The organism is Schumannella soli (genome assembly GCF_006517435.1).
In the GTDB taxonomy this organism is placed as follows: Bacteria; Actinomycetota; Actinomycetes; order Actinomycetales; family Microbacteriaceae; genus Schumannella; species Schumannella soli.
This window is the reverse complement of record NZ_VHQG01000002.1, coordinates 758,470-870,360: the sequence shown is the minus strand read 5'-3', so window position 1 is coordinate 870,360 and position 111,891 is coordinate 758,470. Positions and strand designations below refer to the sequence as shown.

The following is a 111,891-nucleotide window of genomic DNA, read 5'->3' as shown; positions in this document are numbered from 1 at the left end:
CTCACGCGAGCGGGGCGCCGGCGCGTGCGCCGTGCTCGCCGGGGCGGGGTCGCCGGGCATCGGCTTCGGGCGGAGGGCGAGCATCCGCTCGAGCGCGAGCCGCGCATCCACCGCCGTGACCTCGTCGACCTCGATGACGTTGGGACTGCGGCCTGCGGCGAGCTCCTCGAGAACCCAGGCGAGGTAGCCGGGATGGATGCGGTACATAGTCGAGCACGGGCAGACCACCGGGTCGAGGCAGAAGATCGTGTGCTGCGGGAACTCGGCCGCGAGCCGGTTGACCATGTTGATCTCGGTGCCGATCGCGAAGGTGGTCGGCTCGGTGGCCGCGGCGACGGCCTTGCGGATGTAGTCGGTCGATCCCGCCTCGTCGGCGGCGTCGACGACCTCCATGGGGCACTCGGGGTGGACGATCACGCGCACGCCGGGGAACTCGGCACGGGCAGCCTCGATCTGGCCGACGTTGAAGCGCTTGTGCACCGAGCAGAAGCCGTGCCAGAGGATGACGCGGGCGTCGTGCAGCTGCTCCGACGTCGAGCCGCCGAGGGGCTTGCGCGGGTTCCACATCGGCATCTGCTCGAGCGCGACGCCCATCTTCTTCGCGGTGTTGCGCCCGAGGTGCTGGTCGGGGAAGAACAGCACGCGCTGTCCGCGTGCGAAGGCGTCTTCGAGCACGGTCTCGGCGTTCGAGGAGGTGCAGACGATCCCGCCGTGGCGACCGCAGAAGCCCTTGAGCGCGGCGCTCGAGTTCATGTAGGTGACCGGGATGACCGGCACGCGGCCGTCGGCATCCGGCTCGGTGCCGTACAGCTCCTCGAGCTGCGCCCAGCACTCCTCGACCGAGTCGAGGTCGGCCATGTCGGCCATCGAGCAGCCCGCGGCCAGGTTCGGCAGGATCACGTTCTGCGTCGGCTTGGCGAGGATGTCCGCGGTCTCGGCCATGAAGTGCACGCCGCAGAAGACGATCGTCTCGGCCTCGGGCACCGTCTGCGCGGCGTTCGCGAGCTGGAAGGAGTCGCCGAGGAAGTCGGCGTGCTGCACGATCTCGTCGCGCTGGTAGAAGTGGCCGAGGATGACGACCCGGCTGCCGAGGGTCTCCTTGGCGGCGCGGATGCGGTCGTGCAGCTGGTCGTTCGAGGCGAGTCGGTACTCCTCGGGCAGCGCTCCCTGCCGCGGAGCGCCGACGGGGATGACGTCGCCCATCGACGATCCCGGGCCGTAGCCGGTGACGCGGTCGAACTCCCACGGGCCCTTGGCGAGGTCGGGGGTGCAGCTCGCACCCGCACCGGTGGTGCGGATGGTCTGGATGAGGGTGTCGACGGAAGGCACGAGGTTCTCCTAGCTGCGTGCGCTGAGCGGGCCGTTGTCGACCAGCTCGATGTCGGCGTCGTAGCGATAGAGCCGCGGCGGACGATGACGACCCCCGGTCACGTGCTGCTCGGTGCGCACGATCGCGGGGCTGGATTCCACCTGGCGGCGGAAGTTGGCGGGGTCGAGCGGCTTGCCGAGCACGGCTTCGTGCACCTGGCGCAGCTCGCTGAGGGTGAAGGTCTCGCCGAGGAAGGCGTGGGCGATGCGCGAGTACTCCATCTTGGTGCGCAGCCGCCAGAGGGCGTAGTCGACGATGAGGTTGTGGTCGAAGGCGAGCTCGGGCAGGGCGTCGGCCTCGAACCAGCGCACGTTGTCGTCGACGGTGGAGGCCTCGGCCTGCTCGGCGCGCACGAGCGCCCAGTAGACGATGGAGACGACCCGGCCCGTCGGTGAGCGGTCGGGCTCGCCGAAGGCGTAGAGCTGTTCGAGGTAGGCCGGCTGCAGGGCCGTCGTCTCGAACAGCTTGCGGGCGGCGGTCGCGCTGAGGCTCTCGTCGAGGTCGGCGACGCCGCCGGGCAGCGCCCAGCGTTCGGCGAAGGGATCGCGCGTGCGGCGCACCAGCGGAAGCCAGACGCGGGCGGCGCCGTCGGCACAGGGGCGCAGGGCGAAGATGACGGTGGAGACGGCGAGGTCGATGCCGGGCATCTGCGTCTCCGTTCTCGGGATGTCATCCGCGTCAGTCGTCGAGACGGCCGGCGCGAGTAATAGTCGTTGTGACTTGAACAGAGTCTAGCACTTAGGGTCCGCGCGACACTAACCGGGGCGGCGCACGTCGATCTCCGAGGGCACGGTCCGCGGATCCGGTGTCGACGACGGTGTCGACGGCGGTGTCGATGCCCGCTTCCGACCGCGGCCCTCGCCCTCGTCCTCCCCCGGCGCTACCGTGAGCGCATGAGCACTGCTCGGGATGCCGCGATCGACGTCGCGCGCGGCCTCGCGATCATCGGCATCGTGCTCGGGCACGTCGAGCGGGGACTCATCCGCGCCGGGCTCCTCGATGGATCGCTGCCGGGCATCGCGACCCTCGACCGCGTCCTGTACCTCGTGCACCTGCCCGTCTTCGCGCTGCTCGCCGGCCTCTTCGTGGCGCGCGGCGTCGAGCGCGACGGCGCCGCCCGCTACCTGCGCGCGCGACTCGTGCTCTTCGCCTGGCTCTACCTGCTCTGGTCGCTGCTGCAGGGACTCGTCACGGTCGCGCTCTCCTCGCTCGTCAACCGTCCCCGCTCCCCCGTCGAGGTGCTCGAGCTGTGGGTGCCGAAAGACCAGTTCTGGTTCCTGGGCTGGCTCATCGTCGCGACGACGATCGCGGCGCTCGTCCTGCCCTGGCGTGGAGGCGCCCGCCGCGTCGTCGGCCTGGTCATCGCGATCGGCTCGCTCGGATTCTGGGGCCTCGGCTGGAGCGTGGTCGGCGGCTCCGGGCTCGCGCTGACCGGCTTCTATCTGGTCGGATGCCTGGTCGGCTCGCGCGGCCTGCAGCGCGTGCTCGGTCGGCTGGGACCCGTGCGAGCTCTGCTCGCCGCGGCGCTGCTGTCGGCGGTGCTCGCCGCCGTGCTCGGCGGTGCGACGACGGCGCCGACCGAAGGCGGCTCCGACCGCACCCTCACCTCCGTCGCGCTCGGCGTGCTCGCCTCGGTGCTCGGCACCGCCGCGACCCTCGCGCTCGCCCGTGCGCTGTCGCGCCTCGGCCCCCTCACCCGCCTGCTGGCGCTGCTGGGCGAGCGCTCGCTGGAGATCTTCCTCGCGCATATCCTCGCCACCGCGGGCGCTCGCATCGCCCTGCAGCGATTCGGAGTCGACGACCCGACCGCGCAGATCGTGCTCGGAACGGCGGCGGGCCTCGCCTTCCCCCTGGCGCTGTGGTGGGCGCTCACCCGACTGCGGCTCCCCTGGCTGTTCTCTGCACCTCGCGCCCTCACCGGCGTCGGCCGTGCTGGGGTGTGACCGTGCTCTCCGCCGACCAGCCGCTGCCGCACCGCCCCCGTCGTGTGCTCGTCTGCGGGGTCGCGGGCAGCGGCAAGACGACGCTCGCTGCGCGACTCGGCGGCATCCTCGACCTGCCGCACACCGACATCGACTCGCTGCACTGGGGTCCCGCATGGACGCCGCGTCCGCAGTTCTCCGACGACGTGGACGCCCTGATCGCCGGGGAGCGCTGGGTCACCGAGTGGTCGTACCGGCTCGTGCGCGAGCGGCTGCTCGACCGCGCCGACCTGCTCGTCTGGATCGACCACCCGTTCCGGGTGACCTTCCAGCGCGCGGCGCGACGGACGGTGCGCCGGCGGCTGCGCCGCGAGGTGCTCTGGGCGGGCAACGTCGAGCCGCCGCTGCACACCTTCTTCACCCGGCCCGACGACAACATCCTGCGCTGGACCATCGCCACGCGCGACAAGTACCGGCAGCGCGTGCCGCGGATCGCCGCCGAGCGCCCCGACCTGACGATCGTGCGCCTCGGCAGTCCCGCCGAGGCGGCGCGATTCGCCCATCGCCTGATCACGCATCCGCCACGGTGAGGGGAGACGGCTGGCGCTCGACCGCTGACGCCCACCCGCTGGCGCCCGACTCGCGCCGCGGCACGAGGAGCTCAGCGCGATCCGACCCCGTTCAGCCGAGCGCGGCCGCGAGCTGGCGCGCGTACATCACGCGCCCGTGCAGATCGGCGCCCGTGCCCGGGTGCGTCACCGGAACGTCGCACACATGCGCGAAGCCGGGCGCCTGCACGGTGATCTGCACGTAGCCGACCACCCGCTGTTCTTTCACGAGCAGGAACAGCAGGCTGAACAGGGTGATCACGAAGAACCCGACGATCGCGACGACGATCGCCCACGTCGGGATGCGCTGCTCGACGCGCGAGTAGTCGGTCGCGACGATGTTCGCCCCACGCAGCGGCACGGTGCCGCTCGGGGTGAAGATCCACTGACTGCTGACCTGGATGTCGCCCGCCACGACCAGGACCGGATCGTGCGGGTCCGGGGTGAGCTGCGACACGATGACTCCTCGGGTTCGTCGCTCGAGCCTAGCGGCGTCGTCACCCGGCCAGCGCGAACGCGAGCAGCCGCAGCCCGACGACGAACAGCATGACGAACAGTGCCGCGCTCAGGGCGATCAGCGCGGGCCAGCGGAACCCCGGCCGCAGGCGGCGCGCCGCACGAGCAACGGGCTCGGTCGTGACCGCCCCATCGGTCTGCGCGATGAACTGGCCGCCGACCGTGTCGAGCAGCGCGAACACGCCCCGCATCTCCTCGGGCCCGAGGTGCAGCAGGGATTCGTGCGGCGGCCGGAAGAGCAGCCAGTCGTCGACGATCTCAGCGCCCCACGCCCCCGCGTGGTCGATCATCGCGGCCATGACGTCGGGGGTCAGCACCGCCCCGGCCGGACAGAGCAGGGTGAACCAGCGATCGAAGTCCCCCTCCAGCGACAGCCGTTGCGCGATCGCCAGCGGGTCGGGCTCCACGCCGGTCGGCTCGAGATAGATGTGCGGAAGCCGACGGTCGAGTCGCACCGCGAGCACCGGGCGGAACTCGTGAGTGACGACGCCGCGTCCCTCGTCGCGATCGAGGATGGGCGTGCCGAGCACGAACGGACGACCCGACGTCGGGCGCAGCACGCCGACCAGGCGCGGGTTGCGGCGAGGCAGATGGAAGACGGGGTGCGGCAGCTCGATATCGCGCTCGACCGGGTCGGAGCGGAATCCGTTGTCGCCGGCGAAGCGGGGAAGCCGGGACGTGATCTCCGCCCGCCGCACGCCGTGACGGACGCGGAAGACCTCACGCCGCCAGAGGACCAGTCCGAACGCCGCCATGGTGCACGCCGAGCACGCGGCCAGGACAGCGCCGACGAGAGCCGTTCGCGCATCCCCGCTCCGGCTCAGGAGGAGTAGAATCGCCGTGAACCCGCCGATCGCACCCACCGTGATCACCAGCACCAGGGTGAGCGAGAATCCCGCGACGAGACGTGTCGGCATCCGTCGCGTCAGCACCAGGACGGTCGGCTCGCCGGATCGCGGCTCCAGTGCGCTGGTGTCGAGAGCAGCGGCACGGGGCCAGTCGCCCGGCCCGGCGCCGGGATTCACAACGGAAGCCACAACTGGATCGCCAGAATGGCGGCCATCATCGCCAGGATCCCGCCGAGCAGCCCGATCGCGACGAGTGGCCAGGGCCGGTCCGCGGCTCGCAGTCTCCGCACACGCTCGGGAGGGAGCTCGGTCCGGCGCGGGCCGTCGGTCTGCTCGGTGAACTGCTGCCCGACCCGTTCGATCACGCGGAACACCGCGCGGAGCCCCTCGCCGTCGAGCGCGTCGAAGGTGAAGAACCAGGGCACCAGCAGCAGCTGGTCGTCGACGATCTCGACCCGCCAGTGCGGGATCTCGTCGATCAGCGCGGCCATGACGTCGGGAGTGAGCACGGTCAGCGCCTCGACCTCGGCGCCACGCGGGCAGTACAGCCGGAACCAGCGGTCGAAGTCGCCCTCGAGCGACAGGCTCTGTCCCGGCGTCCGATCGTCGAAAGGCGCACCGCTGCGCGATTCCAGGCGGATGTGCGGAAGCGGACGATCGAGGCGGATCGCCACGAGCGGCCGCGCGATCGTGGTGCGCTCGCGCCCCTGCCCGGACTCGGCGCGGTAGGTGCCGGCCACGACGTCGCGCGGGCTCGGGGGCCGCAGGACCCCCTCGAACCGGGCATTCTCGACGCCACGACGGTGGAACATCGGATGCGGGAGCCACAGCCCGGGGTCGGTCGCGAGATACGACATCCCGTTGCGCTCGGCGAACTCGGGGAGACGGTCGGTGATCCGGGCCCGCAGAGCGCTCTGCGCGCGGACGGAGCGGTTGCTCGCGCGGAAGTCGAGCGCCGACACGACGACCAGAATCGCGGTGACCGCGATCAGCGCGACGGCGCCCACCGGCCGCGCCGGGTCGGCGGAGAGCAGGATCACCGCTTTCGGCAGGCCCACGACGACGAAGGTGACCGCCGGCACGAGAGCCAGGAAGAACGTCGAGGTGCTTGCCCTCGTGCGCAGCGGACCCTGCAGGAGCGGAGTGAGCTTCTCGCCCGGACGTGGCGCGAGCATCTCCACACGAGCTCGTCGGCCCGGATCACGACATCCTCAGCCCGCCGTGGACGGTCGAGCGCCCGGCGCATCCACCGCTCCCCCGAAGCGACGTGCTCGCTGGGCGAACAGCCCGACGGCCTGCCACAGATCGGTGCGCGAGAAATCGGGCCAGAGGGTATCGAGGAAGACCATCTCGGCATACGCCGACTGCCAGAGCTGGAAGTTGCTCGTGCGCTGCTCGCCCGAGCTGCGCACGAACAGGTCGACGTCGGGCAGATCGGGGGTGTAGAGGTGCTTCTGGATCGTCTTCTCGCTGATCTTCCCCGGGTTGAGCCGACCCGCGGCGACCTCGGCGCCGATCGCGCGCACGGCATCCGCGATCTCGGTGCGACCCCCGTAGTTGACGCACATCGTGAGGGTCATGGTGCTGTTGCCCGCGGTCAGACGCTCGGCGAACTGCAGCTCGTCGATGACCGAGCGCCACAGCTTCGGCTTGCGTCCCGCCCAGCGCACGCGGACCCCCCAGGCGTTGAGCTGGTCGCGACGCCGGTGCAGCACGTCGCGGTTGAAGCCCATGAGGAACCGCACCTCGTCGGGGCTGCGCTTCCAGTTCTCGGTCGAGAACGCGTAGACGCTGAGGTGCTTGACGCCGATCTGGATCGCTCCGGCGACGACGTCGAGCAGCGCGGCTTCGCCGGCCTGGTGCCCCTGGGTGCGCGTGAGGCCCTGACGGTTCGCCCAGCGGCCGTTGCCGTCCATCACGATCGCGACGTGCTCGGGCACCGCCGTCGACGGGATCGCCGGCGGGTACAGGCCGGTCCAGTCGACGGGCTTGAAGTCGACGGCGTCGCGGTGGGTGCGCAGGAAGCGCGAGGGATCGGTCATCGGGTCGATCGTGCCATGCGCCGCTCAGCCCCCGGCGCCGCGACGCTCCCGGATGTGCCGGAAACTCAGGCAGCGCCGTCGTCGGGCCGCCGACGGCGGGGGTCCCGAGTCCTTGCGCGCACCGGCTGCCTGAGTTTCCGACAGGGCGGCCGGAGCGCGACGCGCTCGGTGCGGGTGTCTGATCTCGCGTCGGAAACTCAGGCGGAGACGTCGTCCGACGGCGGCGGCTGGACGGCTCGGGCCGAGCAGAACGGCCTCTGCCTGAGTTTCCGACCCGATTCGAGCGCGCATTCTTGCGAGGCGCTGGGCGGTGGGTCGTGGCGCTGGCGCGGTCAGGGGGCGGGGATGCTCGGGGCCGGCGGGCGGCGGTCGAGGGCGGCGGTGCGGTCGACGTGGGTGAGCGAGCGCAGACCGCGCTCGAGGTGGAACTGCACATAGGCGGCCACGACGCCCGAAGCCTGGCCGCGGGAGCGCTCGTCGCTGTCCTCGGCCGCGTCCCAGTCGCCCGCGAGCAGCGCCCCGAGCAGACTCAGCGTCGCGACGTCGAGCCGCGGCGTGCCCGGCGGCGCGACGGCGTCGGCGACGACCCCGCCGAGCTGTGGCGAGAAGGCCGTGTGCGGACCGGATGCGCCGGTCACCGCGCAGTCGACGAAGGTCGGCGCCCATCCGGCGATCGAGAGCGCGCGCAGCAGATACGAGTCGAGCGTCAGTCCCGGCGTGTGCTCGCCGCGCGCGAGCGAGCGCAGCGCTCCGACCAGCAGCAGGTAGTGCTGCAGTCCGGCGTCGTGGTCGGTGAGCCGATCGGCGGTCTCCACCATCGCGGTCGCCGCCGTGTACCGCGCGTAGTCCCCCACGATGTCGGCCCCGTAGGCGCCGATCGACTCCGCTTGCTGCACGATGTCGAGGCTGCGGCCCTCGTAGCACTGCACGTCGGCGACCATGAACGGCTCGAGCCGCGAGCCGAAACGCGACGCGGTGCGCCGCACGCCCTTGGCGACGGCCCGGATCTTGCCGTGGCGTCGGCTGAGCATCGTGACGATGCGGTCCGCCTCACCCAGCTTGTGGGTGCGCAGGACCACGACGTCGTCACGGTAGGTCGGCACCGGGACATTCTGCCTCCGACCCCCGACTCGCGCCGGGAGCCCACTCGGGCCGGGCCGCACTACCCTCAGCCGAGGACGGGTCGCGTGGCCCGCCGGGAGGAGCACCCGATGTCGTACGCCGTGGACTTCACCGAGGTCTCGACCGTAGGCCTGGAGTCATCGCCGGTCGCGGATGCGCTGGCGGGCCTGCGCGCGAACGAGGCCCGCTACTTCAAGAACAAGTACGACCACGTGTTCACGACCGAGCCGGCCGCCGAGGCGTCGGCGACGATCGACTGGGTTCACGGCATCCTCGCCGACGAACGCGACCTGGTGATCGCCTCGACGCCGCTCGAGGCCACCGAGTTCGAGGTCGAGGGGATCAAGATCGCCTACGTGTTCTACGAGAGCGGGCTCTCGATCAACGTCATGTACACGCTGGCGGATGCGGGAAAGCGGGCGGTCGGGTTCAAGCTCTCCGACGGGATGGAGGTGCCGGTCGAGCTCGCCGACAAATTCAAGTTCGCCCGGCAGAAGTCGAAGCTCGCCGGAACGATCCGCGGATCGTTCTTCGTGATCAAGAAGGAGCACTGAGCTCGGGATCGGCCGCCCCGGCCGGCCCTGCGGTCGGCACCGGCGAGATCGGCGCCGACGTGCACGCCGACGCCGCCGTGCTCAGATGAGCGAGCGCAGCAGCTGCTCGGGCGAGACGCCCTCGTCCTGAGCCCGCGCCAGGAGGCGGCGGTGGTCATCGGCATCGAGTCGCACGACGACCTCGATCTCGGTCGGGTCATCGAAGTCGAACAGGGTCGCCTCGGCCGGCAGGTCGCGATCGGAGAGTCCGTCGTCGCCAGTACCGGGTCGGGTGCCGGTGCTCCCGCGCGCCTCGCTCGACGCTGCCGCGGTGCTCGTCGTCGGTGCAGCGTTCGTCGTCGACGCGGCTGCACCGGCCGGTTGCACGACGGCCGCTGCGCTGGATGCCGGCGCCGACTCGCCGAAGCCCGGGCCCGCATCCACGTCGCGTCCGCGCTGATACGCCTCCGCCGCCGCGCGCGCCCGCACGTCGGCGGCCTCGTTCAGCCCGTGCCCGGCGTGACCCTTGACCCACTCGAAGCGGTAGCGGCGGCCCGCGATGGCCTCGTCGAGCTGCTGCAGCAGGTCGACGTTGAGCACTGGCGCGCCGTCGCGCTTGCGCCAGCCCTTCGACTTCCAGCCCGGCATCCACTTCGTCACGCAGTTGATGACGTACTGGCTGTCGCAGAGCACGAGCAGGTCGTCGTCGAGGTGCGCGGTCGCCCGGAAGAACTCGAGCACCGCCTGCAGCTCACCGCGGTTGTTCGTCGCGTGCGCCCAGCCGCCGGCCGCCCAGTTCTGCTCGTCGACGAACCACGCCCAGCCGGCCGGCCCGGGATTGCCGAGTGCGGATCCGTCAGCGGCGGCGGTGATCGTCATGGGGCTCCCTCCGCGCGTCATCCGACGCGCCGCATCCAACCCTAGGGCGCGCCGACGACGTCGCGGATGCGCACGGTGCGGGTCGACGAGCGGCACACTGGGCAGGTGTCCAGCGCCGCCTTCACGATCCCGCTGTGGGCCGACCTGCTCTCGATCGGCATCGGCAGCCTGCAGGGCGCTCTGTTCGCGGCCGGGTTCCGCGATCGGCGGCTCGACCTGCTCGGCGTCGCGATCATCGGTATCGCCACCGGGTTCGGCGGCGGGATCCTGCGCGACGTGCTGCTGTCGCAGGTGCCCGCGGCGCTGCAGACCAACTGGCACCTGCTCGTCGCGACCGGCGCAGCGCTGCTCGGCATGGCGCTCGAGCGCATCTTCCACCGGCTCCGGCACCTCATCACGGTGCTGGATGCGCTGACGCTCGGCCTGTTCGGCGCGATCGGGACGACGAAGGCGCTCGCGCTCGGACTGCCGGTCGTGCCGTCGATCTTCCTCGGGGCGCTGACCGCCGTGGGCGGGTCCATCCTGCGCGACCTGCTGCTCAATCTGCCGATCGCGCTGATGCACGTCAGCTCGCTCTACGCGGTCGCGGCGATCGCCGGGACGACGAGCCTCGTCGGACTCGTCGCCCTCGGCGTGCCGATCGCGACCGCAGCGACGGTGTGCGTCGCGATCACGGTCGTGATCCGGGTGCTCGCGGTGCTCTTCTCGTGGACGCTGCCGGAGCAGCGAGCGCTCGCCTGGCGGTTCGCCTGGCGGCGCTCGGTGCGGGAGGCGGAGCAGCCCGGCCCGGACTGATTCCGCCCTGTCGGAAACTCAGGCAGCGACGCAGTTCGCGCGGATGTCGGAAACTCAGGCAGCACCGCGCGACGGCGCTCGAATCCGGGGCGTCCCTGCGGCGCCTCCCGGGACGCGCCTGAGTTTCCGACGAACCGGCGGGAGGCCGGATCGCCTGAGTTCCCGACATCGCCGAGGCGGGTAAACGCTCCGGCGATGTCAGAACGGGATCAGACGGCGGCGAGCTCCGGCGCTGCGTCGCGCAGACGCACGGCGCGGTTGACCGCCGAGACGACGGCCTTGAGCGACGCGGTCGAGATGTCGGCGTCGATCCCGACGCCCCAGAGGCGCTGGTCGCCGACCTGCAGCTCGACGTACGCCGCCGCCTGCGCGTCGCCCGAGGCCGAGAGCGCGTGCTCGACGTAGTCGTAGAGGCGCACCTCGTGACCCTGCTCGGCGAGGATGCCGAGGAACGCCGCGATCGGGCCGTTGCCGACGCCGGTGGCCTGGGTCGTCTCCTCCCCCACGCGCCAGCGGATGTCGAGCTCGATCGAGCCCGTCATCTCACTCGCCGTGCGAGTCGAGAGGATCTCGTAGCGCCCCCACTTGTCATCAGCCGCGGCGGCCGGCAGGTACTCGTCCTGGAAGACCGACCAGATCTGGTCGCTCGTGACCTCGCCGCCTTCGCTGTCGGTCTTCGACTGCACGACCTGGCTGAACTCGATCTGCAGGCGACGCGGCAGGTCGAGCGAGTGGTCTGCCTTGAGCAGGTAGGCGACGCCGCCCTTGCCCGACTGCGAGTTGACCCGGACGACGGCCTCGTAGCCTCGACCCAGATCCTTCGGGTCGACCGGCAGGTAGGGAACGGCCCACTCGAGGTCGGCCACCGGGGTGCCCGTCTCGACCGACCGGCGCTCCATCGCCTCGAAGCCCTTCTTGATCGCATCCTGGTGGCTGCCGCTGAAGGCGGTGTAGACCAGGTCGCCGGCCCAGGGGCTGCGCTCGGGAACACGCAGCTGGTTGCAGTACTCGGCCGTGCGACGGATCTCGTCGAGGTCGCTGAAGTCGATCTGCGGGTCCACGCCCTGCGTGAACAGGTTGATGCCCAGCGCGACCAGGTCGACGTTGCCGGTGCGCTCGCCGTTGCCGAACAGGCATCCCTCGATGCGGTCCGCGCCGGCCTGGTAGCCGAGCTCGGCGGCGGCGATCGCGGTGCCGCGGTCGTTGTGCGGGTGCAGGCTCAGGATGACGTTCTCGCGGTGGTTCAGGTTGCGCGACATCCACTCGATCGAGTCGGCGTAGACGTTCGGCGTCGCCATCTCCACCGTCGAGGGCAGGTTGATGATGACCTTGCGCTCGGGCGTCGGCTCGAGCACCTCGAGCACCTGGTTGCAGATGTCGCGGGCGAACTCAAGCTCGGTGCCGGTGTAGCTCTCGGGCGAGTACTCGTAGTAGACGGTCGTCTCGGGGATCGTCTTCTCGTACTCGCGGCAGAGCCGCGCGCCCTCGAGCGCGATGTCGACGATGCCCTGCTCGTCGGTGCGGAAGACGACCTCGCGCTGCAGGATGCTCGTCGAGTTGTAGAGGTGCACGATCGCCTGCTTGGCGCCGCGCAGCGACTCGTAGGTGCGGGCGATGAGGTGCTCGCGGGCCTGAGTCAGCACCTGGATGGTGACGTCGTCGGGGATGGCGCCCTCGTCGATGAGGTTCCGCACGAAGTCGAAGTCGGTCTGACTGGCCGACGGGAAGCCGACCTCGATCTGCTTGTAGCCCATCTTCACGAGCAGGTCGAACATGATGCGCTTGCGCTCGGGGCTCATCGGGTCGATGAGCGCCTGGTTGCCGTCGCGCAGGTCGACCGCGCACCAGAGCGGCGCGGTGTCGATGACCTTGGCGGGCCAGGTGCGGTCGGGGAGGTCGGTGCGGAACTGCTCGCTGTAGGAGCGGTAGCGGTGCACCGGCATCGGGCTGGGCTTCTGGGTGTTCTGCATGATCGAGCTGGTCTCTCCGGACGAAGGGGATGTCAACAGCCGTCGACAGACTCCGCGACGAGGGAGGCCGTCAGATCGAGACCTCGTCGCGGCAGCTAAGAAGGAGCTGGCCGAAGCGCACGTCAGCAGGCTAGCACCGTCGGCGGAGCGTCCGCCCCGCGGCGCTGTCGGAAACTCAGGCAACGCGCGACGGAGCAGGCGCCGCGCACCCGGATCACAAGGATCGGGATGCACGGCGCCTGAGTTTCCGACAGGTGCTCCGAGCACATGGATGCGCGCGGCGCGGGCCCGGGGAACGCACGGCCGAGTGGGGCGGCGGGGCGAGCGGCCGGGCGGACCGGCGGCCGGGCCGGCCGGCGGCCGGGTCGGGCGGCGTCAGTCGACCGCGAGGGCCGTGACCGGGGCGACGCGGGTGGCGCGGTGGGCCGGCGCCAGGGACGCGACCCAGGTGAGCAGCGCGGCGGCGACCACGATGACCGCGAGCAGCGTCCACGGCACCCCCGGCAGCACGAGCCCCGGGGATCCGTTGATGCTGCCGAGCAGCGACTGCGCGCCGCACCAGCCGTAGAACGCGCCCAGCACGAGCCCGACGAGCACGGCCGTGCCCGTCAGCTGCGCGCTCTCGACGGTGATCATCGTGCGCAGCTGCCGCACGCTGAAGCCGAGCGCCCGCAGCAGGCCCAGCTCGCGGGTGCGCTGCACGACGCTGAGTGACAGGTTGTTGACGAGCCCGACCGCGGCGATGAGCGCGCTGAATCCGACGAGCACCGAGAACACCGCCTGGATCGCCGTCAGGATCGTGTCGGTGCCCGCGTAAACCTCCGGCTGGTCGGCCTGCGCGGCGTGGATCATGTCGCTGAAGCTCGCGATCGCGACGCCGAACATCGTGATGAGGGTGACGCCGATCACGACGCCGATCGTGGTGCGCGAGCTGCGTTCCGGGTAGCGGAGCGCGTTCTCGGATGCTAGCCGGGCCGTGGGCGCTCGCCCGAACAGCCGGCCCACGAGACGCAGCGCCGGCGGCATGATCAGGTGGGCGCCGGCGATGAGTCCGCTGAAGGAGAGGATGCCGCCGACGATGCCGATGAGCACCCCGAACGGCGAGATCAGGCCGATTCCCACGCCGAGCAGCAGCACGGCGGTGCCGAGCACGAACAGCACGATCGCGGTCACGGTGCGCGTCGGACGGCGCACGAGCTCCTCGCGCCCGGCCTCCTGCGCTCCGCCGATGGCCTGCAGCGGCGTGACGGCGAGCACGCGGCGGGAGCCGATCCACGAGGCCGCCCAGGTGGTCAGCACGACCGCGACCATCGGCACGACGACGACCGGGTTGAGCCAGCCGAGTCCGTAGCCGATGTCGGGGATGGTCGAGGTCGCGACGGCGAGCCGGTCGAGCCCGACTGCGAAGGCGGTGCCGATCACGACGCCGAGGAGGGCGCCGATCACGCCGACCGTGATGCCCTCGCGCGCGATCCCCCGGCGCTGCGCCTGCGCGCTGTCGCCGATGAGGCGCAGCAGCGCGATCGTGCGGGCCCGCCCGGCGACGATCGTCGCGAAGGTGTTGGCGGTGACGACGGCGCCGACGTAGATCGAGATCGCGATGAACACGAGCGCGAGGATCGAGAGCATGAGCGGCAGCGTCTCGGTGCTGCGCCCAGCGGCGGGATCCTTCGTGATGAGCGCTCCGAGGAAGCCGGTCACCTGCAGGAGCGCCACTCCGAACGCGGTGCTGAGGGTCGCGACGGTGATGCTCGAGGCGTGACCGCGCAGGGCCGCCGTTCCACGCGCGCCGCTCACGCCGCACTCTCCATCGCGAGCATGGTGCGCGAGATCTCCTCGGCCGACTGGCGCGGACGGTCGTCGACCACGACGCCGTCGGCGAGGAACAGGATGCGGTCGGCATAGCTCGCGGCGACCGGGTCGTGGGTGACCATCGCGATCGACTGCCCGTAGTCGCGGCTCGCCGTCGACAGCAGCGAGAGCACCTCGCGGCCGGTGCGCGAGTCGAGGTTGCCGGTGGGCTCGTCGGCGAAGACGAGCTCGGGCCGTGTGGCGAGAGCGCGCGCGATCGCGACGCGCTGCTGCTGCCCGCCCGACAGCTCGTGCGGCCGGTGCTTCAGACGCGGTCCGAGGCCGAGCGCGGCGATCAGCTGGTCGACCCAGGCCTTCTCCTGCGCGTTCGGACGACGTCCGTCGAGCTCGAAGGGCAGCAGGATGTTGCCCGCGACATCGAGCGTCGGCACGAGGTTGAACGACTGGAAGACGAAGCCGACGCGACGGCGGCGCAGCAGCGTCAGCTGGGTGTCGCCCAGGCCGCCGATCTCGGCGTCGCCGAGCCACACGCGGCCTCCGGTCGGCGAGTCGAGGCCGGCCATGATGTGCATGAGCGTCGACTTGCCCGAGCCGCTGGGACCCATGATCGCGGTGAACTCGCCGCGGCGGATCCCGAGGGTCACGTCCCGCAGCGCGGTCACCTCGCCGGCGGCGCGGCCGTAGCTCTTGGTCAGGTTCTGCACCCGGGCGACGAGGCCCATGTCGGTGGTCGTGATCTCCATGTCCTCGACGCTACGGAGCGGGCTCGGACCGGTCGTCCGGCTGCGGGAGGTCCGACGTCATCCGACGGGATGATCCGCCGATCAGACCGGCGTCGCACACGCCGACGGTCGTCGCCGTCGCCGAAGGGAGAGCGGCGACGGGCGGCGGCGGCCTCCGCGATACCGCGTCAGTCGGTGAGCCGGTTCTCGTACGCGTAGACGACGAGCTGCACGCGGTCGCGCAGACCGAGCTTGGCGAGGATGCGGCTGATGTGGGTCTTCACGGTCGCCTCGCTGACGAACTCCTGCGCCGCGATCTCGCTGTTGCTGCGGCCGGCGGCCGCGAGCAGGAAGATCTCGCGCTCGCGCTGGGTCAGCTCACCGAACTCCGGCGGAGGCGCGGCGGCCGCGCTGCGCGACCCGAACTGCTGGAACAGCTCCTTCGTGGCCGAGGCGGCGATCACCGACGTGCCAGCGTGCACTGTGCGGATCGCGGCGAGCAGGAACTCGGGGTCGGCGTCCTTCAGCACGAAGCCGCTCGCGCCGGCGCGGATCGCGCGGGCCGCCGCCTCGTCGAGATCGAAGGTCGTGAGCACCAGGATGCGCGGGCTCTCAGCCCCGGCGGCGCGCGCCTGCACGATGCGCGCCGTCGCGTCGATCCCGTCGAGGACGGGCATGCGGATGTCCATGAGGATCACGTCGGGCTTCGCCGAGGCGGCGAGCGAGATGCCCTCGACCCCGTCGCCGGCCTCGCCGACGAACTCGAGGTCGGGCTGCGAGCTCACGAGCATGCGGATGCCGGTGCGGAACAGGGCCTGGTCGTCGACCAGGGCGACGCGGATGCGGTCGGTCACGGAGCGGGGTGCCTCTCGTCGGCGGGGGTCGGCGCCGGGAACGGCGCGTCGGGGTTCGGGGTGGTCGCGCGAGCGCCGGCGTCGAACGCGACGGCCCCCGCCGGCGTTCCGGCCTCGGCGGGCAGCCAGGCGCGCACGACGAACCGCGCGCCCTCCGCTCCCGCGCTCAGCGTGCCGCCGACGAGGTTCGCCCGCTCGGTCATGCCGGCGAGGCCGTGGCCCGGGTGCGCGTTGGGCGCCGCATTCGGACGCAGGGCGCTCGCGATCGAGAGGTGCAGCCCACCTGGAGCCCAGTCGAAGCGCAACTGGACCGCCTCGGCGGGATCTCCGTGGCGCAGGGCGTTCGTCATCGACTCCTGCACGATCCGGTAGATCGCGAGCTGAGTCGGCGTGGGGAACGGCAGTGCGACGCCGGAGCCGCCGACCTCGATCGCGAGTCCGGAGGCGCGCATCTGCTCGTAGAGGCGCTCCAGGTCGGCGATCGCCGGCTGCGGGGCGTCGCCCTGCTTGTGGCGCAGCTGCGCCAGCAGCACGCGCACGTCGGCGAGAGCCTCGCGCGAGGTGGACGCGATCGTGGTGAGCGCCTCATCCACTGCCTCGGGATCCGTCTTGCGCAGATACCGTGCGCCGTCGGCCTGGGCGATCACGACGGCGAGCGAATGGGCGACGACATCGTGCATGTCGCGGGCAATGCGGGTGCGCTCCTGCTCGGCGATGACCTCGTAGGACGCTGCGGCGGCCTGGGCGCGACTCACCCGGGCGCGGAGCCCGATCGTCATGAGCAGGCCGGCCGTCCACGACAGCAGGAAGCCGGCGAGAGCCGCGCCGAAGAGGAATCCGCCGACGAGGAGGTAGCGGGCCGCGTCGCCGAGCCCCGGCATCCCGTTCGACAGCATGGGCACGATCTGGATGTAGAAGGCGACGCAGAAGGCGCCGAGGAACGACGAGGCGAACCCCATCCAGCGCACGAGCCGCGTGCCGTGCGCCGCGGTCGCGAAGAGCACGCCGAGGATCAGCAGGTTCGACGGCCCCGGGCTGGGGATGCGCGCGAGCATCTCGAGGATCGCCACCGCCCAGGTGATGCCGAGCGCGAGACCGGGGGCGAGGCGGCGGAACACGAGCGCGATGCCGAAGCCGATCAGAGCGAGCGGTTCGGCCGGCATGCCGCTCGCCAGCAGCAGCGCGGGCCAGATGAACACGACCACGATGCCCGCGGGCACGGCGATGTCGACCGTGAGCTGAGTGCGGGTGAGCGGACGGAACACGCCTCCACGGTAGGCCAGACCGGCGACGGGGTCGCCGCTCGCGGCCGGATATCCGTCGCTCGGGCGTCGCAGATCATCCTGCGGTCGTACGCGGGCCAGCGCGGGCCGGCGCGACCCGCCTAGGCTGGTCGGCATGGCCACGGTGGATCTGACCGAGCAGGACTTCGAATCGACCATCCTCGAGGGCGGCATCGTCCTCGTCGACTTCTGGGCCGACTGGTGCGGCCCCTGCAAGGCCTTCGCGCCGATCTACGACGCGGCGAGCGGCGACAACGCCGACATCGTGTTCGGCAAGGTCGACACCGAGGATCAGCGCGGTCTCGCCGGCGCCGCCGAGATCCAGGCGATCCCGACGCTCATGGCCTTCCGCGACGGCATCGGCGTGTTCAAGCAGGCCGGTGCGCTCCCCCGCCCGGCACTCGACGAGCTGATCACGCAGATCCGCGCGCTCGACATGGACGGCATCCGCGCCCAGATCGCGCAGCAGGAAGCCGGCGACACCGCCGCCGGCGAGTAGGCGCCGCGGCGCCCGACCCCCTGGTCGGTCCTAGCGCGTCGCTCCCATGAGGAGCTCGACGCGCAGCCCGCGTCGAGTCTGCACGATCTCGACCGGGATGCGCGGATTGTCGCCGCGATCCTCGAGGCGACGCAGCGTCTGATCGACGACGCTCTCGAGTCCGCGCGGCACCACGCCCACGATCCCGCTGACCCGGCGGCCGAGGAAGACGCGCACCTCGATCGGGGCGTCGACGCGCTCCTGTTCGATCGTGCGCGCCGCCACGATCGTCTCGAGTTCGACGCCCTCGTCGGCCGCGAGCCGGGCGACCGACGCGATCTCGTCGGCGTTCGGCTCGGCCGCCGCGAGGCGGATGCGCACGCCCGCCTTGCGCGGCACGAGGTCGTAGTCGTAGTCGTCGAGAGCGCCCGTTCCGCGGTCGGTCTTGGGGAGAGCCGGATCTCCGATCTCGTCGCGGCTCCAGGGCCAGCTCACCATGCGGCCGCCTCCTCGGCGATCGTCGCGTCGTCGACGAGACGCAGCAGCACCTTGCCGGAGAGGTGACCTCGCCGCAGGTGCGCGTAGGCGTCACCGAACTCCTCCAACGCGAACTCGGCATCGATCGGAACGCGCAGCTCGCCGGCGGCGATCAGTCCCGCCAGTTCAGCGAGCTCGTGGATGCCCGGGGTCAGGGAGTGCCCGCCGACGTTGGTGACGCCGAGACGCTCCACCGCGGCGGGATCGGTGATCGTGTTGATGCGCCCTGACGGCACCCCGAGGACGAGGGCGAGTTCGATCGTGCCGTGTCCCGCCTGGTCGAGCACCGCCGTGATGCCATCGGGGGCGAGCTCGCGCAGACGCGCGTCGAGACCGTCGCCGTAGCGGACCGGCTCGACCCCCAGGTCACGCAGCAGCGCGTCGTTGTCGGGACCGCAGCTGCCGATCACCCGGGCGCCTGTTCGCACGGCGAGCTGTGCACTGAACACGCCCACGCCGCCGGCGGCGCCGCTGATGAACACCGTGTCCTCTGCGCCGAGATCGAGGGATGCGACGCTCGCCCACGCGGTGCGCCCGGCGATGTCGAGCACGCCGGCGACCGCGAAGGGCACCGTGTCGGGGATGGCGACGACCGCATCCGCGTCGACGACCAGGTGGTCCGCCTGCGCGTGGAACCGTGCGCCGCCGAAGACGCGGTCGCCGATCCGACGCGTGGTGACGCCCTCGCCGACGGCGTCCACGACGCCGGCGAAGTCGTTGCCGTTGACCGAGGGCATCGTCGGCGTGTACCGCGAGTTCGCGCCGCTGAGGATCTTCCAGTCCACGGGGTTGAGCCCCGCGGTCACGACCCGCACGCGGATCCGGCCCTCGCCGGGCTGCGGGATCGGCACGTCGTCGAGCTGCAGGGAGTCGACGCCGCCGAGACGGTGGAAGCGGACGGCTCGATCGGTAGCGCGCATGTCTCGAGCGTAGACGCGGCACGTCACTCGGACGGGGAGGTGCAGTGACTGCAACGATGGGGAAGAATCCTCGCGAACCACACCAGGGAGTCATATGAGCGACCAGTCCGTCCCGCCCGTCCCCACCCCGCAGCAGTCGGCGCCGCCCGCGGGCTACGACCAGCCCGCGCCGCCGCCGACTCAGCCCGCCGCAGCGCCGGGCTATTCCGCGACGCAGTACGGCGCGACACCGCCGTTCCCGACGCCGGAGGGCGGCGCTCCGACCCTCAACCCCTACGCCGTGCAGCCTGGCGGCATCGCGCAGCCGCAGTACGGCCAGCTTCAGTACGCTCAGCCGCAGTACGGGCAGGCTCAGTACGGCGCCCCCGACGCCTGGTCGTCGGCCCAGCAGGGCCCGCACGCCGGCTACGGCCTCAGCGCCACCCCCGCCGGCGGGATGTCGTCAGCGCGCAAGTCGGGTCTCATCGCCATGCTGGTCGGGTTCGGCATCATGCTCGTCGGCATCGTGATCACGGTCGGCACGTACCTGTCGTCCGCCCACGGCGGCACCTACTTCGTCGCCTGGGGCGCGATCATCTTCGGCGGCATCCGCGGCGTCATCGGACTCGTCCGCCTGATCCGCGGCTGACCAGCTGCGCCGCACCGCTCGCATCCGCGCCGGAACACAGAAGCGGGCCACCACCCGAAGGTGACGGCCCGCATCCGTACGTGGAGGCGAACTCAGTGACGAAGGCCGAGGCGCTCGATCAGCGAGCGGTAGCGCTCGATGTCGATGTCCTGCAGGTAGCCGAGCAGGCGGCGACGCTGTCCGACCAGGAGGAGCAGGCCACGACGCGAGTGGTGGTCGTGCTTGTGCTCCTTCAGGTGCTCCGTGAGGTCCTTGATGCGCTTGCTCAGCAGCGCGATCTGCACCTCCGGGGATCCGGTGTCACCGGGCTGGGTGGCGTACTCGTCGATGATCGCCTTCTTGGTGTCTGCATCCAGTGCCATAGAAGGATCCCTTCTCTCGTTGCGCGGTGCGCGACGCGGGGTGCGTGCGCTCTCTCTATCCGCGGCCGTCGTGACGGCAACCTCGCAAGATTAGCAGGCCTCGGCGGATGCCGTGACCGCGCGAGCGGAGAAGCTCAGAAGCCGAGCGCGACGCCGAGCTGGACGAGCGCGTCCGGAGCGGCCACCGCGAGGGCCCCCAGCAGGCCCGCGGCGCCCGCCGCGCTGCCGAGCGCGGTCCAGAGCACCCGGAGTCGACGCGCGAAGCGCACATCGAGCTCGAGACTGCGGAAGCGCTGCTCGACGTCGATGTCGGCGTCGTCGATCGCCTCGACCGACTGCTCGCGCCATGTGCGCGGCTGCTCGGCGACCGCGCGCAGCAGCGTCACGGTCTGCGCGTCGAGACGGCGCGGCGCGCGGCCCAGAACCCGCTCGAGCTCGGCCGGCGTGACGACGGTGACCCCGTCCGCGTGGCCGCTCACCCGCTCGGCGCCGACGGCCACGACGAAGGCGCGCACCTCGACCTCCGTCCCGAGGGCGACCGAGAGCCGGCTCTCGGCGTCGAGCCGCTCGGCGACCGCGGCGCGCAGCGCGTCCGACTCCGCCCCCGCGAGCTCGAAGCCCTCGGCGGTCAGCGGACGACGGGCGGCGGCGCGGGCGACGACGGTGAAAACGCCCGCGGGTCCGATGAGCAGGTGGTCGACGTAGCCGGAGCGGCCGACCGGGATGCTGTTGAGCACGGTCCAGGGCTCCCCCAGCCCGGCGAGCACCGCATCCAGGCGGCGCTCCCCCTGCGCGGCGCGGAACCAGCGGCGGGTGTCGGCGTCGAGCGGGTCGGCGCCGAGCGCGCGATCCACGCGACCGCGCACGCGCGCCGCCGACTGGTGCTCGAGGCACTGGCGCACCACGCGATACGACGGAGCTCGGCCCCGCAGAGTGCGCCCCGTGGGCGCCCAGGTCACTGTCATCGTTCCCCCCAGAACGTTTCCGGTTCGACCGTAGCCCGCGGGCCCGTCAGCGCAGAATCCCCCGAACGGGTGCTCGGCATCCGTCCGGCGTGCACGGCGTCGACACCGCGACAGGGCAGAATCGAGCGATCCGAACCGACCCGGAGTGCCCATGCTTCTCGCCCGACTGCTCGACGTGCTGATCGTGCTCGTCCTGCTCGTCTACTTCGTCGTCGGATGGCGCACCGGCATCCTGCGCACGCTCGGCGGGCTGATCGGCGTGGTCGCGGGCGCCGCCGGGGCCTTCTTCGCGATCCCGCTCGTCGTGCCGCTCATCCCGGCGCCGGGCTGGCGCATGACCGCGGCGATCGGCATCGCGCTGCTGCTCATCCTGGCCGGACAGGGGCTCGGCGTGGCTCTCGCGCGAGCGCTGCGCGGACGCGACGCCGAGAGCCGACGCATCGCCTGGCCGAGCCGCCTGCTCGGCGGCGTGGTCGGGGTCGTCATCGCCGCGCTCGCCAGCTCGCTCGTCGTCAGCAGCCTCACCTCGCTCGGCTCCCCGCTGCTGTCGCAGGCCGCCTCCGGGTCGGTCGTGCTGCGCGGCATCGACCAGCTCACGCCCGACCCGGTGGAGCAGGGGCTGTCGCGCATCCGCGCCGCCGTGCTCGACACGGGCCTGCCCCGCATCACCGAGGCGCTGGGCGGGGTCGACTCCTCGCCCGGAGCGCCCGCGCTCGAGGGGACCGACGCGCTGAGCCGCGCCTCGGCTTCGGTCGTGCGCATCAACGGCACCGCCTACGCCTGCGGTCAGAACCAGTCGGGGTCGGGATTCGTCGTGGCCCGCGACCGCATCGTCACGAACGCCCACGTGGTGGCGGGTGTCGCCGAGCCCGTCGTCGACACCCGCGCCGGGCAGGTGGTGACCGCCAAGGTCGTCTACTTCGACCCGAAGGCCGATCTCGCCGTTCTCGCGACCTCGGGCCTGTCGGCGACACCGCTCAAGCTCTCCGACCCGCTCGAGGTGGGCGATCGGGGCGCCGTCGACGGCTACCCCTACGGCGGGCCCTACACCTCGGGCGGCGCGCAGGTGCTCGCCCGCTCGACCGAGCTCGTGGCCGACATCTACAACGACTCGCGCAATGCCCGCGAGATCTACACGATCGCCGCGGTGGTCGAGCCCGGCAACAGCGGCGGGCCGCTGCTGACCGCCAGCGGCCGCGTCGCCGGCGTCGTCTTCGCCGAGAGCGCGACCGACGACCAGCTCGGCTACGCCACGACCGATGCCGAGGTCGCGCCGGTGGTCGCGCGAGCGCCGGCGCTGACCGCGGCGGTGTCGGCGGGGCACTGCACCCGCGGCTGAGCCGAGGGAGATCGAGCAGGTGCGGATCGGCGACGGGGGTCTTGACCTCGGTGGCGGGCGGGTGCACCCTGGAGGCAGATCAACTCATCGCCCAGAAGAGCCGGAGTCACTGACCCGCCACTGGGCGATGAGTCTTTAACTCGCCGGCCGGTCGGGAATCCGCCGGCGGTTCAGGCCCCGACGCCGAGCAGCGCCCGGCGCGACGCCGTGACCTTGCCGAGCAGCACGAGCTCGTCGGACTGCGCCTCGGCGCGACCCGTGTCGCGGATGACCCGCTGCCGGGCGGCTGCCAGCATCGTCGCGTCGCGGATGTAGCGTGCCATGAGCGGCTTCTGCCCGCGCGACGCGGCCCACGCGCGCGCCTGTCGGCGGCCGGCCGGGCTGCCGAGCGCGACGACCTCGTCGCGATTGATCCATCCCGCCGCCGCGTACTCCGCGAGTCGCGCGAGCGTCTGCCGCGACTCGCGCCGACGCAGCCAGAACACGATCACGAGCAGGCCGACGAACAACGGCACCTCGACGACGCAGTAGTAGAGCAGGTAGCCGGGGATGCCGCCGGGTACGAGGGAGGCGGCCGCGTTCCAGATGCCGTGCAACAGCATGGCGGCCAGCAGACCCACAAAGTAGAAGCCGACCGAGGGCGCCCAGTGCTTGAAACGACTGGCCGCGAGACCGAGCGCGAGTCCGGTCATCGAGGTGAACATGACGTGGGCGAACGGCGAGAGCACCCCGCGCAGGAAGAAGATCGTCACGACCTCACCCGAGACCACGCCCGAGGTCTGGATCTGCTGACCGAAGTAGAGGATGTTCTCGGTGAAGGCGAACCCGGCCGCGATCGTCGCGCCGTAGACGATGCCGTCGACCGGGCCGTCGAAGTACTTTCGGCCGATCAGGAAGATCAGCAGGATTCCGAGACCCTTGGCGCCCTCTTCGACGATCGGGGCCTGGATGACGGCGCCGAAGAACTGATTCGCGTCGGAGGTCGGGTCGGAGCCGGAGAACGCCTGAGCGACCTGCACTCCGACGCCCACCACGAGCGCCGTCACGACGGCGACACCGGCGCCCCACAGGAACGCGAAGATCTTGATGCCGAGGGGCTCGGGCTCCCAGCGGTCGACCCAGCGGATCGCGAGCAGAACGACCGTGAGCGGGATGAGCGCGAGCACCGCCGCGAAGATCGACGCGACGCCGAGCGCGATGAGCGTGTACGCGAGCGCGAGGAGCGCGGCGAGGGCGGCGACGACGATGCCGATGATCAGCGCCACACGGCGGCCGACGTGCGGCTGCGGCGGCGGGGAGGCGAAGACCGGGGCCGCGTGCTGCATGGTCTCCGCGCGGATGTCGGCCGGGGCGGACGCGAGCGTCGAGACCGTCGCGCCCTCGGTGCGCACCAGCGTCGGCTCGGCGTCGAGCGTCGGGTCGGCGGCGACCTCGTATCCGGGCGTGAAGTAGGCCGCGTCGTAGCTCGGCTGGCGCGCGTATCGCGCTCCGGGGAGCTCGGCGTCGGTCAGGCCGGGTTGCTGACGATAGTCCTGCGGCGGCGCCGAGTAGGGCTGGCCGTACTGCGGCTGACCGTACTGCGGCTGACCGTACTGCGGCTGGGCCGGCTGACCGTATTGCGGCTGGGTCGGCTGGCCGTATTGCGGCTGGGTCGGCTGGCCGTACTGCGGCTGGGTCGGCTGGCCGTACTGCGGCTGGCCCTGCTGCGGGTGCTGGGCCGGGTCGACGTTCGGGGAGTCGGGCTGCTGATCCGGCGTGCGCGGGTCGGTCATGCGCTCACTGTATCCACCGCGCCGCGACGATCGCCGTGGAGACCGCTCCCCATCCGGTCGTCGCTCCAGACGACGCGACCTCGACTCAGCTCGTGACCGGCGCCGCTGAGCGGCGCGCGATCCCGGCGCTGATGACCGCCGCCACGACGCACAGGCCGGCCGCCCCGAACCAGGCCGTCGTGTAGGTGCCGCTCGACTCGCGGATGACGCCCGCGACGACGGCCGCGATCGACGCGCCGATCTGGTGCGCGGCGAACACCCAGCCGTAGACGACCGGCCCGTCGACCCCGAAGAGCTCGCGGCACAGCGCCGCGGTCGGCGGCACGGTCGCGACCCAGTCGAGCCCGTAGACGACCACGAAGAGCAGCACCGGCGGCTGCACCGTGGAGGCCAGCAGGTACGGCAGCAGGAGCAGCGCGACGCCGCGCCCGGCGTAGTAGACGGCGAGCAGGATGCGGGGGTTGATCCGGTCGGTCAGCCAGCCGGAGGCGATCGTCCCGACGACGTCGAAGACGCCGACCAGGGCGAGGAGTCCGGCGGCCGTGGTCTCCGACATCCCGGCGTCGTGCGCACCCGGGATGAAGTGGGTTCCGATGAGGCCGTTGGTGGTCGCTCCGCAGATCGCGAAGCCGACGACGAGTGCCCAGAAGGTGCGCACGCGGGCGGCGCGGGCGAGCACCTGCACGGCGCGCCGCGCTGGCGGCACCGCGCTGCGCGGCGGGAACGCGGGAAGCGCATCGGCGGGCGATCCGTAGGGCGTCATCCCGAGTTCGGCGGGCGAGTTCCGCAGTCCCAGCACCGCGAACGGCAGCACGACGAGCGCGATCCCGGCGATCACGAGCGACGCGATGCGCCAGTCGCTGTCGACGGCGAGGCGGGCGACGATCGGCAGGAACACGAGCTGGCCCGCGGCGCTGCCGGCCGTCAGAACGCCCGTGATGAGCCCGCGCCGACGGAGGAACCAGCGGTCGGCAATCAGGGCGGCGAAGACGAGCGCCATCGACCCCGTCCCGAGGCCGATCAGCACGCCCCAGGTCGCCACGAGGATCCAGGGAGCCGTCGACAGCGAGCTCAGCGCGGCGCCCGCCGCGATGAGCAGCAGCGCGACCGCGACGACGCGTCGCAGCCCGAAGCGCTCCATGAGCGCGGCGGCGAAGGGCGCGGTAAGTCCGTACAGCAGGATGTTGATCCCGACCGCCACCGAGATGTCGGTGCGCGACCAACCGAGATCCTGCTCGATCGGCACCATGAGCGCGCTCGGGGCGGAGCGGAAGCCGGCCGCGCCGATCAGCGCCAGCAGACCGGCGCCCGCGACGATCCAGGCGGGATGCAGGCGGTGCGCTCGTCGCTCGGGTGAGGTCACCAGCCGAGTATGTCGACTCCGGGGCCCGCCGCAGCGCACGCGGGTGCCGACGTTCGTCGTGATCCTGCCGTTCTCGTACGCGGAGGGGCAGAAACCCGCCGCCGCGACTCCCTCAGGCGGGTGGTGAGCGGGTCAGCTCGTGCGGTCGTCTCCCGGACGTCGGAAGTCGAGCAGCTCCTCGGCGAGCGGGATCCGCCCGGCGGCGGCGAACACCGCGGCCGCGACCGTCTGGCCGGCGAACGCGACGAGCATGAGCCGCAGACCGGGAGAGAACTTCGTCTGGATCACTGCGGCGATCTCGTCGGGAACCGCGTTCGCATCGTCGCCGATACGGCGCCCCCAGTCGAGCAGCACGCGCTCGGTCTCGGTGACCTCGGCCGAGTCGGGGTCACCCCCGCCGTCGATCAGCTGCCGGCGGAACCAGGCCGTGCCGTGCAGGCTGTCGAGCGCATCGGTGATCGCATAGCCGAAGAGCGCGAGAGCCCGCTCACCGACGTAGGGCACGAGCTCGTCGCGCAGCGCATACCACTGGGCGTAGGCCTCGAAGCTCGGCAGGTGCCCGAGCAGGGCGCGCTCCGACGGAGTCGCCGTCGCGCCGTCGGGAAGGCGGCGGAGCGCCGCGATGCGAGCGGCGGCAGTCAGGTCGGCGTCGGCCGGAATCGGCAGGAACGTCATGCGGCCCAGCCTAGGCGGGGCGCCGCACCGGAGTGGGGCGCCCCGCCACAGTGCGTCACGCGGCGGTGACGGCGCGCGACTGATCGGCGTCGATGTCGTCGAACATCCCGGCGCGGATCGCCTGGAAGACGTCGACGGCGGCCTGGGCGAGACGCCCGTGAGCCTGCGGGAAGACCCGACCGCGGGCGCTGTGCTCGAGCACGAGGGCCGGGCCCTGCTCGACGATGTGGGCGCCGAGGTGGCGGGCCCACGCGGTGGCCATCGAGGACACGAGGGCATCGGTGGAGATGACGCGCACGTCATCGCCGCGGCCGACCGGGTGGCTCGAGCGCATGAGCGCGCGGGCGACGAGTCCGGGGCCGAGGTAGTCGACGACCTGCTGGTCGGTGATCCACGACGGGACGCCGAGCACGTCGTCCTGGCTCTTCAGCAGCAGATCGGGCAGCTCCGTCGAGTCGTCACGCCAGGCGACGCGGTCGCGGTTGGCGAAGCCGACGGTATCGGGACCGTTCGCCTCCACCGAGCCGACGACGAAGCCGTTGCCGCGAAGACTGGGGCGCAGTCGCAGCTGTCCTGTCGAGGGACGGGGCACGTGCAGGGGTCGCAGCTCTCGCGGCGCCTGACGCAGGGAATCCGAGGTGATCATGTAGCGGGTCGCTCCCTTCCAAGGCCTGCAACTCACGACCCTGGCGTGGTATTCCGCGCGACGGGACGATGGTGCCCGGGTGTTTGCTGAGAGCGGTCCGAATGACGAGCAGACGCCCTGCGATCAGAGCACCTTGCCGGGATTGAGGAGCCCCTGCGGATCGAAGACCGCCTTGATGCCGCGCTGCAGCTCGAGCTGCATGTCGCCGATCTCGTCGCCGAGCCAGCGCTTCTTGAGCAGCCCGACGCCGTGCTCGCCGGTCAGGGTGCCGCCGAGCCGCAGCGCCGCCCGGAACAGCTCGCTCGCCGCCTCCCACACGTGCTCGGGCACGTCGAGCGCGGATCCGGTCGCCCTCGTCGGCAGCACGAAGTTCGGGTGCAGGTTGCCGTCGCCGGCGTGCGCGATCGTCGGGATCGGGATGTCGAACTCGCTCGAGATGCGGTCGATCTCGGCGAACATCGCCGGCAGCGCGCTGCGCGGCACGGCGACGTCCTCGATGAGCACGGTGCCCCGCGACTCGAGCGCGGGGTGGAAGGAGCGGCGGATGCGCAGCAGCCGCTCCCCCGCCTCCGCGTCAGGCGCGAGCTGCGCGACGCCGCCGAGCGAGGCGATGATCGGCAGCAGCTCCTGCGCCTCGCGCGCGGCGTCCGCGCCGTCGGTCTGCACGAGCAGGTACGCCCCACCCGGCAGGTCGACCGTCTCGCCCTGCGCCTGGAACCAGGTGCGCAGCATCTCGAGGGCGCGCGCATCCAGCAGCTCCATGACGGCGGGGCGCACCGAGGAGGTCGCGATGACGCTCGCGGCCCGCGCCGCATCGGCGACGTCGCCGAAGCTCGCCCCGATCGTGACGGGCTCGCCCGCGGGCACGCGGCGCAGCTTGAGGGTCGCCTCGACCACGATGCCGAGCAGGCCCTCCGATCCGATGAACAGGGCCGTGAGATCGAGCCCGGTCACGCCCTTGACCGTGCGATGCCCGGTCGAGATGAGGCGGCCATCCGCGAGCACGACCTTGAGGGCGAGCACGGCCTCGCGGGTGACGCCGTACTTGACGCACAGCAGGCCGCCCGCGTTCGTCGCGATGTTGCCGCCCACGGTCGAGATCGCCTTGCTGGCGGGATCGGGCGCCCACCACAGACCGTGCTGCGCGAGCCGGGCGTTGAGGTCGGCGTTGATGATGCCGGGCTCGACGACCGCGAGCTCGTCGTCGGCCGAGATCTCGAGGATGCGATCCATGCGCCGCGTCGACACGACGAGCTCGCCCGCGTCGCCGACCGCGCCGCCGGCGAGTCCGGTGCCGGCGCCGCGCGGTACGACGGGGATGCCGTGCCGGCTGGCGAAGCGCAGCGCGAGCTGCACGTGCTCGATCGTGCGGGCCTCGACGAGCGCGAGCGGCGCCGCCGACGCGACGTGGCCGGACTTGTCGGCGCGCAGCTCGTCGAGCGCGAGCGGGTCGAGCACGAGGGCCTCGCCCAGCTCGGCGAGCTCGTCGCGGATGATGTCGATCGTGGGCTGGGTCACGCCTGTCCTCCGGTGGTGCCGCGGCCGGCGTCGGGAGCGCGCCTGGCCGTGAACCGAGTCTAGGGACGCCCGCGCGACCGCCGCCGATAGCCTCGCTGCATGCCCGAGACCACGCCGGTGAGCCGTCGCCGCCGCACGGTCTACGCCCTCCGCCGCACCTGGCGCGGCTATCTCCGCGGCCGTGGTTACGACGCCGCCGCGGCGCTGACCTTCTTCGCGGTGCTGACCGCGTTCCCGGCGACGCTGCTCACGGTCGCGGCGTTCGCGCTGCGCGGAGCGGAGAAGGGCGCGGCGAGTGAGCTCGTCGCACTGCTCGGCCCCTTCGTCCCGGCCGGCGAGACCGACACCGTGCGGGATGCCATCGGCGAGCTGCTGAGCCTGCGGTCGCCGGGCATCGCGGTGCTGATCGGACTCGCGCTCACCCTCTGGACGGCGTCCGGCTGGTGCACCGCCTACGGCCGGGCCGTCAACACGATCTGCGGGGTGCAGGAGGGCCGCCCGTTCTGGTACTTCCGCGGCTGGATGCTCGTGATCGCCGCCGCGGCGATCGTGCTCGGCGGGGCCGCGCTCGGCATCCTGCTCGTCGGCCCCGACACGATCGGCGAACTGGTCGGCGGCCCGCTGAGCCCGGTGACGTCGACGGTGTGGGCGATCGTGCGCTGGCCCCTGCTGCTGGTGCTGCTCGTCGCCCTGCTGGCGCTGCTGCAGCGCCACGCTCCGAACGTCCGCGTGAGCGGACTGCGCCGTCTGAGCCTCGGCTCGCTGCTGACGCTCACCGCCTGGGCGGCGGTCACCGGCGGCTTCGCGCTCTACCTGCACCTCATCGGCGCCTACGGCCAGCTCTACGGCCGGCTCGGCATCCTGCTCGCGGGTGTGCTCTGGGCCTACCTCAGCAGCACGGCGCTCGTGCTCGGCGCGCAGCTCGACGTCGAGCTGATCCGGCTGCAGCAGCTTGACCAGGGCGTCGAGGCGGAGGACCACATCCGCCTGCCCGTCAAGCGCACCGATCGGATGCTGCAGCTGGCCCGGCAGCACGACCAGGACGTCGCCGAGGGGCGGCGGATGCGCGAGGAGCTCAGTCGTTCCGCGGCGTCGAGGTCGTCAGACTGACCGGCTCGTCGCTGAGCTGGAGCCCGCCGTTGCTGCCGGCCGAGAGCGTGAGCTGCTCGAGCCACTGACGGTTGAGGTCGATCGGGCGGCCGCCGTAGTACTTGAAGTAGAGCGGGATGCCCGGGCCGATCCAGATCGCCGAGTGCCCGTCGCCGACCGAGGGGTCGTCTTTCCAGTTGAGGAAGAAGCTCTCGCCTCGGCGGAGCTTGCTGGAGATCACGGCCTGCAGGTGAGCGAGAACCCGATCGTCGAAGGCGATCTCGGTCTTCACCGCGCCGTACAGAAGCTTGCCCATCGATCTCCTCATGCTCTCCCGCGCGGGTCACCGGCGGTCGGTCGATATTCTCCCATCCCCGCCGAATCGGTCTTCGGGGCTGGACTGGAGATGGCGCGCCCTGCTATGCGGTCCGCGTCGTCCGGATGCCGCGTGCGAGCACGCTGACAACCTGGTGGGCCGTCTTCGGCGGCGACGTACCGTGCGCGCATGCCAGGAAAGCAGAATCCGAGCCTGAAGAACCCCGAGATGTACGAGGAGCTGCGCGACGACGGAGCGAGCAAGCAGAAGGCCGCGCGCATATCGAACGCCGCCGCGGCGCGCGGGAAGAGTGCGGTCGGGCGGAAAGGCGGCGAAGCCGGCAGCTACGACGACTGGACGGTGGCCGAGTTGCGCCAGCGCGCCAAGGAGATCGGGCTGAGCGGCTACTCGGGCAAGCGCAAGTCGGAACTCATCCGCGCGCTTCGCGACTCCTGAGACGGCGACCACGCTTCAGGACGCCGCCTTCCGCGACCGGCCGGCGGCCGTGGATGTCTTCTTCGACGACGACCTCGAAGCGGCTGAGGCGGGCTTCTTCGCCGTCGAGGCCGCGCCAGAGCTCTTCGTCTCCGATGCCTTCTTCCCGGTGCCCTTCTTGGCGGGCGCCGTCTTCGATCCCTCCCCGCGACGTCGCTCCACGCTCTGTCGCAGCGCCTCCATCAGGTCGAGCACCTCGCCGCCTCCGCCGCTCTCGCGTCCGAAGGTCTCCTCCGTGTCGAGCGTGTCGCCCTGCTCGAGCTTCGCCTCCACCAGCTGCCGGAGCTGCACCTGGTACTCGTCGTCGAAGTTCTCGGGCTCGAAGTCCTTCGAGAAGCTCTCCACGAGCTGCTGCGCCATCTTCAGCTCGTTCTCGGCCACGCGCGGATGCTCGTCGAGCCCGGGGAACTCCGCCTCGCGCACCTCGTCGTCCCAGAGCAGCGTCTGCAGCAGCAGCACCTCGTCGTGCACGCGCAGGGCCGCGAGCCGGGTGCGCTGCCGCAGCGAGATGCGCACGATCGCCGTGCGCTCGGTCTCCTCCAGCGTGCGCCGCAGCAGGGCGTACGCCTTCATCGAGCTGGAGTCGGGGGCGAGGTAGTAGCTGCGATCGAGTCGGATCGCATCCACCTGCTCCGACGGCACGAACTCGACGACGTCGATGTCGCGGCTGCGCTCGGCGGGCAGCGAGGCCAGATCGGACTTGGTGAGCACGACCGTCTGCTCGCCGTCGTCGTAGGCCTTGTCGATGTGCTCGAACGGCACGACCTCGCCGCAGATCTCGCACTTGCGCTGGTAGCGGATGCGCCCGCCGTCGTCGTCGTGCACCTGGTGCAGCGGCACGTCGTGGTCTTCGGTGGCCGAGTAGAGCTTGACCGGCACGTTGACCAGTCCGAAGCTCAGCGAGCCCTTCCAGATCGCCCTCATTTCTGCATTGTTCCGCAGAACGGCCGATCAGCCCAGGGGTGCGGCCCTACGTTCAGGTCATGGCCGAGAAGGGCACCCAGGTCGACGTCGACGGACGCCGGCTCACGCTGACCAATCTCGACAAGGTCATGTACCCCGCGACCGGCACGACCAAGGGCGACGTGATCGACTACTACGCCGCCGCCGCCGCGCGTCTGGTCCCGCTCGCTGCGGGACGCGCGGCGACGCGCAAGCGGTGGGTGCACGGCGTCGGCACCGAGCGCGATCCGGGCGCCATGTTCTTCCAGAAGGACCTCGGATCGGGTGCGCCGAGCTGGGTGCGCACGCGGGCGATCGCGCACGCCGACCACGACAACGTCTATCCGCTCATCGACGATCGCGCGACCCTCGTCTGGCTCGCCCAGCTCGCCACCCTCGAGCTGCACGTTCCGCAGTGGCGCTTCGGGCCGCGCGGCGGGCGGCACGACCCTGACCGCCTCGTGCTCGATCTCGACCCCGGCGACGGCGCCGGGCTCGCGGAGTGCGTCGAGGTCGCGAAGCTCGCCAGGGTGATCCTGCGCGATGTCGGACTCGACCCGATCCCCGTGACGAGCGGGAGCAAGGGCATTCACCTCTACTCCGGACTCGACGAGTCGCGGTCGAGCGAGCAGATGAGCGCCTTCGCCCATGAGCTGGCGCGGGCTCTCGAGGCCGACCATCCCGACCTCGTCGTCAGCGAGATGCGCAAGGCGAAGCGCACCGGCCGGGTGCTCGTCGACTGGAGCCAGAACAACGGCAGCAAGACGACGATCGTGCCCTGGTCGCTGCGCGGCCGCGCCCGGCCGACCGTCGCCGTGCCGCGCACCTGGCGAGAGCTCGGGATGGCGTCGCTCGCCCAGCTCGAGCTGCCCCAGGCGCGCGAGCGGATCGACCGCCGCGCCGACCCGATGGCGCAGCTCGAGGCCGGGCACGTCGAACGCCGACTCGGCGAGTACCGGGCCAAACGGCGCGCCGGCGGCACGCCGGAGCCCTTCGGCGACGACGCCCACCGCGCGCGCCGGCAGGAGACCGACGCGCCGATCTTCGTCGTACAGGAGCATCACGCGACGCGCCTGCACTGGGACTTCCGACTCGAGCACCACGGCGTGCTCGTCAGCTGGGCGGTTCCGAAGGGGGTTCCCGACGACACCGGCCAGAACCGGCTCGCGGTGCAGACCGAGGATCACCCGCTCGACTACGCCGACTTCGCGGGCGAGATCCCGAAGGGCGAGTACGGCGCGGGGTCGGTGCAGATCTGGGATCGCGGCGACTACGAGCTGGAGAAGTGGCGCGAAGGCGAGGAGGTGATCGTCGACCTGCGCGGCGACCGCCTGCGCGGGCGCTACGCGCTCATCCACACCGACGCCGATCAGTGGCTGCTGCACCGGATGAAGGAGCAGCCGGAGGCGGGCGCCGCTCGCACCTCCGGCGCCGACGAGCGGGTGCGTTCCGCGGCGCACGCCGCCGCGCACCGCGGAGGCGGAGCCGGGCCCCGACGCCGCCACACCGCGCTCTCCCCCATGCTCGCGACCGCGGGCACCGCCGCCGACATCCGCGACCGGGATCCCGCGAAATGGAGCTACGAGATGAAGTGGGACGGCGTGCGGGCGCTCGCCCGCGTCGCCGACGGCCGCGTCGAGCTGCGATCACGCAACGGATCGGACCTGACGCCGACGTTCCCCGAGCTGCAGGAGCTGGTCGACGCGGTGAGCGGCGCCGACGTCCTGCTCGACGGCGAGATCGTGGCACTGGATGCGAGCGGCCGCCCGAGCTTCTCGCGGCTGCAGCAGAGGCTCGGGCTGACGAAGCCGCGCGACGTCGAGCGGGCGCGGAACCGGGTCGCGGTCAGCCTCTTCCTGTTCGACCTGCTCGAGCTCGACGGCGCCGCGACCGGCGATAGCCCGTGGCGAGAGCGACGCGCCGCTCTCGAGGAGCTGATCGCGGCGCCGACGGAGCGCATCCAGGTTCCCCCGCTCGCCGGCGACGACCTCGGGCACGCCCTCGAGGTCAGCCGTCATCTCGGCCTCGAAGGCGTCATGGCGAAGCGGGTCGACAGCCGCTACCGCCCCGGCCGGCGCAGCGCCGACTGGCTCAAGCTCAAGCATCTGCGCACCCAGGAGGTCGTGATCGGCGGCTGGCGACCCGGCAACGGCCGGCGCGCCGAGTCGATCGGGTCGCTGCTGCTGGCCGTGCCGGACGGCGACCGCCTGCGCTACGTCGGCCGGGTCGGCACGGGCTTCACCGAGCGCGAGCTCGACCGGATGCGGCACAGGCTGGATCCGCTCGCACGTGTCACCTCACCGCTCGACGACGTGCCCGACGCGGACGCCGCCGACGCGCGCTGGGTCACGCCCTCGCTCGTCGCGGAGGTCGAGTACGCCGGACTCACCGGCGACGGGCGGCTGCGTCACGCGAGCTGGCGCGGGATGCGCCCCGACAAGGCCGCGCACGAGGTGCGCGACGAGACCGCGGAGCCGATCGTCGACTGACGCCCGGCCCGAGCCGGTTCAGCTCCGGTCTGCTCAGGTCAGATCGGACTCGGTGCGCGGCGCTCCCGCCGCGCGATCCTTCGCCGCCTGCTGCGCGTGCTGGATCGCCGCGAGGTCGACGACGCCCGTGATCGGCGCGATGCCCGAGAGGCGCTCGGGCGACAGCACCCGCTGCACCTCCTCGCGCTCCATGAGCCCCGCATCCACCACCAGGTCGGCGATGGACGACTGCGTGGTCAGCGCGGTGTGCGCGAGTGCGGCCGAAGCGGCGTAGCCGATGTAGGGCGTCAGGGCCGTCACGACGCCGACGTTCGTCTCCACCTGGCGGGTGAGGCGGTCGGTGTTCGCGGTGATGCCGTCGACGCAGTTGACGCGCAGCGTGCGGCAGGCGTTCGTCATCCACGCCAGCGACTGCAGGATGCTGTGCGCGATGACCGGCTCGAAGGCGTTGAGCTGCAGCTGACCGCCCTCGGCGGCCGCCGTGACGGTGGCGTCCGCGCCGATCACCGAGAAGGCGACCTGGTTGACGACCTCGGGGATGACCGGGTTCACCTTGCCCGGCATGATCGACGAGCCCGCCTGGCGCGGCGGCAGGTTGATCTCGCCGAGTCCCGCCTGCGGGCCGGACGAGATGAGCCGCAGGTCGTTGCAGATCTTCGACAGCTTGACCGCGGCGCGCTTGAGCACGCCGGACAGGGTCATGAAGACGCCCGCGTCGCTCGTCGCCTCGATCAGGTCGGCCGCCGTCTGGAAGGGAAGCCCCGTCAGCTCGACGAGTTCGTCGCGCACGGCCGCCGCGTAGCGCGGGTCGGCCGTGATGCCGGTGCCGATCGCCGTCGCGCCGAGGTTCATCTCGGCCAGCCACGGGATGACCTCGCCGAGGCGCTCGTGGTCTTCGACGAGGGTATGCGCGAAGCCCCCGAACTCCTGACCGAGCGTCATCGGCACGGCGTCCTGCAGCTGGGTGCGGCCGACCTTCAGAACGTGCTCGAACTCGCGGCCCTTCGCCGCGAAAGACTCCGCCAGCAGCCGGTGCTCGGCGAGCAGGCGCTGCAGGCCGAAGATCATCGCGAGCTTGATCGCCGTCGGGTAGGTGTCGTTGGTCGACTGGCTGCGGTTGACGTCGTCGATCGGGTGCAGCGTCGCGTAGTCGCCGCGCGGGCGGCCGAGGTGCTCGAGCGCGATGTTCGCGATGACCTCGTTGCAGTTCATGTTCGTGCTCGTGCCCGCGCCGCCCTGGATCGCGCCGACGACGAACTGGTCGTGGTGCTCGCCGTCGAGGATGCGCTGGCAGGCCCACTCGATCGCGTCGGCCTTGTGCCCCTCGAGGGCGCCGAGCCGACGGTTGGCGCGGGCCGCCGCCTGCTTCACCCGGGCGAGGGCGCGCACGAGGTCGGGGTAGTTGCTGATCGCGCGGCGGGTGATCGGGAAGTTCACGAGAGCCCGGGCCGTGTGGATGCCCCAGTAGCTGTCGGCGGGGATCGGCAGCGACCCCAGCGAGTCCGACTCGGTGCGGGTCTCCGACGCCGCGGCCAGCTCCTCCGCCGCGCGCTCCGGACCGGTGGTCTCGAAGTTCTCGTCGCCGACGATGCTCTGCTCTTCCGAGAGCGGCGGCGATCCGGCGGGGTTCGAACGGGCGGCGGGCACGGAATCCGTCATCGGATCACTCCTTGAAGCACGAGAACAGCCTATTCAGCGCCGACGGCGCGCGTCATCCCCCGTGCAGTGCGGGGATGATCAGGTAGATGCCGAACAGCACTACGAGGGCGCACAGCACGTAGAGCCCGACCGAGACCCGGCGCTGCCAGGATCCGGTCGTCGCGCCGTCGCCGAAGCGCAGTGCGAGCGAGAACAGCGTCACGATCGCGCAGGCGGCGACGAGAGCCGCCGCCGCGACGACGAAGAAGGCCGCCCAGTCGATCATGCCTTCGACCCCGATCCGTCCTTGTTCTTGCGCTTCTTGCGCTTGGGCCGCACGATGTCGCCGGGCTCGACCGTGTCGAGCGCCTTGCTGTCCACCGACTCCCGCCGTGAGTAGATGAAGATCGCCAGGATCGCCGCGGCGGCGAAGGCCGCATCCGCCACGATCCCCCAGAAGCCGAGCTTCTCGACGAGCGCCATGAAGGCGCCGACCGCGCCCGCCGCCGGGATCGTGATCAGCCAGCCGAGCGCGATGCGCCCCGCCGTGCCCCACTTCACCGAGGCGCCCTTGCGGCCGATGCCCACGCCGATGACGCCGCCCGAGGCGACCTGGGTGGTCGAGAGCGCGAAGCCGAGGTGACTCGACGCGAGGATCGTGGCCGTCGTCGAGGCCTCGGCGGCGAAGCCCTGCGCCGGTTCGACCTCGGTGATGCCCTTGCCGAGCGTGCGGATGATGCGCCAGCCGCCGCTGTAGGTGCCGAGCGCGATCGCCAGGGCGCAGACCACGACGACCCAGAGCTGCGGACCGGAGCCGACCTCCTGCTGACCCGCGGCGATGAGGGCGAGCGTGATGACGCCCATCGTCTTCTGCGCGTCGTTCGTGCCGTGCGCGAGCGAGACCAGTCCGGCCGTGAAGATCTGCCCGCGCTTGAACCCGTCGCGGGCGCGCTTGGCGACGATGGCGTAGGCGATCTTGGTCGCGAGGAAGGCGACGAAGCCGGCGAGGACGGGGGCGAGGAGCGCGGGGATGACGATCTTCGACAGCAGCACGCCGCCGTCGATCGCCTGGAAGCCGACGCCGACGATCGCGGCGCCGATCAGCCCGCCGAACAGCGCGTGACTGGAGGATGAGGGCAACCCGAGCAGCCAGGTGATCAGGTTCCACACGATGGCGCCGATCAGGCCGGCGAAGACGAGCTCCGGGCCGATCTGGATGCCGCCCTCGCCCTCGCGGATCAGCCCGCCCGAGATCGTCTTCGCGACCTCGGTCGACAGGAAGGCGCCGACGAGATTCAGCACGGCGGCCAGCGCGACGGCGACCTTGGGCTTCAGAGCCCCCGTCGCGATCGGCGTCGCCATCGCGTTCGCGGTGTCGTGGAAGCCGTTCGTGAAGTCGAAGACGAGAGCCAGTGCGATGACCAGCGCGACCATGAGTGTGACGTCCACCGCGAATGACCTTTCCACTCGGATGAACGGAACACAACTCGGAGATGGACACGGTGTGTCGTGAGCACTCCTTGCGGACGACCGTTCTGTACCCCGGGCGCGGGTGCCCCGTTCTGGGCGTGTCCCCCGATGCCCGGGGATCCCTAGCCTGAACGCGGACGCACCCTCCCTCCGCAGCGTCCGGAAAGTACGCCCGTGCCGTCTCGCAGAACTCTCGGCGCGGTCGCGCTGAGTTCGCTCGGCACGGCCGCCGTCTCCTTCGCCGTCGTCGATGTGACGACGTCGATCAGCCGCGGCTGCGCGGACGCCGCGGCGAGGGCCTGCGCACACGAGGCGATCCCGCTCGCGGCGATCGTGTTCACGGCGCTGGGGTTCGCCGCCGTGGCCGTCGGGGTCGTGCCGGCGGTGCTGTGGATCGTCTCGTCGGTGCGCGCCGCCCACGAGCCGAGCGACGAGGAGGCCGACGACGAGCTCGTCGCCGACGACCATCGCCGCGCGCTGCGGGAACCCGACGACAAGCTGCTGACCGGCGAGGTCGATCTCGTCGATCCCGACGACGAGCAGCCGGGCCGCGCGGGGCTCGGCGGACTGCGCCGCTTCCTGCCCTGACGGACGTCAGCCGTCGAGTCGTTCCACGGCCGTGATGCGCACGACCGCGATCCCCTCCGCGGCCGAGGCCTCGAGGTCGACCTCGCCGAGCACCGCCCAGTCGTGGTGCTGCGCCGGATCGGCGATCGTCTGCCGCACGAGCCATCGGTCGGACCGCTCGTCGACGTGCAGGAGCGCGGCCGAGCGCGCATCCGCCCCGATGCCGATGGCGTCGTGCTCGTCGAAGTAGGCGTCGAGCGCGGCCGGCCAGTCGATGTCGGGATCCAGCGCGATCAGCTCGTCGTCGGCTTGCCGCGCCGCGAGCTGCACCCGGCGCCAGAACGCGTTGCGCACCATGGCGGTGAACGCCCGCCGGTTCGCGACGACGCTCACCGGCCCCGGGGGTCGGATCGGGGCCGCCGCCGCTGTCGCGACCGTCGTCCCGGGCTCGAGCAGCTCGCGCCATTCGTCGACGAGCGAGGAGTCGACCTGGCGCACGACCTCGCCGAGCCACTCGATGAGCTCGCGCAGCTCCTCGGTCTTCGCCTCGTCGGGGACCGTCTGCCGCAGCGCGCGATAGGCGTCGGAGAGGTAGCGCAGCACCAGCCCTTCGCTGCGCCCGAGCTTGTGGAACGCGACGTACTCGGCGAAGGTCATCCCCCGCTCCCACAGCTCGCGCACGACCGACTTCGGCGACACCGCGAAGTCGCGCACCCACGGCTGCGAACCCGCGTAGACCTCATAGGCCTCGGCGAGCAGCTGCTCGAGCGGCATCGGCCACGTGATCTGCTCGAGCAGCTCCATGCGCGACTCGTACTCGATCCCCTCGCGCTTCATCGCCGCGACGGCTTCGCCCCGCGCGGTGAACTGCTGCTGGCCGAGGATCGCGCGCGGGTCGTCGAGCGTCGACTCGATCACGCTCAGCACGTCGAGCGCGTAGTCGGACGCGTCCTCCTCGAGGAGTTCGATCACTGCGAGGGCGAAAGGCGAGAGCGGCTGGTTGAGGGCGAAGTCGGGTTGCAGGTCGACCGTCAGCCGGATGCGTGCGGTGCCGTCGAGACCGCCGCCCTCCTGCGCCACGACCTCTGACGCGCGCAGCGTGCGGTAGATGCCGAGAGCGCGGCGGGCGAGCGCGCGCTGCCGCGCCGGCGACTCGTGGTTGTCGAGCACCAGTCGCCGGACGTCGTCGAAGACCCCGCGTCCGTCGTCGCTGCCGCGCGCGATCACGTTGATCAGCATGGCCGCCGTGATCGTCATCGAGCTCTGCAGCGTCTCGGGCGCCGCGCTCTGCAGCCGCTCCAGGCTGCCAGGACCCCAGCTCACGAATCCGTCGGGCGCCTTCTTCTTGGGGGTCTTCTTCGCCTTGCCCGGGTTGGCGGCGGCCTTCGCCGCCGCCTTCGCGTTCTCGATCTCATGCTCGGGCGCGAGCACGACCACCTCGCCGGCGGTGTCGTAGCCGGCCCGGCCGGCCCGCCCGGCGATCTGGTGGAACTCGCGGGCGCTGAGCTGGCGCATCCGCGTCCCATCGAACTTCGTCAGGGCCGTGAGCAGCACGGTGCGGATCGGCACGTTGATGCCGACGCCGAGCGTGTCGGTGCCGCAGACGACCTTGAGCAGGCCGTCCTGCGCGAGGGTCTCGACGAGCCGCCGGTACTTCGGGAGCATGCCCGCGTGGTGCACGCCGATGCCGGCGCGGATCAGACGATTGAGCGCGGCCCCGAAGCCCGGCGCGAAGCGGAAGCCGGCGATGGCCACGGCGATGCGGTCGCGGTGGGCGCGGTCGGCGACACGGACGCTGGCCAGCGCCTGCGCGCGCTCGACCGCCGCCGCCTGCGAGAAGTGCACGAGATAGATCGGTGCGAGGCCGTCGGCGAGCAGCGACTCGACTTCCTCCTGCACGGGGGTGAGCTCGTAGCGGAAGTCGAGCGGCACCGGCCGTTCGACGCCGGTCACCATGCCGACCTCTCGACCGGTGCGGCGCTCCAGGTCGGCCGTGATCGCGCTGACATCGCCGAGCGTGGCCGACATCAGCACGAACCGCGTCTGCGGAAGCTGCAGCAGCGGCACCTGCCACGCCCAGCCGCGCTCGGGGTCGGCGTAGAAGTGGAACTCGTCCATGACCACCGTGTCGAAGGGCGCGTCCGGACCCTGGCGGAGCGCCGCGTTGGCGACGATCTCAGCGGTGCAGCAGAGGATGGGCGCGTCGGGGTTCACCCGGGTGTCGCCCGTGATCATGCCGACCCGCTCCGCGCCGAAGAGCTCCACGAGAGCGAAGAACTTCTCGCTCACCAGCGCCTTGATCGGCGCCGTGTAGACGGAGCGGCGCCCCTGCGCCACATCCATCGCGTGCGCGGCGATCGCGACGAGCGACTTCCCGGTGCCGGTCGGGGTGCTGAGCACGAGGTGACGGTCGAGCAGCAGCTCGAGCAGCGCGTCCTCCTGCGCCGGGTACAGCGGCAGTCCGCGGCGCCCGGACCAGGCCATGAAGCCCTCGGCGAAGGCGTCGGCATCCCAGGGTCCGGTGAGCAGGTCGGCGAGCACCCGACGAGTCTGCCGCACGGCGCCGACGGACGCCGACGGCGGCCGCGCTGTCCCCCGGATGCCCTCCAAATGGGGACACCCTGTCCCCCGGAGGGGGCGTGCCGACCCCGTTCCGGCGCGCACAGCTCTCCCCTAGGCTCCCAGTCCAGAAGGATCGATCGGGTTTCGGTCCTGGCACGGGCGGGGGCCCGTGCCGCAACGATGGCAAAGGGGATCGTCACGGTGGCTGAGGGAGATGTTCGCGTTCCTGCGGGGTGGTATCCCGACCCGCTCGGACTGCCGCAGCTGCGGTGGTGGGACAACCACGCCTGGACCGAGTACACCTCGGACGCGCGCCAGCCGATGGTCGCGCAGGAGACCGTCACGCAGCAGGCGCGCCTGACCTACGCCGACGCCGGGGACGAGTTCCCGGCGACGGACGCCGGTGCGACCCTGATCGCCGAGGAGCCGGCGAAGCCGACGCAGGAGGCGCTGCTCTCGCTCGAGGCTCCGGTCAAGGAGGCGATGGTCGAGGAGGAGCTCTCCCCGGCCGCCAAGTTCGCCGAGTTCGTGCCGAGCAACGCGCCGACCACGCCGGCCTTCGACCTGGACACTCGCTTCGACGACCTGCTCGGCGACGCGCTCTCCGCGTCCCGTAGCGCCTTCTCGCACGTCAGCGAGGCGACTGAGAGCTTCGTGCCGGCCGCTGCCGACGACGTCGCGGCCGTGCCGCTCGCCGCGACCACCGCCAAGGGCTCGACCTCGACCGGCCCCGCCTGGGTCATCGCGATGACGCCGCTCTACGTGCTGGTCGTCACGATGTTCTTCCTGCTGTCGCACTCGGGTGGCACGCTGCAGCTCATCGTCAGCCTCGTCGTGCCGTACCTCGGCTCGATCGTGCTGGCCTTCTTCGACTGGAAGATCCTGCGCGAACGCGGACTCAAGCCGGCGCACTGGGCCTTCTCGGTGCTCTCCGGCCCCGTCTACCTCATCGCCCGCTTCGTGCAGCTGGTGCGCCGCTCCGGCCGCGGCTTCGGCCCGCTGCTCGGGATGCTCGGCTTCGCCGTCGTCAACATCGTCGCGGTCGTCGCGGTGCCCGGCCTGATCATCTCGCTGGCGCCGGCCACCTTCGCCCACCAGGCCGAGGACTCCATCACCGCCAGCGCGAAGGCCTTCGGCGCCGACATCATCGTCAGCTGCCCCGAGGAGGTGCCGACGATCGTCGGCGACGGAATGATCTGCAAGGCGAAGAACAAGGCCTCCGACCCCATCGGCTGGGGCATCAACGTCAGCCTGCAGCGCGCGAACGGCTGGTTCACCTGGCAGGTCGACAACTGGGGCATCTACAGCTTCGACCAGAGCAAGCAGGGCTGACGGCCATGAGCGACCAGGCGAACCGCGTCGTCCCCGCCGGCTGGTACGAGGACCCGGATGACACCACGATCGTGCGCTGGTGGAACGGCCTCGGCTGGACCGAGAACGTCGCCGCGAAGCCGGAGCGTCCCGCTCCGGTCGGCGAACTCTGACGCCGCTGCAGCGCAGCTCGTGACGGGCGCCCCGAGATCTCTCTCGGGGCGCCCGTCCGCGTCTCCCGCGGCGGCGCCGAGCTGGTACCGCGGTCGGCACTGGCCCCCGCTCGGGGTGAGGCGCACATCACCCCGGGATTCCTAGACTTCAGGGGTACCGCGCGACCAGGGGGGAAGTGCGGCACGACACTGGGGGAACGATCATGACCGACGTCGCGAGCGCGCGGCCACGGGCCGGGTGGTATGACGACCCGACCGACGCCGCAGGACTGCGCTGGTGGGACGGCATCGTCTGGACCGACAACGCCATGCCGAAGCCGGCGGGCGCCCCGGTCTCGGTTCCCCCTCCCCTGGGTTCGGCCTACTCGGTCGACGACCAGCGCGCCTCGGCATCGCCCCGGCGCGCGGCACGTCTGGCCGCCCGCGAAGCGGCTCGTCGAGAGCCGGATGCCGACGCTCTCGCGCGCGTGACGCCGTTGCGGCCGACGGGCGATGACCTCCCGCCGCTGGCGCTCGTTCCCGAGCAGGTCTCCGCGCCCGAGCCGGTTCCCGTCGCCGTCGACCCGGCGGCCGCGGTCGATGGACTCGGAGCGCTGCCGAGCTTCGACGACTTCCTCTCGGCGGCGCTGCCGGAGACCGCAGCCGGCTCGGCCGCTCCCGCCGCGAATGCGATCCCGCAGCCGGGCGAGCTCGTGGGCGGACCCGTTCCCGGCACGGCGATCCTCGACGCCGCGGCGACCGCGCTGCCGGAGCCCGCGGAACTGACCATCGCGCCGGCCGAGGCCCCGGCGGTGCCCGCGGCGCCGTCCGTCTCCTCGACGCCGAGCACGCCCGCCGCCGAGGCGCCCGCTTCCGCCGTTCCCGCGACGCTTCCGGCGCCGGAAGCCCGTTCGGCGGCCGCCGCTCCCCTCCCGGTGCCGGCGCCGCGCCCCGACGCGATGCCGGCGCCCGCCGTGGCGGCAGCGGCGGGACCGATCGTCGGCCGTGAGGTCGCGCTCGCGACGCCGACTCCGAGGCCGGTCCTCAGGCCGACTCCCGCCACCGCGAGCCCGGCGCTGACGCCCTCGCCCGGCGATCCCGCGCATCCCGCGGCTTTCGTGCCCGACTTCGCGCCCGACGGACGCCCGGTCGAGCCCGCGCCGGGACGCCGGCTCCCGGTGATGCCGGCGGCGGTCGCCCCGACGGCGCCCTCGGCTGCCCCGAGCCGTCACGCCGATGACTGGTGGCGCGGCCTCATGCCGGTCGGCTCGGTCACCACCGCATCCGTGCTGCTCGCGCTCGCGCCCGTGTTCACCACGGTGCTGCCGCTCGCCGCGCTCGCCTTCGCCGTGCAGCTGCCCGACTTCGCGCTGCTGCTGCTCGCGCTTCCGGTCGCCCTCGTGATCCCGCCGGTCGCCCTCGCCCTGGTCGACCGCGGTCGGCTGCGCGGCATGGGATGGGGCGCGCAGGCGAGCCCGGCGTGGGTCGTGCTGAGTCCACTCGTCTACCTGCTCGCACGGCAGTTCGTACTGCGACGCCAGGGAGCGCGCACGCGCGCGTTCACGATCACGACGCTGCTGATGCCGGTCGTCGCGGTCGGCGTGACCGGCGCACTGCTCGCGGTCTACCAGCACGACATCCTCGTCTGGCTCCTCGTGCTGCAGGTGCGGCTGGCCTGATCCGGCCGCTCACGCGTTCCCCGGTCGGCGACTGTGCGCCTCGGAGGGCCCGCGAGTAGCGTGGCGGGATGCCAGCCGCGCGTCGCATCCACGCCGTCGTGACGGGGCGCGTCCAGGGTGTCGGATACCGCTGGGCGACGCTCGAGCACGCCGAGGGCGCCGGTGTCTCCGGCTGGGTGCGCAACCGTCCGGACGGCACCGTCGAGCTCGAAGCCCAGGGCCCCGCGGAGCGACTGGACGAGCTCGCCCGGTGGCTGCGCAGCGGCCCGCGCTGGGCCGAGGTCACCGCGGTCGAGGTGCGGGAGATCCCGGCCCGGGCCGACGATTCCGGATTCGAGGTGCGATGAGCGACCCCCGGGACGAGGCTCCCCTGCGGCTGCTGCTCGTGCGCCACGGCGAGACGGTGCTCAACGCACGCGGCGTGCTCGACGCCGTGACGCCCGGCGCGCCGCTGAGCGCACGGGGTCGGCGGCAGGCGCTCGAGCTCGTCGACCGGCTCGCGGACGAGCCGATCGCGTTGCTCTGCCACAGCTCGATGGTGCGCACGCGGATGACCGTCCAGCCGCTCGCGACCGCGCGCGGGCTCGAACCGGTCCTGATCGCCGGCGCGGAGGAGATCGGCGCGGGCGATCTGCAGGGCGCCGCCGACCCGGCACGCATCCGCCGCTACCTCGAGACGGCCTTCGCCTGGAGCGACGGGGATCTCGGCCCGCGGGTGCCCGGCGGGGAGGACGGCGTCGAGTTCTTCCGGCGTTTCGACACGGCGATCGCCGACATGGCGCATCGGCTGAGATCCACCCGCCGCGAGGGAGCCTCCGGCTCGGCCGTGCTCGTCACCCACAGCGCCGCGATCCGCGTCTGGGTCGCGCGTCGCGGCCACGGACTCGCGGACGGCTTCAGCGCGCGGCGCCCGCTCGCGAACACCGGCATCGTCGTCGTGGAGAGCGTCGGCGACCATCGCGAGTGGCGCGTCGTCAGCTGGGACGACGTCGGAACTGACGCCGCCCTGCCGCCGTCAGCCGACCTCCGCGACGACCCGCAGGGCTCTCCGCTTGGACCGGACGCGCCGCGCCGGGCCGTCCGCGCCGGTCAGCGGTCGTCGTCGAGCTGACCGAGCAGCGAGCCGAGATCGCTCTGCTCGCCGCAGAGGCCGCTGAGCGAAGCCTGACCAGCGTCGATGGCCTCGCCGAGATGTGCGATGGTGCTCATGGTTCCCCCTTGGCGATGACGGTAGGCACCCTGCTCGCGCGGCGCGCCTCCGTCTTCGGGTGGCGCCCGTCACGAGGGGCACCCGAACCGGGGAGGACGCCGTCAGGAGAGGAGCCCCGTGACCGACGCCCCGTTCCCCGAACTCGATCCGCACGGCTGGGCCGCACTGGCGGCCTGGATGCGGGAGCAGCGCTGGTTCGCCGCCAAGGGCTCCACACCCCGGCTCCGGCAGGTGGCGCGCCTCGACCTCACTCCGTGCGATGACGGCGCACGCCCCGTGACTCTGCTGGTCGCGGACGACGCAGACAGCCGTCGGCCGGTGTACCAGCTGGCGCTCGTCGCCCGCCCCGCGGGCGGCGCCGAGGGAGGCGACCCGATCGTCCTGCTGCCCGGCGGGGTGCTCAACGACGGCGCCCGCGACCCCGCCTATGCGGAGGCCGTTCTTGCCGAGCTCGCCGCAGCGGGCGCCGAGCTCGGCGATGCACCGCGCGCCGCCGCCGTGCCCTTCGCCGGCGAGCAGTCGAACACCTCGCTCGTCATCGCCCGCGAGGGCGACCGCGACCTCGTCATCAAGCTCTTCCGGGTCGTGCATCACGGCGAGAACCCCGAGATCGAGCTGCAGCGCGCCCTGACCCGCACCGGCTCCCCCGTCGTGCCGCGCTTCATCGGATCGCTCGCCGCGACCTGGTCGGCCGACGGCGCCGCCGAGGCGCGCGGTGACCTCGCCGTCGTGCAGGAGTTCATCGGCGGCGCCGTCGACGGATGGGCGCTGGCCAGCCGGGCCGCCGCCGGCGGCCACGACTTCCGTGACGAGGCCCGGCAGCTCGGCGCCGTGACCGCGGCCGCACACCTCGGCCTCGCCCAGCAACTCGGCCACGTGGCGTCATCACCGACGGACGTGTCGGGTCTCACCGGGGTCTGGGAGCAGCGGCTCGAGGCGGCGCTCACGGTCGCGCCGCAGCTCGCCGTGCACGCCGAGGAGATCCGCGGACGCTACGCCGCCGCCGCGGCGGCGCCCTGGGGCGAGCTGCAGCGCATCCACGGCGACCTGCACCTCGGGCAGGCGCTGCACGCGCCCGACGGCCGCTGGCTGCTGATCGACTTCGAGGGCGAGCCGCTGCGCACCCTCGCTGAGCGCACGCATCCCGAGCCCGTGCTGCGCGACGTCGCCGGGATGCTGCGCAGCTTCGACTACGCCGGCTCGGCCCACGGCGCCGCCGGCACGCGCTGGGCCGAGCAGAGCGCCGCGGCCTACCTCGAGGGCTACTCCGCCGCGTCGGGCGCGACACCCGGACCGCCGGAGCTGCTCCTCGCGCTGCAGCTCGACAAGGCGGTCTACGAGGTCACTTACGAAGTGCGCAATCGCCCCGACTGGGTCGGCATCCCGCTCGGCGCGATCCAGCGGATGCTGCGCTCCAGCTGATCCGCCACGCCGCTCCCGGCGGACGCGGAGCCGCTGGCCCCCGTTGGGGGGATATAACTGTCACATGCAGAGCACCCTGGACCGGATCGCCCAGTGGATGACTCAGCAGGACTGGTACGTCGCGGCGCGCGACAGCGCACCGCGGCTGCGCGAGCTGGTCGAGGTGTTCCTGCCGTCGGCGGATCCCACGGCTCGCGTCCGGGTGCTCGTCGTCGAAGACGAGGCGCGCGCCGGCGGCGTGATCTACCAGGTGCCCCTCGTCGAACGCGACGTCGCCCCGGAACCCGGGGATCCGCGCTGGATCGGCCGCGGCTACGGCGGCGCCGCCCTGTTCGACGGCGTCGGCGACACCGCGTACGCCTCCGCGCTGCTCGCGGCGATGCACGAGACCGGCACGCTGGTCGACCCGGACGACGACCGCTTCGTCGTGCGCTGCGAGGCCGTGCAGGATGCCGGACCGAGCGCGCGAATGCACGTGCAGGTGTACGGCCGCCCCGAGATCACGGTGACCGTCTACCGCCAGGTGCTGCCGGGCCCGCACCCCGACGCCGACGCGGCCGCACGCCTGGCCGGACTCGGCATCCGCCCGCGACTCGTGGGGACGCTGCCGGTGCGCTGGACCGACGACGACGGCTGGGTGGAAGCGGCGCACCTCGCACTCGCCGAGGAGAGCCAGGCCGGACTCGTCGACGGGTGGACCTTCTTCGCCGCGGCCGCCCGCTCCGGCCGCCCCGTCGACGACGAGCTGCGCCGCATCGGCGCCGCCATCGCCCGCCTGCACGACGGCCTCGAATCCACCGCCCGTCCGGTCACACCGGCCGAGCGGACGCGCACGCTCGACTCCTGGCGCACTCGCCTGCTGGCCGCCGCGCACCACGTGCCAGGACTCGCCGCCCACGCCCCGGGCGCTCAGCGGCTGCTCGATCTCGCCGCGCGCGGCCACTGGCCGGACGCGCAGAGCGTGCACGGCGCCCTCGAACTCACCGCGCTGCGCCGCACGCCGAACGGCGTCTGGCAGCTCGCCGACCACTCCGGGCCGGCCCCCGCGCCCGCCGACGATCGCACCGACCTGCCGGAACGCGACCTCGCGGCGGTGCTGCGCTCGCTCGACTACGCCGCGGGACTCACCGGAGCCGACGCCGCGTGGGCGGATCGCGCCCGCGCCGCGCTGCTCGACGGCGCCGGAGCCGAGGAGACGCCGCTGCTGGCGGCGCTGCAGCTCGACCTCGCCGTGTTCGACGCCGTGTCGGAGCAGCGCACCCGGCCCGACGCCGTGCACATCCCTCTCGGGACGATCGCCCGGCTGACGGCGGCGCGGCGTGACGTCGACACGGTGCTGACGGCCGCCTGACCGGTCCGGTGCGGTCCCAGTAGGGTGGCCGCATGGCGCGGGATCGAGGGAGACTCATCCGCCGCGCCGTCATCGGCGGCATCGCCGGCGTGATCGTCGTCGCGGCCCTCGCGATCGTCGTCTCCGGCGGACTCGCCGACGACGGAGGCCGACGCGTCACGACCTATCGCGTCGGAGAGCGGATCGAGTCGGGGAACGCGCGCACCGTCGTCGAATCCGTCACGCTGAGCACCCGCCGACCCGGCAGCGGCTTCGAGGCGAGCGACGGCCGCAGGTGGCTCGTCATCACGGTGGTGCAGACCAACCTCAGCGACGCCCCGCTGTTCGTCACGAACCTGCGCATCGGCATCAACTACGGCACGGCCCTCGACCAGCGCGACACGACACGTTCGATCGACCGGGCCGCCGGCGGCCAGGCCGCTTCGCCGCTGCCGCCCGGCGTGCCGACGCGACTCTGGTACGTCTTCGACGTGCCCGCGACGGCCGCACCGGACGACGAGACGGTCGTCGGGGTCTACCGAGCCGACCGCACCTACGGCGACCCGGTCTTCGGCGACACCGGGTACGGCTCGCCGTACCCGGTCGGCCGGGTGCCGGTCGACCGGGTCGAGGACGAAGGATGAAACGCGGGGTCCGCATCGCCGCCTCACTGGCCGGGCTGGCGATCGCGATGATCGCCGCCGCGACCGCACCGCAGGACGGCACCGACATCGCGGCGCCGTTCCTCGTGCGCGGAGTCGAGGGCGACGTGCTCACGACCCGCCTGCTCACCACCCGCCTCGACGGCATCGAGCTCGCCGACGCTCTCGAGCAGGACGCCTACTCCTCGCCGCGCATCGACACGGAAGGCCAGTGGCTCGTCGTGCACCTGACCGTGCAGACCCGCCAGTCGACCGAGGGGCTCTCGGCCGCGCGGCTGCTGCTCGACGGGCGCGAATACGGCAACTACATCGGCGCCGACGACGACCTCGCCCGCATCCAGAACGGCCCCGGCATCGCGACGAGCGGCACGCTCGTGTTCGAGCTGCCCGCCGACGCCCTGCGCGGCGCCGGAGCCGGCCACGCCGAGCTGCGCCTGCAGACGCAGGTCGCTCCGACGCTCGACGACGTGCCCACCTACACGCTCGACCTGCGCGGCGCCCACCGCAGCGCCGAGTTCCGCATCCCCCGTCCGCGAGTCGTGGAGCCGCTCACATGACCGGCCGTCCCCGCATCGCGGCCGGAGCCCGGCGTCACCTGCTGGCGGGCGGAGTCGCCGTCGCGAGCGGCGGCATGCTCGCTTCGCTGCTGTTCTTCGAGCCGTTCCTGCCCGGAGCGCCGGCCGCGACCCCGGTGCACCGGGTCGCGCGCGGCGACACGGCCGAGGTGGAGGGCAGCGGGTTCCGCATCGGCGCTGCGGGCTTCTTCACCGCGGAGAGCGACCAGCCCGTCGACGTCCCCGCCGGCTACGCCGTGCTCGGCGTGCTCGTGCCGATCACCCCGGGATCATCGGCCTCCCCCGACCCGGGAAGCTGCGACATCGTGCTCGTCGCGCCTGGCGGACCGGGCGGCGTCGATCGTGAATGGACCAGCGAGGTGGATCCCGGGCAGTACGACTACGGCACCACGCGCGGGACGCGATCGATCTGCCAGTTCGGCGACGACGGCGAGAAGGTCACCTACGAGGGCGTCTTCCTCGTGCCCGACGACGTCTACGCGGCGGCCTCGCTCGAGATCCGCTTCACGAGTCCGAAGAGCGACGGCTACGCCCGCAGCGTCTACCGCTTCGCGCTGCCGGCCGATCCCGTGGGCTGATCGCCGGCATCCGCACCAGCCACGACATCCGCATCCGCATCCGCCACGTCACTCGCCGCACCGCGGCGCAGCCGCGTCGGGATGCGCGGCATGCGCTGCGGGTCCAGCTCGCCCGTGCGCCGCCGCCACCAGCGCCCGATCATCTGATCGAAGATCGCCGCGAGCAGCGCGATCCGCACCGGCTCGATCAGCAGCCCGATCACCAGCGAGACGTTGTGGTACGCGTCGCGGCCGTAGGCCGTCTCGTGCGGACCGACGAGCACCAGCGCGCCGCGGAAGATCCACTGCTGCGCGGCGTAGAGCAGCCCCGAGAGCGTCATCAGCACGAGCAGCGTTCGGGCTCGAGCGTGCAGGATCATCCGCGCGCTGATCAGCAGTGGCTCGGCCGTCTCGTACCAGAGGGCCACGGAGCCGCGGATCGACCGGCGCAGCACACGCGGCAGCGTCGCGAGGCGCACCCGAAGTCGGGCCTCGACGCGCACCGGCATGAGGCGCTCGTGACGCGATTCGGCGATCGCACGGCTGTAGATCACGCCGCCGATCACCAGCCATGCCACCGGGAGCACGACGACCTGCAGCAGCAGCGGGATCGCGCCGTCGATGCCGCGCAGCAGCAGTCCCGCACCCGACCAGAGCTGCTCGAGATCGGCGCGCAGATCCTGGGCGGCCACGACGATCCGGCGGGAGGCGAACCAGCCGCCCGCCTCGCCGAGCACCGCCGACAGACCTCCGACGGCGACGAAGATCCAGGTCGCCTCGAGGTAGATCTCCACGATCGAGAAGAACGACGGAAGCCGCTCGCGCAGCCGGTCGACGAGGACGCGCAGCACGAACGCCGCGACGACGACCGCCGCGACGACGGGACCGCTGCCCGGGTCGAGCACGTAGCGCCCCGAGCCGAAGCTGTAGAAGAACGCCGTGACCGCGTAGTCGGAGAGATCCTGCGCGACGCCGCCGATCAGCGCATAGAGCACGAAGAACGGCACGATCGACGAGAACAGCACCTCGCCGAACTCGCGCGCACGACCGCGCAGCGTCGGGGGGATGCCGGGGCCCGGCACTGCGAGGTACTCGCGCATCGCGCCGCGCACCGCGAGGAACATGCCGACGAAGGCGACGAGCCGCGCGAGCACCGCGATGGGCAGGAACAGCAGCGGCAGCAGCCCGCTGTCGAAGGAGAGCGGCGCGGCCGCCGAGATCACGAGATGCCGCACGAGCTCGCCGGCGAGGTACCAGGCCGCGAGGGCGGGGAAGCTGCGCACGAGGATCCGGACCAGATCGGTGACCGTGCGGCGCATGCCCCGATGCTAACGGGCGCTCAGCTCCGCGCCTCGGCGTCCTGCTGTCGCCGGCACCGCAGCTCGCAGCCGTCGCGCGAGCACGGGCGCCCAGCAGCCGCCGCCTACTGTGGGCATATGAGCCTCGAACCGCCCGTCGCCGCCCGCCGACCCGTGGAGCGCCTGCACCACGGCGACGTCGTCACCGACGACTACGAGTGGCTGCGCGACAAGGACGACCCCGAGGTGCTCGCCCACCTGCACGCCGAGAACGCCTACACCGACGCGCAGACCGCCGACCTCGCCGTGCTCGAGGAGCTCGTCTACGAGGAGATCACCCGACGCACCCAGGAGGACGACCTCAGCGTGCCGGTGCGCGAAGGGCGCTGGTGGTACTACGCCCGGACCGAGGCCGGCGCGCAGTACGCGCTGCACTGCCGCATCCCCGTCGTCGACGAGTCGGACTGGACCCCGCCGACGCTGCCCGCCGACGGCTCGGCGCCCGCGGGCGAGCAGATCATCCTCGACGGCAACGCCGAGGCCGACGGCGACTTCTTCTCGATCGGCACCCTCGACGTCTCCCCCGACGGCGCCCTGCTGCTGTGGAGCGTCGACGCGGTCGGCGACGAGCGCTACGAGCTGCGCATCCGCGACCTCGCGACCGGCGTCGACCGCGAGGAGCGCATCCCCGGCACCTCGGGCGATGCGCTCTGGGATGCGAGCGGCGAGTGGATCTTCTACACGACGGTGGATGCGGCCTGGCGCCCCGACCGCGTGCTGCGGCACCGCCTCGGTTCGGCTTCGGCCGACGACGCGGTGGTGCTGCACGAGCCGGACGAGCGCTTCTGGGTCGGCGTGGGGCTCACCCGCAGCCGTCGCTACCTGGTGATCGAGCTCGGGTCGAAGATCACGAGCGAGGTGCACCTCATCGACGCGACGACGCCCACCGCCGCGCCGCGCGTCGTCTGGCCTCGACGCGAGGGGGTCGAGTACGACGTCGTGCACGCGATCATCGGCGGCCTCGACCGGCTCCTCGTCACGCACAACGAGGGCGCGCCCGACTTCCGCATCGACGCGGTCGATCCTGATGACCCGGAGGGAGCACGGCAGGAGATCGTGGCGCACCGCGCGGGGGTGCGGGTGAGCGGGGTCTCCGCTTTCGCGCATCACCTGGTGCTGCACTACCGCCGCGACACCCTGCGCCGCGTCGCACTCGCCCGCCTCGAGGCGGAGACGACGACGCCGCGGTTCCACGAGATCGAGGTCGCCGAAGAGCTCTTCACTCTCGGCGCGGGCGGCGGCCCGGAGTGGGAGCAGCCGACCGTGCGGCTCACCGAGACCAGCTTCATCACGCCCGCGGTCGTGAGCGAGCTCGACCTCCGCACCGGCGAGCGACGGGAGCTGAAGCGACAGCCCGTCCTCGGCGGATACGACCCCGCGGTCTACGCGCAACGACGTGTCTGGGCCGAGGCGCCCGACGGCGAGCAGATCCCGGTCTCGCTCGTGTTCCGTCCCGACCTGGTCGCGCTCGGCGACGACGACCTGCCCGCGACGCCCGCGCCGCTGCTGCTCTACGGCTACGGCTCGTACGAGCACTCGATCGATCCCTCGTTCTCGATCCCCCGGCTCAGCCTGCTCGAGCGCGGGGTCGTCTTCGCGGTCGCGCACGTGCGCGGCGGCGGTGAGCGCGGACGGCGCTGGTACGAGCAGGGACGGCTCGAGCACAAGCGCAACACCTTCACCGACTTCGTCGCCGCCGCACGTCACCTCGTCGACCGGGGGTGGACCTCGCCCGAGCGTCTCGTCGCGGAGGGCGGCTCGGCCGGCGGGCTCCTGATGGGCGCCGTCGCCAATCTCGCGCCGGAGCTGTTCGCGGGCGTGCTCGCCGCGGTGCCGTTCGTCGATCCGTTGACGAGCATCCTCGACCCGGAGCTGCCGCTGACCGTCGTCGAGTGGGACGAGTGGGGCAACCCGCTCGCTGATCCCGAGGTCTACGCGCTCATGAAGAGCTACTCGCCCTACGAGAACGTGCGCGCCGTGCGCTACCCGCGCATCCTCGCGGTGACGAGCCTCAACGACACCCGGGTGCTCTACGTCGAACCGGCGAAGTGGGTCGCGAGGCTGCGGGAGGTGCAGGCCCCGGTGCTGCTGCGCTGCGAGATGAGCGCGGGGCACGGCGGCGTGTCCGGCCGGTACGCGGGGTGGCGACGTCGCGCCTTCGAGCTCGCGTGGATCCTCGACGCGGCGGGGGTGCACGGCCGCTGAGCCGCGGTCGTGGGATGCTCGGCTCATGATCATCGTGACTGGCAACGACATCCCCGGGTACCGCATCGACGCCGTGTTCGGCGAGGTGATGGGCTTGACGGTGCGTTCGCGCGACTTCGGGTCGAATCTGCTCGCCGGCTTCCGCGCGATCGGCGGCGGCGAGCTGCCCGAGCTCACGCAGGCCCTGTACGAGAGCCGTCACGAGGTGATGAACCGCATGGTCGTCGAAGCGCAGCAGCGCGGCGCGAACGCGATCATCGCCATGCGCTTCGACGCCTCGGAGATCGGGCAGCAGTGGACCGAGGTCTGCGTCTACGGCACGGCGGTCGTCGCGTTCCCGATCCCGGCGGGCGAGCCCGGAGCGACCGGCCAGTCCGCGGCGATCGCCGCCCAGGGCTGAGCCCCCGTGGTCAGATGAAGCGGATCGCGGCCTGCAGCCGGCTGCGCACCTCGAACAGATCGGTTCCGCCGATCGCGACACCGGGGATGCCGCGCCGCAGCAGGTCGGCGGCCCGCGAGCGCTCCGCGAGAAGCGTCACGACACCGCGCATCTCGCCGATGTCCTCGACGCCGTCGGCCTGACCGTCGGGCACCACGATGAGCGCCGCCGTGAAGCGCACGTGCGCCGCACGGCCGAGCTTGCGCGCGTCGAGCACCGTCTCGCGCACGGGGCGCGCGCCGGGCTCGATCCCGTCGCCGACGAGGTCGCCGCGGCGCGGGGTGACCGGCGCTCCCCAGTCGGCCGACTGCACGGCCCAGAGACCCGTCGGGCCGAGCACGACGTGATCGATCTTGCCCTCGCCGGCGGCCACATCGTGCCAGAGCGTGTAGCCGATCCCCAGCGTTCCGAGCTTGCGCGCGGTCTCCTCCTCGGCGACGGCCGCCGCGAGCAGCGAGCGCACCTCCCAGGGGGCGCTGCGCACCACGGCCGGGTCGTAGGGATCGGGAGTCGGCTCGCCGAGGCCGATCCAGGCCCGCACTTCCTCGAGATAGCGCTGCCGGTACCAGCCGCCCGGATGCCCGGAGGATCGAGCGCTCGCCCGGGTGTCCTGGCGCGCGCGCGGAGCTGCCGGCGCCCAGACCGTCGACTGAGCGGTCGACATCGCCGATCCGTCGTAGCGGGCCCGGCTCTCGGGGTCGCCGATGAGCGACCAGGCGCGCTGCACCGCGTCGAACGCGGCGGTCGAGCCGCCCGCATCCGGGTGCGTCGCGCGCAGGCGACGGCGGAACGCCCGCCGCAGCTCGTCCTGCGTCGCCGTCGGCGGTACGCCGAGCACGTCGTAGGGGCTCGCGGAGAGCGGGCTGTCGGGCATGAGCGGAACCCTACCGAGTTCCGACCGGGAGATTCCGCCACCGGCATGGGTCCTCGCCGCGCGCTCCGTCGGTGACCGTCCGGCGCTGCCGACGGGGCGACCCGGCCCGCGCGCTCAGCTCCAGTCATCCGGGGCGATCCACCGCAGTCCGCTCGCACCGGCGAGCAGGCTCGCACGGAGGCGGAGCCCGGAGGCGCGGGCAGCCTCGTGCAGGGTGCGGATCCACGCACCGTCCTCCGGGGGCAGGCGGACGGCGCCCGGGCGTTCGAGGATGGCGACCACAGCGCGCGCCTCGGTCTCGGCGCGCAGCATGCGGAACACTCCGGCGAACCCCTCGGCAGCGAGGTCGTCGGGTTCGGCAGGCAGGTCGTCGATGGGCAGCAGCACCGGCAGCTGCACGTCGGCGCGATCGAGCAGCAGCAGCCAGAGCTGGTCACGGCAGGCTTCGCCGATCAGGTCCTCGGCGCGACGCAGCACCAGGGCGTCGGAGTCGAGCGGGGTCAGCACGGTCTCGTCGTAGCGGGGGATGGTCATGTCGCCAGCCTTCTGCGCCGGCGGACGGCGCGGAGGCCGATTCGCCGCATCCGTGCAGAAGCCGCGGCCACCTCGGCTGGGGAGGAGACCGACGGACCGTGGCCCGAACGGGGGCCTGACCGACGCCCGTCGGGTACCTAGCCTGGGTGACGCGACCGAGGAGGAACGGTGACCGACACCCTGAGCGCGAGCCCCGACGCCGGGTGGTACGACGATCCCGCCGGCGGGGTCGAGCTGCGCTGGTGGGACGGACTGCGCTGGACGGCCGCGACGCGGGAGCGCCCGAGCGCCGCCCGGGACGACGACCTCACGGAGATCGCCGCGGCCGGTGTCGACAGCATCCCCGCGCCGAGCCTCGCCGAGCTGCTGCGCGAAGACGCGGAGCTCGACCGCCGGCTGCACGAGCTCGGCGACGACCTGCCCCGACCTCCGCGACGCCGTCCTGACCCGGTGGGTCCTCGGCGCTCGACCTGGGCGGCCGCTCAGCTCGACGAGCCGGACGTCGGCGACCGCTCGTCACGGACACCCGCCGCCTGGGCGCTCGTCGTGCTGCCGCTTCTGCTGGGCGTGCTGCTGCCGATCGGCTGGCGCGTGCTGCCCGACGTGGGCTTCTCCCCCGTGTTCGGCGTGCTGCTGGTGCTCGTCGTCGTGCACGGGCTCGCCGCACTGGTGCTGGCCGTGGACGGCCGGGAGCTCGCGCGCCGCGACTGGGAGACGCTGTCGCCGCTCTGGGCGCTGTCGACCGTCGTGGGCGTGCTCGTCGCCCGCATCGCGCTGGTCCATCGCCAGGGCGGCGCCGTGCGGCTCGGCGTGATCCTCTCGGCGTGCTCGGTCGTGCTCGGCACGGCCGCGGCGACGATACTCGCCCTCGTCTGATGCCGGCGGCGCGGAATCAGTCCACGGCGGGTTGGAACCACGGCGGGTAGACGCTGACCTTCGGTGCGCGCCCTGCCGGGAGATGCGCGCGGAGGCGCTCCTTGGCGGGCTCGTTCGCCAGGCCGATCACGGCGATGGCCGAGAACGGCACGACCGCCGGAACCAGGAACTCCGCCCCCAGCAGTCCGTCCTCCTCGAAGCGCAGACGACGCAGCATCGTGGTCTGCGCCTCGTCGCCGATCGCGAACCGGGTCGTCGTGCCGGCGGCGTCGCCGTCGGTCAGCACGGTCGCCTCGACTCCCTGATCGACGGCGGCGATCGTGCTCACCAGCACCACGAGATCACTCGGGGCCGTCGCGCGCGCCGCCTCCGACCAGGTCGCGCCGTCGGCGCCGGAGCGCAGCTCGACCCATCGGGTCGCCTCGGGTGAGACGTGGAAGGCGACGGTCTCGGCGACGGGCAGGCCGGCGACCTCGGTCTCGCGGCGGAGTTCGCGCGTCACCGGAGAGCTGAGATCGACGACCGGCTGGGCGCCGGGCACCAGGCCGTCAGCGATGATCCCCGGCAGGTTGTCGATGTGGGTCACGTGGAACAGCCGCTGGGTTCCGCGGTCGATGCGTGCCGGCGGCGGGGCGGCCGCGACACGGGCGCCTCCGCGTTCAGCGGGCGGCGTCCGCAGCGAGGTGCGGGCGATGCTCGGCTTGGTCGCGCGCGCGGCGGCACGCACCGGCTCCTCGATCACGCGCGGGGTGCAGATGTCGCACAGTCCCGGCTCCAGTCCGTGGATGCACTCCTCCAGCGACAACGATCACCCTCTCCGGCCCGAAACGCTCCGCGGGCCTCGTCCAGGGTACGCGGACTGCGCGGCCGCGGCTGACGCGCAGAGCGGATGTGCATCCCGGCCGGAGCGCCCCGCCGGGTCCCCGTACCCCGCATCCTGGGGACTGTGCGACGCCCGTCGCCTGCCTACAGTGAGAGGGCATGCCGACTTGAGGGGGGAAGCGTGACTGATCTGGCGGTGCGGCTGCCCGTTGCCGGCTGGTACAAGGATCCGGCCAACGCAGAGCGACTTCGCTGGTGGACGGGCGAGACCTGGAGCCAGCACACGATCGAGCGTCCGACGAAGAAGGACGACCTCGAGGCCTCCGACGAGCGCCCGCGCAGCCGAGGCGCCCACCGTGCGGTCGGCGAGCCGGATGTGGCCGCCGCCGCGCGCGAGGCCGGCGAGACGCACGCGATCACCACGGGTGAGATCGCGACCTTCATCGCCGCCGAGACCGGTCAGACCCCGGCCGTCACGACCACCCCGGTCATCGTCGAGCCGGCCGGCGACGAGCTGGTCGCCGCCACCGCATCCGAGCAATCCTCCGAGACTCAGGACGACGAGGCGGCCGACCTCGACGCCGCCGCGCTCGCATCGACCGACGACGCGGATGCCCCGGTCGACGCCACCGCGCCCGTCCAGTCCGACGACGACGCCGCCGCCGACGCGCTCGAGATCGTCGACGCCGAGTCGGCCACCGACCATGCCGATCCGGCGACGTCCGAGGTCGAGGCCGAGCCGGCCCCGCGCGCGGCGTCGCTCGTGCCCGAGGTCATGGAGACCTCGGCCAACGCGCCGCTGCTCGAGCAGCTCGCCGCCGCGCCGCCGCCCCTCGCCGTCGGGGCCGCGCCCGCATCCGCCTCCTCGACCGATGTGGTCGTCGCCGCATCGGGCGTCAGCTTCGACGAGCTCATGAAGCAGCTGCCGTTCGCCGTCGACCCCGCCGTTTCCGATGAGACCGCGGCCGGCAAGCCGGGCAAGGGCCGCAAGGCGGCGAAGGCCGCCAAGGCCGCGCGCGCATCGAAGACCTCGACCGCGACGACGACCCCGGCAGCGGCATCCTCGGCGCTCGCACGTCCGACCGCCGCGCCGTATGCCGGCGGGACGCCCGCGCGCGCCACCGGCACCCAGACGGCCGGAGTCTGGCTGCTGGCGCTGCTGCCGCTCATCGCCGTGCTGCTGGCGACGGCCGCGATCGTGCTGCCGATGGTCGTGCCGGCGATCGCCGACTTCGCTCTCCTCGGCGCCGCTGCGCTCACGCTCCTGCTGGGAGTCGTGTTCGCCGCGGCCGACGACTCCGCGCTCGCGAAGCGCGGAGTGGAGAAGCGCGTCACCGCGGTGATCGCTCTGCTCACGCCGCTGCCGTACCTGGCGCTCCGCACGCTGTCGCTCGGGCGACAGCAGCGCAACGGCGTCGCTCCGCTCGCGGTGTTCGTGGTGCTGATCGGGGCTGCCGCCGCCGGCTATCTGCTCGCCGGCGACCGCCTCCCCGAGCTGATCACGCTGGTGCAGTCCCAGTCGCGCGCCCTGCTCGGTCTCTGACCTCCCGCGCCGCGCTCCCCGCGCCGCTCAGTACCAGAAGCTGAGGAACGGCGCGACCGTGCTGCGCAGCACCCGGTCGGCGATCAGCACCGCCTCGGCGTCCGAGCCCGCGGTGCGCCCCGCATCCGCGAGCGTCGTCACCGCCACGCCACCGAGGTAGAGCGATCCGAGGGTCGCGACGTCGGTGCGCAGCAGCGGTGCGTCGTCGTCGTGACCGGCATCGCCGACCCGCACCACGCCGTCCGCATCCGACTCGACGAGCCAGCGACCGGTAGCAAGACCCAGGTCGTCGCTCACGTCGAGGCGGAATCGCCCGGCGCCGCTGAAGCGCCGCGCCTCGAGCGCTCGCGGAACGTCGAGGATGCGCAGCCACTCGTGGTCGCGCACGGTCACCTCGGCGGCGCGCTGGTCGGCGAGGCGCCAGCGCAGCGGCTCGTCGACCGACAGCAGGCTCGCGTCGACGCGCGTGACGAGGTCGAGCGAGAGCAGGAAGCGCAGCACTCCAAGACGCGCCGACGGCGTCGTGCTGTCGAGGTGCAGCACCCGCACGCTGTGCTCCTCGCGCTGCGGCTCCTCGACGACGCGGAACGCCGCCGCGGCCCGCACCTCGCCGTCCTCGCGGTACTGCACCGTTCGCACGCCCGCCGCGTCGCCGTCTCCGGGTCGGAGTCCGGCGAACTGACGCCAGCGCTCCGGCCAGCCGTCGACCTCGCCCGGGCGGGCCGTGCGGGCGGCCTCGTGCAGCGCGAAGGCGATGCGCGCGTAGTCCTCGACGGGGATGAAGTCGATCCGTCCGTCAGGCTCGTCGCCCAGCCAGCCGGCCGCGCGGCTGTCGATCCGCCAGTCGGCGGCGGTCGTCGCCGGGCCGAAGCCGTAGCGGCCGTAGATCGTCGCCTCCGACACCGTCAGCGACGCGATCGGCAGGCCGAGCCGCTGTGCCGTGCGCAGCTCGCCTTCGAGCAGCGACCGGGCGATGCCGCGTCGACGATGCGTCGGCGACACGGTCACCGAGCTGATCGCCCAGGCGCCCACGGTCGTCTCCCCCGGCACGCTGAGCTCGACAGGCCAGCTGTTCACCGTGGCGACGGGCTCGGCGATGAGCACCGACTGCGGATCCCAGACGCCGGTCGTGCGCCGGGATCCCATCGCGGCACGCGAGAACGCGTTCTGCTCGTCGTTCGACGCCGGGCCGTGGAAGCCCCGTTCGTCGGCGCGGATCCAGGCCGCGTAGGCGCTCTCGTCGGCGGTGTCGAGAAGCCGGTAGTGCAGCCCGCGCTCGGCGAGGCGGCCGGCCGAGACGGCGTCGACGGGCAGGACGAGGTGATCGGGGGTGTCGCTCATGCCCTCCAGCCTAGGAACACCCCCGGACTCGGGGCGTCCCTCTCGCCCCGTCTGCCGATAGCCTCGCGCCATGCCGCGCTTCTTCGGGGTCGATCTCGCCTGGCGCGACGGCACCCCCGCCCGTCCCGCCAACGAGACCGGCCTCGCCGTGATCGATGAGAGCGGAGCCGTGATCTCGGCGGGGTGGGAGCGCGGGGTGGATGCGGTGGCCGCGTGGCTGATCGCCTCGGCCGCCCCGGGCGACGTGATCGCGATCGACGCGCCGCTCGTCGTGACGAACGCCGCGGGCATGCGCCAGGCCGAGCGCGAGGTCGGCTCGCGCTACGGCGCGTGGAAGGTCGCCGCGAACCCGATGAACCTCGCGAGCCCGCTGCAGGGCGGGGCGGCGCTTCGCGCACGACTCGAGCACGCCGGTTTCCACTACGTCGACGGGAGCGGACCGCCGCCGGCCGACCGGGTGTCGATGTTCGAGTGCTACCCGTATACGACCATCGTCGGCATGGAGGAGCTCGGCTACGACGACCGCCGCCCGCGTTACAAGCGGCTCGACCCCGCCGTCTCGCGCACCGAGGCGCGGGTGCTGCGCGCCGCGGCCTGCGATCAGCTGCTGGAGCGGATGGCCGGGCTCGACCGCGCCGATCCGCCGTTGCGGATGCGCTCGCATCCGCTCGCCGCCGCCCTCGTCGACGACGACTCGCCGCTGCTGGATGCGCCGTACAAGCACCGCGAGGACCTGCTCGACGCGCTGCTGTGCGCCTGGACCGCGTCGATCTGGCATCGGCACGGCGCCACGCGCGTGCAGGTGCTCGGCCTCGGCGCCGAGCCCGACGAGGCCGGGCGTCGGCCGACGATCGTGGCGCCGGCGCGCCCGATGCAGCGCGTGGCGGAGCCCGAGCCGGCAGCGCCCGGGAGCCGGGTCGATGCCGACGGCGCCACCGGCCCGGCGCTCGCGAGCGAGCCGCCCCGTGGCGTCGATCCCGGGATGCTCGCCCGTGTCCTCGCGCTGGGCGCCGAGGTGCAGGCCAGCGATGGCCACCGACTCGAGCCGACGCTGCGCTCCGAGCTGGCGGAACTGAGCGCGCGCATCGTCCGACGGCTGGCGTCCGAGCACTGAGCTCGGCGCACCGCTCCCGACCGGCTCAGCGGCGCTCCCGTCGCCGTCAGCTGCCGGCGAGCTCGTCGAGCAGTTCATCGAGCTGCTCGTAGCCCTCGGTCACGCCGGTCTCCATGCCGGAGGCGACCATGCCGTCACGCGATTCCACGGTCGGATACACCGAGTGGATGTCGAGCCGCGTCCGCCCGCCGTCGAGCCGGGTGAAGGTGATCGACTCGAGGGCGACCACATCGGGATACCCCTCGAACTCGAAGGTCTGCAGCGCGAAGTCGTTCTCGCGCACGGTGTGGAACACGCCGCGGAAGCCGTAGCGCTCGCCGTCGAGCTCGTGCACGTAGTGCCACGAGCCGCCGGTGCGGAAGTCGTACTCGACCAGATCCATCTCGTAGCCGCGCGGCCCGAGCCAGCGGCGGAACAGCTCGGGCTCGCGATAAGCACGGAAGACGAGCTCGACCGGGTGGTCGATCTCGCGCGAGATCTCGATGAAGGGCAGGCCCTCGGGCGCGCTGATGGTGACGGGGTTGCTCATGATGACTCCTCCCATGAGTCGGCTCCGGTCGACGTCGACCGGTCTGTCTCGGCGTTCTCGCCTCCGGCCAGCTGCGCCAGCACGTCGTCGAGAGCGCGGAATCGCCGCTCGTGGATCAGCCGGTAGCGATCGAGCCAGGCGGTGAGGTCCTCGAGCCGCGCGGCTTCGAGGTGCACGGGGCGCCGCTGGGCGTCCCGGCTGCGGGTGACCAGGCCGGCCTCTTCGAGCACGCGGATGTGCCGCGAGACGGCCTGGGTGGTGATGGGATGCGGCTCGGCGAGCTCGTTCACGGTCGCCGGACCCCGGCTCAGCCGGGCGACGATCGCCCGGCGCACCGGGTCGGCGAGCGCGAGGAAGGCGCGATCGAGTCGATCGTCCTCGTCCCGTCGCTCCGGCATCCCAACACTTCCCTTTATCAACGTTTGTGTTGATTACAAGGTAGAAGAGAACGCCGGACCCGTCAAGGCCCGGCGTCGTCGGAGACGACCGGCGTCCTCAGCCGCGCGCAGCGGCGTCCGCCGCGGCCTTCTTGCGGTAGGCGGCGTCGGCACGCACCTGCGCCTGGGTCGCGCGCTCCTGACGCAGCCACTCGGGCTGGTCCTCGAGCAGCGCCCGGATCTGCTCGGTCGTCAGCGCATCCGTCACCCCGGCACGGACGAGCCCCGAGGTCGAGACGCCGAGCTTGCGCGCCACCTCCTGCTTGGGGTGGGGGCCGGTCAGGCGCAGCTGCACGAGCCACTCGGGCGGCGACGCCTGCAGCTCCTGGAACGCCTCTCGGGTGAGCGGCGTCTGCTGGAACTCCTCCGGCGTCGACGGCAGGTGGATGCCGAGCTTCTTCGCCGCCGTGGCCGGCTTCATGGTCTGCTGCTGCGCGCTCACGACACCAGGGTACGCGGGGCGGAGCCGTCGCCGTGACCGCCTAGCCTGGGGGCGTGAGCTTCATCGTCGCCTTCGTTCCCGGGGTCGTGCCCGGCAAGTGGGGTCGCATCTGGAACGAGCGCGAGACCGAGACGCTCGAGCTCCGTCCCCTGGCCGATGCCGAGGCGCTCGCGGCGCTCCGCGACGGCACGGCCGCGATGGCCCTGCTGCGCCACGTGCCGGCCGATGACGAGGCGCTGCGTGCGATCCCGCTCTATCGCGAGCAGCCGGTCGTCGTGGCGCCGAAGGATCATGCGATCGCGGATCTGGCCCGCGTCGATCTCGCCGATCTCGCGGGCGAGACGGTGCTCGACGGCGAGGGCGCCGACACGGTCGAGCTCGTCGCCGCGAACGTGGGACTCGCGATCATGCCGCAGGGGGTCGCCCGCGCGCACTCCCGGCGCGACGTCATCGCGCGCCCGCTCGACGGCGCCGACGACACCGGGATCTCGCTCGTGTGGCGCGTCGGCGATGCCGGCGACGACCGGGTGCAGGCGTTCATCGGCATCGTTCGCGGCCGTACCGCGAACAGCTCGCGCGGCGCGTCGGGCACCGCCGAGGCCGAGGCGCTGCGCGAGGCGAAGGCCGCCCAGCGGGCCGCGAAGGCGGCCAAGAAGAAGGCCAAGCAGGATGCCGCAGCGAAATCCGGCACCGCCGCGAAGAAGGGCGCACGCCCGACACGCCCGGGACGCCCGGGCGGGCGTTCGGGGGGCGGCGCGTCCCGGCGACGCGGCTCGGGTCGCGGTTAGTCTCGACGTCATGTCGTTCGATCCGGATGGCGGCCACGCCCGCCGCGCCAGCCTCGAGGTGCTACGCGCCGAGGCGAACGACGAACTCGGCACGGTCGTGCTCGAACGGCTCCACGCCGGCGAGGATCCGTGGGCGTTCATGGAGGAGATCCCCTCCGTCGACGAGCTCGTCGTCTGGACCCTGCGCGCCGAGATGATCCGCGCCGATGGCGGGCGTGTGCCGACCGCCGAGCGCGACTATCGCATCCTCCGCCAGATCGCTCTCGCCTACCCCGGGCTCACGACGACCGTGTGGTCGCTCATCGGCCGCCTCGAGGCGCGCCGCGACGCCTGAGCCCCAGCGCGCCGCCGACGGCGGAGGATGAGCGCATGCACCACCCCGACGCCGTCCTCGCTCTGCTCGACCTCGCCCCCTCCGGACGGGTGGATGCGGTGCGTCTCGTCGATCCGGACGCCCCAGCTCTGCACGCGCTCGACCTCGCGGCGACCCGGGGCGACGGCGTGTTCGAGACGATCAGCATCGGGCGCGGCCACCCGCAGGCGCTGCGCCCGCACCTGACCCGGCTCGCCTCCTCGGCCGCGATGCTCGACCTGCCGGCGCCCGACCTCGACGGCTGGCGTGAGGTGGTGCAGCGCGTCGCCGATGCTCTCGGCGGGCACGAGGAGGCGTGGGTCAAGATCGTGCTGAGCCGCGGCGTCGACGGCGGAGACCGCCCGACGGGGTGGGCGTGGGGCGAGCCCTCCGCCGACTTCAGCGTCGCCCGCACCGAGGGGATCCGCGTCGCCCTGCTCGATCGCGGCTACCGCTCCGACGTCGCGCGCACCTCGCCCTGGCTGCTCGCGGGCGCGAAGACGCTGAGCTATGCCACCAACATGGCAGCGCGGCGCGAGGCCGTGCGCCGCGGTGCCGATGACGCGCTCTTCGTCTCGACCGACGGGCTCGTGCTCGAGGGGCCGACGGCGAATCTCGTCGTGCGCCTCGACGGCGTGCTCGCGACGCCGCGCACCGACGTCGGCATCCTGCCGGGCACGACCCAGGCCGACCTCTTCCGCTGGGCGGCCGGGCAGGGCATCCCCACCCGGCTCGCGTCGATCAGCCCGCAGGATCTGCAGCGGGCCGACGCCGCCTGGATGGTGTCGTCGGTGCGTCACGCCGCCCCGGTGCGGGCGATCGACGACCGCGCGGTGCCGGTGGATGCGGAGCTCTCGGCCGCGATGAACGCCTACCTGTCCGGTCGCACGGAGTAGCAGTGGTGCTGCAATGACGAAGGGGCCGCTCCGGCACGACGAGGAGCGCGGCCCCGACCTGGCGTCGGCCCCGGAATGACGAAGGGGCCGCTCCCCCGAGCGGCCCCTTCCATGTCGGCGGAATCCCCCTCCGCGACATCCCCCCAAAAGACTTTGAGGATGCACTGGCGGCGGTGTTCCCGGAATACCGGGTCAACCCCCGTATCACCGGCTCATCGACGAGATCACCGCCGCCTTCCAGTCCCCCGACTGGTGCAGGCACCACGTTACGAAATGAGGGAACCCCCGCGCGCCCCCCACCTCGGGTCACCCCCACGCGGGGTACACGTGTCGGGCGGATGCGTGCCCCGATGGCGGCAGGTCGGGCTTCGCGGCGCCGCCGCCGTGCGCTGGGGTACAGCAGAGGGGCCGCCACCCTGCGGTGAGGGCCCCTCTGCTGATGCGGAATCGAGCGGCGCGATCCGATCAGCCGCGCGCGGCGACCGCGTCGCTCAGCAGGGCGACGAGCGCGTCCTGCTGCACCGAGCCGCCGGCGTGCTCGTCGATCTCGGCGCCGTCGAGCGCGCGGGCGGCGAGGCCGGCCTTCGAGTCGATCAGCTCGGCGATGCGGCCGTCCAGCGTCTGCGCGGCGATGATGCGCCAGGCGGTGACGGGCAGCGACTGGCCGATGCGGTGCACGCGGTCGATCGCCTGGGTCTGCTCGGCGCTGGTCCAGCTGAGCTCGGCGAGCACGACGTTGGAGGCGACCTGCAGGTTCACCCCGACGCCGGCGGCGGTGAGCGAGCACACCGCGATCGCGACATCGGGGTCGTTCGTGAAGGCGTCGATCTGCGCCTGACGCGCCGTGGCGGTCTGGTCGCCGCGGATCGAGATGGTGCGCAGGCCGGCGGCGGCGAAGTGCTTCTCGGCCGCATCCATCACGTCGATGTGCTTGGCGAAGAAGACGACCTTGCCGACGTTGCGGGCCAGGTTGACCGTGTAGTCGGCAGCGGGCGTGGCCTTGGCCTGGCCGATGCGGCGCACCATCGTGAAGACGTTGTCGCCCGTGCCCTCACCTGTGCTCGCGCCGCGCGACTCCTCGAGCTCGGCGTGGGCGACGACGCGGATCAGATCGGCTTCGTCGGCGTCGGGCTTGGCCTGGCGGATGCGGTCGAAGCGCGCGAGCAGTCGGGCGACGAGCGCCTGCTCTGCCGCGCGGATCGAACGGCCCTCCTCGCCGTCGAGCTCGACGGGGATGTCGGCGACGCGACGCGCGGGGATGTCGGCCGCGACGTCCTCCTTCTTGCGCCGCACGATGCCCATCTCGACGACGGCTTCCCGCGCGGCGGAGAAGAAGCCCTGGTCGCCGGGCGACAGCTCGGTGTCCTCGAGCTTCTTCATGAGGCCGCTCGTCGGCTTCTTCTCGTCGATCCAGCCCAGGTACTGCCAGATCATCCGGAAGTCCTCGATCTGATTGATCAGCGGCGTTCCGGTGAGGGCGATGAGCAGCGCCTTCGGCTGCGCGGCGCGGATGCTGGCCGACAGCGCCTGCACGTTCTTCGAACGCTGCGAGTCGCGGTTCTTGATGAAGTGGGCCTCGTCGACGATCATGCCCTTGAAGCCGCGACGCGACAGCCAGGCGACGTGCCGATCGAGCACCTCGTAGTTGACGACGACGATGTCGGCGAAGGCGTCGATGTTCTGGCCGTCGCCCTGCACGACCGTGACGGTGCGCTGCGGCGTCCACTTCTGCACCTCGCGCGCCCAGTTCATCTTCACGACGTTGGGCACGACGACCAGCAGCGGGTACGACGCGGTCACGGAGGCGGCGAGCAGAGCCTGCGCCGTCTTGCCGAGGCCGGGCTCGTCGGCCAGCAGGTAGGTGCGGTGGCCGTCGCGGGCGCTCTGGATGAAGCGCGCCTGGTGGCGCATGAGCTCGGTGCCGCCGGGCGTCGCGAGGCTGTGGGCTTCGGGCAGCGACATGCTCGCCGCGCCGCCGCCGCCGACCTCGAAGCTGCGGAACAGCGGATCGATGAGCTCCCAGTTCGAGAGACGGCCCGTGACCTGCGGCTTCGGCGTCGCGAGGCTGAAGTCGGGCGCGAGGAAGGGGTTCGACATCTGGTACTGCCGCACCGACTGCGGAACGACCTGCTTCTCCTGCTCGATCGTCACGACCGGCGCCTCGGTGACGACGATGAGGTCGTCGGGGCTGAGCTCGGTTCCCGCGTCGATCAGCAGCGAGCGGCGCAGCTCCTGCTGGGCCGCGTTGAGCGGCGCGGTGTCGGTGAGCAGCGCGATGAGCGAGGTGTCGCGCGAGGCGGTCTTCGCCATGATCGTCGCGATGCCGTCGAGGCGCGTGAGCTCCTTGACGCGCTCGCCCTCGCTGATCGCGGTGTCGGCCTTGATGCGGGCGCGCTCCTCGCGCACCAGCACGGCGACCACGCGGTAGCGGGTGCGTCCGCCGGCGTTCACCTTGCCGCGCTCGGCGGCGTTCTCGATCGCGCGCACCGTGCGGGCGAGCACCGGGATGAGGCCGGCCTCGTCGGCGTGCGCGCGGCGTCGCTGCTGCTGACCGCCACGGCGCCCGGAGGTGCGCGGCGACTGCTTCTGCCCTGATTGGGCCATCGTTCTCCTCGAACGTCTCGCATCCGCCCTCTGGCGGATCGGAATCGCTGTGCGATCGCGGGCGACACGGGCCGGATGCGCTCAGCCGATGGTGGTGGCGGAGAGCGGCGGACCGGGTGATCCACGATCTGCCCGCGCCAGACCCGGCGTCGAAGAGCCGGTGGTGCGGAGCTCCGGTCAGTCTACCTCAGAGGAGTGCTCAGGCCTATTTCCGGCCCCGCGCGGCGTTGCGGTCCTCGGCGTTGCGCACGCGGATCGTGAGGCCCGCGGCGATGAAGACGATCGCGGCGAGGTACTGCGCGCCCATCCAGAGCTGGCCCGTGAAGGCGAAGGGATAGACCGGGTTCCAGATCACCGCGATCGCGAGCATGACCGGGATCCACCACCAGTGCTTCGCCTGCAGCGCGAACCAGCCGACGATGAGAGCGAGGATCGCGGCCGCGTAGCGGATCCAGGTGAAGCCGTCGGTGCCGACCAGCAGCGAACCCGCGATGAGCACGAGCGCGGCGATGATGCCGGGGGCGAGCGCGAAACGGCGCCACGGCGCGTCGGGATAGCGGGCGGCGCCGCTGCGGCCGCCTTTCGAGCCGGGGCGGTCGGGCGTGGATCGGGTGGGCATCGCGATCAGCCTAGGGCGACCATCCTGGGCGTGCGCACGCGGGGATACGCTCGGAGCATGCCGCATCCCGAGAGCGTCGAGCGGTTCCGCGAGCTGCTGCGCATCCCGACCATCTCCATCGAGCAGACCGACGACGGACGGGCCGAGCAGCTGGTGCTGTTCCGCGCGGCTCTCGAGCGCCTCTACCCCCGGGTGCACGCCGAGCTCGAGCGCGAGCTGGTCGCCGAGCACACGCTGCTGTTCCGGTGGCGCGGGCGCTCATCCGAGCAGCCGACCGTGCTCATGGCGCACCAGGATGTCGTGCCGGCCGACGACGAGGGCTGGACGCATCCGCCCTTCTCGGCGGAGCTCGTCGACGTCGACGGCGAGCAGCGCATCTGGGCGCGCGGCGCGATCGACGACAAGGGGATGCTCGTGGCCCTGCTCGAGGCCGTCGAGCAGGCACTGGTCGACGAGGTGGAGCCGCAGCACGACGTGTGGCTGCTGCTCGGCCACGACGAGGAGCGCTTCGGCACCGGCGCGCAGGCCGTCGCCCGGCTGTTCGAGCAGCGCGGCGTGCGCCCGGCGTTCGTGCTCGACGAGGGCGGCGCGATCGTCACCGGCGTGCTTCCGGGGGTGGATGCCCCGCTCGCGATGATCGGCGTCACCGAGAAGGGCATCGCGAACTTCGAGCTGCGGGTCGAGCAGCAGGGCGGCCACGCCTCCACTCCCCCGTCGACGACCGCCGTCGACCGCCTGGCGGCGGCGATCGCGCGTCTGCGTCGACGCCCGGCGCCGGCCGAGGTCCCCGAGCCGGTCATCCGGATGCTCGAGGTCGTCGCGCCGCACGCCACCGGAGCGCGCGCCGGGCTGTTCTCCCGGGCGCGTTCGCTGCGGGGTCTGCTCGCCCGGGTCTTGGTGCGGCTCGGACCCGAGACCGCGGCGCTCGTGCGCACGACACGCGCCGTGACCGAGCTGCGCGGCAGCGCCGCGCCGAATGTGCTCGCCGAACGTGCGTCCGCGACCGTGAACGTGCGGGTCGCCGTGGGCTCCTCGGTCGAGGCCGAGCAGCAGCGGATCGTGCGCGCGATCGACGACGCGAAGGTGCGCGTGACGACGATCGAGGCCTCGGAGCCCTCGCCGGTGTCGCCGACCACCGGCGCGGTGTGGGATCGGCTCGGCCGGGCCATCACCACGGTCCACCCCACGGTGGTGCCGACTCCCTACGTGATGCTCGGCGCGAGCGACAGCCGCCACCTCGCGCATCTCGCGCCGGCGATCTACCGCTTCTCGCCGTTCGCGATCTCGGCAGCTCAGCGCGCGGCCCTGCACGCGATCGACGAGAACGTGTCGGTCGCGACCTGGCTCGACGGCATCCGCGTCTTCCGCAGGCTCATCGACGAGCTCTGATCTCGCCGCCGGGTCAGGGTCGGCTCGCGCCCCGCGCCCCACCTCGCGCCCCGGATGACGGCTCGGTCGCCCGCACCGCGTCGGGTCGCGGGGCGGCCGGCCGGTGCTGCTCCGCTTCGGCGGTGATCCGCTGCGCCATGCTCGCGAAGATCACGCCGTGGAACGGCAGGATCGCGAGCCAGTACGCGCGGCCGGCGAGTCCCTTCGGGAAGAACACGGCCCGCTGACGGTAGACGGATCCGCCGCGCTCCCCCGGCTCGACCGAGAGCTCCAGCCACGCCCGCCCGGGCACCCGCATCTCGGCGCGCAGCCGCAGGAAGCGACCGCGCTCGAGCTTCTCGACCCGCCACCAGTCGAGCGCGTCTCCGGGGGCGAGTCGGTTCGGGTCACGCCGACCGCGGCGCAGCCCGACCCCGCCGACGACCTTGTCCATCCAGCCCCGCAGGGTCCAGGCGAAAGGCAGCGAGTACCAGCCGTTGTCGCCGCCGACCGCCTCGATCACCCGCCACACCCGCTCCGGCGCGGCCGATGACCCGCGCTCCCGTTCGTCGAGGAACACCGTGCTGCCGGCCCAGTCCGGGTCGCTCGGCAGCGGATCGCTCGGCGCGCCCGACACCGGGGAATCCTGCCAGCTCGTCTCGACCTGCCCGTCGCGCACCCGCTTCAGCGCGAGCCGCACGGCCTTGCGGTAGCCGGTGAGACCGCCCGGCGGGTCGGGGATCCAGTCGCGGATGTCGTGCTCGCGCACCACCGCATCGTGCTGCAGCGAGGAGATGATCGGCACCGCGAGCGAGCGCGGGATCGGCGTCACGAGGTTCACCCACTGCGACGCGAGCCACGGCGTCAGCACCGGAAGCGTCGCGATCGGCCGCTGCCGCAGTCCCGCCTCCACCGCGTAGCCGTTCATCAGCTGCCCGTAACGGAACGCGTCCGGTCCGCCGATGTCGAAGGTGCGGTTCACCTCGGGCGGCAGAGCCGCGGCGGCGATCAGGTAGTAGAGCACATCGCGCACGGCGATCGGCTGCACCCGGTTGCGCACCCATCGCGGCGCCGGCATGTACGGCAGCACGTCGGTGAGGTGGCGGATCATCTCGAACGACGCCGAACCCGAGCCGATCACCACACCGGCCTGCAGCGCGGCCGTCGGAACACCCGAGGCGAGCAGGATGTCGCCGACCGCCGCGCGCGAGCGCAGATGCGGAGAGAGCTCCTCGGCCGGGCCGCCGGGGTGCAGTCCGCCCAGGTAGACGATCCGCCTCACGCCGGCCTCGCGCGCGGCCGAGGCGACGGTGCGCGCCATCGCCGACTCCTGCTGCTCGAAGCGCGCGTCGGCCGAGAGGGAGTGCACGAGGTAGTAGACGACGTCGACGCCGTCCACCGCGGCCCGCACCGCGTCGAGGTCGGCGAGATCGCCCTCGACGACCTCGACGCGATCCGACCAGGGCAGGTGCCGCAGCCGTTCCGCGTCGCGGGCGATGACCCGCACGTCGTGGCCGGCATCCGCCAGGCGCGGAGCGAGCCGTCCGCCGAGGTATCCGGTCGCGCCGGTCACGAGCATCCGCATGGGGGCGACGCTAGGCGCGTCGGCGGGTGCGCCCGGCCGACGTTGCGCGGACGTACAGCCGACGCCCTGACCGCTCTCGACCGCGTGCACGCCCGGCTCCTCTCGACCGCCGGCCCGGAGCGCGGTAGCTTGCGCGCATGGTGGCGATCAACCCCGACCACGACCGGCTCGCGCGACTCGCCGCCGGACTGCTGGAGCACGAGGACGTCGACTGGGGCCGGATGTTCGGCTCGATCGGGCTGCGGGTGCGCGGCAAGGTCTTCGCGGTCGCCCTCTACCAGGGCGGGATGATGGCGAAGCTGCCCGAGTCGACGGTCGACGAGCTCGAGGCGGCGGGGACCGGCGAGCGGATGTCGATGGCCGGCCGACCACGACGCGAATGGATCCGGCTGGCGTCGTCCGCCGACGACAGGCGGTGGAGTGAGGTCATCGTCGCTGCTCATCACTACGTCGACTCGATCACCCCACGATCCGAGAGCCGATGAGGCCCGTCGCCCCCTGAGGACCGTCACGAGGGCGGCGCCGCCGGGCGTCGAGCGGGGCCGTTCAGCGCGCGAGCCGCTGCTGTGCGAGCTCGAGCTGCTGCCGGTACTCCGAGCCGCGGTCGCGCTCCCAGTGGTCCCAGTCGACCGGATGCCCGCGCAGCAGGTCGGCGAGCTGGTGCAGCCGCACGCTCCAGCCGGCCGCGATCGGCGGCCGGAAGCGCACATCGCCGATCTCGGGAAGCTCGACCGTCACGACCGTGGCCGTGCCGCGGGTACCGCCGTCAACCGCGTCGAGCAGGATGCGCACCCGGCCGAACTCCGCGTGCTCGACCTCGAGCAGCACCTCGGCATCCTCGGCGACGACGATCGAATCGGCGCCGACGAGCGTGTGCACCGGATGCAGCCAGCCCTCGACGAGCACGGGATCGATCAGCGCCTCCCACACGATCCCGGGTGGGAGGTCGATCGTGCGCACGACGTGCGCGGCGGGGGCCGACATGGCGTCAGTGTAAGACGGCCCGCGGACATCCGACGGCGCTCCGACAGCGCTGTCACGTGACACCGCCTCGACCCCGCTACGCTGACCACCATGCCACCGACGACGCGTGCTCCCCGCAACCGCGCCCTCGTGATCGCCGACCTCGTCGTCGGCATCGCCATCCTCGCGTTCGCGCTCGTGCTCGCGTTCGTCTGCGTCAACATCCTCGGCGGTCCCGGCCTGTCGGCGGCGTGCACCGACACCGCCGGATGCGACACCGGCGCGCTCGGCACGACGACGCTGATCGCCACCGCCGTCATCATCTTCGGCTTCGCGGCCGGGCTCGCGATCTTCGTCGTGCGCGCGCTGCAGCGCCGTTGGGCTTGGTTCGGACCGCTCATCGGGCTGGTCGTCATCATCGCCGCCTTCTACGCGGCCGCATTCATCGCCGGGCAGCAGCTCGGCCCGGGAGGCAACTCGTGAGCTCCGTCGCTCTGGCACTCGACTTCGGCGGCACGAAGGTCGAGGCCGCGCTCGTCAGCTCCGACGGCGTCGTGATCCCCGGAACGCGCTTCCGCCGCCCGAGCGGCGGCGCCAGCGACAGCGCGACGCTGCAGAGCGCGGTGCTCGACGTCGTGCGCGAGGCGCACGACGCCCTCGCGCCCGAGCACGAGCTGATCGGGGTCGGCATCGGCTCGGCCGGCCCCATCACGCTCGCCGAGGGGCTCGTGTCGCCGCTCAACGTGCCGGCCTGGCGCGACTTCCCGCTGCGCGATCTCGTGCAGGAGGAGCTGCCCGGCGTGCCCGTCACGCTGCAGATGGACGGCATCTGCATCACGCTTGCCGAGCACTGGGTCGGCGCCGCGCAGGGCTACGACAACGTCATGGGCATGATCGTGTCGACCGGCGTCGGCGGCGGGCTCGTGCTCGGCGGCCGCACCGTGGCCGGCCCCACCGGCAACGCCGGTCACATCGGCCACATCGAGGCCGGCGGCTTCGATGACGCCTGCCCGTGCGGCGGCCGCGGATGCCTCGAGGCCGTCGCGTCCGGTCCGCGCACCGTCGCGTGGGCGCGCACGCAGGGCTTCACGGGGGCGACCGGCGAGGAGCTCGCCGCCGCTCATCGCGCCGGAGACCCGGTCGCGATCGCGGCGATCGACCGCGCCGGCCGCGCGATCGGCCAGGTCGTCGCCTCCGCGACGTCGCTCGTCGATCTCGAGATCGTCGCGATCGGCGGCGGCTTCTCGCACTCCTCGCCGCGTCTGTTCGAGGCGGCTCGCGAGGCCGTCGCCGAGCGCCGCGAGTTCGGCTTCGTCACCAAGGTGAAGATCGTGCCCTCGGGTCTCTCGCACGACGGTCCGCTGATCGGCGCCGGAGCTCTCGTGCACCGCGCCGACCGCGTCGGAGGCTGAGCGTCTCCGCGCCTCGCGGCGCGGTCAGCGCGCGAGCTCGTCTTCGACGTAGCGGGATCTCAGCAGGATGATGCCGGCCGGGATGGCGGGCAGCGCCATCACGACCATCGCCACGCTGCCCGCGAACCACGAGCCGGTCGCGTCGAACAGCGAACCCACCACGATCGGACCGAGCGCGGCCACGACGTAGCCGAAGGTCTGCACGAAGCCGCTCAGGGCGACCGACCCCCGATGGCTGCGGGTGCGCGCGGTGATCAGGTACAGCGCGAGCGGGAACAGCGACGGTCCGAGCCCGTAGACGAGCACCCACGCCCAGGTCCCGTTCGTCGGCGACAGCAGCAGGCCGAGGCTGCCGATCAGCAGCAGCGCCGCATTGCCGAAGACGAGCGGCGCGACGTTGCGCAGGCGCGAGGCGATCAGGGGAAGCGCCGCCGACAGCGGCGCGACGACTCCGCTGAAGGCCGCGAGCATGGCGGCGGCGGTGCCGTTGTCGACGTGGGCGCGCTCGGTCAGGATGGCCGGCATCCAGCTGAAGGCGGTGTAGACGGTCACGCTCGAGGTGCCGAAGACGAGGGCGATCGCGATCGCGGTCGGCGACCGCCAGACGCGGCGCGGGGCGGGTTCGATCTCCTCGGCGTCGCGTTCCGCCGCGTCGCGCGGCTCCTGCGGATGCGTGCTGCTGCGGCGCTGCGCGAGCACGACGATCCAGGGCGCAAGCGCGATGCCGGCGGCGACCGCCCACTGCGCGAGCGACACCCGCCAGCCGAACGCGTCGGTCACGGGCACCGACAACCCGGCCGAGACGGCGGTCGATGCCGCGATCACGGTCGAGTAGATCGCCGTGAGCAGGCCGATTCGCCGGGGGAACCAGCGCTTCACGATCGGCGGCATGAGCACGTTGCCGAACCCGGTGCCGAGCAGCGCGATCGCCGACCCGACGACCAGCACGCTCGCGTCGGAAGCCGCCGCGCGCAGCACGTGGCCGGCGGCCATCACGACGATCGACACGACCGTGGCGGTCTCGAGCCCGAGGCGGCGCACGATGAGCGGTGTCAGCACCCCGCCGAGCGCGAAGGCGAGCGGCGGCAGCGCGCCCATGATCGAGACGACCGGATGCGGGAATCCGATGTCGGAGTCGATCGCCGCGACGATCGGCGAGACCGACGCGACAGCCGTGCGCAGCGAGAACGCGAGCAGCACGATGCCCACGACGACGACCACCAGCCGAGCGCGGCTGGACGCGAGCGCCGAGCTCACGAGACGGTGTCGGCGGGGGCCGGGTACCCGAGGATCTGACGGATGCGCAGTTCGTCGGCGTGCATCTGCGCGACGAGCGCCTCGGCGTCGGGGAACTTGCGCATCGGACGGATGTACTCGACGAACGCGATCTCGAGCTCGCGGTCGTAGAGGTCGAGCGCCTCATCGAGCAGGTGCGCCTCGAGACGCCGCTCGATCCCCTCGCCGAAGGTCGGATTGACGCCGACCGAGACGGCCGCGCCGACGCGTCGACCGTCGACCGAGGCCCAGGCCGCGTAGACGCCGTCGGCCGGCATCATCCCCTCGGCGTCGGGCGATAGGTTCGCCGTGCGATAGCCGAGGTCGCGCCCGCGCGCCTCGCCGTGCACGACACCGCCGCGCATCGCGTGCAGGCGTCCGAGCAGCTTCGCCGCGTCGGCGACGCGCCCCTCCTCGATCAGAGTACGCAGCTCGGTCGACGAGATGCGGCGGCCGTCGGCGGCGACGTCGTCGACCACGACGACCTCGAAGCCGAGCTCGGCACCCCAGGTGCGCAGCGCATCCACGTCGCCGGCGCCGCGCGCCCCGAAGCGGAAGTCGCGCCCGACCAGCACGAGTCGCGCGCGGGCGGTCTCGACCAGCAGCTCGCGCACGAAGCGCTCCGGATCGAGCGAGCGCAGCTGTTCGTCGAAGACGAGCTCGATCACCTGATCGGCGCCGGCGTCATGCAGCAGCTGCATCTCCTGGCCTCGTCCGACGATCGCCGGCGGGCAGGACGCGGGGTCGAGCAGGGCGAGCGGATTGCGGTCGAAGGTGATGACGGTCGGCACCAGGTCCCGGGACCGGGCCTCATCCCGCAGACGGGCGATGACGGCCTGGTGCCCGAGGTGCACCCCGTCGAACTTGCCGATCGTGACGGCCGACGGCGCGATGTCGGCGGGCACCTCGCCGATGCCGTGGAAGGTGGTCACGCCCGCACCTCCGCGTCGACCGTGGCGGCCTGACGGGCCGCATCCCTGCGGCTGCGCAGCCAGAGGAGCCCGAGAACGGGCAGCACGAGCGGGATGCAGAGGTATCCGGCGCCGAAGTCGCTCCACACGGTCGCGTAGCGGCCGAAGGGGTTGATGTCGGGCAGGCCCAGCAGCTGCGGGGCGAGCAGGCTGATGGCCCCGATCACGAGCACCCCGACGAGCTCGAAGCCGATCGCGATCCAGGCCACGCGGTTCCAGACCGGCCCCTTCGCGACCAGCGCGATCGTCGCCACGATGTAGACGACGGCTGCCAGCGCCGAGAGCGTGAACGCGACCGGAGCCTCGTCGAAGCGGCTGAGGATCTGCGAGACGCTGCGGCCCGTCGCCGCCAGCGCGAGGATCGCGTAGACGATGACGAGCACCCGGCCGAGCCCGGTGGCGAGAGAGGAACGAGCTTCTGGCACCGATACAGAGTAGTGGAGCGGGAGGGGGTCGCCGCTTGCCCGCACGCGCATCACGCTATGCCGCGACGGCGTCAGGCGAGCTGCACGGTCCAGATGATCTGCATGCGCCAGACCATGACCGCGATCGCGAGAGCGGCGATCCCGAGCACGACGGTGCCCCAGCGGTTCCGCTCGCCGAGCGCCCAGAAGACCGCGAGCACCGGGATGACGACGGCGGCGATCAGGTAGGCCCAGAACTCGATCGGATTGCCGCTCGGCGGATTGCCGACCAGCGGCGCCACGATGGCCGTGACGACCTGCGCGATCAGCGCGAGCTCGACGAGCGCGAGCGCACCCAGGCTCAGGTCGTTCGGAGCCTTGCCCAGCAGCCCGAGCACGAGGTTCAGCGCGCCGGCCGCCAGAGCGACCACGACGATGGCGATCGTGAGGCCGAGGATCACGCGAGCACCTCCGCGGTCGGGAAGTTGATGAGCACCCGGGCGACGCCGCGACGCAGCGCGACCAGCCCCGCGAGCCGATCGTCGGGCGTGAGAGCCGCGACGATCTCGGTGTCGGCCAGGTCGTCGTCGGCAGCCACGAGAGCCGGACGCCGCCCGTGCACGAGCTCGGTCAGCTGCTCGTGATCGAGGCGCACGGACGGGAAGAGCGACGTCGCCACCTCGGCCGGGGTCCGCATCCCCTCGAGCACCCGCTCATCCGGAGCGGCGGCCTCGTCGAGCCCGAAAGGACCGACGCGCGTGCGACGCAGCGCGGTCAGGTGGCCGCCCACACGGAGCGCGGACCCGAGGTCACGGGCGAGCGCGCGCACATAGGTGCCCGACGACACCTCGACCCGCACGTCGAGATCGAGGTGCTCGCCCTCGACGCGACGGCCGACCACCTCGAAGGTCGCGACGGTCACCTCGCGCTCGGCCAGCTCCACCTTCTCGCCCTGGCGCGCGAGGTCGTAGGCGCGGCGCCCCTGCACCTTGATGGCGCTGTAGTCGGAAGGGCGCTGGCGGATCACGCCCGTCAGAGCGGCGATCGCCGCGTCCACCGCCGCCGCGTCGAGCTTCGAGGCGTCGGCGCCGCCGGTCGACTCGCCCTCCGCGTCGTCGGTCGTCGTCGACCGGCCCAGACGGATCGTCGCCGTGTACTCCTTGTCGAGCCCCACGAGGTAGGTCAGCAGCCGCGTCGAGCTCTCGACGCCGAGCAGCATGAGGCCGGTCGCCAGCGGATCCAAGGTGCCGGCGTGACCGACCTTGCGCGTGCCGGCGGTGCGACGCACGACCCGCACCACGTCGTGGCTGGTGATGCCGAGAGGCTTGTCGACGAGCAGGATGCCGCTGGGCGGCGTCGGCCGCGCAGCCGGGACCGCCTCGGGCGTCGGCGACGGCTCGACCGGGTTCTCCTGCTGCACGCCGATCAAGCTAGCAGTGGGCGGCTCGGCGTCGGCCCGCGCGGACGGCGACGAACGCGCGACCGCGCCGACACCGCGGCGGATGCCGGCCCTAGGCTCGGAGGATGCGGATCGGGGTCATCGGAGCCGGAGCCATCGGCGGCACGATCGCCGCCCTGCTCGACCGCGGAGGTCACGAGGTCGCCGTCACGGCCCGCGGCGAGCATCTCGCCGCCATCACGCGCGCGGGGCTGAGTCTGCGCGGTGGATGGGGCGAGCACCTCGCCCGTCCCGAGGCGGGCGAGCGCCTGCACGGACGATTCGACCTGGTCGTGGCGACGACGAAGGCGGCCGACGCCGACGGCGCGCTGCGTCAGAACGCCGAGGCCCTGGCCGACGGCCTCCCGCTCGTCGTCGTGCAGAACGGGCTCGACGGCATCCGCGTCGCCCGCGCCGCCGCGCCCCGCACGGCCGCGATCGGAGCGCTGTCGCTGATCGCGGCATCCTTCCTCACTCCGGGCGAGGTGACCGTGACCGCCGCGCTGCCGACCGTTCTCGGGCGCGAGCCGGGCGCCGATCCCGCTCCCCTGGCCTTCGCCGCGGAGCTGCTCGGCTCGATCATGCCGATCGAGACCGTCGCCGACCTCCGCGGTGCGCAGTGGACGAAGCTCGTCATCAACCACGTCAACGCGCTGCCCGCGATCACCGGCCTCAGCGTGCAGCAGGTCGTGGCCGAGCCGCGCCTGCGCCGCATCCTCACGGCGAGCATGCGCGAGACCGTGCGGCTCGCTCACGCGACCGGGGTGCGCTTCGCGCCGCTGCGCGGGCTGACGGATGCGCGGCTGTCGCTGCTCGCCGCCGCCCCGCTGGCGGTCGGCGGTCTCCTCCCGCGCGAGATGGCGCGGACGATGGGCGAGGTGCCGAATCCGGGGTCGACGCTGCAGAGCATCCGCCGCGGTCAGCCGACCGAGATCGACGCGCTCAACGGCGCCGTGGTCCGCGCCGCCCACGAGAACGGACGCGAAGCCCCGATCAATGCCGCCCTGACCGCGCTCGTGCACGAGGTCGAGCTCGGCGAGTTCCTCAGGGTCGACGAGGTCGTTCGGCGGGTGCCGCTGAGCTGAGCGAGCTGCGCAGCGCGCTTCGCCGCGCTCTCAGCAGCTGTCGGCGAAGATGCGACGAGGATGCTCGGCATCCGTCAGGTCGATCAGCGCGACGGCGCGCGCGATCGGGTCGGCCTCGCGGCGATAGTGGTCCTGCGCCCAGCGGCGCCGGCGGTGCTCGTCGGCGTCGGGATCACGGCGCAGCCCCGTGCCGTCAGCCAGCCGCTCGTAGACCGTCGCGACGGGAGCCTCGAGCCAGAGCGACCAGCTCCACAGGTCGCGCAGCTCCGGCCGGTTCGCGAAGTCGCCGTGCACGACGAGGTAGGCGTCGGGCGGCGCGGTCGTCCACGCCGACTCTCGGGGAGCGTCGCGCGCGGGATCGAACGCGGCGAGCTGGAACCCGGCGCTGCCGCCCATCCGGAAGGGCTCGATGAGCGCGCGCCGCAGCAACGAGACGTCGAGCTGCTCGCGATACCAGGCGAGGTCGCCGTCGCCGCCGCGCTCGAGGATGTCGGCGCGCGACCGTCCGAAGTCGGCGAGGTCCGCCGAGAAGGCCGAGCGATCATCCTGCCGCAGGGCCTCGACCAGGTCGCGGGCGAACTCGCCCCGACCCACGCCCTCGAGCCCGTCGATCGCGATCGCGATGCGTCCGTGCGGATAGAGGTGGGTGATCTCGGCCGCGAGCGCCTCGAGGACGGCGCGGCGCTTCGGTGACCAGCGGGGCATGCGGTCAGCGTAGGCGTCGAGGGTGCACGTGCGCTCCGCCTACGCTGAGGGGGTGGACCTCGCGCAGACGATCGCCGACTGGTTCACCCGCGAGAAGCGCGATCTGCCATGGCGTCGACCGGGCTTCCCCGCCTGGGGTTCGCTCGTGAGCGAGTTCATGCTGCAGCAGACCCCCGTGGTGCGCGTCATCCCGCGGCTCGAGGAGTGGCTGACGCGCTGGCCGACGCCGGCCGACCTGGCCGCCGCGCCCGCTTCCGAGGCGATCCGCGCCTGGGACCGGCTCGGCTACCCGCGGCGCGCTCTCGCCCTGCACGGCGCCGCGGTCGCGATCACCGAGCGACACGGCGGGGTCGTGCCCTCCGACGTGGATGAGCTGCTCGCGCTGCCCGGAATCGGCCCCTACACCGCACGCGCCGTCGCCGTCTTCGCGTACGGGCGACGGCATCCGGTCGTCGACACGAACGTGCGGCGCGTGCTCGCTCGCGCTGTGCGGGGCGTCGCACTGCCCGGCCCGCCGTCGACGAAGCGCGACCTCGCCGAGATGGAGGAGCTGCTGCCCGAGGATCGGGAACTCAGCGTGCTCGTGAACGCCGGCACGATGGAGCTCGGCGCGATCGTCTGCACCGCGCGCTCCCCGCGCTGCGAGCTGTGCCCGATCGCCGACGCCTGCGCCTGGCGCGCCGCCGGCTACCCAGAGCCGGAGCCGGATGCCCCGCGTCCGCCGCGGCAGGCGAAGTACGAGGGATCGGACCGTCAGGTGCGCGGGCTCGTGCTGCGCGAGCTGCGGGGCGCCGACGTCCCGGTGCCGGATGCGGCGCTGCGTGCTCTCTGGCCGGACGCCGCCCAGCTCGAGCGGGCGATCCGCGGTCTCGCGGCCGATCGGCTCATCGCCGGATCGAGCGACCCGGGCTGGACCCTGCCCGACTGAATACGCGTCCGCACCCTCAGCCCGTGACTCTGTCGGCGGTGGGAGGCAGGATGGGCGCATGCCCGAGCTGCCGGAGGTGCACGCGCTCACGACCGACCTCGGTCGCCGCCTCGTCGGGCGCACGGTCGAGCGGCTCAGCGTGCTCGCCTTCCCCGCGCTCAAGACCTTCGATCCGCCCGTCGAGGCGCTGAGCGGTCGGCGGGTCACGCGAGTCGACCGGCACGGCAAGTTCCTCGATCTGGTGCTCGAGCATCCAGCGGGCGGTCCGGAGGCCCGCGGCGGCGATGACGACGGAGATCACTCCGCGTCGCTGCACCTGATCCTGCACCTCGCCCGCGCGGGCTGGATCCGCTGGCGCGCGGACGCCCCCAAGCCGGTCACGAAGCCGGGGCGCTCGCCCATCGCCGCGCGGCTCGTGCTCGACGACGGCAGCGGCTTCGACGTCACCGAGGCCGGGACGAAGAAGAGCCTCGCGATCCATGTGGTGCGTTCGCCGGCCGAGGTGCCGGGAATCGCACGACTCGGCCCGGATCCGATGGCCGACGACTTCGACGAGGAGCGCTTCGCCGAGATCCTCGCGACGCGCGGCCGCGAGCAGATCAAGGGCGTGCTACGCAATCAGTCGGTGTTCGCCGGAATCGGCAACGCCTACTCCGACGAGATCCTGCACACCGCGCGGATGTCGCCGTTCGCGCCCGCGAGCATGCCGCCCGACAAGGTGCATGCCCTGTTCGCTGCGCTGCGGTCGACGCTGAGCGACGCGCTCGAGCGCGCGGACGGCCTCGCGGCGTCGGAGCTCAAGTCGGAGAAGCGCAGCGGGATGCGGGTGCACGGCCGCACCGGCGAGCCGTGCCCGGTGTGCGGCGACACCGTGCGGCAGGTCATCTACAGCGACTCGACGTTCCAGTACTGCCCGACCTGCCAGACCGGCGGCAAGCCGCTCGCCGACCGCGTGCTGTCGCGACTGCTCAAGTAGGTCGATGCCGGCGGCCGGGCGGGAACCGCACCGACGTCCCCTGCTCAGCCGCGGCGGACGCGGTACTCGGTCGTGATCTGTCCGGCCGGGTAGGCGCGGGTGGAGACGTGCGTGAGCGGCAGCAGCCCCAGACCCGTCGGGGTGACGGGTCGTCCACCGCCGATCACGGCCGGAAGGGTGCGGAAGCGCACGGTGTCGACGAGGCCGGCCCGGAACAGCGCGTCGGTCAGCGTCAGACTGCCCCAGACGATCACGGCGCCGCTGTAGTGATCGAGCAGCCGGCGGGCGATCTCCACGCCGTCGCCCGCTTCGACCTGCGCGGGCGCGTGGCTCCCCCAGGGCGCCGCCGTGAGCGTCGAGCTGACGACGTGCTTCGGCAGGGAGTTCATGGGCCCGGCCGCGGGCTGGCTCTCGACGGTCTCGTTCGGCCAGAAGCCGGAGAACATCTCGTAGGTGCGGCGGCCCATGAGGATGGCATCGACTCGTTCCAGCATGATCAGCTGATCGGTGTCGACCTCGGTGGGGTCGGCGACGCCGATGAAGGACATCCCCCCGTCGTCATCCACCGCCTTGCCGTCGGCACTGACGATCTGCTCCACGATGAGCCCGCTCATGCGGCCACGCTAACCCCGAGCCCCGCTCGCGTCCAGCGCGAACGGAGCGGGATGGGCGGGTATCAGTCCTCGTCGTCCTCGTCGTCGAGCTCGCGGGGCTTGACGTAGGGGTCCTCGTCGCCGGCGTAGTGGGCGCCCGAGGCGAGCGCCGCCGAGTCCGAGTCGCGCTGGGCGGCCTCGCGCAGCAGCGACGAGATGCGGTCGGCGTTCTCGGGGATCGCGTCGGCGATGAATTCGAGGCTCGGCGTCAGGCGGGCGGTGATGTTGCGGCCGACCTCGGTGCGCAGCATCCCTGTCGCGGCCTTCAGAGCGGCAGCGGAATCCGTGCGCTCCTCATCGGTGCCGTAGACGGTGTAGAAGATCGACGCGTGCTGCAGGTCACCCGTGACGCGCACATCCGTGATGGTCACGAATCCGAGACGCGGGTCGCGCAGCCCCTTCTCGAGGCGCTTGGCGACGATCTCCTTGATGCGGTCGGCGAGCTTCGCCGCGCGGGGGTTCTCACCCATGAGTCACAACTCTCTCTCGGTTCCCCGATCGTGCCGCGCGGGGCGCGGCCGGGGCAAGTCGGGAAGGGCCCCGCCCTCGCGTGACGCGAGTGCGGGGCCCGATGAGCCGGGGCGTCAGGCCCGCGGCTTCTCCTTCATCTCGATGGTCTCGATCTCGTCGCCGATCTGGATGTCGTTGAACTTGCCGAGGCCGATACCGGCCTCGAAGTCCGTCTTGACCTCGGTGACGTCGTCCTTGAAACGACGCAGCGACTCGATCGCGAGGTTGTCGCCCACCACGACGCCGTCGCGGATGACCCGCGCCTTCGCGTTGCGGGTGATGGTGCCCGAGCGGACGAGCACACCGGCGATGTTGCCGAACTTCGAGGAGCGGAACACCTCGCGGATCTCGGCGACACCCGACTGGACCTCTTCGTACTCCGGCTTGAGCATGCCCTTGAGCGACGACTCGATGTCGTCGAGCGCGGAGTAGATGACCGAGTAGAAGCGCACGTCGATGCCCTCGCGCGCGGCGCGCTCGCGGGCCTTGACGTCGGGGCGGACGTTGAAGCCGATGACGATCGCGTTGTCGATCGTCGCCAGGTCGATGTCCGACTCGGTGACGGCACCCACACCGCGGTGCAGGATGCGCAGCTGGACGCTGTCGTCGACCTCGATCTTGAGCAGAGCCTCCTCGAGCGCCTCGACGGCACCGGAGACATCACCCTTGATGATGAGGTTGAGCGACTCGACCTTGCCCTCTTCGAGAGCGCGGGTGAAGTCCTCGAGCGAGATGCGCTTGCGGGCCTTGGCCAGCTGGGCATTGCGCTGAGCGGCTTCGCGCTTCTCGGCGATCTGACGGGCCGTGCGGTCCTCCTCGGTGACGAGGAAGGTGTCGCCGGCGCGGGGCACGGTCGACAGACCCTGCACCTGCACGGGGCGCGACGGCCAGGCCTCCTCGACCGGGTCGCCGTTCTCGTCCATCATCGCGCGGACGCGACCGTAGGCCGTTCCGGCGACGATCGCGTCGCCGACGCGCAGCGTTCCCGACTGGATGAGCACGGTCGCCACGGCGCCACGTCCCTTGTCGAGCTTCGCCTCGATGGCGACACCGCGGGCGTCCTTGTTCGGGTTCGCACGCAGGTCGAGACCGGCGTCGGCGGTCAGCAGGACCGCATCCAGGAGCTCGGTGATGCCCTTCTTCTGGATCGCCGACACGTCGACGAACATCGTGTCGCCGCCGTACTCCTCGGCCACCAGACCGAACTCGGTGAGCTGCTGGCGCACCTTGGCGGGGTTCGCCCCCTCCTTGTCGATCTTGTTGACCGCGACCACGATCGGCACGTTCGCCGCCTGCGCGTGGTTCAGCGCCTCGACCGTCTGCGGCATGATGCCGTCGTCGGCGGCGACCACCAGGATCGCGATGTCGGTCACCTGCGCACCACGGGCGCGCATGGCGGTGAACGCCTCGTGACCCGGGGTGTCGATGAAGGTGATGGCGCGCTCGATCTCCTCGTGCTCGGTCCACACCTGGTAGGCGCCGATGTGCTGCGTGATGCCGCCGGCCTCGCCCGCGACGACGTTCGCCTGGCGGATCGCGTCGAGCAGCTTGGTCTTTCCGTGGTCGACGTGACCCATGACGGTGACCACCGGAGGACGGATCTCGAGATCCTCGTCGTCCTCGTCGGCGAGCTCCTGCTCGATGTCGATGTCGAAGGCCTCGAGGAGCTCCTTGTCCTCGTCCTCGGGCGAGACGACCTGGATCTTGTAGCCCAGCTCCTCACCGAGGATGCCGAAGGTCGCCTCGTCGAGCGACTCGGTCGCGGTCGCCATCTCACCGAGGTGGAACAGCGCCGTGACGAGCGCACCCGGCTGCACCGGGATCTTCGTCAGGTTCTCGATCTTGTCCGCGAGGTCGCTGATCGACGCACCGCGGCGCAGACGCAGGACCGCGCCGTTGCCGCGAGGGATCGCGACGCCGCCGAGCTGCGGGGCATCCCGCATCTCGAATTCGGCGCGCTTCGTCCGCTTCGACTTGCGGGCGCGGCTCTTGCCGCCGCCACGACCGAAGGCGCCGGCCGTGTTGCCACGACCACCGCGACCGCCGCCGCCGGGACGACCGGCGAAGCCGCCACCGGGACGGGGACCGCCGCCGCCGCCGGGAGCGCCGCCGGGACGACCGGGGCCGCCGGGACGCTGCTGGAAGGGAGCGCCGGGACGACCGGGGCCGCCGGGACGCGGGGCGCCGGGACGCGGAGCACCGGGACGCGGGGCGCCCGGGCGGGGCGCGCCGGGACGCGGAGCGGCCGGACGCGGGATGCCGGCGCCGCCACCGGGACGCGGCATGCCCTGGCTCGACGAGAAGGGGTTGTTGCCGGGACGCGGGGCGCCCGGGCGAGCCATCCCCTGGCTCGAGGCGAAGGGGTTGTTGCCGGGGCGCGGGGCGCCGGCGGGGCGAGCCCCACCGGGACGCGGCGCGCTGCCGGCGTCGCCGCCCTGCTGCGGGGTCGCGGGGCGAGCGCCACCGGGCTTGGGAGCCGACGAGGCGGCGGGGGCGGCGGGCGCGCTCGGCGCCTGAGCAGCCGGCGCTGCAGCGGCGGCGGGCTTCTCGGCGGCCGGGGCGGGCGCCGCGGCCGGCTTCGGCGCGGCCGGCGCGGGGCGCGGGCCGGGCTTCGGGGCGGACGAGGCGGGCTTCGCCTCGACCTTCACGCCGTCGGCCTCGAGCGCTGCCTTCAGGCGGCGCGCGACCGGCGGGGCGATGGAACTCGAAGGACTCTTGACGAATTCGCCCATGTCCTTGAGCTTGTCCATCGCAAGCTTGCTGTCGATCCCGAGTTCATTCGCGATCTCGTGTACGCGTGGGTTGGCCACAATTCTCCTGTCGGGGGTCCACCCCGCAACAGGGTGGACGTCATCGAATGACGGAACTCATCTCGAGCCGCTCATTACTTGTCCATGCTCTTCAGACCGTTTCAGTCCTGGGATCCGCATCGGGCGAGATCCTCTGCCGTCGTCGGAACCAGTGAGGTGTCGATACCGGGCTCACGCAGCGCGCGCCCGAAGGCTCGGCGGTGAAGGGCGGTCTCGATGCAGCCGAGGTGCGGATGCACCCAGGCGCCCCGGCCCGGGAGTCGCGTCGCGGCATCGGCCACGACCCGTCCGTCGCGCGCGGCGAACCTCAGAAGAGAGGTTCGGGGAGCACGCTGCCGGCAACCCAGGCAGGTTCTGACAGGGGTCAGTCTAACGCGCTCGACGGTGTCCATGTGTCCGCCAGGCTACCGGCGCGGCGTGGCGGGCTCCGCCACGACCGGATCCGTGCCGTGCCGCCCGGTGTCGCAACGCCGCCCGGACCCGGTCGACGGGCAGAATGAGCGATCGTATGGATGCCGCGCTCGACCTCCTGAATCTGCCCCTGTTCACGATCCTCGGCGAGCACGTCACCGTGCTCGAGATCTTCGGCTTCGTCACCGGCGCCCTGTGCGTGTGGGCGGTGAGCCGGCAGTGGATCTGGAACTGGCCGGTCGGACTCGTCAACAACCTCGCGTTCCTGCTGCTGTTCCTCGGCGCGGGCCTCTACGCCGACGCCGGCCTGCAGGCCGTGTTCTTCGTGCTCGGCGTGTACGGCTGGATCGTCTGGGTGCGTCGGCGCCGCGGCGCGGCCGGCGCGAGCGCGCTCGTCGCGCCGATCCAGCGCGCGGGGCGCCGCGATGTCGTGATCGCGATCACGGCGACCGCGCTCGGCACCGTCGCCGTCGCGTGGCTGCTCGCGACCGAGACGGATTCGGCCGTGCCGTGGCCCGATGCCTTCGTGCTCAGCGCGTCGCTCGTCGCGACCTGGCTGCAGGCGCGCAAGGTGCTCGAGCACTGGTGGATCTGGATCGCCGTCGACGTGGTCTCCGTTCCGCTCTACGCCGTCAAGCACCTCTACTTGACCGCGATCCTCTACACCGGGTTCCTGGCGCTGTGCGTCTACGGCCTGGTCGGATGGCGGCGCGATCTGCGTCGGCAGCAGACGCCCGCCGAGCCGGCCGTCGCCTCCGCGGTGACGCCGGCATGAGCGCGGGGTCGACGACGACCGGGCTGGTGATCGGCAAGTTCTATCCGCCGCACCTCGGTCACCTCGCGCTGATCGAGCGCGCGGCGGGCGAGGTGGATGAGCTCGCGGTGCTGGTGCTCGCGAGCACGATCGAGTCGATCCCGCTCGCCGATCGGGTCGCCTGGCTGCGCGAGGCGACCTCAGCACTGACCGCCGTGACCGTGATCGGGCTGCCCGACGACGGAGCCGTCGACTACGACAGCGAGGCGGCGTGGGTCGCCGAGTCGACGCGCATGTCAGCGGCCGTCCGTGCCGCCGGGATGGGCCCGGTCGACCTGGTCTTCACCTCGGAGGGCTACGGCGAGGAGCTCGCCCGTCGGCTGGGCGCCCGCGCGGTGACGCACGATGCGCGCCGTTCGGCTGTGCGGGTCAGCGGCACGGCGGTGCGTGGCGACCTCGTCGGCACCTGGACGCTCCTGCCCGAGGCGACGCGGCGCGGACTCGCGACGCGGGTGATCGTGGTGGGCGCCGAGTCGACGGGCACGACGACGCTCGCCGAGGCGCTCGCGACGCACTACCGCGAGCATCCGCGGTGGCCGCATCCGGGACTCCAGTCGGTTCCCGAGTACGGTCGCGAGTTCACCTACCTGCTGCACGCCGAGGCGAGCGCAGCCGCCTCGGCCGCGGGTCGGCCGGCGCCGGTCATGGACGACCTGGTGTGGCGTCCCGAGCACTTCGCCCTCATCGCCCACGAGCAGAACGCCCGCGAGGAAGAGGCGGCGCTGGCGCTTCCGCTCGTGATCGCCGACACCGACGCCTTCGCGACGACCCTCTGGGAGCGGCGCTACGTCGGCGAGCACAGCATCGCCTCGGCGACCGCGGGCGGGGCGACGCTCCCCCGGCGCGATCTGTACCTGGTGACCGATCACGTCGACGTGCCCTTCGAGGACGACGGCTGGCGCGATGGCGAGCACATCCGCCCGGAGATGACCGGCTGGTTCGTCGACGAGCTGACCCGGCGCGGCGCCTCCTGGATCCTGCTGCGCGGCAGTCACGACGAACGCCTCGCCTACGCGACGCGCGCGGTGGACGCGCTGCTCGAGCACCGCCGCGCCTTCGCCAGCCCGCCGTGGGACGAGCCGACCGTCCTGAGATAGCGGACGGCCCACCGCGCGTCCGGAGACGCGCGATGGGCCGAGATCGTGCCGACGCGGTGTCGGCGGCGGCTGATCCGCTCAGCTCTCCATCACGGAGTCGGGCTGGATGTCGATGCGCGCGCCCGTGAGCTTGGCGGCGAGGCGTGCGTTCTGCCCCTCCTTGCCGATCGCGAGCGAGAGCTGGTAGTCGGGCACGAGGGCGCGCACGGCCTTGAGCGACTCGTCGACGACGAAGGCGCTCGTGACCTTCGCCGGCGAGAGCGCGCTCGCGACGAAGGTGGCCAGGTCGCCCGACCAGTCGACGATGTCGATCTTCTCGGCGCCGAGCTCGGCGGTGACGGCGCGCACGCGCTGCCCGAGCTCGCCGATGCACGCGCCCTTGGCGTTGATGCCGGGCTGCGTCGCGCGGACCGCGAGCTTGGTGCGGTGCCCGGCCTCGCGAGCCAGCGAGGCGATCTCGACGAGACCGGAGGCGATCTCGGGCACCTCGAGGGCGAAGAGCTTGCGCACGAGACCGGGGTGCGTGCGGCTGACCGTGATCGACGGGCCCTTGAGTCCCTTCGCCACGCTCGTCACGTAGACGCGGATGCGCTGGCCGTGCACGTACTCCTCGCCGGGCACCTGCTCTTCGGGAGGGAGGATCGCCTCGATCGTGCCCAGGTCGATGTGGATCATGCGCGGGTTCGGACCCTGCTGGATCACGCCGGCGACGATGTCGCCTTCCTTATTGCGGAACTCGCCGAGCACCTTGTCGTCGCCGATGTCGCGCAGACGCTGGTTGATGACCTGCTTGGCCGCGAAGGCGGCGATGCGGCCGAAGTCGTCGGGCTCGTCGACGGCCTCGCCGATCTGCTCGCCGTCGTCGTCCAGCTCGGGCACGAAGACCTTGACGTGACCGGTCTTGCGGTCGAGCTCGACGCGCGCGTGGAAGTCGGGACCCTGATCGACGTGCTTGAGGTAGGCCGTGAGGATCGCCTGCTCGATGATCTGCACCAGCTCGTCGAACGGGATCTCCCGCTCGCGTTCCATGAGCCGCAGCACTCCGAGGTCGATGTCCATGAGAGGGCCTCCCGCTATTCAGATGACGCACCCGGAACCCGGGGTGCGACTAGTCAGCCTAGCCGCATCCCGGGGCCCGGTCGCGCTCAGCCGAGCAGCGCGGCGACCTCGCTCGCGGGCACGTCGCGGCGCTCCCCGCTGCGCCGGTCCCAGAACTCGACGACGCCATCGGCGGCATTGCGGCCGGCGATCACGATGATCGGCACGCCGAGCAGCTCGGCGTCGCCGAACTTGACGCCCGGTGAGACCTTGGGACGGTCGTCGTACAGCACATCGTGGCCGGCGGACTCGAACTCGGCGCAGAGCTTCTCGGCCAGGTCGAAGGCGACCGCGTCCTTGCCGGTGGCGACGACGTGCACGTCGAAGGGCGCGACCTCCTTGGGCCAGAGCAGGCCGCGGTCGTCGTGCGTGGTCTCGGCGATCGCGGCGAGGATGCGGGTCACGCCGATCCCGTACGAGCCCATCGTCACCGTGACGAGCTTCCCGTTCTCGTCGAGCACCTTGAGGCCGAGCGCGTCGGCGTACTTGCGGCCGAGCTGGAACACGTGCCCGATCTCCATGCCGCGCGCGAGGTGGACCGGTCCGGAGCCGTCGGGAGCGGGATCGCCCTCCTTCACCTCGGCGGCCTCGACCACGCCGTCCGCGTCGAAGTCACGACCGGCGACGAGTCCGAAGACGTGCTTGCCGTCGCTGTTCGCGCCGGTGATCCAGCCCGATCCCTCGACGACGCGCGGGTCGACGACGAAGCGGATGCCGGTCGCCGACTCCTCGCCGAGCACGGCGCCCTCGGGCGACCACGGCCCGATGTAGCCCTTGACGAGGCCGGGATGCTTGAGGAAGTCGGCTTCCGTCGCGGCTTCGATCTCGGCGGGCGCGAAGGCCACCTCGGCACGCTTCATGTCGACCTCGCGGTCGCCGGGCAGGCCGACGACGACGAGCTCGCGGGTGCCGTCGAGGTGGGTGAGCGCCAGCACGACGTTCTTCAGCGTGTCGGCGGCCGTCCAGGCACGGCCGTCGGGACGCGGGTGCTTCGCGTTCGCGACGTCGACGAGGGTCTGGATCGTCGGCGTGTCCGGGGTGTCGAGCACCTCGGCGGGGGTGAGCCCCGCGTAATCGCGCGTCGGCGGAGCCACGGTCGTGAACGCCTCGACGTTCGCGGTGTAGCCGCCGGCCGAGCGCACGAAGCTGTCCTCGCCGATGGGCGTCGGGTGCAGGAACTCCTCCGAGCGCGAGCCGCCCATCGCGCCGGCGTCGGCCTGCACGATCACGTACTCGAGGCCGAGCCGGGCGAAGATGCGCTCGTAGGCGTCGCGCTGGGCCTGGTAGCTCGCATCCAGCCCGGCGTCCGAGGCGTCGAAGGAGTAGGCGTCCTTCATCGTGAACTCGCGGCCGCGCAGGAGGCCCGCGCGCGGACGGGCCTCGTCGCGGTACTTGTCCTGGATCTGGAAGATCGTGAGCGGCAGGTCCTTGTACGAGGAGTAGAGATCCTTCACCAGCAGGGTGAAGACCTCCTCGTGCGTGGGCGCGAGCAGGTAGTCGGCGCCCTTGCGGTCCTGCAGACGGAAGATGCCGTCGCCGTACTCCTCCCAGCGGCCCGTGAGCTCGTAGGGCTCGCGGGGCAGCAGCGCCGGGAAGTGGACCTCCTGCGCGCCCGCGGCATCCATCTCCTCGCGGATGATCGCCTCGATGCGCGCCTTGACGCGAAGACCGAGCGGCAGCCACGCGAACACGCCAGGGGCCTGGCGGCGGATGTAGCCGGCGCGCAGCAGCAGCTGGTGGCTGGCGACCTCGGCATCGGCGGGGTCATCGCGCAGGGTGCGGACGAAGAGACGAGTCAGGCGTGTGGGCACGCCCTCCAGCGTACCGAGCGCGCGGGGCTCGGCACGCCGGGGCGTCACCAGGGCTTGTCGGAGCGGGAGCCCGAGGAGCTGTTCTCGTCGCCGTGCTGGTCGCGATTGCGCCCGGCCTGCTCGTCACGGCCTTTCAGCTGGCCGAGCTTGTCGCCGAGCGTCTTGCTGGAGTCGCCGTCGTCGCCGCTTCCGCTGCTGCCGTTCGAGCCGTCGCCTTGGTCGCCCGTCCCGGTGCTCGGCTGTCCGGACGGCTGCCCCGTCCCCGTGCTCGGCTGACCGGAGGGCTGCCCGGAGCCGCTGCTCGGCTGGCCCGACGGCTGACCCGATCCGCTGCTCGGCTGGCCCGACGGCTGCCCGCCCTGACCGCCCTGGCTCTGATCCTGATTCGGGTCCTGGCTCTGGTTCTGATCCTGGTTCTGATCGGTGCCGCCCGAGTCGGCGAGCTTCTTGTTCAGCCGCTCGATCGACGAATCGGCCTTCTTCACGAAGGATTTCACCTCGACGCAGTCCTTGTCGCGCGCGGCCTGCCACTGATCGCGGGCCTCGAACCAGGCGGCGCGCGCATCATCCGTCTTGCCGGCGGCCTTCGCGGCGTCGCCGATCTTCTCGGTCGTGAGCTCGAGATTGGCGACGGCCGGGCAGAACTGCTCGACCGAGCCGGCGTTCGCGACCGAGGTCGCGAGCTCCTTCTTCGATTCGGGGAGGAGGCCGACCTGACCGTAGGCGGTGCCGAGGTTGTAGTGCGGCAGGTACTGATCGATCGGATTCAGGCTCACGCCCCAGCGCGCCCAGCTCGCCGCGGCCTTGTAGTCCTTCTGCGCGTAGGAGTTCGACACGCCGAGCTGGATGATCGCGTTCACGAAGGTGCCGATGGCGAAGAGCCCCACCGGCACGACGAGCAGCAGCGAGACGCCGAGCATGCGCCGACGCAGCCGACGGGCGTCTTCGGACGGGGCGATGAGACGGGCCCACGGCGTGCCGGGGCCGGTGCTCGGCGCGGCCTCGACCTCGACGGTCGGGACCTCCTTCTCGGCGGTCGCGCTCATATCAGTTCACCTTCTTCGGCTTCGCGGTGCGCAGCTCGGCCAGCTGACGCCATCCGATGAACAGCTCCCAGGCCAGCAGTAGGAACGCGGCGATCGCGGGGATCCAGTACAGGCGTTCGGCGATCGACAGCTTCTTGACCTCGACCTGCTCGCCCAGCCGGTTGCCGACATCGGGCAGCGTCGGGGAGGAGCCTGGCGCACGATGCTGGTATCCGACTCCGAGGTCGGAGGCGATCTTCTTCAGCACGGTCTCGTCGATCTTCGAGATGGCCGGCTGGCCCGTGGACGGGTCGACGAGGTACGGGGGCTGGGTGGGACTCGCCGACGGCGTGGGCTGCGGAGTCGGCGGAGCGGTCGCACCGCCGGTGGCCTCGTCGTACTGGTCGTCGACGAACACCTCCGCGTTGTTCTCGCGCATCGGACCACCCTGCGCCGTGCCGTAGCCGAGCACGGCGCCGGCGTCGAAGAGCCCCTTCGCCGCCGAGAAGCTCTGAGCGCCGTCGACGGTCGCGGTCTGCTCCCCGTCGCCCATGTACACGACCACGCGCACCCGCGAGGGGTGGTCCTTGCGCGAGGCCGTCAAGCGCTCGGCCAGGAGATCGTTGGCCTGGTACGGCGTCGAACCCTGCGAGTAGTCGGTGATCTCGACCTGCAGCGTGTCGGCGAGAGAGAGCACCGCATCCGGATCGGCGATCAGCGGCACGCGCACCTGCGCGGCGCTGTCGAAGGTGATGAGGCTGTAGCGGGCGCCGCCGTACTGCTCGACGACCGAGCGGAGATCCTGCTTCATGAGGTCGAGGCGGGTGCGGCCGTCGCCGTAGTCCTCGGCGTTCGAGCTGGTCGTGGTGTCCATCAGCACGAACACGTCGACGTCGGAGCGGATCTCCTTCGTGGTGCCGCCGGGGATCGCGGGGCCGAGAGCGGCGACACCGAGCAGCAGCACGGCGACGAGGCGGCGGATGGGCGAGATGCGCGCGCGCATCCCCCCGCTTCGAGCGATCTGCCAGATCGTGAAGCCGAGCGGCGGGATCAGCAGGAAGACGATCCAGCCCACGCTGATGACGGGGTCGAAGATCACGTGCGCATCCTCCAGCCGATGAACGCGACGAGCCACACCGCGAGGATGCCGACCACGAGCGCACCACCCGGCTCGTCGGTCACCACCAGACGCGGCGTGCCCTTGAGCTTCGACGCCTGGTCGGCGAGCACGCGCTTGACGATCTCGTCGGCGGCGCGGGCGTCGTCGAGGCCGAAGAGCTTGCCGCCCGTCGCCTCCGACTCCTGCTGCAGCTCGCGCTTCTCCGGCGTCGAGATGCCGAGGAACGACGGGGTGAGCGCGTAGACCCGCACCTTGCGCTCCTGGGCGAACCGCGACGCCTCGTCGAGGGTCACGAGCGGGTCGCCGTAGAGCTCGTTGTCGGTCGCGAGCAGCACCGTGCGCGAGCGCTCCGACTCGGTGTTGTCGAAGCGCAGCACGCAGCTCGCGAGTCCATCGCCGATCAGCGACGAGCCGCTGCCGAGCAGGGTGCCGCTCAGCAGATCGAAGCTGCCCGCCTGCGGATCAGGGTAGTAGCCCAGACGATCCGCCTCGGCCGCGGCATCCGCGACCGATTTCAGCTGCTCGTCGACGTAGCTGTAGTCGTCGGTGAGCGGGAAGACCTGCACGGCCGACGCGTTCCAGATGACGAGCGAGATGCGCTCGCCCGAGAAGCCCTTCGCGATCGCGCGGAACTGGTCGAGCACCTCGGCGTCGTCGCCGAGCATCGAGCCGGAGACGTCGAGACAGAGCACGATGTCGCGGTTCGCGGTCTCGGTCGTCACGACGTCGGTCGTCACCGGTCGGGCGGCGACGATCGCGAGACCGCCGAGGGCGAACAGGCTCACCGCCAGGAGGCCCGCGAACAGCACGCGACCCCGGCGATACGCCTTGCGGTACTCGGGCAGGGCGAACAGACGCTCCACGTGCGCCGCCGCCAGAACGGTGCTGTCGCCGCGACGGCGACGACCGCGCGAGACGATCAGGTAGACCGCGAAGGCGGCCACGACGAGCCCCAGCAGGGCGAACGGCATCCAGCCGAAGACTAGCTCCATGCCTGCACCACTCCTCTCGCGGAATCGAGCGCCGGACCGATCCCCGCGTCGGGGTCGGGCGCGAACGCGATCGGGTACCAGCCCGAGACGGCGTCGGCGATCGGCACCAGCCGGCTCTCGCGCAGCTCCTCGAGCGTCATGCTGCGCGCGTCGATCCCGGTGCGCTGGTAGCCGAACTCGCGCACGATCTCGCTCAGCTCGATGTGCGCGTCACGGGTGTCGATGTCGCCGGCCTCGAACCGCCGCCGCACGCGATCGATGCGCGCGAACGCCTTCGGGCCCGCGTCCGGCGGCGGCACGTAGCGTTTGATGACCGGCGCCGGCGGCGCCTCCATGGGCTGGGCGGCGCGCTTCGCGATGACGCGCGAGAGGATGATCCACGCCGCCAGCAGCAGCAGGAACACCGGCAGCACGATCCACCAGAACCAGTCGTAGACCTGGGGCGGGAAGTAGGGGTCGACGGGGTCGTTCATCGGCGCCGCCCTCCCCCGCGGGTCGGCGCGCCACGACGCTCAGATCCCTGCACGCGAACGCCTCCTCAGCAGGTTGAGCAGCGTCGGCACGACCGACTCGATGCGGCCGACGCGCGCGTGCGAGACGGCGAGTCGGGTGAAGAAGGTGCGCTGCGAGTCCACCCGCCAGGTCGCCGCCTCGGCGTAGAGCCGGCGCAGCTTGCGGTCGGAGCGGAAGATGGCCGGGATGAGCTGATCGTCCTCGACGCCCACGATCTGCCGGCGGCTGCCGTCGCCCGAGATGAGGTCGAGGTCGGCGACCGTGATCCAGAGCAGCTCGTGGCGGGTGCCGAGAGCTTTGAGCGTGTCGTCGAGGTCGTCGGGCGGCATGAGGTCGTCGGCGACGACCACGAGGATGCCCCGGTTGCGCAGCACGCGCGACACGTGCCCCAGCAGCTCGGTGATGTCGCTCTGCTCGCCATCGAGGGTCGTCTCGTCGCGGATGCCGCGCAGCAGCGACTCCAGGTAGCCCTCGGTCGACTTCGGCGGGCGGATCCGCACACGTCCCTCGGAGTGCGTGATCATGCCGACCGAGTCGCCGTGACGCAGCGACAGGAAGCCGAGCACCCCGACGATGTCGATCGCGATGTCGCGCTTCGCCTCGCCGCCCTCGGCGACCGCGGCCATCCCCCGCCCGGTGTCGACCACGAAGAGCACATCCTGACGCCGGGTCTGCAGGTAGCGCTTCACCAGCGGCTGCCCGGTGCGAGCCGTCGCCTTCCAGTCGATGTCCTCGACCTGGTCGCCGGGAACGTAGACGCGCAGGTCGTCGAAGTCGAGACTGCGGCCGACGTGCAGCGAGGCGTACGCGCCGTCGAGCAGGTTCGTGGTGCGTCGGTTGGCGTGGATGAACAGCCGTGACTTGACGCGCGGGAGCAGGGAGGCCATGCCGCTTACGGGGTCGGGATCGCGGCCACGATCGCGTCGATGATCTGCCACGACGTGACCTCGAGCGCATCCGCCTCGAAGGTCAGCACCACGCGGTGGCCGAGCACACGACGCGAGAGCTGCTTGACGTCTTCGGGGATCACGTAGCCGCGGCCCTGCAGCAGCGCCAGCGCGCGGGCCGCCTGCAGGAACGCGATCGACGCGCGCGGGCTCGCACCGTAGTCGACGAGTCGGGCCCAGTCGGCGTTGATGACCGAGGCGGGGTTGCGGGTCGCCTGCACGATCGCGATCAGGTACTGACGCACCTGGTCGGCGACGAAGACCTTCTGGCCGGCCTCCTGGATGAAGCGCACGTCGTCGAGCGTCAGCGGGTCGGGATCGTGGTCGTCGCGGTCGAAGACGCCGCTGTCGATGCGCCGCAGGATCTCGAACTCGTCGGCCGGGTTCGGGTAGTCGAGCACCTCCTTGAGCAGGAAGCGGTCGAGCTGCGCCTCGGGCAGCAGGTAGGTGCCCTCCTGCTCGATCGGGTTCTGCGTCGCGATCACGAGGAAGGGCTCGGGCAGCGGGTAGATCGTGCCGCCGATCGAGGTCTGACGCTCCTGCATCGCCTCGAGCATCGCGCTCTGCGTTTTCGCGCTCGAGCGGTTGATCTCGTCGAGCAGCACGATGTTGGCGTGCACGGGACCGAGCTGCGTGACGAAGCGCGAGTTCGGCGCGTCGTAGATCTGGGTGCCGAGGATGTCGCTCGGCAGCAGGTCGGGCGTGCACTGGATGCGGCGGAACTCGGCCTGCACGGCCGTGGCGAGCGTGCCCGCGGCGGTCGACTTGGCAAGACCCGGAACGCTCTCGAGCAGGATGTGTCCGCCCGCGACGAGCGCCGTCATGATGCTCGTGCGCAGCGCCTGCTGGCCGACGACCTTGCGGGCGAACGCCGCCGACATGCGCTGCACGATGCGGGCCGAGCGCTGCAGGTCGGCGTCGGTGAGCTGCACCTCGGAAACCCGCGGCGCCGCGGACGCGGCGGCAGCCTCGCTCGCGGCGGTCGGCGTCGGAGCGGGACCGAAGCCGGGCTCGGTGCCGTCGTGCCGGATGGGCACCTGCTGCTGGACCGGCTGGCCACCGGACGCCGGCGGCGGCGCGACCGGGTGCCCCGGCTGAGCCGGCTGACCGGGCTGCGCCGGCTGCGCGCTCGGCGCGACCGGCTGCGCGGTCGGCGCGGCGGGCTGAGCGGGCGCCTGCCAACCGGGTGTCGGCTGCGGGGCGGGGCTCTGCGGTGCGGGATCGGTCACTGATCTTCCTCCGGGAGGGGCGGCGGGTGTCCTGTCGAGCCTAGGCGACCGGACGTTCTCTCGAATTCTGCGGGGAGCAGGTGTCGGCGCACGATGGGGACGCGTGCCCATCGCACGACCACCACGCCGCGACGGTCAGGAGGTGACGACCTCCGGCGAGCCGACGGGCGCATCCGCCCCCATCTCATCCGCGAGGCGCTGGGCCTCGAAGATCAGCGTCTCGACGATCTCCGACTCCGGCACGGTCTTGATGACCTCGCCCTTGACGAAGATCTGGCCCTTGCCGTTGCCCGAGGCGACCCCGAGGTCGGCCTCGCGGGCCTCGCCGGGTCCGTTGACGACACAGCCCATGACGGCGACGCGCAGCGGCACGGTCACGTGCTTGAGGCCCTCGATGACGTTGTCGGCGAGCGAGTACACGTCGACCTGGGCGCGACCGCACGACGGGCACGAGACGATCTCGAGCTTGCGCTCGCGCAGGTTGAGCGACTGCAGGATCTGCAGGCCCACCTTGACCTCCTCGGCGGGCGGCGCCGAGAGCGAGACGCGGATCGTGTCGCCGATGCCCTCGCTGAGCAGGATGCCGAACGCGGTCGCGCTCTTGATCGTGCCCTGGAACGCGGGGCCGGCCTCGGTCACGCCGAGGTGCAGGGGCCAGTCGCCGCGCTCGGCGAGCTGACGGTAGGCCTTGACCATGACGATCGGGTCGTTGTGCTTGACCGAGATCTTGAAGTCGTGGAAGTCGTGCTCCTCGAACAGGCTCGCCTCCCAGACCGCGCTCTCGACGAGCGCCTCGGGGGTCGCCTTGCCGTACTTCTCGAGCAGGCGCTTGTCGAGCGAGCCGGCGTTGACGCCGATGCGCAGGCTCACGCCGGCATCCTTCGCGGCCTTCGCGATCGCGCCGACCTGGTCGTCGAACTTGCGGATATTGCCCGGGTTGACGCGCACCGCGGCGCAGCCGGCGTCGATCGCCTGGAAGACGTACTTCGGCTGGAAGTGGATGTCGGCGATGACCGGGATCTGGCTCTTCTTCGCGATGATGTGCAGCACATCCGCGTCGTCCTGGCTCGGGCAGGCCACGCGCACGATGTCGCAGCCCGAGGCGGTGAGCTCGGCGATCTGCTGCAGGGTCGCGTTGATGTTCGTGGTCGGCGTCGTGGTCATCGACTGGACGCTGACGGGGGCGTCGCCGCCGACCAGTACCTTTCCCACCTTGATCTGGCGGGACTTGCGGCGGGGGGCGAGCACCTCGGGAGCCGGTTTCGGCATCCCGATGTTGAGAGCGGGCATGGTCGTCAGGGTACGCGGATGAGGTGACGGCTGTCTGGACGACGCACGGCGCTCAGCGTCAGGACAGCTTCACCGGGTTGACGATGTCGGCGTACATCAGCAGCAGGCTCGTCGCGCCGAGGATCACGACGATCACCATCGTCAGCGGGATGAGGCGCGAGAGGTCGAAGGGGCCGGGGTCGGGTCGCTTGAAGAGCTTCGCCACGCGACGGCGCAGCGACTCCCAGATCGCGCCGAGCACGTGACCGCCGTCGAGCGGCAGCAGCGGGATCAGGTTGAAGACGAAGAGGGCGATGTTGACGCCCCCGATCAGGCTGATCAGGCTCTGGGCGCGCGCCGCGACCGGCGTCTGGTCGCTCGCGGAGATCTCGCCGGCGATGCGGCCGACGCCGATCAGTCCGATGGGTCCGTTCGCGTCGCGCTCTCCCCCGCCGAACGCCGCCTTCGCGACGCCGACGATGCGGTCGGGGAAGTTGAGGATGACGTTCCCGACCGAGGTCACGTTGTGCCAGACGTAGGGAAGCACTGCGCTGACGGGCTGCTGCTGCTGCGTGCTCTGCGGTGTGATGCCGACGAAGCCGACCGTCTCGGTGCGGTAGCTGCCGTCGGCGTTCTTGACCGGCTGACCCTGCGCGTCGTACACGCCGACCGTGTTCTCGATCGGGGTCATCTCGAGGGTCTTCTGAGCACCGTCGCGCTCGACGACGACCGTCACGGCCTCGCCGGTCGAACGTCGGATGATCGACTGCAGGGTGCTCCAGTCGGAGATATCCGTGCCGTCGATCGAGACGATGCGGTCGCCCGGCTGGACGCCGGCGGCCGCGGCCGGGCTCGCATCCTTGCCCGCGCAGCTCGCCTGATCGGCGGTCGCCGTCGAGGTCACGCATTCGCTGACCGCCGCGATGGTGGTGCTCGAGGTGGGCAGGCCGAACCCGCACAGCACGATCGCCGTGCAGGCGATGCCGATGAGCAGGTTCATGGTCGGGCCGCCGAGCATCACGATGATGCGCTTCCACGGCGAGAGCTTGTAGAACACGCGGTCGGCGTCGGCGGGGTCGAGCTCGTCGCCGGCCTTCTCCCCCTCCTGCACGAGGGTGTCGAAGAAGCCGGTCGTCGAGCTGCGGGCCGAAGCGCTCTCGGTGCGCGACGCCGCGGTGCCGACCGACGCATCCTCGACGGCCCCGGGGGTCAGAACCGACTCGGCGGCGAGCTCTGCGTCGAGCGCATCCGACGAGCTCTCGCGCCGGCCCCAGCGGCGCCGGCGCGGCTTCTCGGGCGGGTACATGCCCGCCATCGAGATGTAGCCGCCGAGCGGGATGGCCTTCACGCCGTACTCGGTCTCGCCCACCTTGCGCGAGAAGACCGTGGGGCCGAAGCCGATCATCCACTGGCCGACCTTGACGCCGAAGATCTTCGCCGGGATGAGGTGGCCGAACTCGTGGAGCCCGATCGAGACGGCGACGCCGAGCGCGACGATGACGACGCCCAGGATGAACAGCAGCACGGACTCCACGTCGGGAAGGCTACGCGCGCGACGCTGGGAGCGCGCCCCCGCTTGCTGGGGTGTCGGCTCTGCGCAGGATCCGGATGGACTCAGGCGCGGGCGATGAGCGCGTCGGCCTGCTCGCGGGCCCAGCGCTCCGCGTCGAGCACCGCGTCGAGATCGAGCGACGCCGCAGGCTCGTGCCGGTCGACCACGTCATCCACCGTGTCGAGGATGTCGAGATAGCCGATGCGCCCCGCGTGGAAGGCGTGCACCGCCTGCTCGTTCGCCGCGTTGAACACGGCGGGATAGGTGCTGCCGGCCGTGCCGACGCGCTTCGCCAGGGCGACCGCAGGGAAGGCGTCGTCGTCGAGGGGCTCGAAGGTCCAGGCCGACGCGGTCGTCCAGTCGAGCGGCGCGCCGACGCCCGAGATCCGGTCGGGCCAGGCCAGGCCGAGCGAGATCGGCAGACGCATGTCGGGCGGCGAGGCCTGCGCGATCGTCGAGCCGTCGACGAACTCGACCATCGAGTGCACGATCGACTGCGGATGCACGGTCACGGCGATCCGGTCGTAGGGCACGTCGAAGAGCAGGTGCGCCTCGATCACCTCGAGGCCCTTGTTGACGAGCGTCGACGAATTCGTCGTGACGACGAGGCCCATGTCCCAGGTGGGATGCGCCAGCGCCTCCGCCGGCGTCACGTCCGCGAGCGAGTCGCGCGAGCGGCCGCGGAAGGGGCCACCCGATGCGGTCAGCACGAGCCGCCGCACCTCGTGCGGCTCCCCCGCGCGCAGCGCCTGCGCGATCGCCGAGTGCTCGGAGTCGACCGGCACGATCTGACCGGGCGCGGCCGCGGCCTTCACGAGCGGCCCGCCGACGATCAGGCTCTCCTTGTTCGCGAGGGCCAGGCTCGCGCCCGTCTCCAGCGCCGCCAGGGTGGGCGCGAGCCCGACCGAGCCGGTGATGCCGTTGAGCACGACGTCCGCCTCGGTGTCGCGCACCAGCTGCACCGCCTCGTCGACGCCGAGCGCCAGCGCATCCACCGCGAAGTCGGCGCCCTGCTGCTCGAGCCGCTCGCGATTCGTGCCCGCCGCCAGGCCGACGACTTCGAAGCGCTCGGGGTTGCGGCGGATGACGTCGAGCGCCTGCTCGCCGATCGAGCCGGTGCTGCCGAGGATGACGACGCGGCGCGACACGCTCAGCCCTGCGTCGAGGCGGTCGCGCCGGTGTCGAGGATGTCGACCACGAAGATCAGCGTGTCGGTCGCCGCGATGCCGGCGCTCGGCTGACCGCCCGAGGGACCGTAGCCCTCGGCCGGCGGGATGATCGCGATGACCTGCGAGCCGACCTTCTGCCCGACAAGAGCCTTGGAGAAGCCCGCGATCACCCCGGTGGTCGGGAAGCTGGAGCTCTGGCCGCGGGTCCAGCTGGCGTCGAAGACCTTGCCCGTGTTCCAGTCGATGCCCTTGTACTGCACCGTCACGGTGTCGCCCGCGGCGACCGTCGCGCCGTCGCCCTGCTTGAGCTGCCCGATCAGCGTTGTCGCCGGCTCGACCACCGTCTTCGGCAGGTCGACCTCGGGCTCGCCCGACTTCTTGAGGGTCACCTTCGGGAACTCCGCGCCGGGATCGACGCTCTTGCCGTCGGCCTTGTCTTTGACGATGCTCACCACGTCGGCGACCGCGACGAGCACGTCATCGGCCTTCAGCTCGCCGGCGCCCGTGGCGCCGAAGCCGTCGTCGGGCGGGATGACCGCGGCGATGATCGCACCGGGCTTCGCGCAGAGCACCGCCTTGCGCAGCCCGGCCGGCACCTGCGTGTTCGTCATCGGCAGCGTCTCGACGGCCGAGCCCTCGTAGCCGGTCGCGCCGAGCGCCTTGCCGGTCGTGCCGTTGACGAAGGTGAACCGCACCTTCACGTTGTCCTTCTCGGTGATCTTCGCGCCCGTGCCGGCCTTGATCACCGACGCCTGAGTCGCGTCCGTCTTCAGCGGAGCGTCGAACGTCACCTTCGGCGCCGTGTCCGCGCCGTCGGCGACCTTCACCTTCACGGCCTTCGACGCATCCCCCGCGGCCGGGCAGCTGAGGGCGGCATCGCCCGGGTCCCCCTTCTCGGGAGTGCTGCACCCGGCGAGGGTCGCGACGAGCAGACCGGCGGCGGCCAGGGCGGGGAGGACAGGGCGGGTGAAGCGCATGCGCAGACCTTCGAGTCGAGGGCGGGATCGCGACCAGTCTGCCGCACGCGGGGTCGAGGCTCCTGAGCGCGGCGCGGCGGGCACGACGGTCGGGATCTGCACGGGCGAGCTCGGACGAGCGCCTAGGCTCGACCGCATGGACTTCAGCGTGCCCCAGGAGCGCAAGCTCGTCACCGAACTCCCCGGACCGAAGTCGGTCGCGCTGCAGGCGCGCCGCGAGGCCAGCGTCTCGCGCGGAGCGGGCACGCTCGCCAACATCTACATGGAGCGCGGCTCCGGCGCGATCCTGGTCGACGTCGACGGCAACCAGCTCATCGACCTGGGCTGCGGCATCGGCGTGACCACGATCGGCCACGCGAACGCCGACGTCGCCGCGGCCGCCGCCGAGCAGGCGACCAAGCTGACCCACACGCTCTTCACGGTCACGCCCTATGAGAACTACGTGCGCGTCGCCGAGAAGCTCGCCGAGATCACGCCGGGCGACTTCGAGAAGCGCAGCGTGCTCGTCAACTCGGGCGCCGAGGCCGTCGAGAACGCCGTCAAGATCGCCCGCAAGTTCACCGGCCGCCGTGTCATCCTGAGCCTCGACCACGCCTTCCACGGCCGCACTAACCTGACCATGGCGATGACCTACCGCCCCTGGCCCGAGCGCGCCGGCATGGGACCGTTCCCCGGCGATCTCTACTCGGTGCCGATCAGCTACCCCTTCCGCGACGGGCTCTCGGGTGAGGAGGCGGCCGCCAAGACGATCGACTACATCCGCACCCACATCGGCGCCGAGGAGGTCGCGGCCTTCTTCGTCGAGCCGATCCAGGGCGACGGCGGCATCATCATCCCCGCCGACGGCTACTTCCGCGCGATCAAGACCTTCTGCGAGGAGAACGGCATCCTCTTCGTCGCCGACGAGATCCAGGCCGGCATCGCCCGAACCGGCGCCTGGTACTCGATCGAGCACCACGGCGTTGTGCCCGACATCGTCACGACCGCCAAGGGCATCGCCGGCGGCTTCCCGCTCGCGGCGGTCACCGGCCGTGCCGAGGTCATGGATGCAGTGCAGCCCGGCGGCGTCGGCGGCACCTTCGGCGGCAACCCGGTCTCGACCGCGGCCGCCCTCGCGACCTTCGAGGTCATCGAGCGCGAGAACCTCATCGGCGAGGCGCAGCGGGTCGAGAAGGCGCTCTGGGCGCGCATCGGCGACTGGGCCGACAGATTCGCGGTGGTCGGCGAGGTGCGCGGCAAGGGCGCCATGTTCGGCATCGAGCTCGTCAAGCCGGGCACCCGCGAGCCGAACCCCGAGGCCCTGAAGGCCGTGCTGAAGCACGCGACCGCGAACGGCGTGATCCCGCTCGACGCCGGCAGCTGGGACAGCGTGCTGCGCCTGCTGCCGAGCGTGGTCATCAGCGAGGAGCTGATCGACGACGCCGCGTCCGTGATCGAGGAGGCGCTGGCGAAGCTCGGCTGAGCCGGCCGAGCCGGCTGCGAGCCGTCAGGCGGCGACCTGCACGTCGTGCGACGTCGAGCGCACATCGTCGCCGTGTCGCACCGATGACGGCCCCGCGGTCGTGCGCGGCACCGAGATGCGGGCCTCCCGCCGCTCGGCGAGATCGACGACGGGCGCCTGCGCCGCGACCTCGCGGCTGACCTCGCGCAGCAGATCGAGGATCGTCAGCCCGAGAGCGCGGCAGAGCCCGGCGAGCACCTCGCTCGAGGGTTCCTTGCGTCCGCGTTCGATCTCGGACAGGTACGGCATCGAGATCGCGGCGTCGTGCGCGACCTCACGCAGCGTGCGACCGGAGTCGAGTCGGATGCGACGCAGCGTGGCGCCGACGGCGTGCCTCAGCAGCATGGAGCCGACGCTAACGGGCGGCGCGACCGTCGGGGAAGCGCGGCGAGCCGGGTTCGCGGAGGGCGGACGGGCCGCGGGGCGATCGTCCACCGCCTCGGCGTGCTCCTGTCGCGTCAGCTCAGCGGGTCGTCGGCCAGCAGCACCACCGGCTCATGGCGCACCGGGAAGGCCACGCTGTTCGCGATGAAGCACTTCGACCGCGCCGAGTCGTGCAGACGCTGCGCGAGCTCGGGATCGCCCGCCGCGATCGTGACCGCCGGACGCAGCACCGCCTCCGTCACCGCGCCCGAGCCGTCGGCTTCCGTCTTCAGCGTCGCCGTCGCGTCATCGGTGTAGCCGACCACGACGACGCCGTTCGCCGCCGCCTCGTAGAGGTAGGCGAGCAGATGGCACTGGCTGAGCGCGCCGAGCAGCATCTGCTCGGGGTTCCAGAGCGCGGCGTCGCCGTGGAACACGCGGTCGGCCGACCCGCGGATCTCGTGATGCCCCTCGGCCCGCAGCACGTGCTCGCGGCTGTAGGCGCGCGCATCCGCCGTTCCTCGACCGAGGTCGCCCGTCCACTCGAGCTGCACCCGGAAGCCGTACTCGAAGCGCATGTCCGTCCCCTCCGGCGGTGTCGCCGCCGATCAATAGACTCGATCATCATGACGGACCAGCCCTTCGCCCCGCATCCGCTCACCGCCGCCGGCTCGGTCGAGCTGGCCGTCGTCGACCGCTCCGGCCTCGACGAGTCGCGTCACCTCGGTGTCGCGGTGGTCGTCTCCCCTTCCGGTGAGGTGCTCGAGGCCCATGGTGACGTGTCGGCCGCCATCTACCCGCGCTCGTCGCTCAAGCCGCTGCAGGCCACGGCGGCGCTCGCGACCGGCGTGCGACTCGACCAGGAGCAGATCGCTCTCGCCACGGCGAGCCACGGCGGCACCTCGCGCCACATCGAGGTGGTCGAGCGCACCCTGCTCGGCGCCGGTCTCACCGCCGACCATCTGCAGTGCCCGCCGGACTGGCCGCTCGACGCCGCCTCGGGGCGCGACGCCGGAGAGAAGCGCCGCGTCGCGATGAACTGCTCGGGGAAGCACGCCGCTTTCCTGGCGGCCTGCGTGCACGCCGGGTGGTCGACCGAGGACTACCTCGACCCCGCACATCCGTTGCAGCGCTCGATCGCCGACATCGTCGAGCAGCACGCCGGCGAGGCCATCGCGCACAGTGGCATCGACGGCTGCGGCGCTCCGGTCCACGCCATCACTCCGGTCGGGATGGCGCGGGCCGCCAGCCGGGTCGCGAACGGACCCAGCGTGATCGCCTCGGCCGTGCGCGCGCACCCGTGGGCCATCGACGGCCCCGGTCGCGACAACACGGTCGCCGTCGAGAACCTCGGCGTCTTCGCCAAGCTCGGCGCCGAGGGCTACTACATCGCGGTCGCGCAGGACGGCACGAGCGCCGCGGTCAAGGTGCTCGACGGCTCCGGCCGCGTCGGCAGCCTCGTCGCGCTGAGTCTGCTCGCGCGACACAGCCGACTCGACCCGGGCGCTCTCGCCGAGACGCTCGAGCGCACCGCTCCCCCGATGCTCGGCGGCGGCCGGCCGGTCGGCAGCTGGCGCCTGCTCGTCTGAGCCGGCTCAGGCGCGCAGCAGCCGCTTCCGCCGCGCGGCGCCGATCAGGCTGATCGCGATGACCGCCGCGATCGCCAGGAAGAAGATCAGCGACGCGAACACGTTGGCCTGCGCCGGGATGCCGCGCGCCGCGGCGATGTAGATGTACTTCGGCAGCGTCTCGGCGCTCCCCGACACGAAGTTCGTGATGATGAAGTCGTCGAAGCTCAGGGCGAAGCTCAGCAGCGCCGCCGCCACGATGCCGGGCAGCAGCAGCGGGAAGGTCACGCGCCAGAAGACCTGGGCCGGCGAGCCGTAGAGATCGCGTCCCGCCTCCTCGAGCGCCGGGTCGAGCGACGCCGCTCGCGCGCGAACGGTGACGACCACGAAGCTGATGCAGAACATCACGTGGGCGATCGTGACCGTGACCAGGTTCTTCTCGATGCCGAGGTTGACCAGCTGCGACGAGAGACCGGCGCCGAGCACGATCTCGGGAGTCGCCATCGGCAGGAACAGCAGGATCGTCAGCGCGTTGCGGAACCGGAAGCGGAACCGCACGAGCGCGATCGCGATCGCGGTGCCGAGCGCGCAGGCGACGAGGGTCGCCGCGATGCCGACGCCGATGCTGGCGCCGAACGCGCCGCAGACCCGCGCGTCGTCGCAGATGCCGGTCCAGTTGTCGAGCGTGAAGCCGCGCCAGATGATGTTCGTGCGCCGCGCGTCATTGAACGAGAACAGCACCGTGTAGCCGATCGGCACGAGCAGGATCGCGAAGACGACGATCGAGTAGACGGCGACGCCCCAGCCGCGGAAGCGGCCGCTCACAGCAGGTCCTCCGTCTTCGTGGCGCTGACGTAGATCGCGACCGGGATGAGGATCGCGACCATCAGCACGATCGACATGGCCGCCGCGACGGGGTAGTTCTGCAGCACGAGGAAGTTCTGCTCGATCACGTTGCCGATCATCGCCGTGTCGAGACCGCCGAGGAAGCTCGGGCTCGCGTTGATGTAGTCGCCCGTCGCGGGGATGAAGGTCAGCAGCGTGCCCGACACGACGCCGGGCAGCGAGAGCGGGAAGGTCACCCGCCAGAAGGTGTTCCAGCGGCTCGCGTAGAGGTCGGAGGCCGCCTCGAGGTAGCGCAGATCGAGCCGCTCGAGCGAGGTGTACATGGGCAGCACCGTGAACGGCAGGAAGTTGTAGGTGAGACCGAAGATCACCATGAACGGGGTGCCGGTCAGGTGCGCGTCGTGCGGCAGCAGCGAGAGCGCCTGCAGGAAGGAGACGACCGGCCCCTCGTCGGAGAAGATCTGCTTCCACGCGAGGGTGCGCAGCAGGAAGCTGATGAAGAACGGCGCGATGACGAGCACGAGCGCGAGGCTCTGCAGCAGCGGGAAGCGCCGCAGGGTCACCCCGATGAAGTACGCGAGCGGATAGCCGATCAGCAGCGTCAGCACCGTCGCGGTCAGGGCGAACAAGAACGACCGCCCGAGCACGGGGGCGTAGGTCTGCAGCGCCACGACGTAGTTGCCGACATTGAAGCCGTAGACGTACGACCCGATCGCTAAGTCGGGACTCGGCGACTGCAGACTGGTCAGCACCAGCGAGATCAGCGGCGCAACGTAGGTAATGGCGAGGTAGATCACACCGGGCAGCAGGAGCAGCAGCACGATGCGGCTCTTGCGCTGCGCGGCGGCGACACCGGGTGCCGCCTCGGGCCCGCCGGCGAAAGCGCCGAACGCCACCTCAGGCCTCCCCGGCGGCGGCCGCGGCCTCGCTCGGCTCGTCGTCTCCGGCGAAGCTGGAGCCCGGCGCCGCCGCATCCACGAGACCGAAGCTGTGGTCGGCCGACCAGGTGACCCAGACCTCGGCGCCGGGGTTGAGCGTCGATCCGAAGACGAGGTTCTGGGCGAAGACGGTGACGGCCGGCAGCGCCGGGTTGTCGGGGAACTCGACGACGTACTGGGTGCTGACCCCGGCGAAGGAGGTGTCGGTGATGCGGCCGGGCCCGATCACGTTGACGCCGGGCGTCGGCGTCGGCGCGTCCGTGACGAGCAGGAGCTTCTCGGGACGGACGCCGATCGTGACCGTGCCGCTCGTGCGCTGGGCCCGCGCCGTCGGCACCGCGAGGCGACTCCCGGCGACATCGACGACCGTGACCTCGTCGGAGCTCGTGACGACCTCGCCGGTGAGCAGGTTCGACTGGCCGAGGAAGTTCGCGACGAAGGCGGTGCGCGGCAGCTCGTACAGCTCCTGCGGCGATCCCATCTGCTCGATGCGCCCGTGGTTCATGACGGCGACCGTGTCGGCCATGGTCATGGCCTCCTCCTGGTCGTGCGTGACGTGCAGGAACGTCAGTCCGACCTCGGCCTGGATGGCTTTGAGCTCGAGCTGCATCTCGCGCCGCAGCTTCAGGTCGAGCGCCCCGAGCGGCTCGTCGAGGAGCAGGAGCGCGGGACGGTTGACGATCGCGCGCGCGAGGGCGACGCGCTGCTGCTGGCCGCCCGACAGCTGCGAGGGACGCCGGGTGGCGAGGTGATCGAGCTGCACGAGGCGGAGCGCCTCGGCGGCGCGGGCCGCCGCATCCTTCGCGCCCCGGCGCCGCAAGCCGAATTCGACGTTGCCCTGCACGGTCATGTGCGGGAACAGCGCGTAGCTCTGGAAGACGGTGTTGACCGGGCGCTCGTGCGGCTTGACCGCGGTCACGTCGCGGCCTCCGATCACGATCCGCCCGGCGGTCGGCTCCTCGAGCCCGGCGACGAGACGCAGCGTGGTGGTCTTGCCGCAGCCGGAGGGGCCGAGCAGCGCGAAGAACGAGCCGGCGGGGATCGTCAGGTCGAGTTGCTCGATCGCCGTGAATCCGGGGAAGGTCTTCGTGATCTGCCGGAGCTCGAGATCGGCTCCGGCTTCATCGAACGCCGTCATCTCAGGCGCCGAGGAGCGCGCGCTGGAACTCCTGCGTGAACGCCTGGTCCTCTTCGGCCGAGAGGGTGCGGAATGCGTGCACGGTCTTGAGCGTGTCGGCGTTCGGGAAGATGAGCTGGTTCTGCGCGAGCGCCGGATCGATCGCGGCGGCCGCCTCGGCGGCGCCCTCGACCGGCGTGACGTAGTTCACGTAGGCGGCGACCTCGGCGGCGACCTCGGGCTCGTAGTAGTAGTTCATGAGCTTCTCGGCGTTGGCCTTGTGGGTCGAGCCCATCGGCACGACGAAGGTGTCGTTCCAGATCGTGCCGCCCGATTCGGGCACGATGAACTTGAACTTCTCGTAGCCGACCTCGCCGTTGAGCAGCGTGATGTCGCCCGACCAGCAGATGGCCGCGAGCGTGTCGCCGTTGGCGAGATCCTCGGTGTACGAGTTGCCCTTGACGTTGCGGATCTGCTTGTTCGAGAGCTGCTTCTCGAACTCGTCCATGGCCTTGCCGAACTCGTCGGCGCCCCACTTCGAGTCGGTGATGTCGACGCCCTGCTCGAGCAGGATGAGGCCGATCGTGTCGCGCATCTCCGACAGCACGCCGACACGGCCGGCGAGCTCGGCGCTCCAGAGGTCGGAGACCTGCTTCAGCTCGCCGACCTGCTCGGTGTTCCAGGCGATTCCGGCGAAGCCGCCCTGCCAGGGCAGCGAGTGCTTGCGACCGGGGTCGAAGTCGGGGTTCGCGAGCGTGGAGACCAGGTTCTTGGCGTTGGGGATATTGGCCTTGTCGAGCTCCTGCACGTAGCCGGCCTTGACGAGGCGCGCGACCATCCACTCGGTGAGGCAGACCGTGTCGGCGCCGATGTCGGCGCCCTTGAGCAGCTGGTCGCGCACCTTGGCGAAGTAGCTGTTGTTGTCGTCGACGTCTTCGCGGTAGTCGACCTTGATGCCGGTCTGCTGGGCGAACTTCTCGAGAGTCGGGTGCTTCTTCGCGTCGTCGACGTCGAGGTAGTCGGGCCAGTTCGCCCAGACCATGCTCTTGTCCTTGGCGGAGTCGTCGGTCGCCGGCTTCAGCTCGGCGGCCGGAGTCGAGCAGGCGGCGAGGGCGAGCGCGCCGGCGCCGATTCCCGCTCCGGCGAACACCTGACGGCGGGTGAGCTGGGTGCGTCGCGCCTGCTGAACGAGCTGGCGGATCACCGGGTCGGCGGGAAGGGGTCGGGTCATCGGGGTCTCCTCGGCGTGACACGGCCCGGCGGCCGTGGGTCGATAGTGACACAAGCCCGCATTCCCGACTAGGCATGAGCCGCGGATCTCTCCGTTTCGAAACATAGATTTCACGCGATCACGCGCGAAGTCCTTCGAAGACGGGGCGGATCGGTCGAGCTCGCGACGACTCACCACGGTGTGCGCACCCGGACGACGTCACGCCCCTCGACCCGCCAGGCTTCGTCGTGACGCGGGTCGAGGGGCGGCAGCGGGCGTCGGATGCGCGTCAGCGCGCGCACATCCGCGGCGGTGGCGGCGTGCACCAGCAGGATCCCGCCGCGACGAGCGCGATCGAGCCCCGCGTAGTCGGCGAGCCAGTCGTCCACGTCGCCGACGACGACCGTGCCCGCCGGAGCGACGCCGCCCTGCCGGTCGAGTTGGTCGAGCGTCATCGCGGGGGTGCCGAGCCGACGGAGCCCGCGCAGCACCTCGTCCGGACGGCCGCTCACGACCGCCAGCGCCGCCGTCGGCTCGATCCTGACCCGCGAGACGACGGGAGCAGCGGGTGCGACCGCACCAGTCCAAGCGATCTGCACTTCGGCGCCGTCCCAGATCCCCGATCCCGGTCGCCGCCGGACCGAGAAGTCTCGGCCCTCTCCCCCGGCGATCACGTGATCCTCGCGCGATGGCAGAGCCAGCAGCAGCCGGCGATCGATCACCGCCGAGAGCGCGGAGACCCCGCTGAGCGGACGCGACGCACCGAGCACCAGCGCTCCGCCGGCGATCTCGAGGGTCCGTGCCGCGCGCACCAGGAGTGCCGCGAAGTCGCCACGACCCTCGTCGCCCGCGTCATCGAGCAGGCGGTCGACGTCGTCGACGAGCAGCACGGGCCGCGACCCGGATCCGGCGACCGTCGTCACGGTCTCCGCGGTCCGCAGGGCGACGGCCCACGCGTCCGCGAGCGTGCGCGGCACCACGATCGCGTCCGAGCCGGCGGCCGCGGCGATCGCGGCGATCGCGGTGCTCGTGCCGGCTCCGCGCCCGCCGATGATCAGCAGATGCCCGTCTTGGCCGGGATCGTAGGCCGCGACGCCGATCCTCTGCTGCTCGGGAAGATCGACGAGCCCGAAGGCGAGCCCGCCGGAGGGCGCTGACGGGAGGTCGGATCTCTCGACACGCGGCGGCAGACCGGGCGTCCAGAACGCGGGCGCGGTCGGCGCGCCGCGCCAGGAGCGCACGACCGCATCGACGTCCCGCTCGGTCGCCCGCGCGACCTGCAGCGGAACCGGGCGGCCCTCGACCGCGAGCACTCCGCGGCCGCGCGGAAGCGCGGGAAGCTCGGCGGCGACGGCGCTGCCGATCACGGAGCTGCTGTCGTGGCGGTTGTTGACACGCAGACTGAGGCGCAGCGTGGCGTTGGCGAGCACGGCATCCTTGACGATCCCCGCCGGGCGCTGCGTGCACAGGACGAGGTGGATGCCGAGTGAGCGACCGCGCGCCGCCAGATCGGTGATGACCGATCCGAGCTCGGGCTGCTCGGTGATCAGCGCGGCGAACTCGTCGACCACGACGACGAGTCGGGGCAGGACCCCGGCGGCGAGCTCCTCGATCGAGCGCACCCGCTCCTGGGCCAGCACCCGCTCTCGGCGCAGCAGCTCGGTGCGCAGACTCACGACCGCCCGGCGCGCCGCGGGGGCGTCGAGGTCGCTGAGCACGCCGGAGACGTGCGGGAGCGCTTCGAGCGGGGCGAAGGCGGCGCCGCCCTTGAAGTCGACGAGCAGGAAGCTGAGGTGCGCGGGCGCGGTGCGTGCGGCCATCCCGAGCACCCAGGTCACCAGCAGCTCGCTCTTGCCGGAGCCGGTGGTGCCGCCGACGATCGCGTGCGGGCCGTCGCCGACCAGGTCGACGAGCACGGGAGCCCCGGCGCCGTCGACGCCGATCGGCGTGGCCAGGGAGCCGTCATCCGCTGCGTGATGGACGAGGTCGGCGTACGCGACGGACTCGGGCAGTCCGGTCCCGTCTCCGACCGCCCAGGTCGACTCCGCGAACTCGGCCGCGGCCTGCGCCGCCTGGGCCCGGCTCAGCCGCCGCGGCCGGAACCCGGGCAGCGTGCGATCTCCGCTTGAATCCACCAGACGGCTGTCGCGCTCGCCGACCAGCAGACGGACGCCAGCGCCCGTGGCGTTCGCCGACGACCCGATCCGGATCTCGCGGGACGGGCCTCGGAGCACCCAGGCCGGATCGGCGTCCGGCGATGCAGTTCCCTGGAGTAGGTCGGCGCCCGGCGCCCGCCCCGGTGTCGCCAGCCGGTGCGGCAGTGTCGAACTCCACGGCTCGTCCGGCGGTGACTGGATGCTCCAATCCGTGGGCAGAGCCACCGCACAGCTCAGAGCGAGGGCCCGCCGCACCGCGGCGATCTCGATGCCCGTGTCATCGCCGTCGATCGCGACCGCGACGCCGTGATCGGCTTCGACGACGACCGGCGCCAGCACCAGCTCGACGCGGCTGATCAGATCCCGCGCTTCGGCGGCGAGGGGCGCCGGCAGTGCGTCGATCTCGGCTCGCGACCACTCCAGCGCCGAGGGCAGGAGCGCCGATCCGAGCGTCACGAGCGGCATCGGCTCGCGGTCGGCGACCATCGCCGACGCCGTTCGCCGTGTCGGCCGTGCCGCCGCCAGCGCGATGCGCTCGGTCTCGGCGCGGAGGTGCGCGACGACCTCGTCTTCGAGCAGGCGGAGCTCGCGGCGCACTCTGACCGCCTCCTCGCGACGCCGGCGCCGTGCGCTCACGCGACGGTCGAGCAGGCCCGCCAGCGCCAGGACCGGGCTCAGGAGCCCGAGCAGCAGCGAGAAGATCGACTGCGTCGCGGCCCAGAGCACCACTGCCATGACGAGCGGGGCGAGCGCGCCGAGCAGCGGCAGGCCGGAGCGCGATGGGGGCGCCGCGACCCTCGGCAACGTGAAACGGCGAGGCTGGAGCAGGAGAGGCACGCGGCCAGTCCACCCCGAGCGCCGCTCTCGCGGGACGCCGGGCAGGTCATCCGGGGAGAAGTCGTGGATGCCGATCGTGGGGAGGGATCAGCTCACGACGAAGAACTGCTCCCCGATGTCGACCCGCGTTCCGCGCGACACGAGATAGCGACGGCCCGGCTCACAGCGACGCGGCTCCGAGTCGGGCGGCCGGATGACCGTGCCGTTGGTCGAGTAGCGGTCGCTCACCCAGAAGCGCCCCGAGTCCTGACCGAACTCGAGGTGGGTCTTCGAGACCGACTTGCCGGCGTCGAAGAGGGGAACGAGCTGATCCATGAACTCCGCCGGCTGCGCCGAGGGGTTGCGGCCGATCAGCCCGCTGCCGCTCACCGTGAACGACTCGCCCGTCGAGAACTGCAGAACCCAGCTCGCCGGTCGCGGGGCGCGACTGACCAGACGGGTGTCCTCGAGATCGATGGCCACCTCGCGCTGCCCGTCGGGCAGCTGCGGGAGGCCCGGCGCGAACTGCGGACGCGCGACGGGGATGTCGGGGACGGGCAGCAGCGGCTCGGCCGAGGGCGCCGACGGCGCCGCGGGCGCCGGGAGCGGAATCGATGCGACCGGCTCGGGTGACGGCGAGGCGGGCGTCGGAGCAGGAGCCGGAGCCGATGGCAGCGAGGATGCCGCGAGCGGCGGCTCGTCGAGCGCCGGAGCGCCCGGCGACGACGGCATCACCGGCGCCCCGGCGAGCGGCGGCTCGTCGAGCCGCGGCGTGGGCGTCTCGGCCGGCTCCGGAGCCGAGGCGACCACGGGGTCGGGATCCGGCGGCGCGGCGGGGCTCGGCGGCGTCTCCGGCGCAGCGACGGCGTTCGGCAGGGTCGGCGGGGTCTGCGCCGAAGCAGCACCGCTGTGCCGTCCCGTCGGAGGCGCGGCAGCTGATGCGTCCGCTGCCGCCGCCGAGTCGGGCAGCTCCACCGGCACCGGGCGCGGCGGCCGCGCGGGGACGCCGGCGAAGGGCACCTCCGCCGGCGACGCGGGACCGAGGTCCGCGACCACCGCCGGAACCGCCACGGGGACCGCGCCGGCGGGTCGCCCGCACTCGCCGCAGAACAGCGCACCGGCAGGCAGGGCGCTGCCGCAGAATCGGCAGTTCATCGTCGGGTCCTCCTGCCTCGCAGCAGCCTCCGCACAGAGTAGCCGCCGAGCGATCGCAACGAGATGCGCGCGCGGATGCGCTGCCATCGGGTGAGTCCCCGGTCGAGTGCGTTGTCGAGCTCGCGCAGGGCGCGCCACATCCGGTCGGCCTCGGCCGGCGCGATCACGTCCGACGAGAAGACGGCGCGGTCGGCGACGGCCGCGAGCGTGCGCGACTGCGCGAGTCCCACCGATTCCGCGAATTCCGTGCGTGTCGAGGCGGGGATGTCGGCGAAGCCGCGATCGATGGCGGCGTCGCGGAACTCGTCCCAGGCCCCGCTGATCCGCACGAGCGGCTCGCGCGCGCGGCGACGCAGGCGTCGACGCCGCGCCTTCGCCGCGACGACCACGAGGAACG

At 72.0% G+C, this 111,891-nt stretch carries 110 protein-coding genes and 1 pseudogene (1 of these 111 only partly in view); 40 read left to right on the top strand and 71 right to left on the bottom strand.

What is annotated here, in order from left to right; all coding sequences use genetic code 11:
* Positions 1-66: 66 nt before the first annotated feature.
* Both nadA and FJ657_RS09760 read right to left on the bottom strand, forming a co-directional pair.
* A pseudogene (gene nadA, locus FJ657_RS09765) lies at positions 67-1,329 on the bottom strand (quinolinate synthase NadA); the annotation flags it as partial.
* A gap of 9 nt (positions 1,330-1,338) precedes the next feature.
* The gene (locus tag FJ657_RS09760; protein WP_141163453.1) at positions 1,339-2,016 is read right to left on the bottom strand and encodes an NUDIX hydrolase; all 678 of its coding nucleotides are present in this window, start codon (positions 2,014-2,016) and stop codon (positions 1,339-1,341) included.
* Between the two features lie 246 nt (positions 2,017-2,262).
* Here FJ657_RS09760 and FJ657_RS09755 point away from each other — a divergent pair, with 246 nt between their 5' ends.
* Together FJ657_RS09755 and FJ657_RS09750 are read left to right on the top strand one after the other, a co-directional pair.
* On the top strand, positions 2,263-3,312 hold the full coding sequence (locus tag FJ657_RS09755; RefSeq protein WP_141163452.1) for an acyltransferase family protein: 1,050 nt from the start codon (positions 2,263-2,265) through the stop codon (positions 3,310-3,312).
* Positions 3,313-3,314: 2 nt separating this feature from the next.
* Positions 3,315-3,881, top strand: a complete 567-nt coding sequence (locus tag FJ657_RS09750) for a P-loop NTPase family protein (protein WP_141163451.1) — start codon at positions 3,315-3,317, stop codon at positions 3,879-3,881.
* A gap of 91 nt (positions 3,882-3,972) precedes the next feature.
* On the opposite strand, the gene FJ657_RS09745 is transcribed toward FJ657_RS09750, so the two are convergent.
* From FJ657_RS09745 to recO, 5 genes are all read right to left on the bottom strand, one after another.
* Positions 3,973-4,356, bottom strand: coding sequence for a hypothetical protein (locus FJ657_RS09745; protein WP_141163450.1), 384 nt, complete (start codon positions 4,354-4,356; stop codon positions 3,973-3,975).
* 40 nt (positions 4,357-4,396) lie between these two features.
* Positions 4,397-5,170, bottom strand: coding sequence for a hypothetical protein (locus FJ657_RS09740; RefSeq protein ID WP_141163449.1), 774 nt, complete (start codon positions 5,168-5,170; stop codon positions 4,397-4,399).
* 266 nt (positions 5,171-5,436) lie between these two features.
* Entirely contained in the window at positions 5,437-6,438 is a 1,002-nt protein-coding gene (locus tag FJ657_RS09735) for a hypothetical protein (protein ID WP_141163448.1), read from the bottom strand.
* A gap of 36 nt (positions 6,439-6,474) precedes the next feature.
* Positions 6,475-7,305, bottom strand: a complete 831-nt coding sequence (locus tag FJ657_RS09730) for an isoprenyl transferase (RefSeq protein ID WP_141163447.1) — start codon at positions 7,303-7,305, stop codon at positions 6,475-6,477.
* A 332-nt stretch (positions 7,306-7,637) separates the two neighbouring features.
* Positions 7,638-8,408: a DNA repair protein RecO gene (gene recO, locus FJ657_RS09725; RefSeq protein ID WP_141163446.1), complete on the bottom strand. Its 771-nt coding sequence runs from the start codon at positions 8,406-8,408 to the stop codon at positions 7,638-7,640.
* 108 nt (positions 8,409-8,516) lie between these two features.
* Between recO and FJ657_RS09720 the strand changes: the two genes are divergently transcribed.
* The gene (locus FJ657_RS09720; RefSeq protein WP_141163445.1) at positions 8,517-8,981 is read left to right on the top strand and encodes a DUF8821 family protein; all 465 of its coding nucleotides are present in this window, start codon (positions 8,517-8,519) and stop codon (positions 8,979-8,981) included.
* A gap of 81 nt (positions 8,982-9,062) precedes the next feature.
* Here the strand turns inward: FJ657_RS09720 and FJ657_RS09715 are convergent, their stop codons facing one another.
* The gene (locus FJ657_RS09715; protein WP_141163444.1) at positions 9,063-9,839 is read right to left on the bottom strand and encodes a ribonuclease H family protein; all 777 of its coding nucleotides are present in this window, start codon (positions 9,837-9,839) and stop codon (positions 9,063-9,065) included.
* A 66-nt stretch (positions 9,840-9,905) separates the two neighbouring features.
* Here FJ657_RS09715 and FJ657_RS09710 point away from each other — a divergent pair, with 66 nt between their 5' ends.
* Positions 9,906-10,634 (top strand): trimeric intracellular cation channel family protein, encoded by a 729-nt coding sequence (locus FJ657_RS09710; RefSeq protein ID WP_141163443.1) that lies wholly within the window; start codon positions 9,906-9,908, stop codon positions 10,632-10,634.
* A gap of 209 nt (positions 10,635-10,843) precedes the next feature.
* Here the strand turns inward: FJ657_RS09710 and leuA are convergent, their stop codons facing one another.
* From leuA to FJ657_RS09685, 5 genes are all read right to left on the bottom strand, one after another.
* On the bottom strand, positions 10,844-12,604 hold the full coding sequence (leuA, locus tag FJ657_RS09705) for a 2-isopropylmalate synthase (RefSeq protein ID WP_141163442.1): 1,761 nt from the start codon (positions 12,602-12,604) through the stop codon (positions 10,844-10,846).
* A 375-nt stretch (positions 12,605-12,979) separates the two neighbouring features.
* Entirely contained in the window at positions 12,980-14,401 is a 1,422-nt protein-coding gene (locus FJ657_RS09700) for an ABC transporter permease (RefSeq protein WP_141163441.1), read from the bottom strand.
* Positions 14,398-15,159 (bottom strand): ABC transporter ATP-binding protein, encoded by a 762-nt coding sequence (locus tag FJ657_RS09695; RefSeq protein ID WP_141163440.1) that lies wholly within the window; start codon positions 15,157-15,159, stop codon positions 14,398-14,400. The genes FJ657_RS09700 and FJ657_RS09695 overlap by 4 nt, the downstream gene beginning before the upstream one ends.
* Positions 15,160-15,326: 167 nt before the next feature.
* Entirely contained in the window at positions 15,327-15,992 is a 666-nt protein-coding gene (locus FJ657_RS09690) for a response regulator (RefSeq protein ID WP_141163439.1), read from the bottom strand.
* Positions 15,989-17,257 carry a sensor histidine kinase gene (locus FJ657_RS09685; protein ID WP_181408933.1) on the bottom strand — a complete coding sequence of 423 codons (1,269 nt, stop codon included), beginning with the start codon at positions 17,255-17,257 and terminating at the stop codon, positions 15,989-15,991. The genes FJ657_RS09690 and FJ657_RS09685 overlap by 4 nt, the downstream gene beginning before the upstream one ends.
* A 133-nt stretch (positions 17,258-17,390) precedes the next feature.
* Here FJ657_RS09685 and FJ657_RS09680 point away from each other — a divergent pair, with 133 nt between their 5' ends.
* Entirely contained in the window at positions 17,391-17,774 is a 384-nt protein-coding gene (locus tag FJ657_RS09680) for a thioredoxin family protein (protein WP_141163437.1), read from the top strand.
* A gap of 30 nt (positions 17,775-17,804) precedes the next feature.
* Here FJ657_RS09680 and FJ657_RS09675 read toward each other — a convergent pair whose 3' ends face one another.
* Positions 17,805-18,251 carry a hypothetical protein gene (locus tag FJ657_RS09675; RefSeq protein ID WP_141163436.1) on the bottom strand — a complete coding sequence of 149 codons (447 nt, stop codon included), beginning with the start codon at positions 18,249-18,251 and terminating at the stop codon, positions 17,805-17,807.
* The gene (locus FJ657_RS09670) at positions 18,245-19,210 is read right to left on the bottom strand and encodes an NADP-dependent oxidoreductase (RefSeq protein WP_141163435.1); all 966 of its coding nucleotides are present in this window, start codon (positions 19,208-19,210) and stop codon (positions 18,245-18,247) included. Before FJ657_RS09670 ends, FJ657_RS09675 begins: the two co-directional genes overlap by 7 nt.
* Positions 19,211-19,304: 94 nt before the next feature.
* On the opposite strand from FJ657_RS09670, the gene FJ657_RS09665 reads away from it, so the two are divergent.
* Entirely contained in the window at positions 19,305-19,838 is a 534-nt protein-coding gene (locus FJ657_RS09665) for a hypothetical protein (protein WP_141163434.1), read from the top strand.
* 92 nt (positions 19,839-19,930) lie between these two features.
* Here the strand turns inward: FJ657_RS09665 and rpsO are convergent, their stop codons facing one another.
* Both rpsO and FJ657_RS09655 read right to left on the bottom strand, forming a co-directional pair.
* The gene (gene rpsO, locus FJ657_RS09660) at positions 19,931-20,200 is read right to left on the bottom strand and encodes a 30S ribosomal protein S15 (protein ID WP_141163433.1); all 270 of its coding nucleotides are present in this window, start codon (positions 20,198-20,200) and stop codon (positions 19,931-19,933) included.
* Positions 20,201-20,334: 134 nt separating this feature from the next.
* On the bottom strand, positions 20,335-21,102 hold the full coding sequence (locus tag FJ657_RS09655) for a nuclease-related domain-containing protein (RefSeq protein ID WP_141163432.1): 768 nt from the start codon (positions 21,100-21,102) through the stop codon (positions 20,335-20,337).
* Between the two features lie 214 nt (positions 21,103-21,316).
* Between FJ657_RS09655 and FJ657_RS09650 the strand changes: the two genes are divergently transcribed.
* Complete coding sequence (locus tag FJ657_RS09650; protein ID WP_141163431.1) at positions 21,317-22,504, top strand: MarP family serine protease; 1,188 nt, start codon at positions 21,317-21,319, stop codon at positions 22,502-22,504.
* 170 nt (positions 22,505-22,674) lie between these two features.
* Here the strand turns inward: FJ657_RS09650 and FJ657_RS09645 are convergent, their stop codons facing one another.
* The 5 genes from FJ657_RS09645 to FJ657_RS09625 all read right to left on the bottom strand — a co-directional run bounded on the left by FJ657_RS09645 (position 22,675) and on the right by FJ657_RS09625 (position 28,463).
* Positions 22,675-24,276, bottom strand: coding sequence for a PrsW family intramembrane metalloprotease (locus tag FJ657_RS09645; RefSeq protein WP_255447247.1), 1,602 nt, complete (start codon positions 24,274-24,276; stop codon positions 22,675-22,677).
* 85 nt (positions 24,277-24,361) lie between these two features.
* On the bottom strand, positions 24,362-25,639 hold the full coding sequence (locus tag FJ657_RS09640) for an MFS transporter (RefSeq protein WP_255447246.1): 1,278 nt from the start codon (positions 25,637-25,639) through the stop codon (positions 24,362-24,364).
* Positions 25,640-25,771: 132 nt separating this feature from the next.
* On the bottom strand, positions 25,772-26,314 hold the full coding sequence (locus tag FJ657_RS09635) for a hypothetical protein (RefSeq protein WP_141163429.1): 543 nt from the start codon (positions 26,312-26,314) through the stop codon (positions 25,772-25,774).
* A 55-nt stretch (positions 26,315-26,369) separates the two neighbouring features.
* Positions 26,370-26,960: an MDR/zinc-dependent alcohol dehydrogenase-like family protein gene (locus FJ657_RS09630; RefSeq protein WP_141163428.1), complete on the bottom strand. Its 591-nt coding sequence runs from the start codon at positions 26,958-26,960 to the stop codon at positions 26,370-26,372.
* A gap of 123 nt (positions 26,961-27,083) precedes the next feature.
* Entirely contained in the window at positions 27,084-28,463 is a 1,380-nt protein-coding gene (locus tag FJ657_RS09625; protein ID WP_141163976.1) for an FAD-binding oxidoreductase, read from the bottom strand.
* Positions 28,464-28,577: 114 nt separating this feature from the next.
* On the opposite strand from FJ657_RS09625, the gene FJ657_RS09620 reads away from it, so the two are divergent.
* Positions 28,578-29,588, top strand: coding sequence for a YihY/virulence factor BrkB family protein (locus FJ657_RS09620; RefSeq protein WP_141163427.1), 1,011 nt, complete (start codon positions 28,578-28,580; stop codon positions 29,586-29,588).
* Here the strand turns inward: FJ657_RS09620 and FJ657_RS09615 are convergent.
* Positions 29,554-29,883 carry a DUF7882 family protein gene (locus FJ657_RS09615; protein WP_141163426.1) on the bottom strand — a complete coding sequence of 110 codons (330 nt, stop codon included), beginning with the start codon at positions 29,881-29,883 and terminating at the stop codon, positions 29,554-29,556. The genes FJ657_RS09620 and FJ657_RS09615 overlap by 35 nt on opposite strands.
* Positions 29,884-30,072: 189 nt before the next feature.
* Between FJ657_RS09615 and FJ657_RS09610 the strand changes: the two genes are divergently transcribed.
* A complete protein-coding gene (locus FJ657_RS09610) occupies positions 30,073-30,339 on the top strand; it encodes a DUF7218 family protein (RefSeq protein WP_141163425.1) in 267 nt (88 codons plus the stop codon).
* Between the two features lie 15 nt (positions 30,340-30,354).
* Here the strand turns inward: FJ657_RS09610 and ku are convergent, their stop codons facing one another.
* Positions 30,355-31,302, bottom strand: coding sequence for a non-homologous end joining protein Ku (ku, locus tag FJ657_RS09605; RefSeq protein ID WP_141163424.1), 948 nt, complete (start codon positions 31,300-31,302; stop codon positions 30,355-30,357).
* Positions 31,303-31,361: 59 nt separating this feature from the next.
* Here ku and FJ657_RS09600 point away from each other — a divergent pair, with 59 nt between their 5' ends.
* Positions 31,362-33,809: an ATP-dependent DNA ligase gene (locus FJ657_RS09600; protein ID WP_141163423.1), complete on the top strand. Its 2,448-nt coding sequence runs from the start codon at positions 31,362-31,364 to the stop codon at positions 33,807-33,809.
* A 33-nt stretch (positions 33,810-33,842) separates the two neighbouring features.
* Here FJ657_RS09600 and FJ657_RS09595 read toward each other — a convergent pair whose 3' ends face one another.
* Genes FJ657_RS09595 through FJ657_RS09585 form a run of 3 tightly spaced genes read right to left on the bottom strand, consistent with a single transcriptional unit; the run spans position 33,843 to position 36,896 of the window.
* Positions 33,843-35,468: an aspartate ammonia-lyase gene (locus FJ657_RS09595; protein WP_141163422.1), complete on the bottom strand. Its 1,626-nt coding sequence runs from the start codon at positions 35,466-35,468 to the stop codon at positions 33,843-33,845.
* 52 nt (positions 35,469-35,520) lie between these two features.
* Positions 35,521-35,733, bottom strand: coding sequence for a hypothetical protein (locus tag FJ657_RS09590; protein WP_141163421.1), 213 nt, complete (start codon positions 35,731-35,733; stop codon positions 35,521-35,523).
* Positions 35,730-36,896, bottom strand: a complete 1,167-nt coding sequence (locus tag FJ657_RS09585; protein ID WP_141163420.1) for an inorganic phosphate transporter — start codon at positions 36,894-36,896, stop codon at positions 35,730-35,732. The genes FJ657_RS09590 and FJ657_RS09585 overlap by 4 nt, the downstream gene beginning before the upstream one ends.
* A gap of 195 nt (positions 36,897-37,091) precedes the next feature.
* Between FJ657_RS09585 and FJ657_RS09580 the strand changes: the two genes are divergently transcribed.
* The gene (locus FJ657_RS09580) at positions 37,092-37,505 is read left to right on the top strand and encodes a hypothetical protein (protein WP_141163419.1); all 414 of its coding nucleotides are present in this window, start codon (positions 37,092-37,094) and stop codon (positions 37,503-37,505) included.
* 6 nt (positions 37,506-37,511) lie between these two features.
* Here FJ657_RS09580 and FJ657_RS09575 read toward each other — a convergent pair whose 3' ends face one another.
* Complete coding sequence (locus tag FJ657_RS09575) at positions 37,512-39,968, bottom strand: DEAD/DEAH box helicase (protein WP_141163975.1); 2,457 nt, start codon at positions 39,966-39,968, stop codon at positions 37,512-37,514.
* 279 nt (positions 39,969-40,247) lie between these two features.
* Between FJ657_RS09575 and FJ657_RS09570 the strand changes: the two genes are divergently transcribed.
* The 10 genes from FJ657_RS09570 (at position 40,248) to FJ657_RS09525 (ending at position 48,965) form a co-directional block, all read left to right on the top strand.
* Positions 40,248-41,378 carry a DUF2510 domain-containing protein gene (locus FJ657_RS09570; RefSeq protein WP_219995892.1) on the top strand — a complete coding sequence of 377 codons (1,131 nt, stop codon included), beginning with the start codon at positions 40,248-40,250 and terminating at the stop codon, positions 41,376-41,378.
* Positions 41,379-41,383: 5 nt separating this feature from the next.
* Positions 41,384-41,530 carry a DUF2510 domain-containing protein gene (locus FJ657_RS09565; protein ID WP_141163417.1) on the top strand — a complete coding sequence of 49 codons (147 nt, stop codon included), beginning with the start codon at positions 41,384-41,386 and terminating at the stop codon, positions 41,528-41,530.
* A gap of 203 nt (positions 41,531-41,733) precedes the next feature.
* Positions 41,734-43,188, top strand: coding sequence for a DUF2510 domain-containing protein (locus FJ657_RS09560; RefSeq protein ID WP_141163416.1), 1,455 nt, complete (start codon positions 41,734-41,736; stop codon positions 43,186-43,188).
* A gap of 68 nt (positions 43,189-43,256) precedes the next feature.
* Positions 43,257-43,535, top strand: coding sequence for an acylphosphatase (locus tag FJ657_RS09555; RefSeq protein WP_141163415.1), 279 nt, complete (start codon positions 43,257-43,259; stop codon positions 43,533-43,535).
* Entirely contained in the window at positions 43,532-44,299 is a 768-nt protein-coding gene (locus FJ657_RS09550; RefSeq protein ID WP_255447245.1) for a histidine phosphatase family protein, read from the top strand. The genes FJ657_RS09555 and FJ657_RS09550 overlap by 4 nt, the downstream gene beginning before the upstream one ends.
* Before the next feature lie 216 nt (positions 44,300-44,515).
* Complete coding sequence (locus FJ657_RS09545; protein ID WP_141163414.1) at positions 44,516-45,820, top strand: maltokinase N-terminal cap-like domain-containing protein; 1,305 nt, start codon at positions 44,516-44,518, stop codon at positions 45,818-45,820.
* Between the two features lie 64 nt (positions 45,821-45,884).
* Positions 45,885-47,171, top strand: coding sequence for a maltokinase N-terminal cap-like domain-containing protein (locus tag FJ657_RS09540; protein ID WP_141163413.1), 1,287 nt, complete (start codon positions 45,885-45,887; stop codon positions 47,169-47,171).
* 32 nt (positions 47,172-47,203) lie between these two features.
* Complete coding sequence (locus FJ657_RS09535) at positions 47,204-47,794, top strand: DUF4352 domain-containing protein (protein WP_141163412.1); 591 nt, start codon at positions 47,204-47,206, stop codon at positions 47,792-47,794.
* Positions 47,791-48,369, top strand: a complete 579-nt coding sequence (locus FJ657_RS09530) for a DUF4352 domain-containing protein (RefSeq protein WP_141163411.1) — start codon at positions 47,791-47,793, stop codon at positions 48,367-48,369. The genes FJ657_RS09535 and FJ657_RS09530 overlap by 4 nt, the downstream gene beginning before the upstream one ends.
* Positions 48,366-48,965, top strand: coding sequence for a hypothetical protein (locus tag FJ657_RS09525; RefSeq protein WP_141163410.1), 600 nt, complete (start codon positions 48,366-48,368; stop codon positions 48,963-48,965). Before FJ657_RS09530 ends, FJ657_RS09525 begins: the two co-directional genes overlap by 4 nt.
* Here the strand turns inward: FJ657_RS09525 and FJ657_RS09520 are convergent.
* A complete protein-coding gene (locus tag FJ657_RS09520; RefSeq protein WP_141163409.1) occupies positions 48,929-50,263 on the bottom strand; it encodes a hypothetical protein in 1,335 nt (444 codons plus the stop codon). The two genes, FJ657_RS09525 and FJ657_RS09520, sit on opposite strands and share 37 nt — an antisense overlap.
* 117 nt (positions 50,264-50,380) lie before the next feature.
* On the opposite strand from FJ657_RS09520, the gene FJ657_RS09515 reads away from it, so the two are divergent.
* Both FJ657_RS09515 and FJ657_RS09510 read left to right on the top strand, forming a co-directional pair.
* Positions 50,381-52,507 (top strand): S9 family peptidase, encoded by a 2,127-nt coding sequence (locus FJ657_RS09515; protein WP_141163408.1) that lies wholly within the window; start codon positions 50,381-50,383, stop codon positions 52,505-52,507.
* 25 nt (positions 52,508-52,532) lie between these two features.
* Positions 52,533-52,907, top strand: a complete 375-nt coding sequence (locus FJ657_RS09510) for a YbjQ family protein (protein WP_141163407.1) — start codon at positions 52,533-52,535, stop codon at positions 52,905-52,907.
* 10 nt (positions 52,908-52,917) lie between these two features.
* On the opposite strand, the gene FJ657_RS09505 is transcribed toward FJ657_RS09510, so the two are convergent.
* Positions 52,918-53,820 (bottom strand): J domain-containing protein, encoded by a 903-nt coding sequence (locus FJ657_RS09505; protein ID WP_141163406.1) that lies wholly within the window; start codon positions 53,818-53,820, stop codon positions 52,918-52,920.
* A 114-nt stretch (positions 53,821-53,934) separates the two neighbouring features.
* Positions 53,935-54,354, bottom strand: coding sequence for a hypothetical protein (locus FJ657_RS09500; RefSeq protein ID WP_141163405.1), 420 nt, complete (start codon positions 54,352-54,354; stop codon positions 53,935-53,937).
* Positions 54,355-54,522: 168 nt separating this feature from the next.
* On the opposite strand from FJ657_RS09500, the gene FJ657_RS09495 reads away from it, so the two are divergent.
* On the top strand, positions 54,523-55,230 hold the full coding sequence (locus FJ657_RS09495; RefSeq protein ID WP_141163404.1) for a DUF2510 domain-containing protein: 708 nt from the start codon (positions 54,523-54,525) through the stop codon (positions 55,228-55,230).
* Between the two features lie 16 nt (positions 55,231-55,246).
* On the opposite strand, the gene FJ657_RS09490 is transcribed toward FJ657_RS09495, so the two are convergent.
* Positions 55,247-56,035 carry a DarT ssDNA thymidine ADP-ribosyltransferase family protein gene (locus tag FJ657_RS09490; RefSeq protein ID WP_141163403.1) on the bottom strand — a complete coding sequence of 263 codons (789 nt, stop codon included), beginning with the start codon at positions 56,033-56,035 and terminating at the stop codon, positions 55,247-55,249.
* A gap of 198 nt (positions 56,036-56,233) precedes the next feature.
* On the opposite strand from FJ657_RS09490, the gene FJ657_RS09485 reads away from it, so the two are divergent.
* Positions 56,234-57,595: a DUF2510 domain-containing protein gene (locus FJ657_RS09485; protein ID WP_181408932.1), complete on the top strand. Its 1,362-nt coding sequence runs from the start codon at positions 56,234-56,236 to the stop codon at positions 57,593-57,595.
* Between the two features lie 27 nt (positions 57,596-57,622).
* Here FJ657_RS09485 and FJ657_RS09480 read toward each other — a convergent pair whose 3' ends face one another.
* Positions 57,623-58,936, bottom strand: coding sequence for a GNAT family N-acetyltransferase (locus tag FJ657_RS09480; protein WP_181408931.1), 1,314 nt, complete (start codon positions 58,934-58,936; stop codon positions 57,623-57,625).
* Between the two features lie 70 nt (positions 58,937-59,006).
* On the opposite strand from FJ657_RS09480, the gene FJ657_RS09475 reads away from it, so the two are divergent.
* Positions 59,007-60,050: a DUF429 domain-containing protein gene (locus tag FJ657_RS09475; protein WP_141163400.1), complete on the top strand. Its 1,044-nt coding sequence runs from the start codon at positions 59,007-59,009 to the stop codon at positions 60,048-60,050.
* A gap of 46 nt (positions 60,051-60,096) precedes the next feature.
* Here FJ657_RS09475 and FJ657_RS09470 read toward each other — a convergent pair whose 3' ends face one another.
* The 3 genes from FJ657_RS09470 to FJ657_RS09460 all read right to left on the bottom strand — a co-directional run bounded on the left by FJ657_RS09470 (position 60,097) and on the right by FJ657_RS09460 (position 61,437).
* Positions 60,097-60,579 carry an SRPBCC family protein gene (locus FJ657_RS09470; protein ID WP_141163399.1) on the bottom strand — a complete coding sequence of 161 codons (483 nt, stop codon included), beginning with the start codon at positions 60,577-60,579 and terminating at the stop codon, positions 60,097-60,099.
* Positions 60,576-60,977 carry an ArsR/SmtB family transcription factor gene (locus FJ657_RS09465; protein WP_141163398.1) on the bottom strand — a complete coding sequence of 134 codons (402 nt, stop codon included), beginning with the start codon at positions 60,975-60,977 and terminating at the stop codon, positions 60,576-60,578. Before FJ657_RS09465 ends, FJ657_RS09470 begins: the two co-directional genes overlap by 4 nt.
* A 97-nt stretch (positions 60,978-61,074) precedes the next feature.
* On the bottom strand, positions 61,075-61,437 hold the full coding sequence (locus FJ657_RS09460; RefSeq protein ID WP_141163973.1) for a DUF5997 family protein: 363 nt from the start codon (positions 61,435-61,437) through the stop codon (positions 61,075-61,077).
* Between the two features lie 74 nt (positions 61,438-61,511).
* On the opposite strand from FJ657_RS09460, the gene FJ657_RS09455 reads away from it, so the two are divergent.
* From FJ657_RS09455 to FJ657_RS09445, 3 genes are read left to right on the top strand one after another with little or no spacing between them, the layout of a single operon-like run.
* The gene (locus FJ657_RS09455) at positions 61,512-62,246 is read left to right on the top strand and encodes a LysR family transcriptional regulator substrate-binding protein (RefSeq protein ID WP_141163397.1); all 735 of its coding nucleotides are present in this window, start codon (positions 61,512-61,514) and stop codon (positions 62,244-62,246) included.
* Between the two features lie 10 nt (positions 62,247-62,256).
* Complete coding sequence (locus tag FJ657_RS09450) at positions 62,257-62,580, top strand: tryptophan synthase subunit alpha (RefSeq protein ID WP_141163396.1); 324 nt, start codon at positions 62,257-62,259, stop codon at positions 62,578-62,580.
* Between the two features lie 35 nt (positions 62,581-62,615).
* Positions 62,616-63,494, top strand: coding sequence for an aminodeoxychorismate lyase (locus FJ657_RS09445; RefSeq protein ID WP_141163395.1), 879 nt, complete (start codon positions 62,616-62,618; stop codon positions 63,492-63,494).
* A 465-nt stretch (positions 63,495-63,959) separates the two neighbouring features.
* Here the strand turns inward: FJ657_RS09445 and FJ657_RS09440 are convergent, their stop codons facing one another.
* Positions 63,960-66,098, bottom strand: a complete 2,139-nt coding sequence (locus tag FJ657_RS09440) for a DEAD/DEAH box helicase (RefSeq protein WP_141163394.1) — start codon at positions 66,096-66,098, stop codon at positions 63,960-63,962.
* 205 nt (positions 66,099-66,303) lie between these two features.
* Complete coding sequence (locus FJ657_RS09435) at positions 66,304-66,717, bottom strand: DUF6804 family protein (protein WP_255447244.1); 414 nt, start codon at positions 66,715-66,717, stop codon at positions 66,304-66,306.
* A gap of 57 nt (positions 66,718-66,774) precedes the next feature.
* Between FJ657_RS09435 and FJ657_RS09430 the strand changes: the two genes are divergently transcribed.
* Positions 66,775-68,106, top strand: coding sequence for a M20/M25/M40 family metallo-hydrolase (locus FJ657_RS09430; protein ID WP_141163393.1), 1,332 nt, complete (start codon positions 66,775-66,777; stop codon positions 68,104-68,106).
* Positions 68,107-68,119: 13 nt separating this feature from the next.
* On the opposite strand, the gene FJ657_RS09425 is transcribed toward FJ657_RS09430, so the two are convergent.
* Complete coding sequence (locus FJ657_RS09425; RefSeq protein ID WP_141163392.1) at positions 68,120-69,670, bottom strand: SDR family oxidoreductase; 1,551 nt, start codon at positions 69,668-69,670, stop codon at positions 68,120-68,122.
* 137 nt (positions 69,671-69,807) lie between these two features.
* On the opposite strand from FJ657_RS09425, the gene FJ657_RS09420 reads away from it, so the two are divergent.
* Positions 69,808-70,155, top strand: coding sequence for a TfoX/Sxy family protein (locus tag FJ657_RS09420; protein WP_141163391.1), 348 nt, complete (start codon positions 69,808-69,810; stop codon positions 70,153-70,155).
* A gap of 61 nt (positions 70,156-70,216) precedes the next feature.
* On the opposite strand, the gene FJ657_RS09415 is transcribed toward FJ657_RS09420, so the two are convergent.
* A complete protein-coding gene (locus FJ657_RS09415) occupies positions 70,217-70,654 on the bottom strand; it encodes an SRPBCC family protein (protein WP_141163390.1) in 438 nt (145 codons plus the stop codon).
* A gap of 90 nt (positions 70,655-70,744) precedes the next feature.
* Between FJ657_RS09415 and FJ657_RS17395 the strand changes: the two genes are divergently transcribed.
* Together FJ657_RS17395 and FJ657_RS09410 are read left to right on the top strand one after the other, a co-directional pair.
* The gene (locus FJ657_RS17395) at positions 70,745-71,116 is read left to right on the top strand and encodes a hypothetical protein (RefSeq protein ID WP_255447243.1); all 372 of its coding nucleotides are present in this window, start codon (positions 70,745-70,747) and stop codon (positions 71,114-71,116) included.
* Positions 71,113-72,045: an ROK family protein gene (locus FJ657_RS09410; protein ID WP_255447242.1), complete on the top strand. Its 933-nt coding sequence runs from the start codon at positions 71,113-71,115 to the stop codon at positions 72,043-72,045. The genes FJ657_RS17395 and FJ657_RS09410 overlap by 4 nt, the downstream gene beginning before the upstream one ends.
* A 24-nt stretch (positions 72,046-72,069) precedes the next feature.
* On the opposite strand, the gene FJ657_RS09405 is transcribed toward FJ657_RS09410, so the two are convergent.
* The 5 genes from FJ657_RS09405 to truB form a co-directional block, all read right to left on the bottom strand.
* Positions 72,070-73,302, bottom strand: coding sequence for an MFS transporter (locus FJ657_RS09405; protein ID WP_141163388.1), 1,233 nt, complete (start codon positions 73,300-73,302; stop codon positions 72,070-72,072).
* Positions 73,299-74,252 (bottom strand): bifunctional riboflavin kinase/FAD synthetase, encoded by a 954-nt coding sequence (locus FJ657_RS09400; RefSeq protein ID WP_141163387.1) that lies wholly within the window; start codon positions 74,250-74,252, stop codon positions 73,299-73,301. Before FJ657_RS09400 ends, FJ657_RS09405 begins: the two co-directional genes overlap by 4 nt.
* The gene (locus FJ657_RS09395) at positions 74,249-74,716 is read right to left on the bottom strand and encodes a hypothetical protein (RefSeq protein ID WP_141163386.1); all 468 of its coding nucleotides are present in this window, start codon (positions 74,714-74,716) and stop codon (positions 74,249-74,251) included. The genes FJ657_RS09400 and FJ657_RS09395 overlap by 4 nt, the downstream gene beginning before the upstream one ends.
* A gap of 71 nt (positions 74,717-74,787) precedes the next feature.
* Entirely contained in the window at positions 74,788-75,156 is a 369-nt protein-coding gene (locus tag FJ657_RS09390) for a hypothetical protein (protein WP_141163385.1), read from the bottom strand.
* A complete protein-coding gene (truB, locus tag FJ657_RS09385) occupies positions 75,153-76,115 on the bottom strand; it encodes a tRNA pseudouridine(55) synthase TruB (protein WP_141163384.1) in 963 nt (320 codons plus the stop codon). Before truB ends, FJ657_RS09390 begins: the two co-directional genes overlap by 4 nt.
* 104 nt (positions 76,116-76,219) lie before the next feature.
* Between truB and FJ657_RS09380 the strand changes: the two genes are divergently transcribed.
* Positions 76,220-77,218 (top strand): ketopantoate reductase family protein, encoded by a 999-nt coding sequence (locus FJ657_RS09380; RefSeq protein ID WP_141163383.1) that lies wholly within the window; start codon positions 76,220-76,222, stop codon positions 77,216-77,218.
* 30 nt (positions 77,219-77,248) lie between these two features.
* On the opposite strand, the gene FJ657_RS09375 is transcribed toward FJ657_RS09380, so the two are convergent.
* On the bottom strand, positions 77,249-77,923 hold the full coding sequence (locus tag FJ657_RS09375; protein WP_141163382.1) for a nucleoside/nucleotide kinase family protein: 675 nt from the start codon (positions 77,921-77,923) through the stop codon (positions 77,249-77,251).
* 52 nt (positions 77,924-77,975) lie between these two features.
* Here FJ657_RS09375 and FJ657_RS09370 point away from each other — a divergent pair, with 52 nt between their 5' ends.
* Together FJ657_RS09370 and FJ657_RS09365 are read left to right on the top strand one after the other, a co-directional pair.
* Complete coding sequence (locus FJ657_RS09370; RefSeq protein WP_255447241.1) at positions 77,976-78,851, top strand: iron-sulfur binding domain-containing protein; 876 nt, start codon at positions 77,976-77,978, stop codon at positions 78,849-78,851.
* Positions 78,852-78,909: 58 nt separating this feature from the next.
* Positions 78,910-79,827, top strand: a complete 918-nt coding sequence (locus FJ657_RS09365) for an Fpg/Nei family DNA glycosylase (protein WP_141163381.1) — start codon at positions 78,910-78,912, stop codon at positions 79,825-79,827.
* 44 nt (positions 79,828-79,871) lie between these two features.
* Here FJ657_RS09365 and FJ657_RS09360 read toward each other — a convergent pair whose 3' ends face one another.
* The 4 genes from FJ657_RS09360 to FJ657_RS09345 form a co-directional block, all read right to left on the bottom strand.
* Positions 79,872-80,441, bottom strand: a complete 570-nt coding sequence (locus FJ657_RS09360) for a dihydrofolate reductase family protein (protein ID WP_141163380.1) — start codon at positions 80,439-80,441, stop codon at positions 79,872-79,874.
* 62 nt (positions 80,442-80,503) lie between these two features.
* Positions 80,504-80,950: a 30S ribosome-binding factor RbfA gene (gene rbfA, locus FJ657_RS09355; RefSeq protein ID WP_141163379.1), complete on the bottom strand. Its 447-nt coding sequence runs from the start codon at positions 80,948-80,950 to the stop codon at positions 80,504-80,506.
* A gap of 114 nt (positions 80,951-81,064) precedes the next feature.
* Positions 81,065-83,800: a translation initiation factor IF-2 gene (gene infB / locus FJ657_RS09350; RefSeq protein WP_141163378.1), complete on the bottom strand. Its 2,736-nt coding sequence runs from the start codon at positions 83,798-83,800 to the stop codon at positions 81,065-81,067.
* 101 nt (positions 83,801-83,901) lie between these two features.
* Positions 83,902-84,192 carry a YlxR family protein gene (locus tag FJ657_RS09345; protein ID WP_141163377.1) on the bottom strand — a complete coding sequence of 97 codons (291 nt, stop codon included), beginning with the start codon at positions 84,190-84,192 and terminating at the stop codon, positions 83,902-83,904.
* A gap of 104 nt (positions 84,193-84,296) precedes the next feature.
* On the opposite strand from FJ657_RS09345, the gene pnuC reads away from it, so the two are divergent.
* Together pnuC and FJ657_RS09335 are read left to right on the top strand one after the other, a co-directional pair.
* On the top strand, positions 84,297-84,986 hold the full coding sequence (gene pnuC / locus FJ657_RS09340) for a nicotinamide riboside transporter PnuC (RefSeq protein WP_255447240.1): 690 nt from the start codon (positions 84,297-84,299) through the stop codon (positions 84,984-84,986).
* Positions 84,983-86,122 carry an AAA family ATPase gene (locus FJ657_RS09335; RefSeq protein WP_141163376.1) on the top strand — a complete coding sequence of 380 codons (1,140 nt, stop codon included), beginning with the start codon at positions 84,983-84,985 and terminating at the stop codon, positions 86,120-86,122. The genes pnuC and FJ657_RS09335 overlap by 4 nt, the downstream gene beginning before the upstream one ends.
* A gap of 78 nt (positions 86,123-86,200) precedes the next feature.
* Here the strand turns inward: FJ657_RS09335 and nusA are convergent, their stop codons facing one another.
* From nusA to FJ657_RS09275, 12 genes are all read right to left on the bottom strand, one after another.
* Positions 86,201-87,181, bottom strand: a complete 981-nt coding sequence (nusA, locus tag FJ657_RS09330; RefSeq protein WP_141163375.1) for a transcription termination factor NusA — start codon at positions 87,179-87,181, stop codon at positions 86,201-86,203.
* An 86-nt stretch (positions 87,182-87,267) separates the two neighbouring features.
* Positions 87,268-89,031, bottom strand: coding sequence for a proline--tRNA ligase (locus FJ657_RS09325; RefSeq protein ID WP_141163374.1), 1,764 nt, complete (start codon positions 89,029-89,031; stop codon positions 87,268-87,270).
* A gap of 44 nt (positions 89,032-89,075) precedes the next feature.
* Positions 89,076-90,077, bottom strand: coding sequence for a hypothetical protein (locus tag FJ657_RS09320; protein WP_141163373.1), 1,002 nt, complete (start codon positions 90,075-90,077; stop codon positions 89,076-89,078).
* A gap of 1 nt (position 90,078) precedes the next feature.
* Entirely contained in the window at positions 90,079-91,155 is a 1,077-nt protein-coding gene (locus FJ657_RS09315; RefSeq protein ID WP_141163372.1) for a VWA domain-containing protein, read from the bottom strand.
* The gene (locus tag FJ657_RS09310) at positions 91,152-92,168 is read right to left on the bottom strand and encodes a vWA domain-containing protein (RefSeq protein WP_141163371.1); all 1,017 of its coding nucleotides are present in this window, start codon (positions 92,166-92,168) and stop codon (positions 91,152-91,154) included. The genes FJ657_RS09315 and FJ657_RS09310 overlap by 4 nt, the downstream gene beginning before the upstream one ends.
* Entirely contained in the window at positions 92,159-92,641 is a 483-nt protein-coding gene (locus tag FJ657_RS09305; protein WP_141163370.1) for a hypothetical protein, read from the bottom strand. The genes FJ657_RS09310 and FJ657_RS09305 overlap by 10 nt, the downstream gene beginning before the upstream one ends.
* Positions 92,642-92,680: 39 nt before the next feature.
* Entirely contained in the window at positions 92,681-93,568 is an 888-nt protein-coding gene (locus tag FJ657_RS09300) for a DUF58 domain-containing protein (protein WP_141163369.1), read from the bottom strand.
* A 5-nt stretch (positions 93,569-93,573) separates the two neighbouring features.
* Entirely contained in the window at positions 93,574-94,539 is a 966-nt protein-coding gene (locus tag FJ657_RS09295; protein WP_439653944.1) for an AAA family ATPase, read from the bottom strand.
* Positions 94,540-94,992: 453 nt separating this feature from the next.
* A complete protein-coding gene (ispG, locus tag FJ657_RS09290) occupies positions 94,993-96,147 on the bottom strand; it encodes a flavodoxin-dependent (E)-4-hydroxy-3-methylbut-2-enyl-diphosphate synthase (protein WP_181408929.1) in 1,155 nt (384 codons plus the stop codon).
* A gap of 58 nt (positions 96,148-96,205) precedes the next feature.
* Entirely contained in the window at positions 96,206-97,660 is a 1,455-nt protein-coding gene (locus FJ657_RS09285; RefSeq protein ID WP_255447239.1) for a M50 family metallopeptidase, read from the bottom strand.
* Positions 97,661-97,740: 80 nt separating this feature from the next.
* The gene (dxr, locus tag FJ657_RS09280) at positions 97,741-98,832 is read right to left on the bottom strand and encodes a 1-deoxy-D-xylulose-5-phosphate reductoisomerase (RefSeq protein WP_141163368.1); all 1,092 of its coding nucleotides are present in this window, start codon (positions 98,830-98,832) and stop codon (positions 97,741-97,743) included.
* Positions 98,829-99,824 (bottom strand): FKBP-type peptidyl-prolyl cis-trans isomerase, encoded by a 996-nt coding sequence (locus tag FJ657_RS09275; protein WP_141163367.1) that lies wholly within the window; start codon positions 99,822-99,824, stop codon positions 98,829-98,831. The genes dxr and FJ657_RS09275 overlap by 4 nt, the downstream gene beginning before the upstream one ends.
* A 136-nt stretch (positions 99,825-99,960) precedes the next feature.
* Between FJ657_RS09275 and FJ657_RS09270 the strand changes: the two genes are divergently transcribed.
* Positions 99,961-101,286: an aminotransferase class III-fold pyridoxal phosphate-dependent enzyme gene (locus tag FJ657_RS09270; RefSeq protein ID WP_141163366.1), complete on the top strand. Its 1,326-nt coding sequence runs from the start codon at positions 99,961-99,963 to the stop codon at positions 101,284-101,286.
* Between the two features lie 24 nt (positions 101,287-101,310).
* On the opposite strand, the gene FJ657_RS09265 is transcribed toward FJ657_RS09270, so the two are convergent.
* Both FJ657_RS09265 and FJ657_RS09260 read right to left on the bottom strand, forming a co-directional pair.
* On the bottom strand, positions 101,311-101,670 hold the full coding sequence (locus FJ657_RS09265) for a helix-turn-helix domain-containing protein (protein ID WP_181408928.1): 360 nt from the start codon (positions 101,668-101,670) through the stop codon (positions 101,311-101,313).
* Between the two features lie 113 nt (positions 101,671-101,783).
* Positions 101,784-102,266 carry an OsmC family protein gene (locus FJ657_RS09260; RefSeq protein ID WP_141163365.1) on the bottom strand — a complete coding sequence of 161 codons (483 nt, stop codon included), beginning with the start codon at positions 102,264-102,266 and terminating at the stop codon, positions 101,784-101,786.
* Positions 102,267-102,314: 48 nt separating this feature from the next.
* Between FJ657_RS09260 and FJ657_RS09255 the strand changes: the two genes are divergently transcribed.
* Positions 102,315-103,277: an asparaginase gene (locus tag FJ657_RS09255; protein ID WP_141163364.1), complete on the top strand. Its 963-nt coding sequence runs from the start codon at positions 102,315-102,317 to the stop codon at positions 103,275-103,277.
* 6 nt (positions 103,278-103,283) lie between these two features.
* Here the strand turns inward: FJ657_RS09255 and FJ657_RS09250 are convergent, their stop codons facing one another.
* The 7 genes from FJ657_RS09250 to FJ657_RS09220 form a co-directional block, all read right to left on the bottom strand.
* Positions 103,284-104,081, bottom strand: a complete 798-nt coding sequence (locus FJ657_RS09250; protein ID WP_141163363.1) for an ABC transporter permease — start codon at positions 104,079-104,081, stop codon at positions 103,284-103,286.
* Complete coding sequence (locus FJ657_RS09245; protein WP_255447238.1) at positions 104,078-104,998, bottom strand: ABC transporter permease; 921 nt, start codon at positions 104,996-104,998, stop codon at positions 104,078-104,080. Before FJ657_RS09245 ends, FJ657_RS09250 begins: the two co-directional genes overlap by 4 nt.
* Before the next feature lies 1 nt (position 104,999).
* Complete coding sequence (locus FJ657_RS09240; RefSeq protein ID WP_141163361.1) at positions 105,000-106,178, bottom strand: ABC transporter ATP-binding protein; 1,179 nt, start codon at positions 106,176-106,178, stop codon at positions 105,000-105,002.
* Position 106,179: 1 nt separating this feature from the next.
* On the bottom strand, positions 106,180-107,388 hold the full coding sequence (locus FJ657_RS09235) for an ABC transporter substrate-binding protein (RefSeq protein WP_141163360.1): 1,209 nt from the start codon (positions 107,386-107,388) through the stop codon (positions 106,180-106,182).
* 170 nt (positions 107,389-107,558) lie between these two features.
* Complete coding sequence (locus tag FJ657_RS09230; RefSeq protein WP_141163359.1) at positions 107,559-110,360, bottom strand: FtsK/SpoIIIE domain-containing protein; 2,802 nt, start codon at positions 110,358-110,360, stop codon at positions 107,559-107,561.
* Positions 110,361-110,447: 87 nt separating this feature from the next.
* On the bottom strand, positions 110,448-111,395 hold the full coding sequence (locus FJ657_RS09225; protein WP_255447237.1) for an FHA domain-containing protein: 948 nt from the start codon (positions 111,393-111,395) through the stop codon (positions 110,448-110,450).
* Between the two features lie 95 nt (positions 111,396-111,490).
* Positions 111,491-111,891, bottom strand: the end of a protein-coding gene (locus FJ657_RS09220) for a transglutaminase-like domain-containing protein (RefSeq protein WP_141163358.1). Its footprint extends 1,888 nt past the window's final position; 401 of the gene's 2,289 nt are visible here — the last part of the coding sequence; the start codon falls outside the window, past its right edge — the gene reads right to left on this strand; the stop codon is at positions 111,491-111,493.

Bases quoted from the DNA above. Each gene is read 5' to 3' on its own strand.
- FJ657_RS09515 (WP_141163408.1), top strand. From the start codon at position 50,381: ATGAGCCTCGAACCGCCCGTCGCCGCCCGCCGACCCGTGGAGCGCCTG.
- FJ657_RS09540 (WP_141163413.1), top strand. From the start codon at position 45,885: ATGCAGAGCACCCTGGACCGGATCGCCCAGTGGATGACTCAGCAGGAC.
- FJ657_RS09735 (WP_141163448.1), bottom strand. From the start codon at position 6,438: ATGCTCGCGCCACGTCCGGGCGAGAAGCTCACTCCGCTCCTGCAGGGT.
- FJ657_RS09300 (WP_141163369.1), bottom strand. From the start codon at position 93,568: ATGGCCTCCCTGCTCCCGCGCGTCAAGTCACGGCTGTTCATCCACGCC.
- FJ657_RS09255 (WP_141163364.1), top strand. From the start codon at position 102,315: ATGACGGACCAGCCCTTCGCCCCGCATCCGCTCACCGCCGCCGGCTCG.
- rpsO (WP_141163433.1), bottom strand. From the start codon at position 20,200: ATGGCACTGGATGCAGACACCAAGAAGGCGATCATCGACGAGTACGCC.
- FJ657_RS09760 (WP_141163453.1), bottom strand. From the start codon at position 2,016: ATGCCCGGCATCGACCTCGCCGTCTCCACCGTCATCTTCGCCCTGCGC.
- FJ657_RS09480 (WP_181408931.1), bottom strand. From the start codon at position 58,936: ATGAGCGACACCCCCGATCACCTCGTCCTGCCCGTCGACGCCGTCTCG.
- FJ657_RS09645 (WP_255447247.1), bottom strand. From the start codon at position 24,276: ATGACCGACCCGCGCACGCCGGATCAGCAGCCCGACTCCCCGAACGTC.
- FJ657_RS09240 (WP_141163361.1), bottom strand. From the start codon at position 106,178: ATGACGGCGTTCGATGAAGCCGGAGCCGATCTCGAGCTCCGGCAGATC.
- FJ657_RS09560 (WP_141163416.1), top strand. From the start codon at position 41,734: ATGACCGACGTCGCGAGCGCGCGGCCACGGGCCGGGTGGTATGACGAC.
- rbfA (WP_141163379.1), bottom strand. From the start codon at position 80,950: ATGGGTGAGAACCCCCGCGCGGCGAAGCTCGCCGACCGCATCAAGGAG.
- FJ657_RS09415 (WP_141163390.1), bottom strand. From the start codon at position 70,654: ATGTCGGCCCCCGCCGCGCACGTCGTGCGCACGATCGACCTCCCACCC.
- nusA (WP_141163375.1), bottom strand. From the start codon at position 87,181: ATGGACATCGACCTCGGAGTGCTGCGGCTCATGGAACGCGAGCGGGAG.
- FJ657_RS09755 (WP_141163452.1), top strand. From the start codon at position 2,263: ATGAGCACTGCTCGGGATGCCGCGATCGACGTCGCGCGCGGCCTCGCG.
- FJ657_RS09420 (WP_141163391.1), top strand. From the start codon at position 69,808: ATGGTGGCGATCAACCCCGACCACGACCGGCTCGCGCGACTCGCCGCC.
- FJ657_RS09695 (WP_141163440.1), bottom strand. From the start codon at position 15,159: ATGGAGATCACGACCACCGACATGGGCCTCGTCGCCCGGGTGCAGAAC.
- FJ657_RS09460 (WP_141163973.1), bottom strand. From the start codon at position 61,437: ATGAAGCCGGCCACGGCGGCGAAGAAGCTCGGCATCCACCTGCCGTCG.
- FJ657_RS09650 (WP_141163431.1), top strand. From the start codon at position 21,317: ATGCTTCTCGCCCGACTGCTCGACGTGCTGATCGTGCTCGTCCTGCTC.
- FJ657_RS09510 (WP_141163407.1), top strand. From the start codon at position 52,533: ATGATCATCGTGACTGGCAACGACATCCCCGGGTACCGCATCGACGCC.
- FJ657_RS09615 (WP_141163426.1), bottom strand. From the start codon at position 29,883: ATGGGCAAGCTTCTGTACGGCGCGGTGAAGACCGAGATCGCCTTCGAC.
- FJ657_RS09630 (WP_141163428.1), bottom strand. From the start codon at position 26,960: ATGATCACCTCGGATTCCCTGCGTCAGGCGCCGCGAGAGCTGCGACCC.
- FJ657_RS09620 (WP_141163427.1), top strand. From the start codon at position 28,578: ATGCCCGAGACCACGCCGGTGAGCCGTCGCCGCCGCACGGTCTACGCC.
- FJ657_RS09275 (WP_141163367.1), bottom strand. From the start codon at position 99,824: ATGCGCTTCACCCGCCCTGTCCTCCCCGCCCTGGCCGCCGCCGGTCTG.
- FJ657_RS09445 (WP_141163395.1), top strand. From the start codon at position 62,616: ATGCACCACCCCGACGCCGTCCTCGCTCTGCTCGACCTCGCCCCCTCC.
- FJ657_RS09235 (WP_141163360.1), bottom strand. From the start codon at position 107,388: ATGACCCGACCCCTTCCCGCCGACCCGGTGATCCGCCAGCTCGTTCAG.
- FJ657_RS09375 (WP_141163382.1), bottom strand. From the start codon at position 77,923: ATGCCCCGCTGGTCACCGAAGCGCCGCGCCGTCCTCGAGGCGCTCGCG.
- FJ657_RS09595 (WP_141163422.1), bottom strand. From the start codon at position 35,468: ATGACGGATTCCGTGCCCGCCGCCCGTTCGAACCCCGCCGGATCGCCG.
- FJ657_RS09265 (WP_181408928.1), bottom strand. From the start codon at position 101,670: ATGCTGCTGAGGCACGCCGTCGGCGCCACGCTGCGTCGCATCCGACTC.
- FJ657_RS09365 (WP_141163381.1), top strand. From the start codon at position 78,910: ATGCCCGAGCTGCCGGAGGTGCACGCGCTCACGACCGACCTCGGTCGC.
- FJ657_RS09310 (WP_141163371.1), bottom strand. From the start codon at position 92,168: ATGGAGCTAGTCTTCGGCTGGATGCCGTTCGCCCTGCTGGGGCTCGTC.
- FJ657_RS09520 (WP_141163409.1), bottom strand. From the start codon at position 50,263: ATGCGCCGCACGGTCACCGATCTGGTCCGGATCCTCGTGCGCAGCTTC.
- FJ657_RS09710 (WP_141163443.1), top strand. From the start codon at position 9,906: ATGCGCACGGTGCGGGTCGACGAGCGGCACACTGGGCAGGTGTCCAGC.
- FJ657_RS17395 (WP_255447243.1), top strand. From the start codon at position 70,745: ATGCCACCGACGACGCGTGCTCCCCGCAACCGCGCCCTCGTGATCGCC.
- FJ657_RS09675 (WP_141163436.1), bottom strand. From the start codon at position 18,251: ATGGTGAGCTGGCCCTGGAGCCGCGACGAGATCGGAGATCCGGCTCTC.
- leuA (WP_141163442.1), bottom strand. From the start codon at position 12,604: ATGCAGAACACCCAGAAGCCCAGCCCGATGCCGGTGCACCGCTACCGC.
- FJ657_RS09260 (WP_141163365.1), bottom strand. From the start codon at position 102,266: ATGCGCTTCGAGTACGGCTTCCGGGTGCAGCTCGAGTGGACGGGCGAC.
- pnuC (WP_255447240.1), top strand. From the start codon at position 84,297: ATGAGCGATCGTATGGATGCCGCGCTCGACCTCCTGAATCTGCCCCTG.
- FJ657_RS09475 (WP_141163400.1), top strand. From the start codon at position 59,007: ATGCCGCGCTTCTTCGGGGTCGATCTCGCCTGGCGCGACGGCACCCCC.
- FJ657_RS09635 (WP_141163429.1), bottom strand. From the start codon at position 26,314: ATGACGTTCCTGCCGATTCCGGCCGACGCCGACCTGACTGCCGCCGCT.
- FJ657_RS09670 (WP_141163435.1), bottom strand. From the start codon at position 19,210: ATGCGCGCTACCGATCGAGCCGTCCGCTTCCACCGTCTCGGCGGCGTC.
- ku (WP_141163424.1), bottom strand. From the start codon at position 31,302: ATGAGGGCGATCTGGAAGGGCTCGCTGAGCTTCGGACTGGTCAACGTG.
- FJ657_RS09380 (WP_141163383.1), top strand. From the start codon at position 76,220: ATGCGGATCGGGGTCATCGGAGCCGGAGCCATCGGCGGCACGATCGCC.
- FJ657_RS09610 (WP_141163425.1), top strand. From the start codon at position 30,073: ATGCCAGGAAAGCAGAATCCGAGCCTGAAGAACCCCGAGATGTACGAG.
- FJ657_RS09335 (WP_141163376.1), top strand. From the start codon at position 84,983: ATGAGCGCGGGGTCGACGACGACCGGGCTGGTGATCGGCAAGTTCTAT.
- FJ657_RS09665 (WP_141163434.1), top strand. From the start codon at position 19,305: ATGAGCGACCAGTCCGTCCCGCCCGTCCCCACCCCGCAGCAGTCGGCG.
- FJ657_RS09550 (WP_255447245.1), top strand. From the start codon at position 43,532: ATGAGCGACCCCCGGGACGAGGCTCCCCTGCGGCTGCTGCTCGTGCGC.
- FJ657_RS09425 (WP_141163392.1), bottom strand. From the start codon at position 69,670: ATGCGGATGCTCGTGACCGGCGCGACCGGATACCTCGGCGGACGGCTC.
- FJ657_RS09565 (WP_141163417.1), top strand. From the start codon at position 41,384: ATGAGCGACCAGGCGAACCGCGTCGTCCCCGCCGGCTGGTACGAGGAC.
- FJ657_RS09730 (WP_141163447.1), bottom strand. From the start codon at position 7,305: ATGACCGATCCCTCGCGCTTCCTGCGCACCCACCGCGACGCCGTCGAC.
- FJ657_RS09440 (WP_141163394.1), bottom strand. From the start codon at position 66,098: ATGGCCCAATCAGGGCAGAAGCAGTCGCCGCGCACCTCCGGGCGCCGT.
- FJ657_RS09430 (WP_141163393.1), top strand. From the start codon at position 66,775: ATGCCGCATCCCGAGAGCGTCGAGCGGTTCCGCGAGCTGCTGCGCATC.
- FJ657_RS09715 (WP_141163444.1), bottom strand. From the start codon at position 9,839: ATGACGATCACCGCCGCCGCTGACGGATCCGCACTCGGCAATCCCGGG.
- FJ657_RS09530 (WP_141163411.1), top strand. From the start codon at position 47,791: ATGAAACGCGGGGTCCGCATCGCCGCCTCACTGGCCGGGCTGGCGATC.
- FJ657_RS09535 (WP_141163412.1), top strand. From the start codon at position 47,204: ATGGCGCGGGATCGAGGGAGACTCATCCGCCGCGCCGTCATCGGCGGC.
- FJ657_RS09525 (WP_141163410.1), top strand. From the start codon at position 48,366: ATGACCGGCCGTCCCCGCATCGCGGCCGGAGCCCGGCGTCACCTGCTG.
- FJ657_RS09720 (WP_141163445.1), top strand. From the start codon at position 8,517: ATGTCGTACGCCGTGGACTTCACCGAGGTCTCGACCGTAGGCCTGGAG.
- FJ657_RS09680 (WP_141163437.1), top strand. From the start codon at position 17,391: ATGGCCACGGTGGATCTGACCGAGCAGGACTTCGAATCGACCATCCTC.
- FJ657_RS09305 (WP_141163370.1), bottom strand. From the start codon at position 92,641: ATGAACGACCCCGTCGACCCCTACTTCCCGCCCCAGGTCTACGACTGG.
- FJ657_RS09555 (WP_141163415.1), top strand. From the start codon at position 43,257: ATGCCAGCCGCGCGTCGCATCCACGCCGTCGTGACGGGGCGCGTCCAG.
- FJ657_RS09600 (WP_141163423.1), top strand. From the start codon at position 31,362: ATGGCCGAGAAGGGCACCCAGGTCGACGTCGACGGACGCCGGCTCACG.
- FJ657_RS09465 (WP_141163398.1), bottom strand. From the start codon at position 60,977: ATGCCGGAGCGACGGGACGAGGACGATCGACTCGATCGCGCCTTCCTC.
- FJ657_RS09575 (WP_141163975.1), bottom strand. From the start codon at position 39,968: ATGGCCTGGTCCGGGCGCCGCGGACTGCCGCTGTACCCGGCGCAGGAG.
- FJ657_RS09270 (WP_141163366.1), top strand. From the start codon at position 99,961: ATGGACTTCAGCGTGCCCCAGGAGCGCAAGCTCGTCACCGAACTCCCC.
- FJ657_RS09435 (WP_255447244.1), bottom strand. From the start codon at position 66,717: ATGCCCACCCGATCCACGCCCGACCGCCCCGGCTCGAAAGGCGGCCGC.
- FJ657_RS09500 (WP_141163405.1), bottom strand. From the start codon at position 54,354: ATGACCATCCCCCGCTACGACGAGACCGTGCTGACCCCGCTCGACTCC.
- FJ657_RS09470 (WP_141163399.1), bottom strand. From the start codon at position 60,579: ATGAGCAACCCCGTCACCATCAGCGCGCCCGAGGGCCTGCCCTTCATC.
- FJ657_RS09450 (WP_141163396.1), top strand. From the start codon at position 62,257: ATGTCGTTCGATCCGGATGGCGGCCACGCCCGCCGCGCCAGCCTCGAG.
- FJ657_RS09320 (WP_141163373.1), bottom strand. From the start codon at position 90,077: ATGAGCGCGACCGCCGAGAAGGAGGTCCCGACCGTCGAGGTCGAGGCC.
- FJ657_RS09590 (WP_141163421.1), bottom strand. From the start codon at position 35,733: ATGATCGACTGGGCGGCCTTCTTCGTCGTCGCGGCGGCGGCTCTCGTC.
- FJ657_RS09360 (WP_141163380.1), bottom strand. From the start codon at position 80,441: ATGAGCGGGCTCATCGTGGAGCAGATCGTCAGTGCCGACGGCAAGGCG.
- FJ657_RS09345 (WP_141163377.1), bottom strand. From the start codon at position 84,192: ATGGACACCGTCGAGCGCGTTAGACTGACCCCTGTCAGAACCTGCCTG.
- ispG (WP_181408929.1), bottom strand. From the start codon at position 96,147: ATGCCCGCTCTCAACATCGGGATGCCGAAACCGGCTCCCGAGGTGCTC.
- FJ657_RS09740 (WP_141163449.1), bottom strand. From the start codon at position 5,170: ATGGCGGCGTTCGGACTGGTCCTCTGGCGGCGTGAGGTCTTCCGCGTC.
- FJ657_RS09505 (WP_141163406.1), bottom strand. From the start codon at position 53,820: ATGCCCGACAGCCCGCTCTCCGCGAGCCCCTACGACGTGCTCGGCGTA.